The organism is Brevibacterium sanguinis, from assembly GCF_003315415.1.
GTDB classification, from domain to species: domain Bacteria; phylum Actinomycetota; class Actinomycetes; order Actinomycetales; family Brevibacteriaceae; genus Brevibacterium; species Brevibacterium celere_A.
Genome location: NZ_QNSB01000006.1, coordinates 1 through 115,343, shown reverse-complemented (window position 1 = coordinate 115,343; position 115,343 = coordinate 1). Strand labels below are relative to the sequence as shown.

General features: G+C 67.6%; 92 protein-coding genes and 1 pseudogene (1 of these 93 running past the window's edge). 61 read left to right on the top strand and 32 right to left on the bottom strand.

What is annotated here, in order from left to right; genetic code table 11:
- The 4 genes in view from DFO65_RS10320 to DFO65_RS10305 are tightly spaced (at most 11 nt apart) and all read left to right on the top strand, a layout consistent with a single transcriptional unit that may run on beyond the window.
- Nucleotides 1-523, top strand: the 3' portion of a protein-coding gene (locus DFO65_RS10320) for a Bug family tripartite tricarboxylate transporter substrate binding protein (RefSeq protein ID WP_113904344.1). 479 nt of this gene lie to the left of the window's left edge; only the last 523 of its 1,002 coding nucleotides appear in the window; its start codon lies beyond the left edge, outside the window; it ends in the stop codon at nucleotides 521-523.
- A gap of 2 nt (nucleotides 524-525) precedes the next feature.
- A complete protein-coding gene (locus DFO65_RS10315) occupies nucleotides 526-1,164 on the top strand; it encodes a tripartite tricarboxylate transporter TctB family protein (protein WP_245940610.1) in 639 nt (212 codons plus the stop codon).
- Nucleotides 1,165-1,175: 11 nt separating this feature from the next.
- Entirely contained in the window at nucleotides 1,176-2,699 is a 1,524-nt protein-coding gene (locus DFO65_RS10310; protein WP_113904343.1) for a tripartite tricarboxylate transporter permease, read from the top strand.
- On the top strand, nucleotides 2,696-3,088 hold the full coding sequence (locus DFO65_RS10305; protein ID WP_113904342.1) for a universal stress protein: 393 nt from the start codon (nucleotides 2,696-2,698) through the stop codon (nucleotides 3,086-3,088). The genes DFO65_RS10310 and DFO65_RS10305 overlap by 4 nt, the downstream gene beginning before the upstream one ends.
- Before the next feature lie 97 nt (nucleotides 3,089-3,185).
- Here the strand turns inward: DFO65_RS10305 and DFO65_RS10300 are convergent, their stop codons facing one another.
- Nucleotides 3,186-3,626, bottom strand: a complete 441-nt coding sequence (locus DFO65_RS10300; protein WP_181778698.1) for an SAM-dependent methyltransferase — start codon at nucleotides 3,624-3,626, stop codon at nucleotides 3,186-3,188.
- A gap of 232 nt (nucleotides 3,627-3,858) precedes the next feature.
- On the opposite strand from DFO65_RS10300, the gene DFO65_RS10295 reads away from it, so the two are divergent.
- Both DFO65_RS10295 and DFO65_RS10290 read left to right on the top strand, forming a co-directional pair.
- Entirely contained in the window at nucleotides 3,859-4,842 is a 984-nt protein-coding gene (locus DFO65_RS10295) for a helix-turn-helix domain-containing protein (protein WP_113904472.1), read from the top strand.
- Nucleotides 4,839-5,477, top strand: a complete 639-nt coding sequence (locus DFO65_RS10290) for a dihydrofolate reductase family protein (protein WP_113904341.1) — start codon at nucleotides 4,839-4,841, stop codon at nucleotides 5,475-5,477. The genes DFO65_RS10295 and DFO65_RS10290 overlap by 4 nt, the downstream gene beginning before the upstream one ends.
- A 14-nt stretch (nucleotides 5,478-5,491) precedes the next feature.
- Here DFO65_RS10290 and DFO65_RS10285 read toward each other — a convergent pair whose 3' ends face one another.
- Together DFO65_RS10285 and DFO65_RS10280 are read right to left on the bottom strand one after the other, a co-directional pair.
- On the bottom strand, nucleotides 5,492-6,850 hold the full coding sequence (locus DFO65_RS10285) for a glucarate dehydratase family protein (protein WP_113904471.1): 1,359 nt from the start codon (nucleotides 6,848-6,850) through the stop codon (nucleotides 5,492-5,494).
- A 14-nt stretch (nucleotides 6,851-6,864) separates the two neighbouring features.
- Complete coding sequence (locus DFO65_RS10280) at nucleotides 6,865-7,989, bottom strand: L-talarate/galactarate dehydratase (protein WP_113904340.1); 1,125 nt, start codon at nucleotides 7,987-7,989, stop codon at nucleotides 6,865-6,867.
- Nucleotides 7,990-8,193: 204 nt separating this feature from the next.
- On the opposite strand from DFO65_RS10280, the gene kdgD reads away from it, so the two are divergent.
- The 3 genes from kdgD to DFO65_RS10265 are packed head-to-tail and all read left to right on the top strand — an operon-like array spanning nucleotide 8,194 to nucleotide 12,148.
- Complete coding sequence (kdgD, locus tag DFO65_RS10275; protein ID WP_113904339.1) at nucleotides 8,194-9,159, top strand: 5-dehydro-4-deoxyglucarate dehydratase; 966 nt, start codon at nucleotides 8,194-8,196, stop codon at nucleotides 9,157-9,159.
- Nucleotides 9,160-9,206: 47 nt separating this feature from the next.
- The gene (locus DFO65_RS10270) at nucleotides 9,207-10,811 is read left to right on the top strand and encodes an aldehyde dehydrogenase (NADP(+)) (protein ID WP_113904338.1); all 1,605 of its coding nucleotides are present in this window, start codon (nucleotides 9,207-9,209) and stop codon (nucleotides 10,809-10,811) included.
- On the top strand, nucleotides 10,808-12,148 hold the full coding sequence (locus tag DFO65_RS10265; RefSeq protein WP_113904337.1) for an enolase C-terminal domain-like protein: 1,341 nt from the start codon (nucleotides 10,808-10,810) through the stop codon (nucleotides 12,146-12,148). The genes DFO65_RS10270 and DFO65_RS10265 overlap by 4 nt, the downstream gene beginning before the upstream one ends.
- 254 nt (nucleotides 12,149-12,402) lie before the next feature.
- Here the strand turns inward: DFO65_RS10265 and DFO65_RS10260 are convergent, their stop codons facing one another.
- The gene (locus DFO65_RS10260) at nucleotides 12,403-13,416 is read right to left on the bottom strand and encodes a LacI family DNA-binding transcriptional regulator (protein WP_181778697.1); all 1,014 of its coding nucleotides are present in this window, start codon (nucleotides 13,414-13,416) and stop codon (nucleotides 12,403-12,405) included.
- A 154-nt stretch (nucleotides 13,417-13,570) separates the two neighbouring features.
- Between DFO65_RS10260 and DFO65_RS10255 the strand changes: the two genes are divergently transcribed.
- From DFO65_RS10255 to DFO65_RS10225, 7 genes are all read left to right on the top strand, one after another.
- Complete coding sequence (locus tag DFO65_RS10255; protein ID WP_113904335.1) at nucleotides 13,571-14,992, top strand: APC family permease; 1,422 nt, start codon at nucleotides 13,571-13,573, stop codon at nucleotides 14,990-14,992.
- 188 nt (nucleotides 14,993-15,180) lie between these two features.
- Nucleotides 15,181-16,800 carry an amidohydrolase gene (locus DFO65_RS10250; protein WP_113904334.1) on the top strand — a complete coding sequence of 540 codons (1,620 nt, stop codon included), beginning with the start codon at nucleotides 15,181-15,183 and terminating at the stop codon, nucleotides 16,798-16,800.
- A 78-nt stretch (nucleotides 16,801-16,878) separates the two neighbouring features.
- Entirely contained in the window at nucleotides 16,879-17,637 is a 759-nt protein-coding gene (locus DFO65_RS10245; protein ID WP_113904333.1) for an HpcH/HpaI aldolase family protein, read from the top strand.
- A gap of 197 nt (nucleotides 17,638-17,834) precedes the next feature.
- The gene (locus tag DFO65_RS10240) at nucleotides 17,835-20,336 is read left to right on the top strand and encodes an outer membrane protein assembly factor BamB family protein (RefSeq protein ID WP_147233332.1); all 2,502 of its coding nucleotides are present in this window, start codon (nucleotides 17,835-17,837) and stop codon (nucleotides 20,334-20,336) included.
- Nucleotides 20,333-21,055, top strand: coding sequence for an IclR family transcriptional regulator (locus tag DFO65_RS10235; protein ID WP_147233330.1), 723 nt, complete (start codon nucleotides 20,333-20,335; stop codon nucleotides 21,053-21,055). The genes DFO65_RS10240 and DFO65_RS10235 overlap by 4 nt, the downstream gene beginning before the upstream one ends.
- A gap of 135 nt (nucleotides 21,056-21,190) precedes the next feature.
- Nucleotides 21,191-22,417 (top strand): cytochrome P450, encoded by a 1,227-nt coding sequence (locus DFO65_RS10230; RefSeq protein ID WP_245940608.1) that lies wholly within the window; start codon nucleotides 21,191-21,193, stop codon nucleotides 22,415-22,417.
- A 24-nt stretch (nucleotides 22,418-22,441) separates the two neighbouring features.
- Nucleotides 22,442-24,139: an HAL/PAL/TAL family ammonia-lyase gene (locus tag DFO65_RS10225; protein ID WP_245940607.1), complete on the top strand. Its 1,698-nt coding sequence runs from the start codon at nucleotides 22,442-22,444 to the stop codon at nucleotides 24,137-24,139.
- Between the two features lie 45 nt (nucleotides 24,140-24,184).
- On the opposite strand, the gene DFO65_RS10220 is transcribed toward DFO65_RS10225, so the two are convergent.
- Nucleotides 24,185-25,279 carry a PLP-dependent cysteine synthase family protein gene (locus tag DFO65_RS10220; protein WP_113904330.1) on the bottom strand — a complete coding sequence of 365 codons (1,095 nt, stop codon included), beginning with the start codon at nucleotides 25,277-25,279 and terminating at the stop codon, nucleotides 24,185-24,187.
- 117 nt (nucleotides 25,280-25,396) lie between these two features.
- On the opposite strand from DFO65_RS10220, the gene DFO65_RS10215 reads away from it, so the two are divergent.
- Entirely contained in the window at nucleotides 25,397-26,248 is an 852-nt protein-coding gene (locus DFO65_RS10215) for an aldo/keto reductase (protein ID WP_113904329.1), read from the top strand.
- A gap of 64 nt (nucleotides 26,249-26,312) precedes the next feature.
- On the opposite strand, the gene DFO65_RS10210 is transcribed toward DFO65_RS10215, so the two are convergent.
- Both DFO65_RS10210 and DFO65_RS10205 read right to left on the bottom strand, forming a co-directional pair.
- Nucleotides 26,313-27,557 carry an SLC13 family permease gene (locus DFO65_RS10210; RefSeq protein ID WP_113904328.1) on the bottom strand — a complete coding sequence of 415 codons (1,245 nt, stop codon included), beginning with the start codon at nucleotides 27,555-27,557 and terminating at the stop codon, nucleotides 26,313-26,315.
- On the bottom strand, nucleotides 27,554-28,285 hold the full coding sequence (locus tag DFO65_RS10205; RefSeq protein WP_113904327.1) for a GntR family transcriptional regulator: 732 nt from the start codon (nucleotides 28,283-28,285) through the stop codon (nucleotides 27,554-27,556). Before DFO65_RS10205 ends, DFO65_RS10210 begins: the two co-directional genes overlap by 4 nt.
- Nucleotides 28,286-28,356: 71 nt before the next feature.
- Here DFO65_RS10205 and DFO65_RS10200 point away from each other — a divergent pair, with 71 nt between their 5' ends.
- Nucleotides 28,357-29,142: an amidohydrolase family protein gene (locus DFO65_RS10200; RefSeq protein WP_113904326.1), complete on the top strand. Its 786-nt coding sequence runs from the start codon at nucleotides 28,357-28,359 to the stop codon at nucleotides 29,140-29,142.
- 1 nt (nucleotide 29,143) lies between these two features.
- On the opposite strand, the gene DFO65_RS10195 is transcribed toward DFO65_RS10200, so the two are convergent.
- A complete protein-coding gene (locus tag DFO65_RS10195; protein ID WP_113904325.1) occupies nucleotides 29,144-29,548 on the bottom strand; it encodes a DUF6157 family protein in 405 nt (134 codons plus the stop codon).
- 69 nt (nucleotides 29,549-29,617) lie between these two features.
- Nucleotides 29,618-30,811, bottom strand: a complete 1,194-nt coding sequence (locus tag DFO65_RS17195; RefSeq protein WP_220151321.1) for a PDR/VanB family oxidoreductase — start codon at nucleotides 30,809-30,811, stop codon at nucleotides 29,618-29,620.
- Nucleotides 30,812-31,053: 242 nt separating this feature from the next.
- Here DFO65_RS17195 and DFO65_RS10185 point away from each other — a divergent pair, with 242 nt between their 5' ends.
- The 5 genes from DFO65_RS10185 to DFO65_RS10160 all read left to right on the top strand — a co-directional run bounded on the left by DFO65_RS10185 (nucleotide 31,054) and on the right by DFO65_RS10160 (nucleotide 36,658).
- A complete protein-coding gene (locus tag DFO65_RS10185; protein WP_113904324.1) occupies nucleotides 31,054-31,461 on the top strand; it encodes a hypothetical protein in 408 nt (135 codons plus the stop codon).
- 145 nt (nucleotides 31,462-31,606) lie between these two features.
- Nucleotides 31,607-33,097: a sodium:solute symporter family protein gene (locus tag DFO65_RS10180; protein WP_113904323.1), complete on the top strand. Its 1,491-nt coding sequence runs from the start codon at nucleotides 31,607-31,609 to the stop codon at nucleotides 33,095-33,097.
- A 273-nt stretch (nucleotides 33,098-33,370) separates the two neighbouring features.
- Complete coding sequence (locus tag DFO65_RS10175; protein ID WP_113904322.1) at nucleotides 33,371-34,906, top strand: APC family permease; 1,536 nt, start codon at nucleotides 33,371-33,373, stop codon at nucleotides 34,904-34,906.
- Nucleotides 34,903-35,523, top strand: coding sequence for a TetR/AcrR family transcriptional regulator (locus tag DFO65_RS17100; protein ID WP_181778696.1), 621 nt, complete (start codon nucleotides 34,903-34,905; stop codon nucleotides 35,521-35,523). Before DFO65_RS10175 ends, DFO65_RS17100 begins: the two co-directional genes overlap by 4 nt.
- Entirely contained in the window at nucleotides 35,516-36,658 is a 1,143-nt protein-coding gene (locus DFO65_RS10160; RefSeq protein ID WP_113904320.1) for a DmpA family aminopeptidase, read from the top strand. Before DFO65_RS17100 ends, DFO65_RS10160 begins: the two co-directional genes overlap by 8 nt.
- A gap of 43 nt (nucleotides 36,659-36,701) precedes the next feature.
- On the opposite strand, the gene DFO65_RS10155 is transcribed toward DFO65_RS10160, so the two are convergent.
- Nucleotides 36,702-37,952 carry an ATP-binding protein gene (locus tag DFO65_RS10155; protein WP_113904319.1) on the bottom strand — a complete coding sequence of 417 codons (1,251 nt, stop codon included), beginning with the start codon at nucleotides 37,950-37,952 and terminating at the stop codon, nucleotides 36,702-36,704.
- Nucleotides 37,953-38,229: 277 nt separating this feature from the next.
- Between DFO65_RS10155 and DFO65_RS10150 the strand changes: the two genes are divergently transcribed.
- From DFO65_RS10150 to DFO65_RS10125, 6 genes are all read left to right on the top strand, one after another.
- Nucleotides 38,230-39,378: a tripartite tricarboxylate transporter substrate-binding protein gene (locus DFO65_RS10150; RefSeq protein WP_113904318.1), complete on the top strand. Its 1,149-nt coding sequence runs from the start codon at nucleotides 38,230-38,232 to the stop codon at nucleotides 39,376-39,378.
- Nucleotides 39,378-39,872 carry a tripartite tricarboxylate transporter TctB family protein gene (locus tag DFO65_RS10145; RefSeq protein ID WP_113904317.1) on the top strand — a complete coding sequence of 165 codons (495 nt, stop codon included), beginning with the start codon at nucleotides 39,378-39,380 and terminating at the stop codon, nucleotides 39,870-39,872. Before DFO65_RS10150 ends, DFO65_RS10145 begins: the two co-directional genes overlap by 1 nt.
- Nucleotides 39,873-39,893: 21 nt before the next feature.
- Nucleotides 39,894-41,414 (top strand): tripartite tricarboxylate transporter permease, encoded by a 1,521-nt coding sequence (locus tag DFO65_RS10140; RefSeq protein WP_113904316.1) that lies wholly within the window; start codon nucleotides 39,894-39,896, stop codon nucleotides 41,412-41,414.
- Between the two features lie 102 nt (nucleotides 41,415-41,516).
- Entirely contained in the window at nucleotides 41,517-42,257 is a 741-nt protein-coding gene (locus DFO65_RS10135) for an HpcH/HpaI aldolase family protein (RefSeq protein ID WP_113904315.1), read from the top strand.
- Nucleotides 42,254-43,972 (top strand): dihydroxy-acid dehydratase, encoded by a 1,719-nt coding sequence (locus DFO65_RS10130; RefSeq protein ID WP_113904314.1) that lies wholly within the window; start codon nucleotides 42,254-42,256, stop codon nucleotides 43,970-43,972. The genes DFO65_RS10135 and DFO65_RS10130 overlap by 4 nt, the downstream gene beginning before the upstream one ends.
- A 70-nt stretch (nucleotides 43,973-44,042) precedes the next feature.
- Complete coding sequence (locus DFO65_RS10125; protein ID WP_181778695.1) at nucleotides 44,043-44,960, top strand: LysR family transcriptional regulator; 918 nt, start codon at nucleotides 44,043-44,045, stop codon at nucleotides 44,958-44,960.
- A gap of 15 nt (nucleotides 44,961-44,975) precedes the next feature.
- On the opposite strand, the gene DFO65_RS10120 is transcribed toward DFO65_RS10125, so the two are convergent.
- Entirely contained in the window at nucleotides 44,976-46,004 is a 1,029-nt protein-coding gene (locus tag DFO65_RS10120) for a hypothetical protein (protein ID WP_147233325.1), read from the bottom strand.
- Between the two features lie 67 nt (nucleotides 46,005-46,071).
- Here DFO65_RS10120 and DFO65_RS10115 point away from each other — a divergent pair, with 67 nt between their 5' ends.
- The 7 genes from DFO65_RS10115 to DFO65_RS10085 all read left to right on the top strand — a co-directional run bounded on the left by DFO65_RS10115 (nucleotide 46,072) and on the right by DFO65_RS10085 (nucleotide 64,077).
- Nucleotides 46,072-48,420 (top strand): MMPL family transporter, encoded by a 2,349-nt coding sequence (locus DFO65_RS10115; RefSeq protein ID WP_113904311.1) that lies wholly within the window; start codon nucleotides 46,072-46,074, stop codon nucleotides 48,418-48,420.
- Nucleotides 48,421-48,554: 134 nt separating this feature from the next.
- Nucleotides 48,555-49,517, top strand: a complete 963-nt coding sequence (gene puuE, locus DFO65_RS10110) for an allantoinase PuuE (protein ID WP_113904310.1) — start codon at nucleotides 48,555-48,557, stop codon at nucleotides 49,515-49,517.
- A 101-nt stretch (nucleotides 49,518-49,618) separates the two neighbouring features.
- Nucleotides 49,619-50,746: a methyltransferase gene (locus DFO65_RS10105; protein ID WP_181778694.1), complete on the top strand. Its 1,128-nt coding sequence runs from the start codon at nucleotides 49,619-49,621 to the stop codon at nucleotides 50,744-50,746.
- Nucleotides 50,743-59,349: a type I polyketide synthase gene (locus tag DFO65_RS10100; RefSeq protein WP_113904308.1), complete on the top strand. Its 8,607-nt coding sequence runs from the start codon at nucleotides 50,743-50,745 to the stop codon at nucleotides 59,347-59,349. Before DFO65_RS10105 ends, DFO65_RS10100 begins: the two co-directional genes overlap by 4 nt.
- Nucleotides 59,346-60,866 carry an ABC transporter substrate-binding protein gene (locus DFO65_RS10095; RefSeq protein WP_113904307.1) on the top strand — a complete coding sequence of 507 codons (1,521 nt, stop codon included), beginning with the start codon at nucleotides 59,346-59,348 and terminating at the stop codon, nucleotides 60,864-60,866. The genes DFO65_RS10100 and DFO65_RS10095 overlap by 4 nt, the downstream gene beginning before the upstream one ends.
- Nucleotides 60,863-61,792 (top strand): ABC transporter permease subunit, encoded by a 930-nt coding sequence (locus DFO65_RS10090; RefSeq protein ID WP_113904306.1) that lies wholly within the window; start codon nucleotides 60,863-60,865, stop codon nucleotides 61,790-61,792. The genes DFO65_RS10095 and DFO65_RS10090 overlap by 4 nt, the downstream gene beginning before the upstream one ends.
- Nucleotides 61,789-64,077 carry an ATP-binding cassette domain-containing protein gene (locus DFO65_RS10085; protein WP_113904305.1) on the top strand — a complete coding sequence of 763 codons (2,289 nt, stop codon included), beginning with the start codon at nucleotides 61,789-61,791 and terminating at the stop codon, nucleotides 64,075-64,077. The genes DFO65_RS10090 and DFO65_RS10085 overlap by 4 nt, the downstream gene beginning before the upstream one ends.
- Here the strand turns inward: DFO65_RS10085 and DFO65_RS10080 are convergent.
- Genes DFO65_RS10080 through DFO65_RS10070 form a run of 3 tightly spaced genes read right to left on the bottom strand, consistent with a single transcriptional unit; the run spans nucleotide 64,064 to nucleotide 68,393 of the window.
- The gene (locus DFO65_RS10080; protein WP_113904304.1) at nucleotides 64,064-65,005 is read right to left on the bottom strand and encodes an NAD(P)/FAD-dependent oxidoreductase; all 942 of its coding nucleotides are present in this window, start codon (nucleotides 65,003-65,005) and stop codon (nucleotides 64,064-64,066) included. The two genes, DFO65_RS10085 and DFO65_RS10080, sit on opposite strands and share 14 nt — an antisense overlap.
- Nucleotides 65,002-66,702, bottom strand: a complete 1,701-nt coding sequence (locus tag DFO65_RS10075) for an ABC transporter ATP-binding protein (protein ID WP_113904303.1) — start codon at nucleotides 66,700-66,702, stop codon at nucleotides 65,002-65,004. The genes DFO65_RS10080 and DFO65_RS10075 overlap by 4 nt, the downstream gene beginning before the upstream one ends.
- Nucleotides 66,699-68,393 (bottom strand): ATP-binding cassette domain-containing protein, encoded by a 1,695-nt coding sequence (locus DFO65_RS10070; protein ID WP_113904302.1) that lies wholly within the window; start codon nucleotides 68,391-68,393, stop codon nucleotides 66,699-66,701. The genes DFO65_RS10075 and DFO65_RS10070 overlap by 4 nt, the downstream gene beginning before the upstream one ends.
- A 113-nt stretch (nucleotides 68,394-68,506) precedes the next feature.
- Between DFO65_RS10070 and DFO65_RS10065 the strand changes: the two genes are divergently transcribed.
- Together DFO65_RS10065 and DFO65_RS10060 are read left to right on the top strand one after the other, a co-directional pair.
- Nucleotides 68,507-74,017 carry a non-ribosomal peptide synthetase gene (locus DFO65_RS10065; protein WP_181778693.1) on the top strand — a complete coding sequence of 1,837 codons (5,511 nt, stop codon included), beginning with the start codon at nucleotides 68,507-68,509 and terminating at the stop codon, nucleotides 74,015-74,017.
- Nucleotides 74,014-74,808 (top strand): 4'-phosphopantetheinyl transferase family protein, encoded by a 795-nt coding sequence (locus tag DFO65_RS10060; RefSeq protein ID WP_220151268.1) that lies wholly within the window; start codon nucleotides 74,014-74,016, stop codon nucleotides 74,806-74,808. Before DFO65_RS10065 ends, DFO65_RS10060 begins: the two co-directional genes overlap by 4 nt.
- Here the strand turns inward: DFO65_RS10060 and DFO65_RS10055 are convergent.
- Nucleotides 74,753-75,313 carry a helix-turn-helix domain-containing protein gene (locus DFO65_RS10055; protein WP_113904300.1) on the bottom strand — a complete coding sequence of 187 codons (561 nt, stop codon included), beginning with the start codon at nucleotides 75,311-75,313 and terminating at the stop codon, nucleotides 74,753-74,755. The two genes, DFO65_RS10060 and DFO65_RS10055, sit on opposite strands and share 56 nt — an antisense overlap.
- Nucleotides 75,314-75,424: 111 nt before the next feature.
- On the opposite strand from DFO65_RS10055, the gene DFO65_RS10050 reads away from it, so the two are divergent.
- Nucleotides 75,425-77,086 carry a bifunctional NAD(P)/FAD-dependent oxidoreductase/class I SAM-dependent methyltransferase gene (locus DFO65_RS10050; protein WP_113904299.1) on the top strand — a complete coding sequence of 554 codons (1,662 nt, stop codon included), beginning with the start codon at nucleotides 75,425-75,427 and terminating at the stop codon, nucleotides 77,084-77,086.
- 7 nt (nucleotides 77,087-77,093) lie between these two features.
- Here the strand turns inward: DFO65_RS10050 and DFO65_RS10045 are convergent, their stop codons facing one another.
- From DFO65_RS10045 to DFO65_RS10035, 3 genes are all read right to left on the bottom strand, one after another.
- Nucleotides 77,094-77,609 carry a methylated-DNA--[protein]-cysteine S-methyltransferase gene (locus DFO65_RS10045; protein ID WP_428844224.1) on the bottom strand — a complete coding sequence of 172 codons (516 nt, stop codon included), beginning with the start codon at nucleotides 77,607-77,609 and terminating at the stop codon, nucleotides 77,094-77,096.
- Between the two features lie 74 nt (nucleotides 77,610-77,683).
- Entirely contained in the window at nucleotides 77,684-78,355 is a 672-nt protein-coding gene (locus tag DFO65_RS10040) for a response regulator transcription factor (RefSeq protein ID WP_113904297.1), read from the bottom strand.
- Complete coding sequence (locus DFO65_RS10035) at nucleotides 78,352-80,184, bottom strand: sensor histidine kinase (RefSeq protein WP_245940604.1); 1,833 nt, start codon at nucleotides 80,182-80,184, stop codon at nucleotides 78,352-78,354. Before DFO65_RS10035 ends, DFO65_RS10040 begins: the two co-directional genes overlap by 4 nt.
- A gap of 141 nt (nucleotides 80,185-80,325) precedes the next feature.
- Here DFO65_RS10035 and DFO65_RS10030 point away from each other — a divergent pair, with 141 nt between their 5' ends.
- Together DFO65_RS10030 and DFO65_RS10025 are read left to right on the top strand one after the other, a co-directional pair.
- Nucleotides 80,326-81,813, top strand: a complete 1,488-nt coding sequence (locus DFO65_RS10030; RefSeq protein ID WP_113904296.1) for a CitMHS family transporter — start codon at nucleotides 80,326-80,328, stop codon at nucleotides 81,811-81,813.
- A gap of 64 nt (nucleotides 81,814-81,877) precedes the next feature.
- Nucleotides 81,878-82,339 carry a universal stress protein gene (locus DFO65_RS10025; protein WP_113904295.1) on the top strand — a complete coding sequence of 154 codons (462 nt, stop codon included), beginning with the start codon at nucleotides 81,878-81,880 and terminating at the stop codon, nucleotides 82,337-82,339.
- A 246-nt stretch (nucleotides 82,340-82,585) separates the two neighbouring features.
- Here the strand turns inward: DFO65_RS10025 and DFO65_RS10020 are convergent, their stop codons facing one another.
- On the bottom strand, nucleotides 82,586-83,038 hold the full coding sequence (locus tag DFO65_RS10020) for an Lrp/AsnC family transcriptional regulator (RefSeq protein ID WP_113904294.1): 453 nt from the start codon (nucleotides 83,036-83,038) through the stop codon (nucleotides 82,586-82,588).
- Nucleotides 83,039-83,252: 214 nt separating this feature from the next.
- Here DFO65_RS10020 and DFO65_RS10015 point away from each other — a divergent pair, with 214 nt between their 5' ends.
- The 7 genes from DFO65_RS10015 to DFO65_RS09990 all read left to right on the top strand — a co-directional run bounded on the left by DFO65_RS10015 (nucleotide 83,253) and on the right by DFO65_RS09990 (nucleotide 90,415).
- The gene (locus DFO65_RS10015) at nucleotides 83,253-84,812 is read left to right on the top strand and encodes an APC family permease (RefSeq protein WP_113904293.1); all 1,560 of its coding nucleotides are present in this window, start codon (nucleotides 83,253-83,255) and stop codon (nucleotides 84,810-84,812) included.
- Entirely contained in the window at nucleotides 84,812-85,996 is a 1,185-nt protein-coding gene (locus DFO65_RS10010; RefSeq protein WP_220151267.1) for a C45 family autoproteolytic acyltransferase/hydrolase, read from the top strand. The genes DFO65_RS10015 and DFO65_RS10010 overlap by 1 nt, the downstream gene beginning before the upstream one ends.
- A 93-nt stretch (nucleotides 85,997-86,089) precedes the next feature.
- Nucleotides 86,090-86,500 carry a VOC family protein gene (locus DFO65_RS17190; RefSeq protein WP_220151266.1) on the top strand — a complete coding sequence of 137 codons (411 nt, stop codon included), beginning with the start codon at nucleotides 86,090-86,092 and terminating at the stop codon, nucleotides 86,498-86,500.
- Nucleotides 86,386-87,309: an SDR family NAD(P)-dependent oxidoreductase gene (locus tag DFO65_RS10005; RefSeq protein WP_342766923.1), complete on the top strand. Its 924-nt coding sequence runs from the start codon at nucleotides 86,386-86,388 to the stop codon at nucleotides 87,307-87,309. Before DFO65_RS17190 ends, DFO65_RS10005 begins: the two co-directional genes overlap by 115 nt.
- An 84-nt stretch (nucleotides 87,310-87,393) precedes the next feature.
- Nucleotides 87,394-88,452, top strand: a complete 1,059-nt coding sequence (locus DFO65_RS10000) for an aromatic ring-hydroxylating dioxygenase subunit alpha (protein ID WP_220151264.1) — start codon at nucleotides 87,394-87,396, stop codon at nucleotides 88,450-88,452.
- Nucleotides 88,442-89,527 carry a PDR/VanB family oxidoreductase gene (locus tag DFO65_RS09995; RefSeq protein WP_113904291.1) on the top strand — a complete coding sequence of 362 codons (1,086 nt, stop codon included), beginning with the start codon at nucleotides 88,442-88,444 and terminating at the stop codon, nucleotides 89,525-89,527. Before DFO65_RS10000 ends, DFO65_RS09995 begins: the two co-directional genes overlap by 11 nt.
- Before the next feature lie 78 nt (nucleotides 89,528-89,605).
- The gene (locus DFO65_RS09990; protein WP_113904290.1) at nucleotides 89,606-90,415 is read left to right on the top strand and encodes a polysaccharide deacetylase family protein; all 810 of its coding nucleotides are present in this window, start codon (nucleotides 89,606-89,608) and stop codon (nucleotides 90,413-90,415) included.
- A 70-nt stretch (nucleotides 90,416-90,485) separates the two neighbouring features.
- Here the strand turns inward: DFO65_RS09990 and DFO65_RS09985 are convergent, their stop codons facing one another.
- On the bottom strand, nucleotides 90,486-91,160 hold the full coding sequence (locus DFO65_RS09985; RefSeq protein ID WP_113904289.1) for a hypothetical protein: 675 nt from the start codon (nucleotides 91,158-91,160) through the stop codon (nucleotides 90,486-90,488).
- Nucleotides 91,161-91,365: 205 nt separating this feature from the next.
- Here DFO65_RS09985 and DFO65_RS09980 point away from each other — a divergent pair, with 205 nt between their 5' ends.
- The 10 genes from DFO65_RS09980 to DFO65_RS09935 all read left to right on the top strand — a co-directional run bounded on the left by DFO65_RS09980 (nucleotide 91,366) and on the right by DFO65_RS09935 (nucleotide 100,291).
- Nucleotides 91,366-92,697 carry an Nramp family divalent metal transporter gene (locus DFO65_RS09980; protein WP_113904464.1) on the top strand — a complete coding sequence of 444 codons (1,332 nt, stop codon included), beginning with the start codon at nucleotides 91,366-91,368 and terminating at the stop codon, nucleotides 92,695-92,697.
- 67 nt (nucleotides 92,698-92,764) lie between these two features.
- Nucleotides 92,765-93,214, top strand: a complete 450-nt coding sequence (locus DFO65_RS09975; RefSeq protein ID WP_147233322.1) for a hypothetical protein — start codon at nucleotides 92,765-92,767, stop codon at nucleotides 93,212-93,214.
- A gap of 144 nt (nucleotides 93,215-93,358) precedes the next feature.
- Entirely contained in the window at nucleotides 93,359-94,909 is a 1,551-nt protein-coding gene (locus DFO65_RS09970; RefSeq protein WP_220151263.1) for an amidase, read from the top strand.
- A gap of 26 nt (nucleotides 94,910-94,935) precedes the next feature.
- Entirely contained in the window at nucleotides 94,936-95,208 is a 273-nt protein-coding gene (locus DFO65_RS09965; RefSeq protein ID WP_113904287.1) for a hypothetical protein, read from the top strand.
- Nucleotides 95,205-96,680: a sodium:solute symporter family protein gene (locus tag DFO65_RS09960; protein ID WP_113904286.1), complete on the top strand. Its 1,476-nt coding sequence runs from the start codon at nucleotides 95,205-95,207 to the stop codon at nucleotides 96,678-96,680. Before DFO65_RS09965 ends, DFO65_RS09960 begins: the two co-directional genes overlap by 4 nt.
- Nucleotides 96,681-96,684: 4 nt before the next feature.
- The gene (locus DFO65_RS09955) at nucleotides 96,685-97,632 is read left to right on the top strand and encodes an Lrp/AsnC family transcriptional regulator (RefSeq protein WP_181778692.1); all 948 of its coding nucleotides are present in this window, start codon (nucleotides 96,685-96,687) and stop codon (nucleotides 97,630-97,632) included.
- A gap of 121 nt (nucleotides 97,633-97,753) precedes the next feature.
- Nucleotides 97,754-98,395, top strand: a complete 642-nt coding sequence (locus DFO65_RS09950) for an isochorismatase family protein (RefSeq protein WP_113904284.1) — start codon at nucleotides 97,754-97,756, stop codon at nucleotides 98,393-98,395.
- 27 nt (nucleotides 98,396-98,422) lie between these two features.
- Nucleotides 98,423-98,839, top strand: coding sequence for a MarR family winged helix-turn-helix transcriptional regulator (locus DFO65_RS09945; RefSeq protein ID WP_181778691.1), 417 nt, complete (start codon nucleotides 98,423-98,425; stop codon nucleotides 98,837-98,839).
- 7 nt (nucleotides 98,840-98,846) lie between these two features.
- Nucleotides 98,847-99,920: a pirin family protein gene (locus tag DFO65_RS09940; protein ID WP_113904282.1), complete on the top strand. Its 1,074-nt coding sequence runs from the start codon at nucleotides 98,847-98,849 to the stop codon at nucleotides 99,918-99,920.
- Entirely contained in the window at nucleotides 99,917-100,291 is a 375-nt protein-coding gene (locus DFO65_RS09935) for a GNAT family N-acetyltransferase (RefSeq protein WP_113904281.1), read from the top strand. The genes DFO65_RS09940 and DFO65_RS09935 overlap by 4 nt, the downstream gene beginning before the upstream one ends.
- Nucleotides 100,292-100,332: 41 nt before the next feature.
- Here DFO65_RS09935 and DFO65_RS09930 read toward each other — a convergent pair whose 3' ends face one another.
- The 12 genes from DFO65_RS09930 to DFO65_RS09875 form a co-directional block, all read right to left on the bottom strand.
- The gene (locus tag DFO65_RS09930; protein ID WP_113904280.1) at nucleotides 100,333-101,466 is read right to left on the bottom strand and encodes an AbiH family protein; all 1,134 of its coding nucleotides are present in this window, start codon (nucleotides 101,464-101,466) and stop codon (nucleotides 100,333-100,335) included.
- 60 nt (nucleotides 101,467-101,526) lie between these two features.
- On the bottom strand, nucleotides 101,527-102,480 hold the full coding sequence (locus DFO65_RS09925; protein ID WP_245940603.1) for an HNH endonuclease: 954 nt from the start codon (nucleotides 102,478-102,480) through the stop codon (nucleotides 101,527-101,529).
- Complete coding sequence (locus DFO65_RS09920; RefSeq protein ID WP_113904279.1) at nucleotides 102,477-102,905, bottom strand: (deoxy)nucleoside triphosphate pyrophosphohydrolase; 429 nt, start codon at nucleotides 102,903-102,905, stop codon at nucleotides 102,477-102,479. The genes DFO65_RS09925 and DFO65_RS09920 overlap by 4 nt, the downstream gene beginning before the upstream one ends.
- Nucleotides 102,906-103,089: 184 nt before the next feature.
- A complete protein-coding gene (locus DFO65_RS09915) occupies nucleotides 103,090-103,671 on the bottom strand; it encodes an APC family permease (RefSeq protein ID WP_147233320.1) in 582 nt (193 codons plus the stop codon).
- A 218-nt stretch (nucleotides 103,672-103,889) separates the two neighbouring features.
- On the bottom strand, nucleotides 103,890-104,108 hold the full coding sequence (locus DFO65_RS09910) for a hypothetical protein (protein ID WP_113904277.1): 219 nt from the start codon (nucleotides 104,106-104,108) through the stop codon (nucleotides 103,890-103,892).
- Between the two features lie 184 nt (nucleotides 104,109-104,292).
- On the bottom strand, nucleotides 104,293-105,699 hold the full coding sequence (locus DFO65_RS09905) for a purine-cytosine permease family protein (RefSeq protein ID WP_113904276.1): 1,407 nt from the start codon (nucleotides 105,697-105,699) through the stop codon (nucleotides 104,293-104,295).
- A gap of 65 nt (nucleotides 105,700-105,764) precedes the next feature.
- Nucleotides 105,765-107,195, bottom strand: a complete 1,431-nt coding sequence (locus DFO65_RS09900) for an aspartate aminotransferase family protein (protein ID WP_113904462.1) — start codon at nucleotides 107,193-107,195, stop codon at nucleotides 105,765-105,767.
- Nucleotides 107,196-107,221: 26 nt separating this feature from the next.
- A complete protein-coding gene (locus tag DFO65_RS09895) occupies nucleotides 107,222-108,724 on the bottom strand; it encodes an aldehyde dehydrogenase family protein (protein WP_113904275.1) in 1,503 nt (500 codons plus the stop codon).
- 71 nt (nucleotides 108,725-108,795) lie between these two features.
- Entirely contained in the window at nucleotides 108,796-110,172 is a 1,377-nt protein-coding gene (locus DFO65_RS09890) for an MFS transporter (RefSeq protein ID WP_113904274.1), read from the bottom strand.
- Nucleotides 110,173-110,255: 83 nt separating this feature from the next.
- Complete coding sequence (locus DFO65_RS09885) at nucleotides 110,256-111,404, bottom strand: M20 family metallopeptidase (RefSeq protein ID WP_113904273.1); 1,149 nt, start codon at nucleotides 111,402-111,404, stop codon at nucleotides 110,256-110,258.
- Complete coding sequence (locus DFO65_RS09880) at nucleotides 111,401-112,084, bottom strand: DUF1028 domain-containing protein (protein ID WP_113904272.1); 684 nt, start codon at nucleotides 112,082-112,084, stop codon at nucleotides 111,401-111,403. Before DFO65_RS09880 ends, DFO65_RS09885 begins: the two co-directional genes overlap by 4 nt.
- The gene (locus tag DFO65_RS09875; RefSeq protein ID WP_113904271.1) at nucleotides 112,081-112,542 is read right to left on the bottom strand and encodes a RidA family protein; all 462 of its coding nucleotides are present in this window, start codon (nucleotides 112,540-112,542) and stop codon (nucleotides 112,081-112,083) included. The genes DFO65_RS09880 and DFO65_RS09875 overlap by 4 nt, the downstream gene beginning before the upstream one ends.
- 149 nt (nucleotides 112,543-112,691) lie before the next feature.
- On the opposite strand from DFO65_RS09875, the gene DFO65_RS09870 reads away from it, so the two are divergent.
- The 3 genes and pseudogenes from DFO65_RS09870 to aspA all read left to right on the top strand — a co-directional run.
- Nucleotides 112,692-113,612, top strand: a complete 921-nt coding sequence (locus DFO65_RS09870; RefSeq protein ID WP_113904270.1) for a LysR substrate-binding domain-containing protein — start codon at nucleotides 112,692-112,694, stop codon at nucleotides 113,610-113,612.
- A 226-nt stretch (nucleotides 113,613-113,838) separates the two neighbouring features.
- Complete coding sequence (locus DFO65_RS09865; RefSeq protein WP_113904269.1) at nucleotides 113,839-115,122, top strand: flavin-containing monooxygenase; 1,284 nt, start codon at nucleotides 113,839-113,841, stop codon at nucleotides 115,120-115,122.
- Between the two features lie 45 nt (nucleotides 115,123-115,167).
- A pseudogene (aspA, locus tag DFO65_RS17290) lies at nucleotides 115,168-115,343 on the top strand (aspartate ammonia-lyase); the annotation flags it as partial.

Sequence of the window (115,343 nt, the reverse complement as noted above, 5' to 3'; positions counted from 1 at the left end):
TTCCACTCTCTCGTTCGGCACGACGGGTGTGGGCACCGGATCGCAGTTGGCGCAGAGCCTGCTGCTGGCTGAGCTGGGAATCGAGTTCACAGAAGTCCCCTTCGATTCCGGTGCGCCGGCTGTGACTGCGACATTGGGGAATCAGGTGAATCTCTCCACCGTGCAGCTCGGAGAGGCGAAGCCGCACATCGACGCAGGCAAGCTGGTGCCGATCATCGTCTTCTCCAAGGAACGCAACAAGTTCCTCGACGATGTGCCGACCGCGGCCGAGGAGGGATTCGACATTCCCGTGTCCCAGTACCGGGCGATGGTCGCTCCCAAAGGCACTCCCGACGAGGTGATCAAGAAGCTCGATGACGCCTTCAAGGCGACGTTCGCCACCGAGGAGTACAAGGAATTCAATGAGCAGAACCTCCTCACTCCGCACGAAGTCTCCGGTGACGAGATCGCCGAGGAGTGGTCCGCGCTCGCTGATCAGTACAAGAAGCTCGTCGACGAGCACAAGATCGATCTCTCCGATTGAGGATGACGATGATCTCGAACAGGCCAGCCGACATGCCGCTCGATCCCGGGCCGGCGGATGGCGCGACCCCGACAATCGAGAGTTCTCCAGCCACCGCTGGAGCATCGGATGAGATCCGCGATCCTGTTGGTGAGAACCTCAGGCTCGAGGAAGCGGAGACGCCGGAGGAACTGGTGTCCATCTGGGAATCCGAAGGCCCTGCCCCGAGCGGAGGCCTGGCCAACCTCGTCTCCTGCCTTGTGACCGGAGGTCTGGGGCTGGCGGGGATGGCGCTTTCGTGGAATTTGGGTCTGGGGTCCTTGGTCGACCCCGGGCCGGGGTTCTTCCCATTCGCAGTGGCCCTGATCGCCGCGGTTCTCTCGGCCGCCCAGATCTTCCTTGGGCGGAGAGGAGGGGATGGTGAGAAGTTCACGTCGTACTCCATGGCAGTGGTCTGGGGCGTGGTCAGTCTCGCGATCTTCGTGGCTGTGCTGCCGCTCATCGGATTCGAGATTCCCGCGCTCCTGCTGTCTTTCGTGTGGATGAAGCACCTCGGCGGTGAGTCCTGGAGGTCGGCCACGATCTACTCGGTCCTTGTGGTCGCCGCGTTCTATGCCATCTTCGTCGCGGCCCTGCGCACGCAGATCCCCCACCTGTTCTGAGGAATGCACTCATGGAATTCTTCACTCCTGTCATCGAGGGGTTCGGGACCGTTCTCGAGCCTGGAAACCTCCTCTACTGCTTCATCGGTGTGCTGGTGGGGATGCTTGTCGGCGTGCTGCCCGGCCTGGGGCCGTCGGCCACCCTCGCGATCCTTCTGCCACTGACGTTCGGGCTCGAGCCGGTGACAGCGATCATCATGCTCGCGGGAATCTTCTACGGCGCTCAGTACGGTGGGACGATCACCTCGGTGCTCCTCCGTCTTCCCGGAGAGGCGAGTTCCGTGGTCACGGTCTTCGACGGCTACCAGATGGCCAAGCAGGGCCGAGCGGGAACTGCGCTCGGTGTGGCCGCGATCGGATCATTCATCGGCGGCACCGCGGCTATCATCGGACTGACGTTCTTGGCTCCGCTCATTGCCTCGTTCGCTCTGGACTTCGGTCCACCTGAGTATGCGGCTCTCGCTCTGCTCGGCGTCACACTCGTCGCGACGATCAGCTCGGGCAACAAGGTCAAAGCACTCATCGCGGCTGCCCTCGGCGTGTTCCTGGCGATGGTGGGACGGGATGTCTTCACCGGGACCGAACGTTTCACCTTCGGCAACCTCAGCCTCGGCGATGGAATCGACTTCGTCATCGTCGCCATGGGCCTGTTCGGTGTCGGTGAGATCCTGTACAACCTGGAGGAGCGCCACCGTGCCTCGGCGCCTCCGAAGAAGGTCGCGCATGTCTGGCCGACGAAGAATGATCTCAAGCGCTCATCGGGTGCCATCGGACGCGGTTCGGTGCTGGGCTTCCTGCTCGGTATCCTGCCCGGAGGCGGGGCGACGATCTCGTCGATGGCCGCCTACGGTGTGGAGAAGAAGATCGCCAAGGACCCGTCGAGGTTCGGCAAAGGCGCGATCGAAGGCGTCGCTGGACCGGAATCGGCGAACAACGCGGCCGCGACCTCTTCGTTCATCCCGCTGCTGAGTCTGGGGATCCCGGCCAATGCCACGATGGCCATGATGTTCGGGGCGCTCCTGATCCAAGGGATCACACCCGGGCCCCTCCTGGTCTCTGACGAGCCCGAACTGTTCTGGGGTGTCGTCAACTCGATGTACATCGGCAACATCCTGCTGCTGATCATGGCGATCCCGCTGATCGGAGTGTTCGTCAAAGTACTCCGAGTGCGCCCGGCGATCCTCGCCCCGATCACCGTGCTCATCACGTTGATCGGCGCCTACACCGTGAAGAACTCCGTTTTCGATCTGGTGCTCCTGGTCGTCTTCGGCGTCATCGGCTACCTCATGAAGAAAACCGGCTTCGAACCAGGACCGCTGGTTCTCGCGTTCGTGCTCGCCGAGATGCTGGAGTCGAATGTCCGTCGGTCGCTTCTCCTCTTCGAAGGAGAACTCTCCTCGGTGTTCACCCGACCGATCACGGTGAGCCTGCTGGCGCTCCTCGTCGTCGTCATCGTGCTGCCCATGATCCGGACTCTGCTCGATCGAGCGAAGTCCCGGCCGGCAGACAAGGAAGAGAAAGGGGTCCACGTATGAGCATCCTCGTCGGATATGTTCCCACGGAGACGGGAGAGGCTGCGGTCGATGCGGCCATCAGGGAAGCGGCGTGGAGGGGAGTCAAGCTTCGCATCGCGAACTCGAGAAAGCGCGGCCCGCTGGTCTCCGATTCAGTGGCCGAGGACGAGGCCCTTGATGCCATCAGGCAGCGGGCAGCGGACGCCGGTGTCGACGCCGAGGTCTACACACTGGCCCATGAGGACGACGCCGCCGATTCCCTGCTCGAGGCGGCCGACGCCTGGCAGGTCGATCTCATCGTCATCGGCCTGCGCAAGCGTTCCCAGGTGGGCAAGTTCATCATGGGATCACTGGCACAGCGCATCCTGCTGCAAGCCGAAGTGCCGGTGCTCGCGGTCAAAGCCGGCTGAACCGAGTCGCTCTGCGAAGCGGACAGCAGAAGACCAAAGGAGCGGGCAGCAGAGGTCGGCGGACATCCGGTCAGCGTCACCCTGCCGAGGCAGTGGCTCAAGCTGTTTCCCGGGGAGGCAGCCCCACCTCCCGAAGCGGATCCCCGCCGTCGATGAAGAGCCGTCCACCCGGCGTGAGCGCAGCCGCGATTCGCGTGAGAGCGAGCCTGCCCGTCTCCGGGTGTCGTCCGTCGAGGGCGCCGACGCGGATGCCGAACGCGAGGTCGAAGGGTCCCTCGTCCGGCAACAGGACGAAGTCCTCGACGGCGATGTGTCGCACGCTCATGCGGCCAGCGGAGATCTCGACCTCTGCGTTCCTCTCGGCCAGGGCGATGCTCCGCTGCGAGCGATCGATCATGAGGATGTGGCCGGTCCCGATGCGAGCCGCCACCGCCTTCGCCGCGGCACCCGGCCCGCCACCGATCTCGAGCACCCGCAGACCAGGCCGCAGAGGCAGCGCGGCGACGATCGCGGCGAGGCGTGGGGAGAGGGCGTTCATGGTCGTCGCGATCCGTCGGGCTCGACTGCTGCACGAGCAGCGCACATGACGACGCCGAAGAGGCCGGAACAGGTTGTTGTCGTGCCGGTGGACGGGCCGAGCGGACGTTCTTCTGTGTGCATGCGGCAAGACTAGGGTGCGGGACCGGCCAGGGGAAGGGCCGTGAGCGCCTCCGTCCGAGGAGAGCAATTTCGGTCATGCGATCGTGCCGGTGGCGGTCCAGACTGTTCTCATGACGACGAACGGACGGGACCGGCTGCGGGAGCTCCTCGACGCCGTGCTCGACGAACGCCACGGCAGCCTCGACGAGATGGCCGCCGGCGCCTTCTCGACGCGCTTCCACTTCGGTCGCACGGTGTCCCGGCAGACAGGGGAGTCGCCGGTGGCGATGCGCCGACGGGTGATGCTCGAGCGCGCCGCCTGGCAGCTGCGACAGGGGACGAGCGTCGCCGACGCCGCCTGGACGGCCGGGTACTCCTCGGTGGAGGGATTCAGCCGGGCGTTCTCCAAAGCATTCGGCCGTCCGCCCAGCTCGGAGCCGGAGTCGGGCCACTGGCTGCCCAGCCCGAACGGAATCCACTTCCACCCGCCCACCTCGCTGTGGGTGAACTCGCAGGAGACCCTGATGAATCCGTTGAGCGAACAGCTCGTCCGCCACGATCTCGACGACATCTCCCACCTCATCCGCGTGGCGCTCCGCATGGACGACGAGGAGCTTCACCGGGAGGTCCTCGCGGACGTCACCGTGCTCGAGTGGGACGGCGGCGAATCGTCGATCCGCGCTGTCCTCGAGAACCTCGTCTTCACGAAGGAGGTGTGGCTCGCCGCGGTCGACGGCCAGGATCTGCCCGAACGCCGACCGGACTCCGGACTCCAGGCACTCCAGCGCCGCCACGAGGAGGCCGGTGGACGCTGGCTCGCCTTCGTCCGCGACATCGATCGCCGAGGCGCCTGGGACGACCGCCTCATCGACGCACTCTGCGATCCTCCCGAGAGCTTCGTCATCAGCGCCGTCGTCGCCCATGTCCTCACGTACTCCGCTCACCGCCGCCACCTCGTGCGGCACATGGTGAGACGACTGGGCCACGCCGTCGACGAGGGCGACCCGATCATGTGGCTGCGCAGGCTGCGCGGTGAGGAACCGGACATCGACGTGCCAACGAGTACCGATGCGCCCTGTGACGACGAAGAGACCACGGAAGGAGCCGACTCATGAGTCGAACGATCTACTACACGGCCACCACCCTCGACGGCTTCATCGCCGATCCGAACGACTCCCTCGACTGGCTGCTGAGGCAGCCCCAGGCGGGAGACGCGATGCCGGCCGAGGGCGACAGCTCGCCCGCCGCGGGCGAGAACTCACCCGGACCGGGGGAGGACTCACCCGGACCGGGGGACTACGACGAGTTCATCGCAGGTGTCGGCGCCCTGGTGATGGGATCGACGACTTACGAATGGGTGCTGCGGCACGAGGCCGGCGCCTGGCCGTACCGACTGCCCACCTGGGTGATGACTCATCGTCAGCTGCCACGGCCGGAGAACAGCGGACCCGACGACGATCTGGGCATCCGCTTCGCGAAGGGGAGTGCTGCCGAGGTGCATGCGGCGATGAGGGACGCCGCCGGTGACAAGGACCTCTGGGTCGTCGGCGGAGGGGACCTCGCCGGTCAGTTCGCCGAGGCGGGACTCCTCGACGAGGTCATCACCTCGATCGCGCCGGTGACTCTGGGGGCGGGACGTCCGCTGCTGCCGCGTCGCCTCGACCTCGAACTCCTCGAGATCGGACGCAACGGCGCCTTCGTCGTCGCCCGACATCGCGTCGTCGGTCCCCTGACCGAGGACCGGAGCTGAGACTGTCCCCTTGCTCACCAGCGAGGGGCGAGGGCCGAGTACTCCGGGTCGAATCTCTGCATGTAGCCGGTGTCGTCGCGATTCCTGATCCCGCAGTCGAGGTAGGCCTCGTGCAGACGGGCGAGCTTGTCCCGATCGAGTTCGACGCCGAGGCCCGGGGAGGTGGGAACAGCGACACGGCCGTCGACGAAGCGGAACGGCGAACCCATGATGACGTCGTCCTCCGGGTTCTTCCACGGCCAATGGGTATCGCAGGCGTAATCGATGTTCGGGGTCGCAGCTGCCAAGTGGAGCATCGCCGCGAGGCTGATGCCCAGGTGGGAGTTCGAATGCATCGACAGGGACATCCCGAACGTCTCGGCGGTCCCGGCTAGCAGGCCCGAACGCCTGAGTCCGCCCCAGAAATGGTGATCCGAGAGGATGATGTCGACGCTTCCCGCAGCGATCGCCGACGGCAGCTGGTCGAAGGCGACGACGCACATGTTCGTCGCCACCGGCATCGCCACGGCCTTTCGGACCTCAGCCATCCCGGCGATTCCGGGAGTCGGGTCCTCGAGGTACTCGAGGACCGATTCGAGCCGGTCGGCCACCTGGATCGAGGTCTCGACGGTCCACGCGGCATTCGGATCGATACGCAGAGGGACACCGGGGAAGTGCTCGGCCAGGGCCTCGATGGCCGCGGCCTCCTCTTCCGGCGGGAAGACGCCGCCCTTGAGCTTGAGCGCGGTGAACCCGTAATCGGAGACCATCTTCTGCGCCTGAGCGACGATTCCGGCTGGGTCGAGTGCCTCACCCCAGGAATCCTCGACGTGACCGGGGTGAGCAGCCCATTTGTAGAACAGATAGCCGCTGAACTCCACGGAATCCCTCACCCGGCCGCCGAGCAGTTCCGACACCGGCAGACCGAGCAGCTTGCCCTGGACATCCAGGCAGGCGACCTCGAAGGGGGAGAACACGCGGTCGAGCGTCGAGGAGTCGGTGATCATCCCGCTCATTCCATGGCCGCCGACGCCGGAGTCCTGCGTCAGCGCCTCGGCGACGGCAGATCGGGACGCGGTGAGGAGGAAGGGGTCGGTGCCGATGAGCGCGCTCGACGCCAGTTCCAGGCGCCGGATATGCGCCTCGTCGCCGTAGGATTCGCCGAGGCCGTACACACCGGAATCGGTGATGATCTCGATGACCGTCCGCAGGGCGTAGGGCTCGTGCACGCCGACGGCGTTGAGGAGCGGGGGATCGGCGAAGGCCACTGGAGTGATCCGGACCTCGGCGATCCTCGCCCGCGCCGAGGTGACCGGGAGTCCGGACGTTCCCTCGAGTGCCGTTGCGGCCGGTGTCCGGGTGCCCGCCGAGGCGGCCGACAGCTGCTCATTCATGTCTCCGCTCCCCTTCACCCGATCGTCACGGTCTCGGTGGTCCAGGTCCGCGCCTGGTCGCTGAGGGAGATGCCCAGTCCCGGGCGGTCGGGAACGATCATCCGGCCGTCCCTCGTCTCCAGGCGTTCGTTGAAGAGAGGGTCGAGCCAGTCGAAGTGCTCGACCCAGGTCTCGCGCGGATAGCAGGCGGCGAGGTGGAGGTGGATCTCCATGGCGAAGTGCGGGGCGATGTCGAGGGCGGCTTCGTCGGCCAGGGCGAGCAGACGCATGAACTGGGTGATTCCGCCGACGCGGGGCGCGTCAGGCTGGAGGATGTCGCAGGCGCGGGCGTCGATGAGGCTGCGGTGCTCGGCGACGGAGCTGAGCATCTCACCGGTGGCGATGGGAGTGTCGAGCGTCCGCGTCAGCCGGGCATGGCCCTCGACGTCGTAGGCGTCGAGCGGTTCCTCGATCCACACGAGGTCGAGGTCGTCGAAGGCGCGCCCCATTCGCAGCGCCGTCGCGCGGTCCCACTGCTGGTTGGCATCCACCATGAGCGGGGCGACTCCGATGTGCTCGCGAACCGCCGTCACCCGTCGGATGTCCTCGGCGGTGTCGGGCAGACCGACCTTGATCTTGATCCCGCCGATGCCCTCCTCCAGCGACTGCGAGGCTCGGTCCTTCACCTCGGCGAGGGAGGCGTTGAGGAAGCCGCCCGAGGTGTTGTATGTGCGGACGGAGTCGCGGTGACTGCCGAGGAGCTTGGCCAAGGGCAGGTCGGCGCGCTTGGCCTTGAGGTCGTAGAGGGCGATGTCGATCGCGGCCAGGGCCTGGGTCGCCAGCCCCGAACGTCCGACGGATGCGCCGGCCCACAGCAGCTTGGTGTAGAGCTTTCCGATGTCATTGGGGTCCTCACCGAGGGCCGCCTCGGCGACCTCCTTGGCGTGCGCGTACTGAGCGGGTCCGCCGGCTCGCTTCGAGTAGCTGAACCCGATTCCGGAACGACCCTGTGCTGTCTCGATCTCGGCGAAGAGCATCGCCACCTCGGTCATCGGCTTCTGCCTGCCGGTGAAGACCTTGGCGTCGGAGATCGGCACCGACAGGGGAAGGGGGATCTGGGACAGGGTGATCGAACGGATCGCATCCGGGCGGTAGGTCATGGGGACTCCTGGTCGGGAACGAGGTCTGGGGCGTGACTGCTCCGGGGGTGTCGGAGGGAGGCAACGCTGTCCATGACACAGCGATTCGTCGGACTACTCCAATGCCCTTTGGGTATCACCCAATATCGTCTCGGGCTTAGACAGGCATTGAAGGCCCTCATAAAGTCACGTTCGTATCGACTCGCTCATCAGAAGGATTCCCTCATGGCCCAGTTCTCCCCACAGGAGCTCGCCGCCCATCTCAAGGACGGTCTGCTCTCGTTTCCCGCCACCGCGTTCGATGCCGAACTCAACGTTGACGAGGAGCGGTACCGCGAGCACATCGCCTGGCAGTCGAGCTACGACGTCGCCGGACTCTTCGCCGCCGGCGGTACGGGGGAAGGGTTCAGCCTGAGCCCCGACGAGGCCGCTCGAGTCGTGGCGCTGGCCGTGGCAGAATCCCGGCCGGAGGTTCCCGTGCTCGCCTCTGCGGGCGGTGCGACCGTGCACGCGGTGCGCAATGTCCAGGACGCCGAGGCGGCCGGTGCCGAGGGCGTGCTCGTCCTGCCCCCGTATCTCACCGAATGCGACCAGGACGGTCTCTACCGCCATGTCGCCGCGATCTGCGAGGCCACGAGCATCGGCATCATCGTCTACAACCGGGCCAACGCCGTCTACTCGGCCGAGACCGTCGCCCGGCTGGCCGACAACCACCCGAACTTCATCGGGTTCAAGGACGCCATCGGCGACATCGAGCACCTGACGAAGGTCTACGCGAAGAACGGGGATCGGCTGTTCTACCTCGGCGGTCTGCCGACCGCCGAGACGTTCGCGCTGCCGCTCCTGCAGCTGGGGATGAGCACGTACTCCTCGGCGATGTTCAACTTCGTGCCCGAGTTCGCCCTCGACTTCTACGCCGACGTGCGCGCACAGGACCGGACCGCGGTGACCGAGAAGCTCAATCGCTTCGTCCTTCCCTACCTCGAGATCCGCGATCGGGTCAAAGGCTACGGAGTCTCGATCGTCAAGGGGGGCCTCAAGGCGATCGGACGCGACAGCGGACCCGTCCGGCCCCCGCTCCAGGACCTCAGCGAGGACGACGTCTCGGACCTCGCACTGCTCATCGCCTCGGCGGGCATCGCCCCCGATGGTGCCGCGGAGGCTCCCACCCTCAAGTCGGCGACCGCCTGATACCGACCCGACCGCCTGACTCCGTCCAGACGACGAGGAGAACCGAGATGACGAAGACCGAACTCCGAGGGCACTCGCTGATCGCAGGATCCGAGGTCACCGGCAGAGCCGGAACGGCACAGGCCGTCGACCCCCGGACGAACGCCCCGCTCGACCCCGTCTACACGGCACTCGACGCCGAGCAGACCGAAGAGGCGACCCGCGCCGCGGCCGCCGCCTTCGCCGGATACCGTTCGACATCGCCGAAGGACCGAAGCACATTCCTCGACAGGATCGCCGACAACATCGACGCGGTGCGAGCGCCGCTCGTCGAGCGGGCGATGGCCGAGACGGGCCTGCCCGAGGCCCGGCTGAACGGCGAGGTCTCCCGCACCGTCGGCCAGCTGCGCCTGTTCGCCGACGTGGTCCGGGTCGGCAACTTCCACGGGGCGAGGATCGACCCCGCCCTGCCCGAACGCTCACCCCTGCCGAGACTCGACATCCGGCAGCGCAGAGTCCCCATCGGACCCGTCGCCGTCTTCGGCGCGAGCAACTTCCCGCTGGCCTTCTCGGTCGCGGGAGGGGACACGGCCTCGGCGCTCGCCGCAGGGTGTCCTGTCGTCGTCAAGGCTCACAACGCCCACCCCGGCACGAGTGAGATCGTCGGCCGGGCGGTCACCGCCGCGGCAGCCGAGTGCGGAATCGATCCCGGGGTCTTCTCCCTCGTCTACGGCGCGGGATCGACGATCGGCCAGCAGCTGGCCGCGGACCCGCGGATCGCCGCGATCGGATTCACCGGCTCGCGGTCGGCTGGGCTCTCGCTGAGCGCGACGGCCGCGAACCGTCCCGTGCCGATTCCCGTCTACGCCGAGATGAGCTCGATCAACCCGGTCATCGTCCTGCCCGGGAGCCTGAGCTCGGACGGAGTCGGCCCCGAGGCCCTCGCCTCCCAATTCATCACCTCGCTGACGGGGTCCAGCGGTCAGCTGTGCACCGCCCCCGGTCTCGTCCTCGTCCCCGAGGGCGCGCCAGGGGACGGCTTCGTCGATCATGTCGCTGCGCTCCTGCCCGAGCAGACCGGGCAGACCATGCTCACCCCAGGAATCGCCGAGGCGTTCGGCACGGGAGTGGCGGCACTCCGGTCACAGCCGGGCGTCGACGAAATCGCCTCCGGGGTTCCCGGGGTCGGAGAGAACGCGCCCGCCCCCATCGTCTTCACGACCCGCGCATCCGAGTTCGCCGCCAACGAGGCGCTGGCCCAGGAGATCTTCGGGGCCGCCTCCCTCGTGGTCCGCTACCGGGACGCCGAGGAGCTCAGAGCCGTTCTCGAAGGCCTCGAGGGGCAGCTGACGGCCACGGTGCAGGCGACCGAATCCGACTTCGGCACCGTCCGTGCGCTCCTGCCCGTCCTCGAGGGGCTGTGCGGGCGCATCCTCTGGGGCGGTTGGCCGACCGGAGTCGAAGTCGGACATGCCATGGTCCATGGCGGACCCTTCCCGGCCACCTCGGCACCCGCGACCACATCGGTGGGGAGCCTTGCTATCGAGCGCTTCCTCCGCCCGGTCAGCTACCAGTCGATGCCGCCGCAGCTGCTTCCCGAGCCCGTGCGCGATGACAACCCGTGGTCCGTCGTCCAGCTGCACGACGGTCGGGTGAAAGGATCGAACCCATGAATGCCTCTCAACGCTCCGGCGGTCCCGTGATCGCCTCGGTGGAGGTCGTTCCCGTCGCCGGGCACGACTCCATGCTCATGAACCTGTCCGGTGCTCACGGCCCCTACTTCACCCGGAACATCGTGATCATCACCGACAGCGACGGGCGCACCGGCCTCGGCGAAGTCCCCGGTGGCGAGCCGATCCGCTCGACCATCGAGGACGCCGCCCGGCTGCTCATCGGCCGGCCGGTGGCGCGCCTGCGCAGTCTGCTGCGCGAGGTGGAATCGGCCTTCCGCGACCGTGACTCCGGCGGACGAGGCGATCAGACCTTCGACCAACGCGTCGCCATCCATGCCGTGACCGCGATCGAATCCTGTCTGCTCGACCTCCATGGTCAGTTCCTCGGGGTTCCCGTCGCCGAGCTTCTCGGCGCCGGCCAGCAGCGGGAGAGCGTGCCGATGCTCGGATACCTGTTCTATGTCGGCGATCCCGATGCCACCGGCCTCGGCTATCTTCGTGAACCCGAGGCCTCGGGCTGGGACCGGCTGCGACGTGAGAAGGCCATGGACCCCGCTTCGGTCGTCGCCCTCGCCGAGGCGGCGCATGAGAAGTACGGGTTCCGCGACTTCAAGCTCAAGGGCGGGGTGCTCGACGGGGACACCGAGGTCGACACCGTGATCGCGCTCAAGGAGCGCTTCCCCGCTGCCCGGATCACCTTGGATCCCAACGGCGGCTGGCTGCTCGACGAGGCCATTCGCCTGGGCCGGAGGATGGAGGGCGTCGTCGCCTACGCCGAGGATCCGTGCGGTGCCGAAGGCCGATTCTCGGGTCGCGAGGTGATGGCGGAGTTCAAGCGCGCCACCGGCCTGCGGACGGCGACGAACATGATCGCCACGGATTGGCGGGAGATGCAGCACGCGGTCCGGGAAGCGGCTGTGGACATCCCGTTGGCCGATCCGCACTTCTGGACCATGGCCGGTTCGGTCCGTGTGGCGCAGATGTGCCACGACTTCGGTCTGACATGGGGATCGCATTCGAACAACCACTTCGACATCTCCCTGGCGATGTTCACGCATGTCGGAGCGGCTGCGCCCGGCCAGATCACCGCCCTGGACACGCACTGGATCTGGCAGGACGGGCAGGCGCTGACCCGTGAGCCGCTGCGGATCGTCGACAGTGCGATCACAGTTCCCCGGTCCCCGGGACTGGGCATCGAGCTCGATCGTGACCGCCTGGAGGCCGCGAACCGCCTCTACCTCGAGCACGGCCTCGGCAGCCGTGACGATGCGATCGCCATGCAGCATCTCATCAAGGATTGGGCCTTCGATCCCAAGCGCCCGGCGATGGTGCGGTAGGCCGGCCGGTGCGCCTGCGCGCTGGGCGCGGAGGGAGCGGGGCCGCACCTGCGTGGTGCATCGGGCCAGGGAGGGAGCGTGGCCGCGGAATGTGGGCGATGCGCGCCTCGTGCCGGGATTCTCCGGGAGGTCAGGGTCGAGATCGGCAGCAGATTTCGACCCGAAGGGACAGATTCGACGTGGCGCCACGTCGAATCTGTCCCTTCGGGTCGATAGAGGGCGGAGACTCGCCGAGGTCCGGGGGCCGCCCGCCCTCACCTGCCGGCGGTTCCGGGGCCGGCGGTCGAGGCGCGGTAGACGACTCGCGTCTCGACCACCTCGGCGAGGGGACCTGAGGCGCTCTCCTCACCGTCGAGGACACGGCGCAGCACCGCCATGCACCGGCGGCCGAACTCCCGCGGATGGAGATCGACCGCGGTCACGGCGGGATCGGTGTGGCCGAGCGCGGGGGAGTCGACGGCCGCGGCGACGAGGAGATCCTCGCCCACGGTGCGGCCGTACTCCGCCGCCGAGGTGATGACGCTGAGGACGGAGCCGTCGGTGAGGGCGAGGATCGCATCGACCCCACCGGTCTCGAGGAGGCTCCGGGTCGCCGCGCGGGTCGACTCCTCGATGTCGGCGAGGTTCGCGCTCTCGACGCGGGGCTCGACATCGTGGGCGCGGCACCACTCCTGGTACGCCTCCTCGATCGCCATCGACCAGGACATCCGCTCACCGGTGGTGATGATCGCCGGGCGGCGTGAGCCGGCGGCGGCGAAGTGATCGAGGATCTCGACCGCCGATGTCCCATGGTCAGAAGCCACCCGGCCGGCCACCTCGGCGCGCGGACCCGGCATCTCCTCCCCGGTGACGACCGGCAGCCCGAGGTCGAGGAGCTGTCCGACCATCGGATCGTCGAGCGTCGGGTCGAGAACGATGATCCCGTCGGCCTGGAGCCTGCCGAGCGAGCTGCGCCGGTGGGGGATGAGGGTGACGGTGTGGCCCGAGAGCTCGGCCTCGTCGATGACGCCGAAGGTCGCCTCCATGTAGTAGCTGAGGGTCGAGACGTAGCGGGGGAGGTAGACGGCGATCATCCCGGTCCGGGAGGAGCGCAGGTTCTGCGCCGTCTGATTGGGGGTGTAGCCGAGTTCGGCGGCGATCCGCAGCACCTTCGACCGGGTCGCGTCGGAGACTCCCGGACGCCCGGACAGGGCGAACGACGCCGCCGCCCTCGACACGTCGGCGTGCTCGGCGACCTGCTTGAGAGTGACGGCGCGGTTCCTCGGCATCCTTCGACGGTAGCAGAGTCGGGAGCCCGTGTTGCACGTATCACTTAATCGATTTAGCATTGATCCACGACGGTGCCGGTCGCCTCAGTGTCGGCGGAGCCGCCAGCCACTGAAATCCAGTTCTGTCGACCACGAACGGCTCGAAGGAGAGAACGTGTCCCAGCAATCCGCCCCGCACCTCAAGCGTGCGCTCGGCCTGGTCGGGCTGACCCTGTTCGGCCTGTCCTACATGGCCGTGGCAACGGTCTTCACCACCTACGGCATCGTCAACCAGGTCACCGAGGGGCGACTGCCGCTGGCCTATGTCGTCGCCCTCATCACGATGATCTTCACGGCCATGAGCTACGCGGCGATGGTCCGCCGCTACCCGGTCGCGGGGTCGGCCTACACCTACGTCCAGCAGTCCTACGGCGGCACGGCCGGATTCCTCACCGGCTGGGTGCTCCTGCTCGACTACCTCTTCATCCCCATGATCAACTTTATGATCCTGGGCCTCTACGTCGGCACCCAGTTCCCGAGCATCCCGACCCAGGTCTTCTCCCTGGCCGCAGTGATCATCATCTACGTCTTCAACGTCCTCGGGATCAAGCTCGCCAACCGCTTCAACATCACGACGGTCGCGATCTCCGTGGCGACCGTCGTCGTCTTCGGCATCCTCGCGCTCAAGGCCGCGATCGGCGACCCCGAGGCACCCGGACTCATCGAGCCGTTCATCCCGGGATCCGACGGCTTCAGCCCGATCCTCACCGGTGCCGGGATCCTCGCCCTGTCCTTCCTCGGGTTCGACGCGGTCTCGACCCTGTCGGAGGAGGCCCGCAACCCGCAGCGCGACATCCCGCGGGCGATCATCCTCACCACCCTCCTCGGCGGTGGGATCTTCATCCTCATCTCCTGGGTGGGAGCGCTCTCCTACCACCCGGATGACTGGAGCGTCGTCCCGCAGGAGCTCCTCGACGCCGCCGGTGTCGTCCTCGCCGAGCATGTGGGCGGGCAGATCCTCGCCACCCTCATGGTCATCTCCTCCATCGCCGGCTGCCTGGGATCGGGACTGGCCGGACAGGTCTCCGTGTCGCGCATCCTCTACTCGATGGGTCGCGACGGCACCCTGCCCAAGGTGCTGGGCACGCTGTCGAAGCGGTTCAAGACCCCCGCGGTCGCGACGACGGTCGTGTCCGTCATCGCCCTGTCCTGCCTCTTCCTCACCCTCGACCAGGCTGCGTTCATGATCAGCTTCGGGGCGCTCGCCGCCTTCAGCATGGTCAACCTCTCGGTCATCCGCGCCTACCTGTTCCCCGCGACCGGCGATGCCGTGCGCACCCCGGGAGCGATCGTCCGCTACGGACTCGTCCCGCTCATCGGCTTCGGGCTGTGCATCTGGCTGTGGACCTCGCTCGAGCCCTTCACCTGGGTCATCGGCATCGCGTGGGCTCTCATCGGTCTGGGGATCCTGCTCGTCAAGACCCGCTTCTTCCGACGTCCGGTCCCGACCCTGCGCTTCGACGAGGTCGTCGTCGACGAGCCCGCGGACGAGTCGCCGACCTCCGGTGCCCAGTCGGCCCCGACCCCGGGAAGCTGACGAATGCGGCCGTGAGCGCCGGTGGGCCTCGGCGTCCTCCCTCGGGCGCCGAGGCGCTCGCCGGTGTGAATCGGCCCGTCCCCGAGAGTGCCCCGGCGCCTCCGATCGCGCCGGCCTCCGACAGCAGAAGCAGTACAGTAAGCCCAACCGACCACCGAGAACGACCCCGAGAACAAGGATGTGACACAGTGACAGCGAACCAGACGGCGGACCTTGCCGTGAAGGCGCACGCCCTCCACAGCATGAGCGAGGACGCCGGGAACCGGCCCGCGGCCTCCGCACCGGCGCTCGCGGTCGCCGATGGCCGCATCGTCGCCCTGGGAGACGCCGTCGAGTCGTGGATCGGGGAGGAGACGACGGTCCTCGACCTCGACGGGGCCATCATCCCCGCGCTCACCGACGCCCATGCGCACCCGATCATGAGCCTGTCGATGGCCCGCGGAGCCGACCTCTCCGCCTGCCGCTCCCTTGACGACGTCGCCGAGGCGCTGCGACGGGAGGCCGAGGGCCGCGACCCCGAGGACTGGGTCCTCGGCTGGGGGCTCGACCCGAACCTCTTCGTCGAGACCGGGATCACCAACGCCGTGCTCCACACCGCGCTCGGTGCCGGGCGCAAGTCCTACGTCACCCTCTTCGACGCGCACTCGGCGATCACCTCGGCGGCGGCCCTCGAGCTCGCGGGCGTCACGACGGGACGAACCTGGCCCAGCGGCGCCGAGATCGTCGCCGACGACTCCGGTCAGCCGACCGGCCATCTCCTCGAGTTCGAGGCGATGGACGTGGTCCAGGACGTCATGCCCGTCCAGCCACTCGAGGAGAAGGTCGCCGGGCTGCACGCCCTGCTGGCGGCGATGGCGGCGAGGGGCATCGGCGAGATCCACGTCATGGACATGAATGAGCCGAACATCGTCGACCTCCTCACCGCCGCCGAGGCGCACGCCCCGCTGCCGGTCAAGCTGCGGATCTCGCCGTGGTGCACCCCGGCGATGAGCGACGCCGAGTGCGCCGAGCTCGTCGAGAAGCAGAAGCTGCACGGTCAGCGCTGGCGCGTCGGGGGAGTGAAGTTCTTCATCGACGGCACCGTCGAGGGCGGCACCGCGTGGCTCGAGACCCCCGACTCGAAGGGCGAGTCGACCACCTCGGTGTGGGGTGGGATCGAGGCCTATGCCGCGCGGGTGAGGGCGCTCAACGAGGCGGGAGTGCCGACCGCGACGCACGCGATCGGCGAACGCGGGATCCGGGAGGTCGCCGAGACCCTGGCCGCGCTGCCCGACACCGGGACCCAGCACCGCATCGAGCACATCGAATCCGTCGGTCGCGACGTCATCGAGCTGATGGGCCGTGCGGGGATCGCAGCGAGCATGCAGCCGACCCACTGCACCCACTACACGCGGGCCGACGGCAGCGACGACTGGTCGCAGCGCCTCGGCGAGGACCGGGCGAAGCGGGCGTGGTGCACGCGCGACGTCCTCGACGCGGGAGCGATCCTCGCGCTCGGCTCCGACTATCCCGTGGCCCCCTACGATGCGCTCGCGATCATGGCCGACGCGCAGCTGCGCCGTCCGGTCGAGGACGCCGGTGCCGATCCGATCCTGCCCGAGCAGGGGCTCACCGCCGCCGAGGCGCTCGCCGGGTACACGACGGGCCCGCACCGGGCGATCGGGGAGGACGGCGGGTACCTCGCCGTCGGCGCGCCCGCGTCGTTCGCGGTCCTCGACGTCGACCCGCTGGCCGTCGAGGCCGAGGCACTGGGCTCGGCACGGGTGCTGCTCACCGTCTCCGACGGTCACATCACGCACCGCGCCTGAGGGCCGGCCGGAGACCTCCGCGGCCCCCAGTTCGGGCATCGCCCATGCGGGGCGGGGCGGGTGTGATTCGATGCTGTCATGACTGAAGCGATCGAGACCCACCGCGCCCGCCTCGCCGCCGGAGAGATCTACAACGGACTGTGGATGATGACCTCGAGTCAGGAGCTCGCGAAGATCGGGGCCGCCGCCGGCTTCGACTACGTGTGCCTCGACATGCAGCACGGCTTCGTCCGCGCCGAGGACATCCTCCGCCTCACCGATGCCGTGCGCGCCGGCGGTGATGCCCTCGTCGCCGCCCGGGTCGCGGCGAACCGATTCACCGAGATCGGGATGCTCGCCGACGCCGGCGTCGAAGCCGTCATCGTCCCGCTCGTCTCGACCGCCGCCGAGGCGCGCTCGGCCGCCGCGGCCCTCGACTACCCGAGCCGCGGCGGAGAGCGCTCCTGGGGTCCGACCGCCGAGCTCATGACCGGCGCCGCCCGCGACACCCGCGCCGAGCGCCCGCTCCTCTTCGTCATGATCGAGACCGCGGAGGGCCTGGCCAACCTCGACGAGATCTGCGCCGAGCCAGGCGTCGACGGCGTCTACGTCGGCCCCGCCGACCTCGCCTTCGCCGTCGGCACCGTTCCCGGAGAGCCCGATGAGGCCCACGCCGAGGCTGTCCGCCGCATCCGTGAGACCGCCGAGGCGCACGGCAAAGTCCCCGGCATCCACTGCGGCAACGGCGCGGAAGCCAAGCTGCGCCGCGAGCAGGGGTACCGATTCATCACCTCGGCGGGGGACATCGGGGCGGCAGTCCGCGCCTTCCGCGAGGACCTGAGCGCCGCGCGGTCGTGAGCGGCGGCTGACCCAGCGTCCAGCGGCGGCTGAACCGTGTGTCAGTCGACGTCGACCCCCAGGTGTGCCGATTTCGGAACACCCGCGCCCGGGCGGCCCGGGGCTGGGTATGTTGAGTGCTTATGAGGACTCAATGGCGGACCACCGCCCCGGCGCAACGGCGGTCGGCTGCGGTGCGGACAGCAACGGTGCTGGGCGTGATGCTCGTTCTGCTCGCCGGCCTGACCGCGTGCACGGACGACTCCGGCGACCCCTTGGAGTACGCGGATCCGCCCGTGTGGAAGGGCAAGGACTTCGGGGCACTGGACCTGTCCGGCACGAGGATCATCGGCGACACCGCGCTCATCTCCACCACCGTCCACTCCGGAGGCGGGCTGGCGGCGATCGACCTCCGGAGCGGAGAGGTGCTGTGGAGCGCCGACGACGGCGACCCCGTGCTCGACGGAGATGGTGCGGTCGTCGACCTGCGCAGCCCGCACGAACCCGCGCCACCGCTGGTCAGGGACCTCGGCGACGGCGGATTCGAGGTGCTCGTCCCGTACCGGACCGCCGTCGACTCCTTCGCCGTCGAGTCGGGGTCGACCCACGACGTCGGGGTGATGGCCCTCAACGGCGAGACGGGGAAGCCGTCGTGGGTGAGCGAACCGCTGAGCCAGGCGAAGGACAACGGCGTGGGGAACCTGTCCGAGCTGCGGGCACGGCCGATGTTCGCCGATGCCGACACCGTGGTCGCCGTCGCGACCAGCGGGGACCATCCGCAGTCCCTCGTCACCTCGGCGCTCGACGCGGACAGCGGTGACACCAGGTGGTCCGTGCCCGAACTGTGGCCGACCTCCCTGGGAGGCGGGACCGTCACCCTCACCGAGGTCGACGAGCTCTTCCTCTTCCACGACGACTCCGGACCCGAGCCGAGGGAGACTGCCTCCGTCTCCGCCGTGCGCGCCGCCGACGGAAAGCCGGCGTGGGACCTCGACAAGGATTTCGACGCTTCACGCCTCGTGGCCGCATCCGGCGGATATGCCGTGATCAGCGGTGAGACCGAGGACGAGGCCGACTACCCGGTGCAGGAGCGGCGCCTGGTCCGCCTGGACTCGGGCGCGACGGTGGAGGAGCTCGCGGGATTCGCCTCCTGCGTCTCGAGCTCGGTTCTCATCGCCTGCACCGAGGAGGACGAGCTGACCACCTATCGCACCGACGGCGAGGGCGAGCTCGTGACGAGGGAATCGCGGCCCTTCGGGTCGAAGTCCTCGAGCCACGACTGGGAGATCTCCGAGGTGTTCGGGGAGAACCTCGTCGCCGTCGACGGTTCCGAGGGCACGGAGGTCCGGTCGGTCCTCGACGCCGAGGGACGGACGCGAGCCGATGAGCTGCCCGGGTTCCCCAAGGAACTGACCGAGGAGTACGGGGTCTTCTGCGCCGAGGAGACGGAGGGATGCACCATCAGCGCCGCCGCCCCGGAGAAGGTCACCCCGGGATCCGCCTCGTCGAGCGTGGAGCCGTGGGACCTCGGCGAGCCGCTGTGGACGTGGGGCGGCCCGGGTGCCCCGGGGTCGAAGCTGCCCCTGGACAGCTCCAGCGGAGCAGCAGTCGTCGACGACGCCGTCGTCTCCTTCGGCGAGGGCGATTCCCCTTCGACCTACGTCGTCGCCGAGGCGCAGACGGGCAAGGTCCGGTGGACTCTCGAGTCCCGGACACCGGGACGGACCCCCGGCGGCGCCCCCATCGAATGGTCGATGTACGGGAGCGGGGAACCTCACATCGTCGACACCGCGGAGGGCTGGTCCCTGCTCACCACCGGGATCTCCGAGTCGAGGATGGGGATCGTCTCACTGAGCGGAGACAGCGGGGAAGTCGAATGGTTCCAGCCGCTCACCGCCGCCGAGGACGTGGTGCGGATCCGCACCGTCGCCGGCGCGCGCGTCGGGGCGACGATCGAGGAGTACTCCGACGACGACGCCAACAGCCAAGGCTCGACGCGCACCGTTCTCCTCGACACGTCGGCAGGGAAGGACGAGCGGACGGTGTGGACCCTCGACGATGCGACGGTCGTCTCCATCGCCGAGGAGACGGTCCTCGTGCGGGCCACCGAGAATTCGGGGGGCTATGCGCAGGAGGGTGGGCACCGCCTCGTCGGCATCGACGACGGGAAGGACGTCCGCTTCGAAACCGGTGGCGGCGCTTCAGGCGACGGCGACGGCGACGGCGACGGCGTCGAGTCCGAGGTCGGGGACGAGCTCCTCCACCCGGCCGCGATCGCCGGTGATCTGCTCATCGTCAATACGGACGATGGAGCCGAGATCAGGGATGTGACCTCTGGTTCGCTGCTCGAGAGGGTCGGCAAGCGACTCACGGACTGCGCCGCCTCGGCGGGGACGGTGATGTGCAGCTCCGCGCCGCAGCCGCCGCTCAACCGCTTGGCGACCCCGATCGTGCTCTCGAGGGACGGCGACTCCATCGCCGTCGACCAGCTGCGCGACCACGGCATCGCGGGAATCTCGGGAGCGCATGACGGACGCTTCTTCGTCCACTCCCAGGACGTCAACCAGTCGATCGCGATCGACGAGAAGGGACACCTGGTCGACCCGAACGTGCCCGGCGGATTCGCCGGCGTCAGCTCCCAGGGGTACGTGCTGCTCATGACCTGCCAGCCGGGAGCGTGCACGTGGGAAGCGAGCTGGGACGTGCGGAGGTCGGGGTGAGCGATCGTGACACCGCGCTCGTCCGCGGGCTCAAGGTCCTCACCCGGATCGCCGAGTCGGGGGAGACCACGGCGAAGCAGCTCGCCGACGACGTCGGGCTGCCGCTGTCGACGACGTATCGGTACCTCAAGACCCTGCGCGACTTCGAGCTCGTCGAGGAGTTCGACGGGCGCTACCTCCCGAGCTCGAGGCTGAGCTCCTGGTCGGGGCACGGAAACTCGCGCTCGCACCTGCTCGAGGTGGGGCACCCGTTCCTGCGCCGCCTCAGCGCCAGGACCGGACGCACCTCGGTGCTGGCCGTGCGGGAGGGACGCAACGCGGTGTGCCTGCGGCAGTTCGCCCCCGATGAGGACGCCGACATCGCGTTCCGCACCTACGAGGTCCTGCCCCTCGACCGCGGTGCCGGTCAGCGGGTGCTGCTCGCCCATGCGCCGCCCCAGATCATCGCCGAGGTGGCCGCCGAGTCCACCGAGCCCAGGGAGCGACTCCTCGACGTACTCCGCCTGATCCGTCAGGAGGGGTTCGCCCAGTCGCGCAGCCAGCTGCGAGACGGTGCCACCGCGCTCGCCATGCCCGTCATCGTCCGCGGCGAGGTCCTGTGTTCGCTCACACTGGCCGGGCACACCGAGCGCTTCGGAGCGAAGACGGTTCGGACCCTGACCCCGGTCCTCGCCGAGGCCGTCGAACAGCTGCGCGCAGAGCTCGAGGAGTCCTGCTGAGGCGAGCCCTCGGCCCGGCACGTTCCCACGGGATGAGAACGGAAGTCGCCGCCGGTCGCCCGCGACCATACTCTTCTCAGAGTCCCCGGCGAGCGGCTGCCGGGGACCTGAGAGAGCCGAGCACAGGAGGTCCCGATGGCGATGAATGCCCCTGTCGCGGCGAACCCCGACCTCGAGGTTCCCGTGCTCGATGACGACTCCTACTCCGCGGAGATCCTCGCCGACCCGTACCCCTTCTTCGACCGACTCCGCGCGGCAGGTCCCGCGGTGTGGCTGAGCGCGCACGGAGTTCACGCTTTCGGACGTGACGCCGAGGTGCGGGCGATCCTCGAGGACCACCGCACGTTCATCTCCGGTGCGGGAGTCGGCATCGTCAACACCCACCACCATCCGCCCCTGCGGAAGCCCGGCATCCTCGAGGTCGACCCGCCCATCCACACCCGCATGCGCGCGGCGATGGACGGCGTCATCGCGCCGCAGCGGCTGCGACGCCGGCGCAAGGACTTCGCCGCCTACGCGAAGGAGATCCTCGACGAGGTGCTCTCGACGAACGGCGGTGAGTTCGACGCCGCCCGGCTGGCCGAGAAGTACGTCCTCCGCGTCTTCGGCGACGCCGTCGGGATCCCGCGAGAGGGCCGGGAGGAGAACCTCCTCGCCCAGGGCGCCGCGAATTTCTCGACCTTCGGGCCCCAGAACGAGATCGCACGGAGATGGATCACCTCAGCTGAGGGGACCTACGACTGGGTGCTGGAGAACTGCGCCCGCGACGTGCTCGACCCGGCCGGGATGGGGGCTCAGATCTGGGAGTTCGCCGACTCCGGTGACATCGACGCCGACGAGGCGACCCTCCTCGTCCGGGCCCTGCTCTCGGCGGGCCTCGACACCACGATCTTCGCCATCACCAACACGCTGCAGGTCCTCTCCTGCCACCCGGAGCAGTACCAGAGGATCCACGCCGAGCCGCGCAGCGTGAGATTCGCGATCGACGAGGCCTTCCGGTTCGAGAGCCCCTTCCAGTCCTTCTACCGCACGACGAGCAGGGACACCGTCATCGGGGGAGTCGAACTGCCCGCCGACACGAAGGTCCTCGTGTTCCCCGGCAGCGCCAACCGGGACGAATCCAAGTGGGGCGACGACGCGCACCTCTACGACGTCGCCCGCGACGCCAGCGGCCACCTCACCTTCGGGATGGGCATCCACCAATGCGTGGGGCAGCCGATCTCACGGATGGAGATGGACGCCCTGCTGTCGGCATTCGTCACGCGCATCGCGATGATCGAACCCACCGCGGAAGCCCAGCCGCTCATCCACACCACGCTGCGCAGCTGCTCCTCCGTGCCGCTGCGCGCGATCGCCGCCTGACCTCCCCCACGAAAGGACGCCCACGTGATCGACACCGCCACCGCCTGCACCCGCGAGGAATTCGCCGGTGAGGAGCTTGTGCTCGGACGAGAGCCCGCCACCCTGGAACAGCTCGTCGAGGTCGCGCGGTTCCGCCGGCGGATCCGGCTGGCGCCCGAGGTCGAGGAGCACTGCGCGAAATCGCGGGCCTGGCTCGACGACGTCATCGAGCGGATGAAGGCGGGCGAGAGCGTCGAGGCGATCTACTCGGTCAACACGGGCTTCGGGTCCCTGGCCGGACGGCGGGCCTTCCCGAGCGCCGACGACGCCGCCGAACTCTCCCGCCGACTCATCCTCGCCGACGCCTCGGGAATCGGGCGGATCGTCGACGAGGAGGTCGTGCGGGCGACGATGCTCATCCGCGTCGTCTCGCTCATCCAGGGCCACTCGGCGATCTCGTGGGCACTCGTCGAAGGGCTCGTCGCGATGCTCAATGCCGATGTCTGGCCGGCCGTGCCCGAATACGGATCGCTCGGCGCCTCGGGGGATCTCATCCCGCTCGCCCACATCGCGCTCGTGCTCACCACCGCACCGGACGGCTCCGACGAGGTCGACAACTCCGGCGAGGCGATCCTCGACGGGCGGATCGTCTCCGGGCACGAGGCGATGGCCGCGGCCGGGCTCAGGCGGATTCCCGTCGGCGCGAAGGACGGGCTCGCCCTGCTCAACGGCACCTCATTCTCCCTCGCCCAGACCGCGCTCGCGGCCTGGGACGTCCAGGGCGCGCTGCACACCGCCGAGGTGACCGCCTGCCTGTCGATCGAGGCCCTCCTCGGATTCGGAGATGCGTTCATCGCCGAACTCCACGAGGCTCGCGGACAGAAGGGCCAGATCGCGGTGGCGGCGCGGATGCGCGAGCTCATGCATGACTCGCAGCTCATCACCGGCGACCGCGACCACGATCCCGTGCGGCAGCCCCCGCAGGACGCCTACTCGCTGCGGTGCGTGCCGCAGGTGTTCGGGCCGATCGCCGACACCCTCGACTTCGCGTTCGGGCTCATCGAGCGCGAGATCAACGCCGCCACCGACAACCCGCTCGTCTTCCCTGATCTCGACCGGGGGCTCAAGGCCGTCTCCGGCGGAAACTTCCACGCCGAGTACGTCGCCTTCGCCGCCGACTTCCTCTCGATCGCGGCCACCGAGATCGGCAACATCACCGAAAGACGGATCTTCCGCCTCGACGACGGGACTCTCAACCGGGGGCTGCCGGACATGCTCGTCGACTCCGAGCAGGTCGGGCTCGACTGCGGGTTCATGCTCCCCCAGTACCTCGCCGCGGCCCTCGTCTCCGACTGCAAGACGCTGGCCCATCCGGATTCCGTGGACTCGATCCCCACCTCGGCGAACCAGGAGGACCACCTGTCGATGGCGAACAACGCCGGCCGGCACCTGCGGCAGATCGTCGCCAACGTCGAGGTGGTCGTGGGCGTCGAACTGCTCATGGCCGTCCAGGCCCTGGAACTCCGGGTCAAGGTGGGGCGTCCCGACGGGACCGCTGTCTCCGAATCGGAGCTCTCGACCGCGGCACGCCGGGTCTCGGCGATGCTGCGCGCGACCCCGGACACCCAGGGCAAGCCGATCGCCCACCTCACCCGCGACGTCGTCCTCTACCCGCAGGTGCGCACGGCAGCTGCCCTGGTCAGGCAGCGAGCGGTCATCGCCGCGGCCGACGGGAAGGGCTGAGGGCCTGCGCGGTCGGGGTGCGCGGCCCGTCGGCACCTGGGCGCATCACCCCGTCCACTCGCCGGAGTCCCACGCTCGCTCCAGCACGTCGAGGTACGGACGCAGGTCCCAGCCCTGCGCGGCGATCCACTCGGAATCGAAGTAGGTCGGCAGATAGCGGACACCGGTGTCGCACATCAGCGAGACGATCGACCCCGGCGCGTCCATCTCACACGCCAGCTTGGTCGCGAGGTAGAGCGCGGTGCCGGTCGACGGCCCGGCCAGCGCCCCGGTGCGATCGCGGAGGAAATGCGCGGCCGCCACCGAGGCGGCATCCGGCACCGCGGCCATGCGATCGACGACGTGAGGGAGGAACGAGGGCTCACAGCGGGGACGTCCGATGCCCTCGATGCGGGAACCGTCGCCGTTCCAGGCAGCCGGTTCGCCGTCGCGATAGGACCGGAAGAAGACGGAGTTCTCGGGGTCGACGACCGCGATCCGGGTGTCGAGGCACTGGTAGCGGACGTATCTGCCCAGGGTCGCGCTCGTGCCGCCTGTCCCTGCGCCGACGGTGATCCACCGGGGCACGGGATGCCGCTCCAGGGTCATCTGCTCGAAGATCGACTCGGCGATGTTGTTGTTCCCGCGCCAGTCGGTCGCGCGCTCGGCGAAGGTGAACTGGTCCATGTAGTGACCGCCGGTGTCGGCGGCGAGCCGGCGGGATTCCTCATAGACCAGAGCGGGGTCGTCGACGAAATGGCAGCGCCCGCCGTAGAACTCGATGAGGTCGACCTTGGACCGGCTCGTCGACCGGGCGACCACAGCGGTGAACGGCAGCCCGAGCATACGCGCGAAGTAGGCCTCGCTCACGGCGGTCGAGCCACTCGAAGCCTCGACGATGTGCGTGCCTTCGCCGATGAGCCCGCTGCACAGCCCATAGAGGAACAGCGACCTCGCCAATCGGTGCTTGAGCGAGCCGGTGGGATGGGTCGATTCGTCCTTGAGATAGAGGTCGACGTCCGGCAGGCCCGGGATCGGGACAGCCACCAGGTGGGTGTCTGCGGATCGGTTCTGATCGGCCCGCAGCTTGCCGATCGCGGCGGATGACCAGTCACGGTCGTCGCGGGTGGATGAATGCTCGATCATCGGCTCGGCTCTCATGCGCTCCATCCTATTGCCCGCCCGCCGATGCCGGACGTCGTCGGATCTGACTGAGCTGACGCACGAACCGTCGGCTCCGACCTCGACGCGGGAGGGTGGGAGTCGTACCGTGGAGGAATGAGCGAACCGCAGCCCGAGATCCAGGTCCCCGAGTTCATCCTCAACGACGGAGCGCCGATCCCCGCGATCGGCCTCGGCACCTACAACCTCCGGGGCGAGGACGGTGTCGAGGCGATCCGTGCCGGGCTCGCCAACGGCTACCGGCTCCTCGACACCGCCGTGAACTACGAGAACGAGACCGAGGTGGGCCGGGTGATCGCGACCTGCGGCATCGACCGCGACGAGCTCTTCGTCACGAGCAAGATCCCCGGCCGCCATCACGGGTTCGACGAGGCGATCGCGAGCACCGAGGAATCATTGTCCAGGTTGGATCTCGCCTACCTCGACCTTCACCTCATCCACTGGCCCAACCCCAGCGTCGACAGGTACGTCGAGACCTGGCGCGGCCTCATCGAACTGCGCGAACGCGGACTCGTCCGCTCGATCGGGGTCTCGAACTTCACCGAGCCGATGCTCGAACGACTCGTCGAGGAGACCGGGGTGACGCCGGCGGTCAACCAGGTCGAGCTCCATCCCTACTTCCCCCAGCTGGAGCTGCTCACCTTCCACCGCGCCATGGACATCCGGACCGAATCCTGGTCACCCCTGCGCCGCGCCGGCTCCCTGCTCAGTGAGCCGGTCATCATCGAGATCGCCCGGGATCATGGGGTGGTTCCCGCCGAGGTGGTGCTGCGCTGGCATCACGAGCTCGGTGCCATCCCAATCCCCAAGTCCGCCGACCCTGCCCGGCAGCTGCTCAATCTCGACATCTTCGACTTCTCACTCACCTTCGCCGAGGTGGAGGCGATCTCCGGACTCGCGCGCGGCAGGATGAAGGACCGGGACCCGAACACCCACGAGGAGATGTAGCTGACCGGTCAGAGACGATCTGGACTCCCGATGAAGAACTCGGGCCCGTCTCGGTGAGCAGTGGTCACCAGGCCAAGAAGATCAGCCAGACGGCCACCGGAATGATCGCCACCATCGACATGCCCCAGGCCATCAGTCCCTTGAATGCCTTCTCCTGCTTGTCCTCCTCGGAGTTCGCCACCACCAGGGCACCTCCAGTGGAGAACGGTGAGGAATCGACGGCGGAGGCGGCGACACACAGCGCCAGCGTGAAGCCGAGGGCTGGGAGCTGTCCTGCCACGAGCAACGGTGCCGCGAGTGGAACGAGCACGCCGAACATGGCGTTCGTCGATGCGAACGCCGAGACGATACCTGCGATGTACATCATGAGCAGACCTGCGACGAGGGCGCTGCCGATGCCGACCACCGAGTTCGAGAGGTTGTCGACGACTCCGGCTCCCTGGAGCACGGAGACGTAGGTGATGATGCCGCCGATGAGGAGGACGACGCCCCAGCCGATTCCCGACATGCCCTCCTTGAGGTCGGCGGGCCACAGGGCGCCGAGCACGACGGCGGCGGTGAGGGCGAGGAATCCTACGTCGAGGCCGAAGAAGAGTCCGCCAACGAGTATGAGGGTGAAGAGGAGCAGTGTCAGCGTGTTCTTCGCCGACCATGGGCCGGTGCCAGCCTGGAGTTCCTCGCCGGTATCGGTTCCGCCGCTGTGGTGGAAGAGCCGGCGACCTCCGAAGACGAAGAAGGACACGATGTTGAGCGCGAGATTGAAGGCGAAGGTGACGAGGAAGATGGTGAGAGGGTCGACGGAGATGCCTTCGCCCTCGAGGACGCCGTTGACGATCGAGAAGTAGACGGCCAAGGGCGAGAACCCGCCGGCGTTGGTGCCGTTGATGATCGAGAGGCCGATGAGCACGGGATTGATCCGGTAGCGGGTCGCGAAAGCGAGTCCCACCGGAATGAGGATCGCGTTCGTCGCCGCCGAGATCGCACCCGAGCCGGTGATGACGGCGGCGAGGAGGAAGAAGACCCAGGGGATGAGGGCGGCTCGTCCCTTGACGAGGTCCACGGCTCCGTTGACGACATGATCCACCGTGCCGTTCGTGCGCGCCAGTCCGAAGAAGAACGTGACGCCAACCAGGGTGACGAGCAGGTTGCCGGGGAAGCCCGCTGAGATGTCGGCGGCTTCGAGAGAGAAATAGAAGGTGCCGAGGAGGAAAGCGGCGACGAGGGCGACGGCGCCCATATTGACCTTGCGCCACATCGCGATCGCGAAGATGGCAACAAGACCGACAACTCCGACGATCTCGGGAGTCATTTGATGTCCAATCGGTAGGTGAAGCCCAGCGCTTGTCCGCGGCTGGTGCGGTATTCGACGGGTGTTCCCAGGAGGTTGCGGGCTGTTCGCTCGATGCGCACAATCGGTGCGGCCAGGGTCATTCGCAGGTGTCCGGCGTCGGATTCGTCGGCGGGTTCGACGTGGAGAACTTCGGACGCCGAGGTGATGGTTTCTCCACACAGAGACTCGTACATGGGGTAGAGGAGAGGTTCGAATTTCTCCGAAGGCAACTCGACGAGCGCCTCGAACGTCGGCAACGGCAGGTGTATGGTCTCGAGGAGGCGTGGCGCCCCCTCGACGAGGCGGTGACGCTCAATGACGAGAATCTCGGCATCACCGGCGATATCGAGAGCGACGGCGACCTCTGCGCCGGCTGTGCGCACCTCGGTGGAGACGATCCGGCTCTCAGGGATGTCGGTCGAACTCTCGCCGAGGCGGAAGAAGCGCGTGAAGGAACTGGTGAAATCGACGCGCCGGACGAAGGTTCCGCGGCCCTGCTCACGAATGAGAAATCCTTCGATCGCAAGTTCGTTGAGGACGCGGCGCATCGTTCCGATGGAGATCCCGTACTCATCGGCGAGGCGACGTTCCGGCGGCAGGGGGGTGTCCGGCCCCCATTCTCCTTCAGCCATCCGCCGCTTGAGGTCGTCGCTGACCAGCACGTGCAAAGGCAATCGTGCATCGCCGGACAGGCGTGATTCTGTCATGGGGGTCACACTAGCGCAGATTGCTGTATAGGTCTATAGCTTTATAGCAATTGGCTCGGTAGAGTCACGGTATGACTTCGATGAACAGGCTTTCGACGGGAGAGTTCCTCTTCGACCCACCGCGGCCAGGGGCCGGTGACTATCACGCTCATATCTTCCACGCAAGACTGAGCGCGACGGCGAATCCGAGGTATGTTCCTGATTACGACGCCAGTGTCGACGAGTATATAGACATGCTTGGTCGCCACGGTCTTGACTGGGGCACACTTGTCCAGCCGAGCTTCCTCGGCGTTGATAACTCGCTGCTGCTTGAGACTCTGTCCTTCGATCCGGGCAGATTGCGAGGAGTGGCGGTCGTCGACGACAGCGATCCGTTCATGACGTGTACCGACCTCGATGAGTGGCACCGGATCGGGATACGCGGAGTCCGCCTCAACCTCATCGGCGTGAATGCGCCTGATCTGAACACCGAGAGATGGGTGGAATTCCTGTCGCGCATGAGGAGCCTTGGTTGGCACCTCGAGATTCAAGCGAAGGCCGAGAGGCTTGCCGAACTCGAACACGTGATCGAAGGTCTTCCCTGTCGCGTGGTCATCGACCACCTCGGGCTGCCGGATGATCCGGACCTCGATGTCCATCCCCTGTCTCGATTGGTCGGACTAGATCATCTGTGGGTGAAAGCATCCGGGCGCTATCGTTCGCCGAAAGGTTTCGCCGACGCGTTTCTCCGGCAGCTGCTCGACCGTGGATTCACCCGGTTGGTGTTCGGAAGCGATTGGCCCCATACTCGATTCGAAAACGCTGCCGCCGGTGCCTGGGAGTGGGCGAAGAGGCCGGAACTCCAGCCGACGACGTGACTCACGCTCGTTTCGAGCGCATCGCGTGGACCTGGGTGAGCGCAGTGTCCTCACTGAGGTGACGGTACTCCTCACTGCCGATCGGGACCAGGGCGATCCGGCTGGAACCGTCATGGTGGATGCCCCACCCGTGGGTCTTCGGCAGGGGCGAGGCGCGCAGGCATGCCTGTGACCTGGAGAAGAACTCTTCGCGTGCAGTCTCGCGCTCCTCGTCGCCCAAGCCGTTCCGGATCGCGTGGACCTCGAACAGGAGGTCGTCGGACGTCATCGTGTAGGGGGCATCGATGAGCAGCTCGTACTGGAGCTGAGCGATCGACGGCTTCTCCCGGGGAGTGGGCACCTTGGGCGAAGCCAGCGCGGAGTCCTGCGCCACCTTGATGAATGTGTTCGTGTAGTTGGTCGTCATGAATGCATTATCGACGCCTCGGCAAGGGCGAGGATTGGAGAAACGCGACAGGTGCCGGAGAGCGACGAGTCAGAGGTCGAGCGTGATCCGTGGGCCGCAGGCGCGCGAGACGCAGATCATCATCGTCTCCTGGGCGGCATGCTCCTCGGGGGAGAGGACCGAGTCGCGATGGTCGGCCTCACCGTCGAGGATCACCGTCTCGCACGTGCCGCACGTGCCCTTCTGACACGAGCTCAGCGTACGGATGCCCGCCTGGCCGAGGGCCTCGATGATCGAACAGCCGGGTGGGACGTCGACCTCGGACCCGTCGCCGAGCTCGACGACGAAGGGCTGGTCCGTGCCGGCTGAGGCGGTCGTTCGCGGGGAATTCGCCGCGTCGGCGGTCCGGAAGGAAGCCGTCGAGGTGGTGCCGCTCGGCGAGCCGAGCACGGGAGAACGGGCGGCTGAGCCGGTGGTGACGACGCCGGGGGCTGTCGACCCCGGCGGGCTCACGTCGCTGTCGAAGTCCTCGCTGATGACCGTGATCGCGGGATCGTCGGCGAATCCGATGTCGAGAGCGCGCATGAGAGGAACCGGCCCGCACGTGCAGACGGTGACCGGTGCTCCCACCTCGGCGCTCCACTCGCGGACCGCGGCGACGACATCGGGACGGCCGGATTCGGCCGTGGTGTGGATGCTGACTCTGTCTGTCCCGTAGGTGCGGGCGAGGTCCTCGGCGAAGGCCATCGACTCCAGTCGGCGTCCCACGTAGAGCAGATGCCAGTCGATCCCCGCCTCGGCGGCTGCCGCGACCATGACCGTGATCGGTGTGATCCCGATCCCGCCGGCGACGAAGAAGGTCGGGGTGTCACCTCGGTAGCCGAAGGTGTCCCGGGGCCCGCGAACAAGCAGGGAGGTGCAGGTGGGAAGGTGCTCGTGCAGCCAGGCGGAGCCGCCCCTGCCGGCGGCCTCGCGCAGGATCGCGATTCGGAGCACGCCCGATCCTTCACCCGGGCCGGTGGGCTCGCCGGCACCCACCTGGGTGACCAGCGAATAAAGGCGGATCGCCGGGCCGTCGGGGAGGGGGACGGCCACCTCGAGGTGGGAGCCGGGCGGGAAGGAGGCGGTCGCCTCGGCGGGGGAGAGCTCGACGAGGAGGACATCAGGGGCCACCTGCTGGGTCCGCGTGATCGGGACGGGTCGGAAACCCTGACGGATGAGCATGTCGAGGCTCACGCCGTCGAAGGCGCCGATCGATACGCTGCCCAGCATAGTTGCCGTCATTGGTCCTCTTCCCTGCATCCCTGCCCTGGACAGGGTTCGAGACTCTCGGTCGTTTCGGCTCCGAGACGCCAGCCCGGGCCGCTCAGTGGTCCCAGTGTGGATCCGTCCGGACCGTGCGGGCCACAGCAGTTCTCAATCCGCGGGAATCGGAAGCGGATGGTGGGCCTGAAAGTCGGTGGCGCATCCGATGCGGGCGAGACTAGTCTTGAACCGGAAGCCATCACTGCACGAAGGAGAGGGACATGAAGCTCAACACCGCAGTACTGCGTGCAATCCCGGGCGCTTTCATCCTCAATTCCGGCATCGGCAAGCTCGGCATGGACGAGGAGACGGCCAAGGGTCTGCAGGACACGGCCGCCAACGGCGTCCCCATGGTCAAGAAGATGTCGCCTGCCCAGTTCGGGAAGTTCCTCTCCTATGGGGAGATCGCGGTCGGCGCGGCACTGCTGTGTCCCTTCGTTCCGACGCGGATCGCCGGTGCCGCCCTGACGACGTTCGCCTCCGGGCTCGTCGCCAACTACTTCGCCATCGATGGCATGACCGAGGACGACGGCATCCGCCCTTCGCAGGAGGGAATCCCGCTGGCCAAGGACACCTGGCTGGTGGCGATCGGCACTTCGCTGATGCTCTCGGGAGGGTCGAAGAGCTGATTCCCAACGCCTGAGAACGGCTGTTGAGGCCCCAGGCCCAGGTGTCGAAGAGTGAGGACAGCCGAGGTCCAGCAGAGCGGTCTCTCAACGCGGAGAGTTCCCGAGGATTTCGGTCGACAGAAGTCCTCGAGAGAAGGAAACAACGATGTCTCCGTACTGGCTCATCGGCGCCCTCGCCGCCTACTTCCTCATCCTGCTCGGGGTCGCGCTGTACAAGCGGCGCACCGACACCGAATCCGACTACTTCCTCGGCGGCAATGTCATGCCGGCGTGGATGCTGGCGATGGCGTTCGTCGCCACCTGGTACGGCGGGAACTCCGCGCTCATCTCCGTCGATGAGGCCAACACGCAGGGAATGGGTTCGTGGTGGGTGCTCGGTGGGCCCACCGTCATCGCCGTCATCGCCCTGTTCGCCCTCGGGCCGGTGATCCGTCGCGCCGGTGCGCTGTCGCAGGACGGCATCATGACGACCCGCTACAACAGGACTGCGGGCACCGTACTCTCGATCGTCACGGCCGTCTACCTCATGGTGTGGGGTGCGAGCCAGATGGTGGCGCTCGGCCTGTTCTTCATGGTCTTCTTCAACATCAGCTTCGCGTTCGGCGTGGCCATCGGCATCGTCTTCTCCCTCCTCTACGCGATGATCGGCGGGTTCCGGGCCGTGGTGCTCACCGAGACCGCGCAGTTCGCGTTCTTCATGGTCGGCCTCATTGTCACATTCGTCGGGGCGGTCATCGTCTCCGGCGGTCCTGACGCGATCCTCACGACGATCGAGGCCAAGCGCGACGCCGCGTTCCTCAACCTGTGGGAGGGCTTCGGCCCCAACCTCGGCTACATCATCGCCTTCGGCCTCGCGTTCACGATCGACCCCGCCGCCTGGCAGCGTCTGCAGGCGACGAAGTCCCCGCGTGAGGCCCGCAAGGTCAGCGCGCATGCGATGGTCTACTTCATCCCGCTGTACTTCCTCGTCGTGTTCACCGGCATCGCCTCGATCGCGGCCTTCGACGAACCGCCGGAGGAGGGCATCGTCGCGACCCTGGCGACCAGCCACTTCCTGCCGATCTTCGGCGTCATCGTGTTCATCGGCATCGCCGCAGCGATCATGTCGACGATCTGCACGACCCTCAATCTCTCCTCCCTCTACCTCACCGAGCTGACGACGAAGGCCATGCGCGGCGGGGCGAGTGAGAAGCAGAAGGTGTGGATCGCCCGGGTCGGCACCGTGGTCGCCGCAGTGATCGGGTTCATCGTCTCCGTCCAGTTGCCGAGCGCACTCAAGCTCCTGGCGCTCGCCTCCGAGATGCTCGCCGCAGGCGTGTTCTTCCCGCTGGTCCTCGGCTTCTTCTGGCGCCGTGCGAACTCCGCCGGGGCGATCGCCTCGATCATCGGAGGAGGCGGCTTCATCGTCTACGGATTCCTCATCGAACTCGGCGTCGGCCTCCCGCACTTCTGGGCCGAGGGCGCGGTGACCCGTGTGCTCATCGGACTCGGCATCAGTCTCGCCCTCTACGTCGGAGTGTCCCTGGCGACCACGCCCGAGTACGCGAAGGCCGATGCGTTCCTCTCCGGAGGTCGCCGAGGCGCTGACGAGGACCATGGTGAAGGCCCGCGCCGGGGTGAGACCGCCGCCGTCTAGCCGTTCCGGTTCACGTTCGGTGCCGGCGTCCGGGTGCGAGTCCGAACGCCGGCACCGAACGTGAACCGACATCGACTGCGAGGCGAGGCGCCGATTTCGGGAGCAGGTGGGGATCCGAGGGGAGTGCTGCCGGGCGAACGAAGGCAGACTTGAACGCGTGTTCATGGAACTCTTCGAGTGAACATGCCCAAAGCTCTTGAATAGTTGGTTAACTTCCGTACAGTTGTTCAAAGGTGATGTGCGGCACGACGGAGTGCCGCTGAAGGGACAGCCATGACAAGTCATCGAACAGTGGACACGGAATCGCTTGCGTCGGGCAGGCTGCGCACCGTCGACATCGTCTTCTTCGTCGTCTCCGCGGCGGCACCGTTGACCGTCGCGGTGAGTTCAGCGCCGTTGGCATTCCTCGTCGGTGGGATCGGTGCCCCGGGGGCGATGCTCGCCAGCGGGGTGGTGCTCATCCTCTTCGCGATCGGATTCACCGCCATGTCGCGTTTCGTCCGCAACACCGGTGCCTTCTACGCCTATGCCGCCGCCGGTCTCGGGAAACCGATCGGAATCGGCGTCGCCTTCGTCACCATCGTCGCCTACGGCTTCCTCTGCATCTGCTTCTTCGCCCTCCTCGGCTTCTACGCCGAGCTCACCTTCTCCAACCTGTTCGGCGTCGAGGTGCCTTGGGGAATCTGGAGCTGTCTCTCGATCCTCATCGTCGGGATACTCGGATACCGTCGCATCGACGTCGGCGCCAGAGTACTCGCCGTTCTCCTCACCCTCGAGATCGCCATTCTTCTCATCATCTCCATCGCCGTCATCGCACAGAACGGTTCGAACATCGCTGCGGCCACTGCAGCTTCATTCGACCCGAGCAACGTCTTCTTCGCCGCCGGGGCGAGTGCGCTCTTCGTCTTCGGATTCGGTGCGTTCCTCGGGTTCGAGGGCACCGTCATCTATTCCGAGGAGGCTCGCGATTCTCGGCGCAGCGTGCCCCGGGCCACGTACATTGCGATCGCCTTCCTCGCGGTCTTCTACGCCTTCACCTTCTGGTCCCTCACAGTGGCGTTCGGCGTGGAGGGAGTCATCGCCTTCGCCAGTTCCGAAGGGTTCGAGGAGATGATGTTCGTCGCCGGCACCGACTCTCTGGGGACATGGGCGACGGTCGTCATGGAGATCCTCATTGTCACGAGCTTCTTCGCCTGCACACTTGCCTTCCACAATGCCTGTGCCCGCTACCTGTTCTCCCTCGGTCGGGAACGACTGTTGCCGAAGGCCCTCTCCCGCACCCACCGGCGGACGCATTCCCCGCACGTGGCCAGCCTTTCCCTGACGGTGATCTCGTTCCTCCCGATCATCGTCGCCGCACTGCTGGGGGCCGACCCGTTCCTCGGCATCGGACTGTGGACCTACGCCATCGGCGTCGCCGGTCTGATCTTCGCCCAGGGGATCGCCGCGGTCTCCGTCATCGGCTTCTTCGCCAAGGACCGCAGAGGGTACCCCGTCTGGCGAGTGCTCGTGGCGCCGGTCCTCGGTGCCCTCGGACTGCTGACGGCCTTCGCAGTGATCGTGCTCAACTTCGATCTCGTCTCGGGAACGGAGGGACCAGTGAACGGCGTGATGATCGCCAGCATCCCGGTGATCTTCGGCTTCGGCATCGGAGTGGGGCTGGTGATGAGACGCCGAGCTCCCGAACGGTATGCTGCACTCGGACGATCGGCCGCTGCCGAAGCGGACTCTCGGCCCGAGAAGGACTCGACCGCAGCAGCCGACCCCGCCTCCGGGCCGGGATCGATCGAATCGGAAGCGAGACAGTGACGCCGACCAAACGTGAGCAGAAGCGCCAGGATCTGCTGCGAGCGACCAGTCAGGTCATCGGCGAGCACGGGTTCTCCGGAGTCAGCGTCCGGGCCGTCGCCGCGCGGGCACAGGTGAGCGTCGGCAGCGTCCTCTACCATTTCGACAGCTTCGATGCCTTGCTGGAGACCGCGATCCGCGGTGCGATCGATGAGTTCATCGACCGCCGCAGGCAGTTGGCCGAGCAGCATGCCGATCCGACTTCGCGCTTGCGCGCGACCATCGACGCTGGCATTCCGGAGACGATCAGCGACGATCTGCGCGTCGTGTACGAAGCATCGGCGATTCTCCGCGAACGTCCCCACCTGAGAACGCACATCACCGTGCTCCTCGAACGGCAGGTCGCTCTCTACTCGACGATCATCCAGGTGGGCACCGCACTCGGCGAGTTCCGTCCCCGGATGGACGTCGAGGCGATCGCGCAGAACCTCGTCGCACTCGAGGATGCCTACGACCTCTACCTCCTCGATCCCGACAACTGGCAACGCGAGCGATACTTCGCGAACACCCTCGCATTCGCAGAGGTCGCTCTCGACGTCTCCCTGACCCCCGACGCCAAGGACGCGGCCCATGACTGATATCTCGGACCTCCCCGCAGCCGACGGCCCCCGCGCCCGTGATCTCGGCATGGACCTCGATGGGCAGCCGGGGAAGTGGAATGCGATCACTGATGTGCCGGGTCTGCAGGTGGGGTACGCGACGATCATCGAGGACTCTCCGGTCGTCGCCCGGACCGGCGTCACCGTGATCCTGCCGAGAGGACGCGAAGCCGCCGCCCGGCCCTGTGCGGCCGGCGTGTCCGTGCTCAACGGCAACGGCGAGCTGACCGGGAGGGCCTGGATCGACGAAGCCGGACAGCTGCAGACTCCGATCGGGATCACCAATTCGCACGCGGTCGGTGCGGTCCACTGCGGTATCGACCGCTGGATGGCCCGCCACCACCCCGAGGCGGCCGCACAGTGGATGCTGCCGGTCGTCGGCGAGACCTGGGACGGTTATCTCAACTCGATCAATGCCGATACGGTCTCCCCGGAGCACGCCGAAGCCGCCCTCGACGCCGCAGCCGGCGGCCGAGTGGCCGAAGGCAATGTCGGCGGCGGCACCGGAATGAACTGCTACGGATTCAAGGGCGGCACCGGCACCGCCTCACGCGTGGTGACCTCTGGCGACCGGGAGTGGACCGTCGGGGTGCTCGTGCAGGCGAACTTCGGGGCCCGCAGGGAACTCCGCGTCAATGGCAGGCCTCTGGGCAGGATGTCGGCCGCACCCAGCCCGATGGAGTCGACGAACTGGTTCCAGGAGGAGACCGCCTCGGCGCGGAGAGCCGTGGCCGGAGCGGGCAGCGTCATCGTCATCGTCGCCACCGATGCTCCGCTGCTCCCCATCCAGTGCCAGGCACTGGCGCGACGGGTGCCTCTCGGGCTCGCCCGCACCGGGACCACCGGCAGTCATTTCTCCGGCGACATCTTCCTCGCGTTCTCCACCGCCAATGAGGGCCGACTGCACTCCCGGATGGGCACTCCGGCCGGCACCATCGACACTGTCGAGCATCTCGCCTGGGGCGGTATCGACCCGTTCTATGCGGCCGTGGTCGAGGCGACAGAGGAGTCCGTGCTCAACGCCCTGGTTGCCGCCCGCGATCTCGCCGGTCGCGATGGCCATGCCAGCTTCGCACTGCCTCACGAGGAGATCCGGAGGGCGTTCGCCAGCTGATTGTCCGCGATGTCGCTCGAGGAGTTGGGACGCCTGCTCAGTATCACGGTCCCAGCAGGGCCAGCGGCACCACGGCGATTCCATCCGCCCGGCGATACGCGGTGGTTCCGGTCGTGACGACGACGAGATCTGCGACTCTGTCGGGGACCTCGCCGCGGAGCCACTTGAGGTGGCGTACGTCGGAGTCGGTCACTTCGGGGGCCAGTTTGATTTCAATTCCGACGATACGGCCGTCGGGGCCTTGAACGACCAGATCGACTTCGTGGTCGCCGCCGCGCACCCGCAGGTGGCTCACGGTGGCTTCCGCTGCTTGTGCAATGACGCGCACGGTGAGGGTGACCAGTGACTCGAACAATGGTCCAGCCATATGTGCCCCTGCCGGTGTCAGCAAGGAGGACGCGCTCAGGTTGAGGAGCGTCATCGCCAGGGCAGGATCGGCCAGGTGATGTTTCGGCGCGAGCTGAAGGCGTCGAATTGGACTGTTCGTCGATGCCCAGCCGGGAACCGGGTCCAGCAACCAGAGTTGAGACAGGTGGTCCCGGTAGGCGATCGTCGTCGGCTTGGAGGGTTGAGCGCCGTCGCCGCCGGTCGTCGCATCGAGCAGGCGGGAGTACGCGGTAGTCGTCGAGGAAGCTGCCGCGTATGCGGCCAGCCACCGTCTGAGAGTCTCCGGTCGACGAACGGTGAGACCTTGCTCCGGAAGGTCCTGGTCGATGATTCGCTGTACATATGCAGCCAGCAGACCGCGGCGCAGCCGGGGAGGAGTCGTCATGATGCCGGGAAATCCGCTGGCGGCAATTGCTTCCGCGTAATCGGGGAGCCCTAAATCCGAGGATCCGTTGATCGGGGCAGCGCTGTCCGCCAGCAGATCGGTCAATGACACCGTGGGCGTGGAGAGATCGCGTTCGTGCAGGCCCATGGGACGCATTCGCAATGAGAGGATCCGCCCAGCTCCGCTGTGAGTGCCGGCCGAATCGACTGGTGTGGCCGAGCCTGTGAGGATGAAGCGCCCCGGTGGAGCTTTCGCGTCCACCTGCCGTCGGACGGAATCCCAGACCTGAGGAAGCTTCTGCCATTCGTCAAAGAGTACTGTGCCCTCCGGCAGTGAATTCAGAGCGAAATCCGCCTGGATGATGTCGCGCTGGGCCGGGTCGTCCAAGTTCCAGACAGCATGAGCTCGGCGTAGTGCCGTGTCGGTCTTTCCGACACCTTTCGGACCATCGATGGCGATCGCTGGTGCATGGGGAAGGAGTTCATCGAGTTCTGAATCGATTGTGCGCTGGAGGTAGACCACTCTGTTGCCCCTGGAGTTCTCAGATGGGAATCTGACGCCTTTCGATGGTGCTACTTTACCATTTGCGGGTGACTTACTTTACCTTCTGCGGGCGATCTACTTGACTTTTTGCGGGGCCTGCAGTTGACGACCTGATCGCCGTCTTGCGGTGACCTTGGAGACGAAGTCGTTCCCAGTTGAAGCCAGCGTTCAGATTTCAAGTCCGAACATTGGCATCAATGTATGAACAGAATCTCGGCAGCCGAAGTTCCGCCTTGAGCGTCCAGCGCATCGTCCCATGCCGAGCCCAAAAGGTATGGACCGATACTCGAAGGGTTCGTGCGGAGTATTGCCCGTCCTGCATGCCGATCCTAATGTGAGGTATGGCACACAGAAATGCGATCTGCGCCCTGCCGACGACCGACCACGAGGGAGTGGAATGAAGCGATTGACCCGACGGAATTTCCTCGGTACCTCGGCGCTCGCAGGCGGTGCTATGGCGCTGTCTGGATGCGGCCTCGTAAGCACGACCGGGATGCTCGGCGCCGGCGACAGGTTCCCGGCTCGCAACATCGAGATGAGCGTCGGATTCTCCGCAGGGGGCAGCACGGACGTGCTCGGACGGGCGCTGGCCGATTCCGCCGCCGAGGTGCTCGGTCGCGCGATCCCCGTGATCAACCGTCCCGGAGCGAACGGCAGCCTCGCCGCCGACCAGCTCACCCGGGCTCCCGCGGATGGGCACTTCATCGGCGTCGTCAACGCCTCCACGGTGATGATCACCCCTTTCGCGGTGCCGGAGAACGAAGCCGTCCAGCTCGAAGACTTGGATCTGCTCATGGGAACGACCCGCGACGACTACATCCTCGTCACCACGCCGGACTCGCCCTACAGCAACGTTGAGGACCTCGTGAGCTCGGGCAAGCGAATCACCTACGGCACGACGGGCTTCGGCAGTGGAGCGCAATTCGCAGCCTCCCTTCTGTTCGCCTCAGCAGGGATCGACGGTGCCGATATCCCTTTCGGCGGGGACTCGCCAGCCATCACTGCGATCCTCGGCAATCAGGTCGACGTCGCGAGCGTCCAGTTCTCCGCGGCTCACGAATACGTGACCTCGGGGAAGCTCAAAGCCGTCGCGGTCTTCTCTGAGCAGCGAAATCCGCAGTTGCCCGACGCTGCCACAGCCATGGAGCAGGGAGCGGAGGTCGTCGTCTCCCAGTACCGGCTCGTCTGCCTGCCCAAGGGTGCACCAGCGGACAACCGCAGGATCCTCACCGAGGCATTCACCGAGGCGGCGCGCAGCGACCGCTTCCTCACGCAGTGCGAGCAGATGGTCGTCCTCCCCGACTTCTATCCCGAGGAGGAAGTGCGAACGATGATCGCCGAGGCGCGCGACAACTACCGTCGGATGCTCACCGAGTACGGAATCGACATGAGGGGCCAGGGCTGATGGACGACACCACCGACGAGGAAACCGTCGATCCGACTGCCGCGTCGGAGGCATCACCGGGAGTCATTCGAGCCAATCGCACCATCGCCGTCGTCCTCATGCTCATCTCCGCAGTCGTCATCTGGCAGTCGCTGGCGATGGGCGTGGGAATACTCAACGATCCAGCGGCCGGCAGCTGGCCACTCATCCTCGGCGTTGTGCTGGGCATTTCGGCTGTCGCAATCGCCGTCCGCCCGAGCGCGGTCAACGACATCTCCGATATCGGCACCAAGTTCCGCAAACCCCTCCTCGGCATTGTCTCCGTCATCGCCTACGGCCTCCTGCTGCCCGTGCTCGGATTCGAGCTGTTGTCGTTGGCGCTGATGATCGTGTGGCTGCGCTTCCTCGGTGGGGAGTCATGGAGGTCCACGGTCATTGGCTCCGTGGTCATCGTCGTGGTCCTCTACCTCATCTTCATCGTGGCTCTCGCCGTCCCGATTCCCCGAATCCTCTGATCGCTGCGAAGGACTGACATCATGGACACCTTCAACGACGTCCTCCTCGGCTTCGCCACAGTGCTCGAGCCGATGAACCTCCTGTTCTGCCTCATCGGCGTGGTCGTGGGCATGATCATCGGCGTGCTGCCAGGGCTCGGCCCTTCGGCGACGATCGCGATCCTGCTGCCGGTCACCTATTCCCTCGAACCGACCGGCGCGATCATCATGCTTGCCGGGATCTTCTACGGAGCGATCTACGGCGGCACCATCACCGCAGTGCTGTTGCGGCTTCCCGGCGAGGCGGCAAGCGTCGTCACCTCCCTCGACGGATATCCCATGGCCAGGCAGGGGCGAGGCGGGGTTGCGATGACGGTCGCGGCGGTCGCGTCGTTCATCGGCGGCACCGCCTCCATCATCGTCCTCACCCTAATCGCTCCGCTCATCTCGTCCGTCGCGGTGAGTTTCGGTCCTCCCGAGTTCGCCGTCCTCACGCTCATCGGCGTTGCCCTCGTCGTCTCCGTCGGATCCGGCAGGGTGTCGAAATCCGTCGCAGCGGCCGCCTTCGGACTCATCCTGGCCACCGTCGGCCGCGACGAGCTCTCCGGCGAGTCCCGCTTCACCTTCGGATCGTTGGAGCTCATCGACGGTTTCGACTTCGTCATCATCGCCATGGGTGTCTTCGGCCTCGCCGAGATCCTCGACAACCTCAAGGCGAAGGGGGAGAAGCCACCTGCGCCGATCCCCATCACCCAGGTCCGGCCGACTCGTGCTGAGACGAAGCAGATGGTCGGCCCGATTGCCCGCGGTGGGATTCTCGGCTTCTTCCTCGGTCTGCTGCCGGGAGGCGGAGCCACCCTGTCAGCCCTCGTCTCGTATGCCACGGAGCGCAGCTGGGCGAAGGACAAGTCCCGCTTCGGCAGGGGCGCGATCGAAGGCGTCGCCGGACCAGAGACCGCCAACAACGCCGCCGCCACCTCGTCGTTCATTCCGCTTCTCACCCTCGGGATCCCAGCGAATCCGGCGATGGCAATGCTTTTCGGCGCGTTCCTCGTCGTCGGCGTCACCCCGGGCCCGAACCTCGTGAACACCGACCCCGAGCTGTTCTGGGGCGTCATCAACTCGATGTACATCGGGAACATCTTCCTCATCATCATGGCGATCCCGCTCGTTGGGGTTTTCATCAAAGTGCTGTCGATCAAACCCTCCTACCTGGCCGCCATCTGCGTCATGGTCACTGTGCTCGGCGTCTTCAGCCTCCGGCAGTCCCCGACCGACATCATCTGGCTGGCGGTGTTCGGTGCCCTTGGCTACGCGATGAAGAACTTCGGCTTCGCTCCCGGTCCGCTCGTCCTCGCCTTCATCCTCGGCGGCATCCTCGAACCGGCATTCCGCCAGTCGATGACCCTCTTCGACGGCAACCTGCTCGGATTCGCTACCCGGCCGATCTCCGGGTCCCTCCTCGCCGTCGCCGTACTCACGATCGCGGCCCTGACCGTCATCCGACTGCGCCGCCGCTCCCGAGGACCGGTTCTGTCGGAGACCGTCCTCGTCGACGACTGAGCTCTCGCGACGGCTGCGATCCCGAATCTGCGGCCGCCCCGGCGGTGACGACCGCCGCCCACACCCGCTCCGACCTCGCACAGCAAAGTAAGGACTCCTCTCATGACCATTCCTGAGCTCGCCTTCTTCAGCCAGACCGGTGACCCCGTGATTCTCGAGATCGCTGCCCGCCGAGGCGCCGATTTCGTCGTCGTCGACGTCCAGCACGGGCCGTACTCCCGGGTGAACCTGAGGTCGCAGATGCAGGCGATCGAAGCTGGTGGGTCGCGAGGTTTCGTTCGGCTGTCGGCCGTCAGCGGGGAGAACGTCGGTGCAGCTCTCGACTCGGGAGCCCATGGCCTCATCGCTCCGCTGATCAACTCTGCCGACGACGCCCGGGACCTCGTGCGGTTCGCGAAGTTCCCACCGGTCGGGGTGCGGTCGTTCGGCTTGTCCCGCCAGTCGGACCTCACTACCCTGTCGATCCGCGAGGTCAACGACAGGCTCGAACTCTTCGCTATGATCGAGACCGCCCAGGGGCTGGCGAACGTTGAGGAGATCGCGGCCGTCGACGGGATCAGCGGCCTCTACCTCGGTCCTACCGATCTCTCGATCGCCCTCGGCGGCACCCGCTACGGGGATCCATCCATCGTAGACGCCTTCGACGACGCGGCGGCCCGGATCCTGACCGCAGCCCGGGTGGGTGGGAAGAAGGCGGCGTTCCACGGCCGAACCTCGACGATGATCGGCCCTCGGCTGGAACAGGGGTTCACGACCGGCGTGCTCGCCTCCGACCTCACCCTGTTGGCGACTGCGATCGAGACGAATCTCGAGGAGATGCGCACGCTCGAGGTGGGCCGATGAGCGAGCCGGATCTCTCCCTCCGCAGCCACCGCTGGTTCCAAGTGCCGGGCCTGCGGACCTTCGGCCACCGCTCGAGGGCCAAGCAGATGGGTTACGACGACATCGACCTCGACGGCAGGCCCGTGATCGCTCTCATCAACACCTGGTCCGACATCAATCCCTGCCACGCGCACTTCAAGGACCGGGTCACCGATCTCAAGCGCGGCGTTCTCGAGGCCGGGGGGCTGCCCCTGGAGATCCCCGCGATCGCCCTGGCGGAGAACTTCCAGAAGCCGACGACTATGCTCTACCGCAATCTCCTCGCCCTCGAAACCGAGGAGCTGCTGCGGTCCTACCCCATCGACGGGGCGGTGCTCATGGGCGGGTGCGACAAGACCACCCCGGGTCTGCTCATGGGGGCGCTGAGCATCGATCTGCCGAGCATCTTCTTCCCCGCCGGGCCCATGCTCAAGGGCTGTTGGAGAGGCAACGTCCTCGGCAGCGGTTCCGATAGCTGGAAGTACTGGGACGAATTGCGCGCCGGTGGGATCGACGAGTGCGAATGGTCCCAGATCGAGGCAGGCATCGCCCGTTCCGTGGGGCACTGTATGACCATGGGCACCGCTTCGACGATGACCGCCGTCGCCGAGGCGATGGGAATGACCCTGCCGGGTGCCTCGTCGATCCCGGCCGCTCTTTCTCACCACAACCGGATGGCGGTGGCGACTGGTCGGAGAATCGTCTCTCTCGTCGAGGAAGGCCTTCGCATCCGTGAGATCGTCGGCGCCGAAGCGATTCACAACGCGACCGTGGCCGCGCTGTCCCTGGGCGGGTCGACGAATGCCGCCATTCATCTCGTCGCGCTCGCCCGTCGGGCCGGGGTCGAGTTCGGCCTCGACGACATCGGCCGATTGGCCGACACGGTGCCGGTGCTGTCGAACATCCGGCCTGCCGGAACCTACCTGATGGAGGACTACTTCGATGCCGGCGGCCTGCCGGCTCAGCTGCGCCTGCTTGGCAACCACTTGGAGTTGGAAGCCCGCACGGTCTCCGGGGGAAGCCTCGGCGAGGATATCGCCGCTGCCGAGGTGGTCGCCCCCGACATCATCCGCGACCCCGGGAATCCTGTCGACAAGGGTCCCGCGCTCGCGGTGCTGCGCGGCAACCTCTGCCCCGACGGGGCGCTGATCAAACCGACGACGGTGTCCCGGCGACTGCGACGGCATTCGGGACCGGCGCTCGTCTTTGACGGCTACGAGGATATGAAGGCCCGGATCGACGATCCAGGACTCGATGTCGACGAGGACACGGTGCTCGTCCTCCGTGGTGTCGGGCCCATCGGGGGACCGGGAATGCCGGAATGGGGAATGATCCCCATTCCACAGCGCCTGGTCGAGCAGGGAGTCCGTGACATGGTGCGAATCTCCGACGCCCGCATGAGCGGGACCAGCTACGGGGCCTGCGTGCTGCACGTGGCTCCGGAATCAGCCGTCGGTGGTCCCCTGTCGAAGCTCCGCACCGGGGATCTCGTCTCCCTCGACATCGACGCCCGAACTTTGGCAGCGGAGGTCGACGCTGAGGAGTGGGCGTTGCGGGAGAGCATAGAGGCGCCTCGTCGCCGGGGCGAGGAACGTGGTTACCTCCGGCTCTTCCTCGACCATGTCGAGCAGGCCGACAAGGGATGCGACTTCGACTTCCTGCAGGGGGTGAATGCGACGGAGCCGGCGATCTGCTGATCGTCGACGCGAGTTCCGCGCCACGGACGCCAAGACGGGTGCCGGCAGTGGGGAACTACGATCTTCTGTCATGAACGGCGTGAACTACACCTTCGACCAGTTGCGCAGTTTCCTGGTGCTCAGCGAGGAGCTCAACTTCGGACGAGCCGCGAAGGTTCTGTCCATCACTCAGCCGCCTCTGACTCGGCAGATCCGCAAACTCGAGCGCAGTCTGGGGTTCGACCTGTTCGTCCGACACCGCAATGGCGTCGAGCTCACTCGAGCCGGGCTCGAGTTCCGCGAGGGAGCATACCGGATCTTCACCGCCGCGCGTGCGGCCCAGGATTCCGCCGCGGCGCAGGCGAAAGCCACCGAGGTGACAGTGCGGGTCGGATTCACCGGTCTGGGCGCGGTCATGGTACTCCCGACCCTGCTGTCAAGACTCGCCCGAACCCACCCGCGGATTCGCATCACCGTCGTCGAGGCGGTCTCCCCGGAGCAGTACGATCTGCTCGACCGCGGGGAGCTCGATCTAGGAGTGGTGCGTCCGCTCGGCTCCACAGCGGGCATCGATCTGCACCGGATGAGCGCCGAGCCGCTGGTTGTCGCCCTCCCGGCAGGTCGGGGACCCGAGGGAACAGGTCCGATCTCGCCCGGCGATCTGCGGGGGCTGGCGATGATCGCCTTCGACCGGAAGCGCTCACCCCTGCTTGCGCGGTTCACCGATGACTGGGCCGACCGCTATCAACTCGAGGTCTCGGCCAAAGTGTCACAGGTGCTGCCGGGCGTGGCCCTGGCCGCCAGTGGCCTCGGATTCTCGGTGGCACCCGCCTCGGTGATGTCAATGGACTTCGCCGGTGTGGACTACCGGCGGATAGTGACCACTCCGGACACCGAGCCGCCGGTGCTGCCCCTCGCCGTCGCCGAGGCGAAGGAAGGTGGGAATCCTGCTGCCGCCGATGTGAGGCGAGTCCTCGTGGAGATCGGCCGGGAATTCGACGAACGGTAGACGGCGCCAAGACGTTCAGTCCCACCTGACCGTCGGTTCCCCAGCGGTGAAATCCACGCTGGGCTTCTTGAGTCCTGATCCCGTCATGTTCCTGTAGGGCACGTCGACGCCGTCCTTCTCGGCCGTGAAGTTCATCTCGACGTTGATGCCTCCTCGGGCTGTGACCAGGGTCGGCTGCTGGTCGTCGATCTCTGCGTCCAGGGCGTCCAGTGCCTTGTCGCCGTCGGGGGTGAGTTGGCGCTTGACGGAGTTCTCCACCGGAGTGTGACCGGCGGGCAGGCTCACGTTCGTCAGGTCCATTCCGCACGGGGTCGACAGCGTCGTCATGGCGATGCATTCCTCGAGAGAATTCCGGACCAGCTCGCGGAAGGACTCCAACCCCTCATCCGACAGCTTGGGCCGCAGCTGCGTGACGGCCACCGAATCCTTCGGGCCGGAGATGGTGACGATGTCCTCGGGGAGGGTGAACTCCTGTCTGCCGAGGTCGATGCGGTAGCTTCCCGGGAAGACGGTGACCATCCGCCCGACGGACGCGCCGTTGACGGTCGGTTCGAGTCCTTGCAGGTAGGGAAGCTCTACCGAGAACGTCCCATTGGTGATGAGCCTGCCTTCGTCGCTGAGGTCGTGGACCTCGAAGGTCGTCGACATCTCACGATCCCCGAGCCTGAACGTCGCGGGCACCTCGGTGGAGCCATCCGTCGACGAGTTCTCCTCCACGACGATGTCGCTGATGGGGGTGAGCTCCAGTGATTCCTGGAGGACCTCGTCGCTGAGCAGCGAATCGTCCGAGTTCAGGCCGAGACTGACCAGTGAGCGTGCGGTCGACGCGTCCCCTTCGGACAAGGCGGTGAGGTATTGGGTGACGAGATCCGACGCCTGAGGCTGCGATCGGTCGTCACCGGGTCGAACCAGAGGGACGATGAGGATGGCGGCGAGCACCAGGGCACCCCCGACGACGAGGACGGCGAGCAGAGGCTTCGACGGCCGCTTCGTCTTCGCCGGCTGGGGCACATGGGGAGCTGGTGGCTGCGTGCTGACGCTCATGGCCCAAGTCTAGATTCAGCCCACGAAGGTCTCGAGACCGGAAGTGACTTCAGCGTAACCTGAACTCATGCCCCGTCATCTCCTGACCAGTACCCCTCCATCCCCCGCCGATCCCCGCCAGGCCGCAGACACCGATCACTCCCCACGCCACGACTCCACCACTCCGGGCTATCGCAGTGCCCGCGGGCCAGTCCGCGGGCGCAGGGCCCTCCTCGGCCTCTTCGCTCTCCTCCTCGTCGCCTGGGTCGCGATCGCCGGGATCGGCGGACCGTACTTCGGCAAGATCTCCGAGGTATCGACGAACGACCGCTCCTCGTTCCTGCCCGAGTCCGCCGAGTCGACCCGGGCCCAGGCGCAGATCGAAGAGTTCACCGACCTCGACTACGTCCCGGCGATCGTCGTCCTCGAGCGGGAGGCGGGGGTCACGGACGCCGATGCGTCCGCGCTCGCCGATCTCGTCGAGCGGCTCGACGCCGAGGGCCTGCTCGCCGCGTCCGCCTCCCCGGCCATCCCCTCCGAGGACGGCGAGGCCCTTGAGCTCATCCTCCCGGTCTCGGCGGAGACGACCGCCGACGACGTCGAGCAGATCCGCGCCGTCATCGCCGAGGAGACAAGCGGCACGGGAACCGGTGCGGACGTCTCCGTCCACGTCACCGGCCCAGCCGGATTCGCCGCCGACCTCTCCGCGGCGTTCGCGGGGATCGACGGGATCCTCCTGCTCGTCGCCCTCGCCGCGGTCTTCGTCATCCTCGTCGTGGTCTACCGCTCACCGCTGCTGCCGGTCATCGTCCTCTTCACCTCGATCGCAGCGCTCTCGGCATCGATCTTCGTCATCTGGCACCTCGCCGACGCCGGCATCCTCCTCATCAACGGCCAGGTCCAGGGTATCCTCTTCATCCTCGTCGTCGGCGCGACCACGGACTACTCCCTGCTCGTCGTCGCCCGCTTCCGCGATACGCTGCTGACCGAGCGGGACCGGGTCCGGGCAGGGCTGAGCGCCGTGAAGGGGGTCGTCGAGCCGATCGCCGCGTCCGGAGGCACGGTCATCGCCAGCCTCCTCGTCCTCCTGCTCACCGACCTCGCCTCGACGCGCGCGCTCGGCCCGGTCGCGGCGATCGGGATCCTCACCGCGATGCTCGCGGCGCTGACGTTCCTGCCGGCAGCGCTGATCAGCATCGGCCGCGGTGTCTTCTGGCCGTTCCTTCCCCGCGCCGAGGCGCGTCCGGCCGGGCCCGGTTCCCGCGCTTCCGCCGGTTCCCATGACGTCCCCGCGGGGACGCGCGCAGGGGGCGCCGCCTCGGTGAGGAGGGGGCTGTGGGCCCGGGTCGCCGAGGTGGTCGCGCAGCGGCCGCGCGCGATCTGGATCGGTCTCGTCATCGTCCTCGCCCTTCCGCTGCTCGCGTTCCCCCAGTTCAGGGCGTCCGGAGTCGCCCAGAGCGAGTTCGTCCTCGGGGAATCCGAGGCCCGTGACGGACAGGAGGTCCTCGCCGAGCACTTCCCCGGCGGTTCGGGATCACCGACGCAGATCATCGTCGCGGAATCGGAGCTCGAGGAGGCAGCGCAGGCGGTCGGTCGCCTCGGCGGGGTCGAGTCGATGGCCGTCACCATGCGCGAGTCCCCGAGCGGGACCGCGGAGGTCGATGAGGACGGGACGATCCAGCTGCCGGACCTCGGGGGAGGACCGACGGGACCCACGGTGCCGCCGCAGCCCACCACGGTCGACGGCAACGTCCTCCTCGAGGTCACGCTCACCGACGCGGCCGACTCCCTCGCCGCGGAGGAGACCGTGAGAGCGATCCGCGACGCCGTCCACGAGGTCGACGCCGAGGCGCTCGTGGGCGGGGAGACCGCGGTCGACCTCGACACGAACACCACCGCCGAGGCGGACCGGGCCCTGGCGATCCCGCTCATCCTCCTCGTCATCACGATCATCCTCATCGCGCTGCTGCGCTCGCTCGTCGCCCCGCTGCTGCTCGTCGCGCTGACGGTGCTGTCCTTCGGCACCGCTTTGGGAGTCTCCGCGCTGGTCTTCAACGACCTCCTCGACTTCCCCGGGGCAGATCCCTCGGTGCCGCTCTACGCGTTCGTGTTCCTCGTCGCCCTGGGCATCGACTACAACATCTTCCTCATGTCGCGAGTGCGCGAGGAGTCGCTGCAGGTCGGCACCCGCAAGGGCGTGATCAGCGGGCTCGTCGCCACGGGAGGAGTGATCACCTCGGCCGGGATCGTCCTGGCCGCGACCTTCGCCGCGCTCGCGGTCATCCCGATCATGTTCCTCGTCCAGCTCGCGTTCATCGTCACCTTTGGGGTGCTCCTCGACGCGATCCTCGTTCGCTCGCTCGTCGTGCCGGCACTGGTCCACGACATCGGCCGGTCCGTGTGGTGGCCGTGGCAGAACAGGATCCCGCGGGACTGAGAGGCATACGGAACCGGCATCGCGGGGCATCACCCTGGTCCTGCCGGGAGCCGGACCTCGGTCATCAGCTCCACTCATCAGGGCACCGTTAGTATTAATGAGAATTGTTATTAATACTGATCGAGAGGAATGCGATGAGCCGGCAGCCCTTCTATGACTCCACCGCCGACTACCCCCGAGACCTCCTCGGCTACGGCGAGGCGGGATTCGATCCGATGTGGCCGGGCGGCGCTCGAATCGCGGTGCAGTTCGTCCTCAACTACGAGGAGGGCGGGGAGAGCAATGTCCTGCACGGCGACCCTGCTGCGGAGACGTTCCTGTCCGAGATGTTCAACCCCGCCCCCTATCCCGACCGGCACATGTCGATGGACGGGGTCTACGAGTACGGTTCCCGGCAGGGGGTGTGGCGGATCCTGCGCGAGTTCGACCGCTTCGGTCTGCCGCTGACCGTCTTCGGCGTCGCCACCGCACTGCAGCGCAATCCCGCTGTCGCCGAGGCGTTCGCCGCTCGCGGGTACGACATCGTCTGCCATGGGCTCAGGTGGATCCACTACCAGGACGTTCCCGAGGATGTGGAGCGTGAGCACATGTCCCGGTCGCTCGACATCATCGAGGGACTGACGGGAACGCGGCCCGTGGGGTGGTACACCGGACGGGACTCGCCGAACACGCGCCGACTCGTCGCCGACGATGGTCGCCTGCTCTATGACTCCGACTACTACGGTGACGATCTGCCGTTCTGGATGCTCGTGGAGACCTCGGCGGGCGAGAGGAGGCCGCATCTCGTGGTGCCCTACACCCTCGACTGCAACGACATGCGCTACGCGCTGCCTCAGGGATTCAGCGACGCGGAGCCGTTCTATCGCTATCTTCGCGATCAGTTCGACGTCCTCTACGACGAGGGGGATCCTGAGGGTCCGGCGAGGCCGGCGATGATGAGCATCGGCCTCCACTGCCGGATGGTCGGGCGCCCTGGGCGCATCGTCGCGCTGCGTCGCTTTCTCGATCACATCAGCGCCAAGGATGGAGTGTGGGTGGCGACTCGCGAAGCCATCGCCGAGCACTGGCTCACGGCGCATCCCTGGTCCGGTCGGTAGCGCGTCGGCCGCGTCGAGGGCGCGAATTCTCGCTTCCACGCAGCCTCATGCATAATAAGATTCATTATCAACAGTGGATATCGAGAGTGGCAGGTGGATGCGTGAGAGAGGCCAGACGCGCCGGAGCGGAAGCGGCCGACTGCGGCCCGAAGCTCGACCCCCTCGTCGACGCCGCGCGGGACCGCGCCGCCCTGGCGAGCATGGCATGGGCGGTGGACCGTCTCGGCGGTGACAGTCCGGCCGCAGCGACGATGGCCGCGGACCTCTCGGCAGACGCCCGAGCGATCGTCGGCCGATGGCTCGATGAACTCCGGAGATCCGGTCACCTCTCCGCCGACATCCGCTGGGTGTCCGCCCCTCCGAGCCGGGCGGAGGTGGATCGGGCCTGGGCCGAGGCGCTCGCGCTTGCCCCGGACCCGGGTGCCGGAGGCGCCCTGACCCGGTTCTTCGCCGCATGCTCGCGCAATCTCCCGGCCCTGCTCACGGGTGAGGTCCGGCTGCAGAGCCTGCTCTTCGACCAGGACGACATCGCCGCCGAGATCTACCGGACGAACGAGGCGAGCAGGTACACCAACGCGGCGGCCGCCGAGGTGGTCCGGGCACGGTGCCGAGGAGTCCTCCGCAGCGGCCGCACGCCCCAGGTGCTCGAGGTCGGCGGAGGCGTGGGCGGAACCACCGAGGCCGTCCTCGACACCGTGCGGGACCTCCCACTCCGCTACCACTTCACCGATGTGGGCGACTGGTTCGTCACCCGGGCCTGCACCCACTGGGCCGGTCGGGCCGGGCTGAGCGCGGGGATCCTCGACATCAACGACGCCTCCGAGCGCCAGCGCGAGGCGCTCGGCGATCTCGCCGGAGGGATCGACGTGGTGCTCGCCGCGAACGTCATGCACAACGCCGTGGATGTCTCCAGCTCCCTCCGCATTCTCGCCGACCTGTGCCGGCCAGAGGCCGCGCTCGCCCTCATCGAAACCGGGACGGAGCATCTTCCGCTCCTCATCTCGATGCGGTTCCTCATGACCCTGCCGCCACCGGGGTCGGGAATCGGTGGCGACCGAACGCGGACGGGGCGGACGCTGCTCGACACGACCGACTGGAGCGAGGTCGTCGCCGCATCGGGATGGGACCTCCTCGACGTCCTGCCCGGACCCGATGACGACCACCCGGCCGCCCGATACGACCAGCACGTGTGGCACGCCGTGCGCGCCCCGAAGGAGACCGACCGATGAACGACACCCCCGACGAACACATCGCCGTTGTCGGAATGAGCTGCCGGTTCCCAGGAGCCCCCTCGATCGCGGACTACTGGGACCTCATCTCCTCCGGCCGAACCGGACTGACCGAGCTGACGGAGGACGAACTGCGGGCTGCGGGCGTCCCGAGGGCGGTCATCGCCCATCCCGACCACGTCCCCGTCGCGGGACTGCTCGAGGATCCCACCACCTTCGACGCCGCCGGCATCGGGCTGTCGGAGACCGAGGCCGGGCTCATGGACCCGCAGCAGAGGCTCGCCCTCGAATGCAGCGTCGAGGCGCTCGAGGCGGCAGGCCTCGGCCGTCCCGGGCATCGCGGTGCGGTCGGGGTCTATGCCGGGCAGGCCTTCTCCGCGCACCTCGTCGACAACCTCGGCGATCGATTCCATCCGCGGGGAGGAGCGGATCCGATCGACAGCCTCCACCTGCACGGACTCAACATCGCCGACTACCTGCCCGCGCGCATCGCCTGGCAGCTGGGACTCGACGGACCCACCGTCGACGTCGGCGCCACCTGCGCGACCTCCCTGGTCGCGATCCATCTCGCCGTCGAGGCGCTGCTCGGCCACCAGTGCGACACCGCGCTGGCAGGAGGCGTCTCCCTCCGGCTGCCGCAGGAGCAGGGCTACCTCTCGGTCCCGGACGGCCCGTTCTCCCGCGACGGTCGCACCTGCTCCTATGGGGAAGGCGCGACCGGCACCGTCTTCACCCAGGGGGCGGGCATGGTCGCTCTGCGGCGCCTCGGCGACGCCCTCGCCGACGGCGATCCGATCCACGCTGTGGTGCTCGGTACCGCGATCGGCAACGACGGGCCCGATCGGGTCGGGTTCACCGCGCCCTCCGTCAGCGGTCAGGCGCGCGTCATCGCCGAGGCTCTCGCCGCCGCCGACGTCGATCCCCGGGACGTCGGGCTCATCGAGGGCCACGGCACGGGCACGATGCTCGGGGACCCGATCGAGGTCCGGGCTCTGGTGGAGGTCTTCGGGGCGGCGGAGGAGCCCTGGTGCGCTCTCGGCTCGGTGAAGTCGATGATCGGCCACGCCGATTCGGCCGCCGGGGTCGCCGGGTTCATCAAGGCGGTCCTCGCCGTCGAGCACGGACTCATCCCGCCGACCCTCGACGCCGACACCCCGAACCCGGCCCTCCCGCTTGCCGGCTCTCCCTTCACCCTGGCCACCACGGCCCGGACCTGGGAGGACCCCCGCCGGGTGGCGGGGGTGAGCGCGTTCGGGATCGGCGGCATCAATGCTCACGCGATCATCGCCTCCGCCCCCGACCGCAGCCGGGGAGGAGGGCACCCCGGTCGGGGCGAGGCGGAGGCCCCTCTCCCGTCCCCGCTGCTCATCTCCGCCGCCGACCCCGAGGCGCTCGAACACCGGACGGAGCAGGTGCGCGACCTGGCCGCGACCGCTGCGCCCCAGGACCTCGCGGGCACTCTCGCCCACGGCAGTCGCCATCTCGGACACCGCCGGGCCCTCCTCGACGAGGAGGCCACCCCGGTCATCGCAGCGGGGGACACGCCACCCCGGCTCGTCGCGGTGATGCCGGGCGGGGGAGCCCAGCATGCCGGGATGGCCGCGGGATTCCATGCCGCTCTGCCGACCTTCGCCCGCAGCCTCGACGCGTCGTCCGAGGCGATCGTGGAACTCGGAGGACGGGACCCCCGAGACTTCGTCCTCGATCCCGGTGCGGCCGGCGGCGAGGATACTCGGATCGGCCTGCCCGCACTCGCCGCCGTCGAACTCGCCTACCTGGACCTCCTCGCCGACTACGGCCTCAGACCGGATGTCGCGCTCGGACACAGCCTCGGAGAGTACTCCGCGGCAGTCGTGGCCGGGGCGATGGACCGTCGGGACGCGCTGCACCTCGTCGTCGAACGCGCGCGCCTGTTCGCCACCCTACCCTCCGGCGCGATGCTCTCCCTGCCTGTCTCGGCGCAGGAGGCGGAGGAGATCCTGTTCGAGCACCCCGAGGTCGATCTCGCCGCGGTCAACGGCCCCCTGCTCAGCGTGGTGGCGGGCAGCGAACACGCGATCACGGCCCTCGAGGACAGCCTCGACAGGAGGGAGATCGACCACCGCAGGCTCCGCGTCGCCGTGGCCAGCCACTCCCGCCTCGTCGAGCCCGTCCTGTCCGAGATCATGGCGCTGTCGGCAGGCTTCCCACGTCCGGCACCCAGCGGCGGACTCATCACCGGCATCGACGGGTCGGAGATCACCGCGCCCCTGAGCGCCGACCACTGGGCGCGCCACCTCCGTGCACCGGTGCGCTTCGACCTCGCCCTCGACACGGCCCTCAGGGGTGGCGACCGTGCCCTCGTCCTCCAGACCGGGCCGGGCGGCGACCTCGCCGCAGGCGCCGCATCCGCTGCGGTCCACGTCCACTCCTGCTGGACGACACCCGCCGAGGCGGGCTCCGCCTCCCGAGCCGCTGTGGCCTTCGCTCGGACACTCGCGATCGCCTGGAGCCACGGCCTCGACGTCGATCTCGACAGGCTCGCTCCGCGTGGACGCACCGTCCCGCTGCCGCCCTACCCCTGGCAGCGCCGTCAGCGGGGGATCCCGCACAGACTGGGCTACCGGGACACGCTGGCGAGCAGCTCCGCACCGCGCGGGGACGGGCCGGTTCCGAGCGAGGCCGAACCCCTCCAGCTGCCCAGGTGGAGGCAGGAGCCACGGCACCGGGTCGCCGACGCCGCGACCGCTGTGGTCGTGGCACTCTCCGGGAACGTCGCGGAAGAGCTGCGCGCGGCCCTGATCGCACGCGGAGTGGTCCTCAGTGAGGCGGCCGCCGCTGCTCCGGGCGCCTCGGCGGGACCCGAGGTCCTCGTCCACCTCAGCTCACCCGCGAACGAGGAGGAGCTGAGGGCCGAAGCGGAGACCTTCGGCCGCTTGGCGCGGAGCATCGGCGAAATCGGGGTGCGCGGACTCGTCCACCTCACCCTCGGCGCCGAGGATGTGCTCGGCACCGAGACCGTCAACCCCTTCGCCACCGCCACGAGTGGGCTCGTGCGCGTGCTCGGGCAGGAGGTCGAGGGGATCGCCTGGACCACCGTCGACCTCGACCTCGCAGCTCCGGCCTGGGACCGCGCGGTGGAGGAGATCCTGCGGTTCCACACGGAGCTGACCGAACGCGAGTCCGCGGAGACGACGATCTCGGCCCTGCAGCCGCACCGGGCAGTGCGCGGCAGCAGATCGTGGACCCGGCGCTGGGACTCCTGGCATCCCGCAAGCGGCATCGGGGCGATGGACCACGACCCCGGAGAGCCTGAGGTCTGGGTGGTCACGGGAGGACTCGGATCGGTCGGGCTGGCGCTCGCGGAACGGATCGAGGCGAACTCGAGAGCAGCGAGAATCGTCCTCGCCGGTCGGTCGCTGCCGGAGGCGGGCAGCGAGCGGGCCAGGAGACTGGCGGGACTCGAGCGCACACGGGCGGCCCGGGTCGACGTCGCCGCGCCGGGCGCACTCGCCGCTCTCCTCGATTCGGTCGTCGCCGAGCACGGCCGCCTCGATCACATCGTCCATGCGCCCGTCCACGTCGACCTCGCGCCGCTGGCCGAACTCGACACGACGAGCATCGAGGCCGCATTCGCGCCGAAGATCCGCGGAACGCTCGAGCTGTCGGCTGCGCTCGAATCGCTTCCGGCCGCTCCTTCGGTCCTCCTCCTGTCCTCGGTGGCCGGGACGATCGGCGGATTCGGGCTCGGAGCCTATGTGGCCGCAGGGAGGTTCCTCGACGGATTCGCCACGGCGAAGGGATGGACGACGCTCGACCTCGATCGGATCCGCACCGGGTCCTCGGAGGAGTCGAACAGCGCAGCCGAGATCTCGATGAGATACGCGATCGACCTCGACGACGCGGTGACGACCATCCTCCGTGTCATCGGCCTCGACGTGAAGGGGATGATCGCGGCGTCTCCGGCCGAACTCGACTCCCGCACCGCTCACCTCGACTCGACCCGGACCACCACGGCGAACACGAGCCCCGACGGGGGCTCGGAGCTCACCGGGTGGGAGGGCATCGTCGCCGAGGTCTGGTCCCGGGTCCTCTCCCGGCCCGTCACCTCGCCGGCCGATGACTTCTTCGCGCTCGGCGGGCATTCGCTGCTCGCCACCAGGGTGCTCGCGACATTCCGCTCCGAGCACGGGATCGACCTGCGCCTGCGCGAGCTGCTCTCGGCCCCCACTGTCGCCGACTGCGCCCGGCTGTTCGAGAGCCGCGGGCACACGGCGGCCGCGACGGGGCGGGCCGACGAGGCGGGACCGCACGACAAGGACGCCGCGGCCGGCGCGGTCACGGCAGCGACGGCAGAGCCGACGGAGGCGGGGGAACTCGCCGGCGCGGCCCGGCACGAGGACTCTCGATTCGGTCTCACCAGGGTCCAGCACGCCTATTGGATCGGCCGGACCCGCGGGCTCGATCCCGCGAGCCCCGAGGGCCACGGCGTGGGGTGCCACTTCTACCTCGAGTACGCCGTGACCGATCTCGACGTCGCCCGCTACCGGCAGGCCTGGCGGGACGTCGTCGCGCGCCATCCGATGCTGCGAGCGATCATCACCGCCGAGGGTGAGCACAGGATCCTCGAGCTTCCCCCGGACTGGGCACCGCAGCTCGTCGACCTGCGGGGCGAGGACCACGCCGATGAGGCCCTCGCCGATCTCCGCGAGCAGTGGTCGACGCGTGTCGCCGACCCGTCCCGCTGGCCGCTCGTCACTCCGGTCATCGTCGGTCTGCCCGACGGGACCTGGAGGGTGCTGCTCTCCGTCGATGTCCTCGTCTGCGACTCCGCGAGCTGGATGATCGTCGACCGGGAGGTCCGTGCCCGGTACCTCGATCCGAGCGCCGACCTGGGTGAGGAACCGCCGAGCTTCGCGCGCTGCCTGCGGGCGCTGGAGGGCAGGGACGAGGATTCCCGTCGGGAGGAGGCGTGGGCCCACTGGCGAGAGCGGCTCGACCGGCTTCCGGACGCACCGCGCATCGCCCGGGCCGGAAGCAGCGCCGGTGACGAGGCAGCCGGGGGCGACGGGAACGAGGCCCCACGCCGGCTCACCTCCCGTCCGCACTTCACCCGGCTGGCAGGACGGATCCCGGCGGAGACCTGGGCCCGGTGGACGCGTGACTGCGCGCTCCATCGTGTCACGCCCACAGCGTTCGTCCTCAGCCGTTACCGCAGCCTCCTGGCGCGCTGGAGCGGGGACGAGAGGTTCTCCATCACCCTCAGCGTCTTCGACCGTCCGGACCTCCCCGGAGTGGACAGGGTCGTCGGCGAGTTCTCCAGCATGATCATCCACGAAGCGGACGAATCCGGCGCCGCCGGACCACAGCTCTGGGAGAACGTGCGCGCCACCCACGACCGCCTCGTCGAGGACCTCGACCAGAGCGGAGTCAGCGGGATCGACGTTCTCGCCGAATGGAGCCGACGCCGGGGCCGGACGGGGAACATCCCCGTCGTATTCACCTCGATGCTCGGACTCGACAGTCTCGGCGGTGCTGCCCACGATCACGAGTGGCTCGGCACGCAGGTCCACGGGGTGAGCCAGACCCCCCAGGTGTGGCTCGACCATCAGGCCTTCGACCATCGCGGTGACCTGGTGCTGCAGTGGGACGTCTGCGACACCGTCGTCGACCTCGCCGAGGCGCGCGAATGGTTCTCCGCATATCTCGCCTCCTTCGAACCTGCCGAGGAGGACCCCTCCTCGGCCCCGCGGAGCGCGGACCTCGCGCCCACCTCGGCGCAGGACGATGGCACACTGCGAGAGGCGGTCACCATGGTCTGGGCCGAACTCCTCGGACTCGACCCGGAGGAGATCGGGGCCGAGACCTTCCTCACCCTCGGCGGGGACTCCCTGCTCGCTGTCCGTATGGCCTCGGCGCTGCGCCGGGCGACCGGAACCGGGCTGCCGCTCAACGAGATCCGTGCCGACATCACCGTCGCGGACCTGGTCGCGCTCCTCTCCGACCGGGATCCGGGGGTCACCCGGCTGCCGCTGCGCCGTCGCGCCGACCCGTGTGCGCCCTTCCCCCTCCTGCCCTTGCAGCAGGGGTACTTCGTCGGTCAGAGCGGCGGCTGGGACAACTCGTACCGGACCGCGCACGTCTCGACCGACGTCGCGCTCACCCTTCCCGCGGGGGAACCCGATCCAGAGGCTCTCGAAGCGCTTCTGCGGCGTGCCGTGGACGCCGTCGCCGCCCATCAGCCGATGGTCCGCGCCGAGGTCCTCCCCGACGGCACGCAGAGGCTGCGCGATCCCGAGGACGAGTCGGCCCGCACCCCGGCCACCGTCATCGACCTCCGCGACCATCCGGATCCCGAGACCGAACTCGCTCGACTGCGCGCAGTGTGGGCGACCGAGGGGCCGGATCCGGAGTCCGGACCGGCTGTCGCGGTCGACGTCGTCCTGCTCGGCCGCGGCCGGGGCCGCCTGCACGTGTCCTCGAGCCTGCTCGTCATGGACGGGTGGTCGGCGGCCCTCTACGACAGGGAGCTCTTCGCCCAGCTCGCCGAGCCCGGCACACTGGAGGCCCCGCTCGAGATCGACTTCGGGGACTACGTCGATTCCGTCACCTCCCCTTCTGTCGAGTCCGCACGGGAAGAGCACCGCCGATGGTGGTTCGAGCGCCTCGAGTCCCTGCCGGCCCCTCCTCGACTGCCGCACCGGGAACCGGACGGCGAGCACGTCGTCGAACGGATGACCATGCGGGAGTTCTGGCTCGAGCCGGACGACTGGCGGGTGCTGCGCGACGTCTGCCGGAGCCATGGAGTGACACCCGCGACCGCGGTGCTCTCGGTCTTCGCCCTCGCCCTGCAGCGGCTGACGGGCCGATCGGAGATCCTGCTCAACTCGATGCAGCACAACCGCGTGCCGATCCATGCCGACATCGACAGGCTCATCGGGGCCTTCTCCCGCACCGCACTGCTGCCCCTGAGACTGCCCGGCGGAACGGTGCTCGAGACCATGCGGTCGATCGCGGGGCAGGTCGACGAGCACGGCAGACGGGACCTCGTCACCGCCGTCGAGGTGGGACGCGAGCTCGGGCGCCGTCGTGGGCGGTCGACGACGATCGCTCCCGTCGTCTTCCAATCGACCCTGGGAATGGACTCCGCTCTCGGCGGGTCCCTCCCCGAGCGATTGGGCCCGCTGGGACGGATCCACCTCGGCGACTTCCACCAGGACATCCGGACTCCGCAGGTCGAGCTCGAACTCCGGGTGTTCGAACTCGAGGGCTCGTTCATCGCCTCTCTCGCCTCCGTCGACGAGGTGCTCGCCGAGGGGGTGCCCGACCGCGTCCTGGAGGAGGTCGCGACCGGGATCGAGGCGCTGCACGACCCGGAGACGTGGACGACGGCCCTCCCTCCTGTCGGCACTGGGGTGTGGGAGCTGGAGTGCCGGCCGGGTGCCGAGCGCACGGAGACCGCACGGGCTGCCGACAGGGTCGGTCCGGTGGGGAATGCCCTCGCGGTCGATGAGGGAGAGCTCGCCGCGGTCGCACGGCTGTGGGCCGAGATGCTCGAGCTGCCGCAGGCGCCGTCCCGTGACGAGGACTTCTTCTCCCTGGGCGGGGACTCCCTGCTGGCGGTGCGGATGCTCACCCGCCACCGGGAGGAGACCGGCAGACGCATCGAGATCCGGGACTTCCTCTCCGACCCGACCCCGTCCGGTCTCGTCCGGACCGGGCAGCCCGAGGAGACGCGACGACCCGTGCCGGAGGAGTCGCTGTTCGAGCTGCGGGCCGGCACCGGCCGCCCCATCTTCCTGCTCCATCCCTCGGGCGGCGATGTCCTCTGCTACGTCGAACTGGCCAGGCGGCTCGACACCGCTCGCCCGGTCGTCGCGATCGGCGATCCGGGGCTGGATGACCATCCGGTGCCCGGGACGGTCGAGGGGATGGTCGGGCTCTACCGCGACCTCATCCGCACCCGGCAGCCGATCGGGCCGTTGACCATCGGCGGCTGGTCGATGGGTGGGACACTGGCTCAGGAGCTCGCCCGTCGGCTGAGGTCGGACGGCTGCGAGGTCGACGCCCTGCTCATGATCGATTCGAACTCACCGGAGAGGATCGTGCGCCTCACCGGGATGACCGAGACGGACGCTGAGGACGTCCAGCGTCTGCGTCAGCTGCGATCGATCGAGGCCTTCCTCGGCCTCGACCTCGGCCGCCACGAGCATTGGCGCGGCCTCGCCGAACAGCTCGACGCCCACGGCGCCCTGCCCGCCGGAGAGCACCGGGAGAGGCGATTCGAGGTGTTCCGCAGGCACATGGACGCCCTGGCACGACACCGAGCCGGCGTCCTCGACGAGGCGGTACCTACGCTGCTCGTCCGGGCGGCGGAACGGTCGCCGCGCAACTCCGCCGAGGGCATGGGCGTCGACGACACCGCCGAGGCGGACCTCGGCTGGTCTCCCTGGATCACTGGACCCCTGAGGGTCGTCGACGTCGACGCCCATCACTATTCGGTGATCCGATCCCCGGCCGTCGAGGAAGTCGCCGACGAGATCTCGGCCTTCCTCGCGAAGCCCGCGGACATCCACGGCCCCACCGCGCCTGCCACAGCAACGATTGGAACGGAGAATCCATGACCACGATGTACCCACCCTCACGCCGCCGCTTCCTCGGACTCGGAGCCGCGCTCTCGCTCCCGCTGCTGCTCGCGGCGTGCGGGGACCCCGCGAAGGCCCCAGGAGGAGGTGGCACGCTGCGCCTCGGTGCCGTGTCCGGGGGAGGCGCCCCTGTCGCCGACCCCCACGGACAGCTCTTCAGCGAGGCCGACTGGGCCAGACTCACCGCGCTCTACGACACCCTCCTCGTGCGCGGGGCCGACGGGGCTGCCGCCGCAGCGCTCGCCACCTCGTGGTCGGCGAATGCCGACGCGACGGAGTGGACCCTGAGCCTTCGCGACGACGCGGTCTTCAGCTCCGGTGCGCCTGTGACCGCGTCCGACGTCCTCTACAGCCTCGGCCGGATGGTGGAGAAGAGTGCGGAGAACGGCGGCCGGGCCGGAACCGTGGACATCAAGGGCAGCGAGGTCGTCGACGACACGACGCTGCGCCTGGCCACGACCGCACCGGACGCAGAGCTCCCGCTCGCGCTCACCCTCGGCAGCTTCGTCGTACCCGAGGGCACGACCGACTTCGCGGAGCCGGTGGGTTCAGGGCCGTTCCGGCTCGACACCCTCGACGACCAGGCCGCTGTGCTCTCGGCCAACGGGGAGTGGTGGGGCGGAACCCCCGGCGTCGCCACCCTGGAGATCCGGGGCTTCTCGGATCCGCAGGCCCTCGCCCAGGCCGCGACGGGAGGCAGCATCGATGTCGCCGCCGGGGTGCAGCCCGCCGCGGCCAAAGCGGCAGGATCCGCCGTCGCGGTGTCCGAAAGGCCCGGTGCCGAGGCGGTCCCTCTGCTGCTGCGCGTCGACGCCCCGCCCTTCGACGAACCGGCCGTGCGCGAGGCCGTCAAGCTCGGTCTCGACCGTCAGGCGCTCGTCGACCAGGTCTACCTCGGCTACGGAAGCGTCGGCCGGGACATGATCCGCCTCGACGATCCCGAGGTCCCCGACGACGTGCCAGCCCTCGAACGCGATGTCGAACGGGCGAAGGAGCTCCTCGCCGAGGCCGGGCACCCCGACGGCTTCGACACCGTCCTCCACACCTCGACGGCCTATCCCGCGATGCTGCCGCTCGCGACACTTGCCAAGGAGCAGCTCGCCGAGGTGGGGATCAGGATCGAGATCGAGCACCACCCTCCGGAGAAGTACTGGACCGAGGCGTACACCGTCGAGCCCTTCACCGTCGGCTACTACTCCGTCGACTCGACGACCTTCGCCTCGCTCGTGCGCGCGACCGTCCTGTCCTCCTCCTCGTTCTCTGAGACGGGCTGGAAGGACGCGGAGTTCGACTCCCTCTTCGCGACGGCGATGTCGACGACCGATGACGCCGCGCGAGCGCAGCTGATCGGGGACCTCCACCGTCGGATGGCGGCCGAGGGCGGTTGGGTGGTGTGGGGCTTCGGCGACCGCCTGACCCTCCACTCCGAGGCGGTGTCCGGACTGCCCGAGGCCGGCAGCCGATTCGACCTCAGCCGAGTCACCCTCGACGCGTGAGACCCGTCCGACCGTTCGTCCTGCTCGCCCGCTGGGCGGCGGGCCTCCTCGTCGTGATGAGCGGGCTGTTCCTGCTCACGGAGGCACTGCCCGGCGATTTCGCCGACGGGGTCGCCGGCGCCGACCGGGGCCGGGCCGAACTGCTGCGCTCCCAGCGCGGCCTGGACGGCCCGGTCCTGATTCGCCTGGCTCACTGGTGGGCCTCTCTTCTCCGCGGTGACCTCGGCACGTCCCTGACGGATGGTCAGCCGGTGCTCCCGCGCGTGCTCGACAGGCTCCAGACGACTCTGATCGTCGCCGTGCCCGCCGCCGTGCTCGCCGTGCTCGCGGCGGTCCTGCTGGCCCTGGCGCTCGCCTGGTGGCGCGGTCGGCCTGCCGGCGCCCGGCTGGCCGTGGTGACAGCCGTCCTGGCGGGTCTGCCCGAAGTGGTCCTCGTCGTCGGCCTCGTCCTCTTGCTGTCCGTGGGCCTTCGCCTCGTTCCCGCGGTGTCACTGCCGACGCCGGGGATGCCGGCATGGTCGGATCCGGAGATCCTGCTCCTGCCCATCCTCGCCCTCGCCCTGCCCGCGACGGCCTGGGGAGCACGGCTGCTGCGCGGCAGCGCCGACGACCTCCTCGCCGGGGATGTCGTGGTCAGTGCCCGTCGCCGAGGCGTTCCGGCCCGGATCATCGTCGTGTCCCATGTGATTCCGCGCTGGCTGCCCCCGATCGCCCAGGCCGCCGCGTTCCTCACCGCGGGCGTCCTCGGCGGCAGCGTCGTCGTCGAATCACTGCTCGCCTACCCCGGTCTCGGGCAGGGCCTGGCGAGCGCGGTGGCCGCCCGGGACACCCCCATGGTGCAGGCGGTGAGCCTCGTGATCGTCGGTGTGTCGCTGGCCCTGCTCATGCTCGCCGACCTCGTCCGCACGGAAGCCGGTCGCCGATGAGCGCGAAGGTTCCAGCCGGGCTCCGGCGGATCGGACCGCCGGTCCTGCTCCTGCTGCTGACGGCGATGCTCGTCTCGCTCGGCCCGCTGGTCGCACCGCACTCCGTGAGCGCCGTCATCGGGGCCCCGTGGTCTCACTCCGGCAGGGCCGCCTGGGGAACCGATGCCCTCGGTCGGGATGTCCTCTCCCGCACCCTGGCCGGTGGAGCCGACCTCGTGTGGGCGAGCCTGCCGATCGGGGTGGCGACGACGGTGCTCGGATCGTTCCTCGGGCTGCTCGCCACCAGGATCGCTCGGCTCGGACGGATCCTCGACACCGTGACCGCGACCGCGATGGCGCTGCCGGGCAGCATCGTCGTGCTCTGCTCCGCGACTCTGCTGCCCGCGGTCGCCGCGGTCGCCGTCGGCATGCTCGCCCTCGGTGCTCCCCTGTCCGCCCGGATCGTCCGGGCGGCTGCGAATGACCTGGCCGATGCCGAGTTCGTCCGGATCGCGGTCAGACGGGGAGAAGGACCCACCGCGATCGTCCTGGGTGAGCTCGTCCCGGCACTCAGCGGGACCGTCATCTCCGATATGGCGATCCGGGTGCTCGCGAGCCTGCAGCTCCTCGCCGCCCTCCACGTCCTCGGGTTCGGGCCCGCACCTCCGACCCCCGATTGGGCGATGATGGTGCGGGAGAACCTGCCCGGAGTGATCATGGCGCCGTGGTCGGTCGCTGCTCCGGCCTGCGCGTTGGCAGGCGTGAGCCTCATCGTGCTCGTCGGCTTCGATTCCCTTGCCCGTGCCCTCGCCCCGAGTGCGGGAGCACGTCGGGGCGCCGAGCGTCTGCGGGTGGGCGCCGGAGACGGCTCCGCTCTGCTCGACGTCGAGCGACTGCGCCTGGGCCCGCCCTCGGCGCCGATGATCCGGGCCGACAGGATCGTCCTCACTCCTGGGCAGATCCTCGGCATCCGCGGCCCCAGCGGCGCCGGGAAGTCCACCCTTGTCGAGGCGCTGGCCGGGGCACCGCGGCCGGGCCTGCCGATGAGCGCCGATCGATTCGTCCTCGGCGGACGCCGTCTGCCGCGCCGAGAGGCGGCACGTTCGAGTCTGCGCCGGAGGTTGATCGGATGGTCGGAGCAGGATCCCGGCCGCACGATCGATCGGCGCCGCACGGTCGCCGCGGTCGTGGCCGACGGGCGGAACGGCGTGGACGTCGATCGGATTCTCACCGACCTCGGGCTTCCGGCCGGGACCGGTTCCCGCTCGGCCGCGGAACTCTCCGGCGGCCAGGCGGCCCGGGTGTCCCTCGCCAGGGCACTGGCCGGCCATCCGCGGATCCTCGTGCTCGATGAGCCCACGGCCGGCCTCGATCCCGGGACTGTGAGGTGCGTGACGGAGGCTCTGCGGGCCTTCACCGCGACAGGCGGTGCGGTCATCGTGGTCAGCCATGACCGCGACTGGCTCGATGCCACCGCCACCGAGGTCCGCGAACTCGCCGAGGGTCGCCTCGCGCCCCCGGGCACGTCAGCGGTCGCGCACACGATCGAGGATCGGCGCGGTGCCGACGAGCCGGGTACGTCAGGGCTCCCGGCATCCGTCGTCGCGGCGGCCGGCCCCGACCGTGCCCGAACCGTTCCGATCGACGCGGACCACGGGCGGCAGCGACGCTGCTGGAAGGACCTCTCGGTGCACCTCGAGGGCCGGGAGAGCCTCGGGCCGGTCGACCTCGAGGTGGGCGCGAGGGAGATCGTCGCGCTGCTGGCTCCCTCCGGGGCGGGCAAGAGCACGATCCTGCGCACTCTCGCCGGTGATCGGCCGCCGGCAGGGCTCGCGGTCCAGGGGACCGGCCTGCCTGCGGGGCGTGTCGATCCCCGCGAGGTGCAGCTCGTCGTCCAGGACAGCGCCGGCGGCCTCAATCCGGGCCGCAGCCTGTTCGCGCAGGTGGTCAAGCAGTCACGGATCGTGGACCGGGTGGATCGGGACCGGGCGCGGAGGCGGGCGGAATCCGTTCTCGCCGATCTCGGCCTGAGTCGGGAGGTGACGGCGCGCCGGCCCGGGGAATGCTCCGGCGGAGAACGTCAGCGCGCCGCTCTCGCCCGGGCGCTGGTCACCGGCGCTCCGCTCCTTCTCCTCGACGAACCCGGCTCCGCTCTCGATCCCCGCGCGCGGGCGCGGATGACCCAGCGGCTGCGCGCCGAGGCGGCGGCGGGCCGCGCGATCCTGCTGACGACCCATGACGAGGAGCTCGCCGCGGTCGCCGACCGCGCCCTCCGCCCGCCTGCGGCACCGATCACGACCGGGTGAAGAGCTGCTGTTCCATCCACACCGCCGCCCGCTGACCGTCGGCCACCGCGGAGGCGACGAACTGCATGGGAGCCGGGGCCGCGGCCATCCGGGCGGCGTCCCCGGCGGCGTAGACGCCCTCCACCGAGGTGGCCGAGTCCGGCCCCACCTCGATGAGGCCGTCCGCGGTCATCGTGCAGCCCAGCCCCGCCGCCAGGTCGTTCGACTGCACGGCGGCAGGCCGGTGGTAGATCGCCTCGAGCTCCTCGGCCCCGCCATCGGCGAACTCGACCCGGGGGGAGCCGGGAGCACCGCCGAGGCCCGAGACCTCACGCGCATCGACGGCGATTCCCTCGCCCCGAGCGGCCGACAGCGCTTCGGCGGTGAATTCGTCCTCGGCGTCGAGACCGGCGGTGTAGAGAGTGACGTGGGAGCCGAATCTGTCCCTCACGTAGCGGGCGAGGACGACGTCGACCGGGATCCGGGCGAGGACGCCGATCCTCCTCCCCAGCGTCTCGAATCCGTGGCAGTACGCGCAGTGGTGGACGTCTCGACCCCAGCGCTCGGCAAGCCCGGGAAGGGGTGTGAGCTCATCGCGGACCCCGCCCGCGAGCAGCACGGTGCGGGCGCGCACACTGCGATCGCCGAGCTCGGCGGTGAAGTCTCCTGCGGTTCCCTCCAGACGGGAGACCTCGACGTCGACGCACCGGACAGCGGGGTGGACGGCGATCTCCGCGTGAGCGTCACGGCGCAGCCGGGCCGGATCGGTCCCGTCGCGGCCGAGGTACATGTGCATCCGGGAGGCGTGTTCGTTGCGGGGGTGGCCGGAGTCGGCGAGCAGCACCCGCCGCTGCTGTCGACCGAGCACGAGTGCGGCGGTGAGCCCGGCCGGGCCGCCGCCGACGATCAGGGCGTCGACGTCGGTGGGAACAGGGTGGTGGTCGGTCATGGAGTGCTCTCCATCGTGGGTTTCGGTGCGGTGTGGTCGGTCATTGCCGCCGCGCACAGGCGCGAGTACGGCCCGTCGCGGGTGAGGAGATCCTCGTGGCGGCCGCGTTCGACGATGCGCCCGCCGTCGAGGACGAGGATCTGGTCGGCCGCCTGCGCGGATTCGACGCGATGGGTGACGAGGACGACGGTGCGGTGCCCGCGCAGTCCGGCGATGGTGGTCTCGAGGATGGTGCCATGGTGCGCATCGAGGCTCGAGGCGGGTTCGTCGAGGAGCAGGATCGGGGTGTCCGCGAGCAGTGCCCGGGCGAAGGAGAGCCGTTGCCGCTGTCCACCGGAGAGGCCGGCCCCGTGGTCGCCGACGGTGGTGCCGAGACCCTCCGGGAGCTCGCCGATCGTCTCGTCGAGCCCGGCCAGGGCGACGACGGAGTCGACCTCCTCGGAGTCGGCCTCGGGCCGCCCCAGACGGATGTTGTCGCGGAGGTCGCCCGCGAACAGCTCGACGTCCTGGAAGACCATGGACACGCGGTCATGAACCCCGGCGGAGCCGAGTTCCCGGCAGTCGACCCCGTCGATGAGCACCCGGCCCGAATCCGGATCGGCGAACCGGGCCAGCATCCTCAGCAGCGTCGATTTCCCGGATCCCGAGGCGCCGAGGACGACGGTGAGGCTGCCCGGCGGAACGTGGAAGCTGAGGTCGGCGAGGACAGGGTCCATGCCGGCAGACTCCACGGTGAGCCCCTCGACGAGGATGTCGCCTTGACCGTCCGTGTGTCGGGGTGATTCGGGTTCGGGCAGCGGCGGGAGGGCGAGGAAGGATCGGATGGCGCTCCACGATCCGAGCGCGGCCCTGATGGTGGCGGCCAGCCCCGCTCCGGACTGGAGGACAGCCGCCATCGTGCCGGCGCCGAGCACGATGACCACCGCCTGCCCGGGGTCGCTCCAGTCGCCTCGGAGCAGACCGGAGCCCGCCACGGTGACGAACATGAGTTGGACGGCGAGGCCGAAGACGCCGAGGACCCGGACCACGGATTCGACCTGTGCTTCGGTTCGCTCGGACACCTCGGCGACCGATTCGCGGAGGATCTCCGCGGCGTGACCCGTGTCGGGGAGGAGGCGGAGAGTGCGCTGGGCGTCGACGAACTCGATCACCCGGTCCGCCGATTCCCGGCGGGCGTGGGCGAGGGCGGCATCACCGGTCGCGGCCCGGCGGGCGCTCCAGAGCTGGAGCACGGTGAGCACGGGCAGCCAAGCCAGGGCGATGAGCCCGGTGGGCACGTCCTTGCCGAGGAGGAGCACGATGATCCCGCAGGTGACGAGCACGGACCGGGTCGCGGGCACGAGGAGATGGGCGGGAATGCTCATGACCGCCATGACGTCGGCGCCGAACAGCCGGCTGATCTCCCCGTGCCTGCGTCGGCCGAACCAGAGCAGGGGCAGGCGGAGGAGATGCGCGGCCAGGGCGTCGTGCAGGGCTGCGGACAGTCCGTAGCCGCAGCTGCGTCCCGACCAGACGGCGACTCCGGAGCACAGGACCCAGGTGAGCACCCACAGGAGGAGGGCGGTCACCGTCGGGGCGGTCGGGGAGCTGATGAGATCACCGACAGCACCGAGGGCGAGGACCTCGGCGCCGGCGGCCGAGACCGCTGCGACGAGGCACAGGAGGAGCCGCCGCCGCGGCGTCGACCCGGCTCTCACGGCAGCGCTCCGGTCTCGTCGAGGACCAGGGCGGGCGGTCCCGCGGCGACCAGACGACCGGAGTCGATGACGAGGACGAGGTCGGCCTCGAGGGCAGGGCCCGGTCGGTGGTCCGCGCGCACGATGGTGCAGCGTCCGCGCAGGTCCCGAAGGGCGTCATCGACGAGTCGCGCCGAGGCGGGATCGAGAGAGGCGACCGGCTCGTCGAGGAGGAGCAGCCCGGGACGGGCGACGAGGGCGCGCGCCAGGCACAGCCGCTGCCTCTCGCCGCCCGAGAGCGACTGGCCTTCGCCGAGTACCGTGCGATAGCCGGCGGGGAGGGCCCGCAGCCTGTCGTCGATGCCCACGGCGGCGGCCGCGGCCCGGCACTCCGCCTCGCTCGCCTCCGGGCAGGCGAGGCGGAGGTTGTCGAGGACGCTCGCGCGCAGGACGAAGGGCCGCTGCCACAGGGCTGCCACGGTGACCTCGGGGGCGAGTTCGATGTGGCCGTGGGCCGGAGGGTGGAGGCCGGCGATCGTCTCGAGCAGGGTCGACTTCCCGGCGCCGCTGCGACCGACGACCACGGCTGTCGCGCCGCAGGGAATGTCGACGTCGACCCCGGACAGCAGCTCCCGGTTCCCGACCACGACGCCGAGGTCGCGCAGGTGCACGGAGGCGGGCACCGGAGTCGGGGGCCCGGGGGCAGGGGTCGGCCGCGCGCGGGGCAGGGGGCAGGGGGCGTCGTCGGGGGGACCGCTGAGCACCTCGTCGATGCGGGCTGCCGCGGACTGCGCGCCGGCGAGCTCCTGGGCCGCGAAGGCGAGGGATTCGACGGGGCTGAGGAGGAGCGGGAGAACGATGGCGAGGACGACGAGTTCGGCGGGCGTCACGATCCGAGCCCAGGCGAGGATCCCGAGCACCGCCCAGACGGCGGGCGCGGAGAGGAGCACATACTGCAGGGCCATCGTCGGCGTCACCGTCCGCGCCCACTCGGAGACGAAGCGACCGTGGTCGTCGGCCGCAGCGCGGAACCGGGACAATCCGGCCGCGGCGCGGCCGAACATCTTCAGTTCCGCGGTGCCGGCGGCGAACTCGACGGCCGCCCGGTCGACGCATCCGGCGGCCTGCTGATAGCGGCTCATCTGCTCGGGCAGCCGGGCCCGCTGGCGTCCGGCCAGGACCAGAGCGGCAAGGAGAGGCAGCAGGGACAGCACGGTGGCGGCGGGGGCGAGCAGCAGGAGCGCGGTGAGACCGGCGACCGCCTGGACCAGTGCCGCGACGAGATGGCCGAAGGCGTGGCCGACGAGGTGGTGGAGGGCGTCGACGTCCTCGGTCACCATGCGTTTGACAGCCACCCCGCCCCGACCGTCGACCCATGCCAGCGGCCTGCGCTCGATCCGGGCGAGGGTGCGCTCGCGAAGACGCCTCTGGAGTGCGGCGTCGGCGCGGTGTGCCCAGAGGCCGCCGCGCCACTGGCCGAACCACGCCAGGACGGCGAGGAGCCCCGCGAGGATGGCGAGCCGGAGGGGGTCAGGAACCGGGTCGGGCGCGTCGCTTCCGGTCCAGGGAGCGATCGCCCCCACCGTCGCCGCAGCGAGAGTGAGGCCGAGTCCGAGACGGGACAGGGCTCCCAGGGTCTCGTGGATCCCCGCGCGGACGAGGAGGGGTGCGGCGGGTCGGATGACACGAAGCAGGGGGCGCATCGCCGACATGAATCACCGTGCCGATCGCTGGTCAGGGGCGGAACATCGAACGCCGCGATCCTAACATGAGAACGAGAATGAGTATCATTAGAGAAAAAGGCGGCACGAGAGAAGAGGTTCCGGTGAGCGACAGCGACGATCCGACAGTCGAGAACCAGAGGACGGGGATGGAGCCGGGACGGCTGTCCGGTTCACATCCGGACCCGGACGAGTGCCCCTCGGAGCTCGCCGAGGCGCTGTGTTCGACCCTGCGACGGTGGATCGGGACGGATTCGGAGCCGGTGGACCTCGACGTCGGCCTCGCCTCCCTGGGCCTCGATTCGCTGTCGACACTGCGCTGGAGGCAGGAGCTCTCCTCCCGATTCGGGATCGAGCTCCCGCTCGTCTCCCTGTCCGCGGCCACCACGGTGAGGGAGGTCCTCGCCGAGCTCCGCAGGGGAGAGGAGGTCGGGAGCCGGGAGGCCGCTGAACCCTGGGAGCCGGCTCCGTCCGAGCCCACCGGACTCAGCGTCGTCCAGGAGGCGTACTGGACGGGGCGGGGAGACGATTTCACGGGAGGCGGGGTCGCGACCTTCTGGTACCACGAATACGAGAGGGATGCCCGGCATCGCGCCGGACGCGGTCTCGAGGCCGACCTCGATCGCCTCGAGACCGCGTGGAAGAGGGTCGTCGCCCTGCACCCGATGCTGCGGACGACCGTCGACCGAGAGGCCAGGCCGCAGCTGACCGTCCACGACCTCCGCGACTGGACGATCCCGCGCCACGATCTGCGCGATCTGGACCCCTCACAGGCCCGCCGCCGTGCCGAACAGCTGCGTCATGAGCTTTCCCATCAGCGCAGGCCCACCGACGTCTGGCCGATCGTCGACGTCCAGGCGCTGCTCCTGCCCGGCGACGTCCTGCGGCTGTGCCTCGGCTTCGACGCCCTGCTCGTGGACTTCGCCTCCTGGGGGCTCATCATGCGGCAGTGGGGCCGGCTCGTGCGCCGACCACGGATGCAGATCGCTCCCTCTCCCCATGACTTCGCCGAGGCGCTCGCCGCCCGCGTCGACGATGAGGCGAGGAGGAGGCGGCGGGGCCGCGACAGGGCCTGGTGGCGCGGGCAGGAGATCGCCCCCGCTCCCTTGGCCGGGTCGACCTTCCCCGCGAGCGGGACCCGTTTCCGCCGCCACCGGGAGCTCATCGACTCCGCTGCCTGGGCGCGGATCAGCGAGGCGGCGACGTCCCGCGGACTGTCGCCGACGACGGTGGTGCTCACCGCCTTCGCCCTCGCCTGCGACAGGTGGGCGCCGTCGGCGGGAGACGGGTTCACGCTCAATCTCACGACCTTCGACCGCCCTCCGGGCTTCGACGAGGTCGTCGGCGACTTCTCGTCGACCGCTCTGCTGCCTCTGGGTGAGGGTTCGGGATTCCGTCCCGGCAGCTCCGATGCCTTCGCGACCCTGGCGGGAGCCGTCGACCGGCGATTGCGGGAAGTCCTCGACCACGGGACGTACGGAGGGGTCGAGGTCGCCCGGGACCGCCCGGGCGAGGGACCGTGGCCGGTCGTCTTCACCTCCGGCCTCGGACAGACGTCCGGCACGGACGACCGCTGGCTCGGCGGTCGGGTGTTCGGAGTCTCCCAGACGCCGCAGGTGCTCTGGGACCACCTGGTATGGGAGGAGGATGGTTCCCTTCTGCTCACCCACGACGTGGTCGAGGGCGCTCTGGACCCTGCTGTCATCGAGGGGATCGTCGGCATGCAGCGGACGCTGCTCGCCGGCCTCGTCGACGACTCCGGCTGGGACCGTCCGGCGCCTGCCTGGGATCCGCTCGCGCAGACGCCGGTCCCGGCGGCCAGGCAGCCCGGCTGCGGACCGCTGCTCCACGACCTGTGGCTCGGCTCGCTCTCGGAGCACGCCTCGCGGCCCGCGCTGCTGGGCACGGACGTGCACGTCAGCCATGAGGAGCTCGCCCGAGCCGCCGACGGCGTGGCGCGGAGTCTGCGTGGATGCGGCGTCGGACCCGGGGACCTCGTGCTCATCGCCCTGCCGAAAGGGGTCGAGCAGATCATCGCGGTGCTCGGCACCATGCTCACGGGTGCGGGGTACGTGCCCGCCGACCCGGCCTGGCCGACCGCGCGCCTCGAGGCGATCCGGGACCGGACGGGACTGGACGTGGCTCTCGCCGCCGCCTCGGTCGAGCTGCCTGTCGGTGTCCGCAGGATGCCTGGGATCCAGGCGGCGGATGAGCGCAGGACGCCGGCCGCGGACCGGCGCGCGACACCGGGTGACCCCGCTCCCGGGGACCTCGCCTATGTCATCTTCACCTCCGGCTCGACAGGGCAACCCAAAGGGGTGGCGATCGAACATGCGCAGGCCCGGACGACCATCGACGAGATCAGCCACCGCTTCGGCATCACCTCCGCGGACACGGTGTTCGCGATCTCCGCCCTCTCCTTCGACCTCTCGGTCTACGACGTCTTCGGCGTCCTCGGCGTCGGCGGCGGACTCGTCCTCCCCGATCCCGACCGGCTGCGCGACCCTCAGCACTGGCTCGAGACGATGGCCGAGCACTCCGTGACGGTGTGGAACTCGGCTCCACCTCTCATGGAGATGCTCATCGAATACGCCGAATCGGTTCCCGACCAGGCCCGCGCGGCTCTCGGCGGGCTGCGGCACTGCCTGCTGTCGGGGGATTGGATCCCGGTCACGCTCCCGGACCGCCTCCGCGCGCTGGCTCCCGAGGTCGCGGTGCACAGCCTCGGCGGGGCGACCGAGGCCTCGATCTGGTCGATCACCCATCCCATCGGGGAAGTCGATCCCGACTGGCCGAGCATCCCCTACGGCCGAGCGCTTCCCGGCCAGTCATCCTTCATCCTCGACGAGGACGGGCGCCCGGTGCCCGTCGGTCGGCCGGGCGAGCTTCACATCGGAGGCGCCGGAGTGGCCCGGGGCTACATCGGCGCACCCGAACTCACCGCCGAGAGGTTCCTCGACCGCTCGGACCTCGGCACCCGCCTGTATCGGACCGGTGATCTCGGGCGGTGGCGCCCGGACGGATCCATCGAGTTCCTCGGTCGTTCCGACCGGCAGGTGAAGATCGGCGGGCACCGGATCGAGCTCGGAGAGGTCGAGACGGCTCTGCTGCGCCTGCCTCGGGTCCGGCAGGCGCTGGCCAGCTCCGTTCCCGGCCCCGACGGCCGGCCGCGCCTCGTCGCCTACATCAGCGACAGAGCCCGGAGCCCCCGGGAACTGTCCGCCGCGGAGAGTGCGGAACTCGCCGAGGCGCTCGCCACCCGACTGCCGCAGTCGATGATCCCGTCACGCTTCGTCTTCCTCGAGGAGCTCCCGATGACCGAGAACGGGAAGGTCGACCACCGGTCGCTGCCGAATCCCTTCGCCCGACGGCTGCCGGCCGTGACCGACCACGATTCTTCCGACATCGCCGAGCCGGAGCGACGGGGACCCGAGGACGCGGAGAAACCGGACCAGGATCTCCGGGAGGCGGTGGCCGACCTTCTCGGCGCGGAGGTGTCCTTCGACCTCTCACCCCTGCGCAACGGCGTCACCAGCGTACAGGCGGTCCGGCTGGCCAACCTCGTCGAGGACCACGGCTTGCCGCGCCCGGCGATGCGCAGCCTGTTGTCGGACAGGAGCCTCGACTCCCTGCTTGGCGACTGGACAGAGGGGACGGCTCCGGCGACGGAGGCCGCTGGGGCCGAGCCTGATACCGTGCCGTCGGACGTGGCCGCACCGGTGCCTCCGCGCGCCCCCTCGCGGGTCGCCTCGGCGCCCCGCGACGGGACCATGAGTCTGAGCGGCCTGGCGGAGCGTCTGCGCCGCGCCGCGGCCCTGCTCGACCAGGTCACCGCCGAACTCACGGATCTCAGGCCTCACCTCCGCGGCGGGGAGGAACCCGCGGCCTTCGACCTCACGGAGATGCAGCTGGCCTATCTGCTCGGCCGGGCGCCCGATGAGCACGGCCGGGAACTCGCCCCGCACTTCTACACCGAGGCGCTCGTCGCGGACCTCGATCTCGACCGGCTCCGTGGGGCCTGGGACCGGGTGGTCGGCATGCATCCCATGCTGCGTGCCGTTCTCACCCCCGATACCCGGCAGCGGGTGACCGAGGATCACAGTGGCGTCGTCGAGGTCGAGGACCTGCGCGGGCTCTCCGCGGCGGACCAGCAGCGTCGGCGTGAGAATCTGCGGAGACGCCGCTGGGCCCGGCGGCTCCCGACGGATTCGGCACCCATGGTCGGGCTGCATGTGGCGATGCTCGATGACCGGTACTCCCGGCTGACCCTCGACCTCGATCTGCTCTTCTGCGACGCGGCCGGCGCGGTCACGGTGGTCGAGGATCTCGCCGCGCTGTACCACGGTCGTGAGCCCGAATCGCACCCCGCTCCTCCCGCTTTCGCCACCTGGGTGCGGGGACTTCCCACGAGCTCCCGGCGGGCTCGTGCCCATTGGGAGCGTGCCCTCGCCGATCTGCCGGACCCGCTTGTGCCGCCGATCCGGGCCGAGAGGACGACTGCCGGGTTCGTGCGGAGGAGGTTCGAGATCGGGGCAGGGGAGTGGTCGGCGCTGCGGCGGGCCGCTGCCGAACACGAGGTCACGGTCGGCTGTCTGCTGCTCGACTGCCTCGGTGCGGTGCTCGCACCCGAGCGGGCCGGAACCGTCATGCTCACCCTCAGCCGGCGACCGCCCGACCATCAGAGAGTCGTCGGTGACTACACCGCGACGGTTCCCGTCGCGCTCGGAGACGTCGAGGAGGGAGACTCGCTGCGCCGGAGACAGGAGCGGCTCGCCGACGCCCTCGAGCACGGGCTCGCCGAGGACGGCGTTCACGGCAACGAGGTGCTGCGGATGCTGCGGGCGGCGGGGAGGCCGTCGTCGGTGCCGATCGCCGTGTCATGCATGCTGGATCGGACGGACACCGACCCCTCCCAATTGCTCGATGTCCTCGGTCGCACCGAATACGCCATCAGCCAGACCCCGCAGGTCCTCGTCGATGTGCAGATGTTCGACGTCGGCGGTCGATTCGTCTGCAATGTCGACGCCGACGAATCCCTCGTGCCCCCGAGCTGGATCGATGCGCTCGCCGAGGGGTTCGCCCATGAGCTGCGCGCCCTCGGTGGGAGTGACGCCTCGGCAGCGGCTGCGAGGTCGTCGTCGGCGGTGTCACCGCAGCCCGGGCCGGAGCAGCAGTCCGGTTCGAAACAGCAGTCCGGTTCGAAACAGGGCGGTGCTGAGCAGCCGGGGGAGAGCGGTCTTGCCCGGGCGCGGAGGGACGTCGAGGAGGTGTTCACCGAACTGCTCGGACTCGACCGGCTCGAGCGGCACACTTCGTGGTTCGACCAGGGTGCCACCTCGGTCACTCTCGTCTCGGGGCAGCGCAGGCTGCAGGAGCGCGGGCACGCGGTCGACATCATCGACCTGTTCGCTCGGCCGACGCCTGCGGACACCATCGCCCATCTCGCGTCATCGGCGATGGAGAAGCGGCCGGATGTGGTCGATGCGTCGTCGGCTGGTGCACGGTCGCACGCGCTGCCCGCTGTGATGGAACCGGCGCCCGTCGCGATCGAGCCGCCGTCCTCGGCGCTGGAGGCCGCACGGCTTCGCGGACGTCGACGGCGCGCGGCGAGGTGAGCGGTTTCGTACCGCCGGGCATCGAATTCGTCTCGTCCGGGCAGATGCGCGCGCACCGACTGTTCGCGGTGGAGGAGCGGGTGGTGGCAGGAGCGGTTCCGCGCCGTCGGGCCGAGTTCGCCACGGTGCGGGCCTGCGCCCGGACGGCTCTGGCCCGGATCGGGCATCCGCCGGTGCCGATACTCCCCGGATCCCGACGAGAGCCGCTCTGGCCGGCGGGGATCGTGGGGAGCATGACCCACTGTGAGGGGCTGTGCGCCGCAGCAGTGGCGCGGCACACCCAGTTCGCCTCGGTCGGGATCGATGCCGAGCCGAACCTGTGCCTGCCCGCCGATGTGCTGCCGCAGGTGAGCCTCGGCGAGGAGCGGAGCATGCTCAGACGGCTGCGGCGATGGGAGGCGGAGCAACCAGTCCTCGGTGAGCGGTGGCGGGGACTCGATCAGGCCGACGCGGCGTCTGGTTCAGGAGGGGCGCTTCGGGTTCGCCCCCGCATCGCCTGGGACCGGCTGCTGTTCAGCGCGAAGGAGAGCATCTTCAAAGCGTGGTCGCCGCTGATGTCCACGTGGCTCGACTTCACCGACTGCGAGGTCCGCCTCGATCCCGAGCGATCGACGTTCGAGGGCGTCCTGCGGGTTCCCGGTCCCCTCCTCGGCGGTCAGCGGATCTCGCGGATAAGGGGGAGCTGGACGGTCACCGACTCCGACCATATCGTGACGATCGTGACCGTCCGGGCACTCACTCCTCCGGTTCCTCCGCCCCGTGGGTGTGCATGCGCACCCCGTCCTGATTGAAGATGCTGATGATCTGGGCGGGCCGGCCGATGGCGGAGATGCTGTGCGGCATGCGCGTGTCGAACTCGGCGGCCTCGCCGCGGGTGAGCACGAGCTCCTGCTCGCCGAGCACGAGGCGCAGCCGGCCGCTGAGGACGTAGAGCCACTCGTACCCGTCGTGGACCCGCGGCTCCGGGGCGCTGGCGCGAGGGGGATAGGAGATCTTGAAGGTGGAGATCGCCGAGCCCTCGGGCGCCAGCGGGGTGATGACCATTCCCTCGCGGCGGATGCTCGGCCGACGCACCCTCGGGTCGGGCGCCTCGGCGCTGAGCAGGTCGTCGATGCGGATCCCGAGTTCCCGGGTGAGCGGCACGAGGAGTTCGAGACTGGCCTGACGTTTGCCGCTCTCCAGCCGCGACAGCGTGCTCACCGACATCCCGGCCCGCCCCGCGAGGTCCTCGAGCGTCCACTCGCGCGACTTCCGGGCGGCGCGCAGCCGCGGGCCGACCTGCTTGAGCATGTCCATTCTGACTCCTGAGAGTGTGCCGATGATCCCGGGTGGGACAAGCACATCATTGATTTGCTGATTCCGCAAGAGCTATTGCGGATCGGGAGGGAGGTGGCGCAATGTTGAGTCATGGATACAGAACTCGCGAATGCGCAATGGGACGTCATCGTCGTCGGCGGCGGATCGGCAGGCCTGAGTGCCGCACTCACCCTCGGGCGGTCGCTGCGCCGGGTCCTCGTCGTCGACTCGGGACGACCGCGCAACAGGTTCGCCGCGCACATGCACTCGGTCCTCGGCAACGAGGGCACCGACCCCGCGGCCCTCATCGCCCAGGGGCGCCGGGAGGCGGAGGCGTACGGCGTGCGGTTCCTCGACGCCGAGGTGACCGCCGCCTCTGCGGACGAGGCCACCGTGGCCGTGACGACCGGGCAGGGCCAGCTCCACGCCCGCGCGCTGATCGTCGCCACCGGTCTCACCGACGAACTCCCCGACATCCCTGGTCTCACCGACCACTGGGGCACCAATGTCCTCCACTGCCCCTACTGCCACGGGTGGGAGGTGCGCGGACAGCGCATCGGCGTGCTCGGATCCTCGCCCATGTCACTCCACCAGGCGCAGCTCGTGCGGCAGTGGACCGACCGGCTCATCTTCTTCATCGCCGGTTGCCCGGAGCTCGGCCCCGAGCTCACCGCGCGACTTCACGCTCGCGGCGTCGACCTCATCGACACGCCCGTCGCCGAGGTGCTCGCCGACGGCGACCGCCTGACCGGAGTCCGCCTCGAGGATGATCGCACCGTGGAGATCGACGCGATCTTCACCGCGCCGAGGGCGAGACCGCAGGACGGTTTCCTCTCGCACCTCGGCCTCGACCGCGCGGAGAACCCCGCCGGCAGCTTCATCGCCGTCGACGCCATGGGCCGGACGAGCCATCCCCGCATCTGGGCGATCGGGAACGTCGTCAACCCCATGGCGAACGTGCCGATCGCCATGGGAGCCGGAGCCCTGACCGGTGGGGCGGTGAACATGGCCCTGGTCAACGAGGACTTCGACGAGGCGGTGGCGAGCGGATCCGAGGAGGGCAGGTCTGCCGCCGGTGACCGAGGCTCTGCCACCGGCCACGTTCACACTGCGGGCGAGGCCGGGTCGGCCGCCCAGCACTGGGAGGAGCGGTACTCCGAGAGCGACCGCATCTGGTCGGGTCGCGTCAATGCCGCCGTGGCGGACGTCGTCTCGAGTCTTCCCCTCGGAGCGGCTCTCGAACTCGGATGCGGCGAAGGCGGAGACGCCGTGTGGCTGGCCGAGCAGGGGTGGACGGTCGACGCCGTCGACATCTCGGCCACTGCCGTGCGCCGTGGTGCAGAGGGCGCAGCCGATCGGGGAGTGGCGGACCGGATCTCCTGGCACTGTGCGGATCTCGGCGACTGGGCGCCCGACAGGGCGTTCGACCTCGTCACCGCGTCCTTCCTCCACTCCGAAGCCGAACTGCCCCGCACGGAGATCCTCCGCCGGGCCGCCGGTTGGGTGAAGCCCGGTGGGCACCTGCTGATCGTGTCCCACGTCTTCGAGTCCGAGGAGGACATTCCACCGTGGGCCCGGAACGGCGACTTCGCCCACGACCACGCGCACGACCTGCGGAAGACCCCCGCCGAGGAGGTCGCCGAGCTGGGGCTCGACCGGTCCGAATGGACGGCTGAGGTCCAGGAGATCCGTCGACGCGAGGCCACCGGTCCTGGCGGTCAGCAGACGGCGGTCGTCAAGGACGGGGTGAGCCTGCTGCGGCGCTCGAGCTGACACTCCCTCAGAACAGCCCGCGCGGCAGACCACCCTCGAACTCGAGGAGCCAACGCTTCGTCTCGAGGCCCCTGCCGCGCTCCCCTCCCGAGTAGCCGCCGAGGCCGGTGCTCGCCACCACCCGGTGGCAGGGAATGAGGATCGGCAGGGGGTTGGAGCCCATGATCCCTCCGATCGCGCGGGCGGGAACTCCCTGTCCGTTGCGAACGGCGAGTTCGCCGTAGGTGACCGTCGTGCCGTACTCGATTGTTCTGTGAAGAGTGGTGAGCACGGAACGAGCCACCGGCGAGACGCCGTCAAGACTGACCGGAAGATCGAACTCATGCAGGGTGCCGTCGAAATAGGCCCGCAGCTGAGCGATCGCCTCGGCGAGAAGGCCGGTCGTCGCATCATCCGAACAGTCGGCGGCCGACGGACCAGAGGCGGACAGTGACCGCCACTCGACGCGGACGATCGCCTCGTCGGTGCTGGTCACCGAGATCGGACCGACGGGCGTGAATACGGTATGCGAGACCGAAGTCACCCGCGGATCGCCGACCGGGAGGTTCGGCCGAGACGGCACTCCTGGCTCGGGTGGCTGTTGCGAGTCCGCCGGAATCATCGTGCCGAACCCGAATCGGTTCCGTACAGATGCTCCGGACGACCCGTGCTTCCATACTGCAGGGTGACGGTGACGGCTCGTGATTCGGCGAGCTTCGCGAGGTGCCGCTGCGCTGTCGCCCGTGAGGTGCCGACCGCCTCGGCGACTTCCAGTGCGGTCATCGGACCCGACGCGGACTCCAGGGCGCCGAGGATTCGACTCGTCGTCGACGAACCGGGCCCGCTGGCCGAACCGGTTCCCGACGACGAGACATCGTGGAGGCCGCGGAGAAGGCGTTCGAGGCTTGATTGATCCACCTTCTCCCGATTCCAGTATCGGCGGTAGCGGGCATAGCGGCGGAGGAACCTCTGCAGGACATCGGCCTCGAAGGGTTTGACGATGTACGTCAGTGCTCCGGAGCGCAGGGCCGAGCGCACGATCCGCGGATCGGCCACCGCAGACAGCACAGCCGCGTCGACCTCTGTCTCACGGATGAGCTCGACTCCGTGTCCATCCGGAAGGACGTAGTCGGCGAGGAGCAGATCGACCTCCTCGGTGGCGAGAACGGCACGAGCCGCATTCAGGTCCCGGACGGGCTCCAGAGCGCGAAAGCCGGGCACCTCATTGACGTATCGGCAGTGCAGCTGACCGACGTAGAAGTCGTCGTCGAGCACCAGAACGGTCGTCATCGTCTCTCCTCGTCGTCGAACTCATCCTCGGTGTCGGACATCGGCTGGTGGTCGCCGTCGAGGATTGACTCGTCGGCATCGGTACTGGTGAGCACGCCGGGAAGTCGCACCCCGAAGCTCGCGCCGCCCAGGTTCGCGTCATGGCCGTCGACCAGCCACACCCGACCGCCATGGCGGCGGGCGACACGGCGGCACAACGCCAACCCGATTCCCAGGCCATGGCCGTCGCCGGCGACGCTTCCGCGTGCAGAACGCTCCGATGCCGAGGCTGACTTCCGCAGTGGCCCGCTGACCCCTTCGTCGAAGATCTGTTCGGCGTCCTCGGCGGCCACGCCGTCACCGGTGTCGGTGACGACGACATGCAGCTCGGTTCCGGAGCTGAGCAGTTGGACCTCGACGGTGGAGCTCCGGTCGTCGACGACAGACCCCTCGTGATCGCGATCCTGCGTCGTGGACTGCACGTCCGCCTGCACCACGGCCCGCACAGCGTTGTCGATGAGGTTGCCGAGGATCAGGGTGACGTCCTCGGGGTCGGTGACCCGGCCGAGCACGAGGGAGTCGGAAGTGACGATCAAGCGCACTCCCGCCTCGGCGGCGGTGGTTCCCTTGGCCTCGAGCAGGGCACTGAGGTACGGATCGGTGATGAGCTCGATGCCCTCGACCGGGGTCGCGATCGGGCCGGTCCGCAGGATCGTCGCGAGGTAGCTGCGCGCCTCCTCGGTTGCGCCCGTGTCGACGAGACCGAGCGCGGTATGGAGGCGGTTGGCGAATTCGTGGCGCTGCGCGCGCAGGGCCTGCGCCATCGTCGTCACCGACTCGAGCTGCTGGGCCATCGTGAGCATCTGCGTCTCGTCGCGCAGGGTCACGACGCCGCCGACGGAGACGTCACCGTGCTTGACCCGGACGGCGGTGGCGAGGAGGATGCGGTCACCGACGGTCAGTCTCCGGCGCAGTGCCCCGCGTTCGGGCGCCTCGGCCATGAGCCGGTGGATCGACTCCGGCACCTGCGGCAGCTCGGGAGCGGATCCGTCTGCCCCGCCGAGTGCCGGCTCGGTGTCGAGCAGGCGGTTGGCCACGGAATTGCTCAGGGTCACCTCGCCGGTCAGATCGAAGCCGAGCACCCCGTCGTCAAGGCCGTGGAGGACCGCACCTTGATCCCGGGCCATCTCCGCGAGTTCCTCCGGCCCCACGCCGAGAGTCTCGCGGCGCAGACGGCGCCCCAGGGCCACCGAGGCGAGCACGCCGAGGCCGAGCGCGAGGACGGCGACCGAACCGAGGGCGAGGAACTCGCGGCGGAGATCGGCGGCGAGCACCGAGGTGTGGATCCCCACCGACACCTCACCGACGACGGTGCCGTCCTCGGCAGTCGAGTAGATGGGCACCTTGGCACGCACGGTCGTGCCGAGCGTCCCCCGGGCGTGGGTGACGGACTCTCGCCCGGCGAGCGCCTCGGCGGGGGAGGTGGAGACCATCTTCCCGACCTTCTCCGGGTCGGGGTGGGTGAGACGGATGCCGCGGTCATCGGTGATGACGGCGAATTCGATGCCCGAGCGATCGCGCAGGTCATCGGCCATGTCCTGAAGGGGCTCGGTGATGGCCGGGTCCGGCTGCGCCGCCCTCTCCTGGGAGGCGCGGGTGGCGCCTTCACGCACGGTCGGGGCGATCGCCAGTGACCGCGCCGTCGATAGAGCCTCGGTCTCGGTCACATCGGTGACATTGCGGGCGCCCATCCACCCGAAGACAGCGGTGACCAGAACCAACATGACGATGACCACCGCGAGCTGGCTGAGCAGCACCCGGCGGGAGAACGATCCGGCGGAACGGGTCACATCGCCACTCTAGGACTGATGAGCAGAATGCGCAAAAGACACAGAACGGGCAGAACGCGTTCAGTGCATACAAGCGCGCGCCGCGACGGCCATCACACTAGCGTGTCCCGGTAACCACCTACGCCTTCGAAGGAGAAGCTCGTGCTCGTCATCCTCGGCTTCGCCATGATCATCGTCTTCATGACGCTCATCATGACCAAGCGTCTCTCGCCGATCCTGGCGCTGATCATCGTCCCGACCATCTTCGGTCTCTTCACCGGCGCCGGTCTGGGCATCGGTGACATGGTCATGGATGCCATCGCCGAGATGTCGTCGACGGCCGCGCTGCTGCTCTTCGCGATCATCTACTTCGGCATCATGATCGACGTCGGTCTCTTCGACAAGCTCGTCGAGTTCATCCTCAAGGTCGCCGGCAACGACCCCGTCAAGGTCGTCATGGGTACCGCGCTGCTCACCGGCGCCGTATCGCTCGACGGCGACGGTTCGACCACGTTCATCGTGGTCACCGCGGCCATGCTGCCCATCTATCAGCGGCTCGAGATGTCCCCGGTCGTGCTCACGTGTGTGGCCGGCCTCATCAACGGCACGCTCAACATCGTGCCCTGGGGCGGACCGACGGCTCGAGCCTCCTCGGCGCTGCGGATCGACGCCAACGAGATCTTCGCTCCCATGGTTCCCGCCCTCGTCGCGGGTCTGCTCCTCTGCGTCGTCTTCGCCTACTTCCTCGGCCTCTCCGAACGTCGCCGCCTTGCGAAGAACGGCGTGAGCTGGGTGAACGAGAAGGGGTCCGGTTCCGATCGCCGCGAACTCGTCGGAGCCGTCGCCCGCCAGTCCGCGGGCGCCTCGGTCGGAGCGGGTTCGGGCGCGGGAAAGTCCGGCTCTTCCGCAGCTACCGCCGGCACCGGCTTCGGATCCGACGCGGATTCGACCAACGGCACCACCGCCTCGGCGAGCGGCGGCAACGGCGCTTCTCTCATCGGAACCGCGCTCGACCCGAATCGGCCGACCCTGCGACCGAAGCTGTTCTGGTTCAACCTCGGCCTCACCGTCGCCGTCATGGTTCTGCTGGTCCTCGATCTGCTGCCCCTGCCGTATCTGTTCATGATCGCCATGGTCATCGCCCTCATGGTCAACTTCCCCAACATCAAAGCGCAGCAGGAGGAGCTGGCCTCCCACGCCTCGGCGATCATCGCCGTTGTCGCGATGGTCATGGCCGCCGGAGTGCTCACCGGGATCATGAGCGGCACCGGCATGGTCGACGCGATGGCCGCGTGGCTCGTCGACGTCATCCCCGCCTCGATGGGACCGTTCATGGCCCTCATCACCGGACTCCTCTCCATCCCGATGACGTTCTTCATGAGCAACGACGCGTTCTACTTCGGCATCCTGCCCGTGCTCGCCGAGACCGCGGCTCACTACGGGATCCCGGCCGCCGACATGGCCCGCGCCTCGATCACGGGACAGCCCGTGCACATGCAGTCCCCGCTGGTCCCCGCGATCCTCCTCCTCGTGTCGCTGGCCGGGGTCGACCTCGGCGACCATCACAAGAAGGTGCTGTGGCGGGCGCTGCTTGTGTCCCTGGTCATGCTCGTCGTCGGCGTGCTCATCGGCGTCATCGCTATCGGATGAGTCCCGCCAGCCGCGAATGCCGTTGCCATCGGCTGTCGTCACCATCGGTCAAGGAGTGTCCACGATGACTGATCTCTACTCGTCCTCCCCGCAGAGGTTCCCGACCCCATCGCTGCGCGTCGCGGCCTCGGCCGGCATCGACGAGGCGGCGCGCACCGTCGTCCTCGCCTACCGCACCGACTCCCCGCCCTCGGTCCTGGAGCGGGCGATCCGCTCGGCCCGTCAGGAGGAGGCTGCGCTGCGCACGGTGGTCTTCGAGACGGACGGTACCGCCGTGCCCTCGGCTCACGCACTGTCCGAGACCCAGGTCCTCGTCGGCGCGCTCGCCGAGTCCGGTCTCGAGTTCGAGGTCCAGCGGGCCGACACGGACGTCGCCTCACAGATCCTCGATCTCGCCGCAGACTGGAACGCTGAACTCATCGTCATGTCGATGCGCCGGCGCTCACCCGTGATGAAGCTGCTGCTGGGCTCGAGCGCGCAGAGGGTCATACTCGAAGCCGAGTGCCCTGTTGTCGTGGTGAAGTAGAAGGGGGGTTGGGGAGTCGGCCCGCCGCTGCCCCACTTTGCCAAACGTGCCCCGGGTCCGGACCACGTCGCTCCCGCCGCTGCCCCATGCTGTCTCGCTGGCGTCACCTGCAGCCGGGCCCAGCGAATCTAAGTGGGGCAACCGTCGAGGCGCATCGAAGACGATGACTGCCTCGCGGTTTTCGCGTACAGCGCACTGCTCTCGCGAGACTTGCCGAGTGCTCGGGCAAGCCCAGCGAGCGTTCTCTCAGTGAGATCCGTAGCGCAGTTTGTGGACTTTGAGGATGCTCGTGCATTCGGTGCGGACGATGCCGTCGATAGAGCCCAACGTCGTGACCAGGAATTCGCGGAGATGGTCGTTGTCACGAGTGGCGACCTCCACGCAGAGATCGGCGCGACCGGTGACTGTGGAGACGTAGGAGACCTCGGGCAGATCGACAAGGCGGGCCACAACCTCGTTGTGGGAACCCATGGCGATGTCGACGAAGATGAGGCTCATCTGCCTCTTCTCCAGGCCTGCGGGGTCGGCGAAGGCGACGATCTGCAGCGCGCCGATGCTCTGCAGGCGTTTCACTCGGGCTCGGACAGTCGCCTCAGAGGTGTCGACATTGCGGGCGATCTCTCGGAAGGCGCGGCGGCCGTCCTCTTCGAGTTCGGTGATGATCGCCCTGTCGAGGTCATCCATCGTCTCTGCTGCCATGACTCGATCCTACCGACCCAGCGAAGCGCGCGGACCGTCTGCGCAATGCGCGACCAAAACCCGGCAACAATTACCACATCGCGCTGATTCTGAGGCAGGGAGTTGTGAAAGTCGGAGCTGAGAAGTGTTGACAGCTCGCAATGCGTGACGTTAATCTCATTTCACAACGTATTGCGCAATGATGCCCTACGTCTCAGCCAGCAAAGGAACGCTCATGAGTGATTCTTTCCAACCCGACAACATCGAAGCCGCCGGCGTCCGCGCCGTGGACGCCGGAACGGTCGCCGCCGCGGTTGCCCCCGCATCGACCGCTGCAACTGCTCCAGCCCACGACTACGCCAAGACATTGCGCTGGTGGGACGGGTTCGCCATCAGCCTGTCCATCCCCGCCGCGTTGTTCATCAACCTCGGATACGCACTCGGTGCGATCGGTGCCCTTCCGGCGCTCGTCCTCGTCGCCATCGTCGCGGTGCTCGCATGTCTGCAGAACTTCGTCTACTCCGAACTGGCAGGAATCTTCCGCGACCGCATCGGCGGAATCGCGATGTATGCCAACCAGTCCTGGCGTCGCCGTTTCACCCCTGTCGGGCCGCTTGCGGCGTTCGGCTGCTGGTTCTCCTGGTCTTCGTCGCTGGCGATCTACGGGCTCCAGATCGGCTATCTCGTCCAGGCGGAATGGCTGCCGAGCCAGACCTGGTCGTTTTCGACGGGCACGGCGGACTTCGGCTTCCCGCACCTCGTCGCCATCGTCGTCCTTCTCGCCGGCTGGGTGCTCAACATCCTCGGCATGCGGCTGGCGATGTGGATCATCTACGTCACCGGTGTCTTCATCCTCATTCCCATCATCGGCTTCGCTCTTGCCCCGTTCCTCTCCGGGGAATGGTCGTGGTCAAACCTCGGCAGCACCCTCACCGCTTCCGGTGCTCCCGGCTGGCAGACTGCGATCGCCTGGATGTTCGTCCTCGCCTGGTCCGTCTACGGAATCGAGGCGGTCGCCTCGTTCGTGCCCGAGTTCAAGCAGACCGTCTCAGACACCCGTCGAGCACTGAGAGTCGCGGGATTCTTCGTCATCGGCGTCTATGCTCTCGTTCCCCTGGGCATCGGAGGCCTGGGACTTGAGGCCGAAGCGACGGAGAATCCGGTGAGCTTCTACCTCGGAGCCTTCGAGACGCTCATCCCCGGCAGTTCGGGCCTCATGACGGTCTGCCTCATCGCCGGCCTCATGCTGCTCATGGTCATGACCACCGCAGACGGGGGTCGAGTCCTTCACGGTTCCGCCGTCGACGGGCTGACCATCTCCCAGCTGGGCAAGCTCAACCGGTTCAAGGTACCCGGTGTGGCGATGACCCTCGACGTCGTCGTCAATGTCGTCCTCATCGTCTTCGTCGGCGAAGCCCTCGCCGTGGTCGTCGCCGGCATCATGGGCTACCTGGTGTGCCACATCTTCGCGCTCTCCGGCTTCCTCCTCATGCGCAGAGACGCTCCGAACGCCGACCGTCCGATACATCTCGGACCCCAGTGGGTTCCGATCGCCTGGGCTCTGCTCATCATCGACATCACGATTCTGATCGTCGGTGTCGCCAGCGCCGGGATCACCGGCTACGGCGGCCCGCGGGAAGTCATCATCGGGATCGTCGTGCTGTCCACCTCGGTGATCCTCTACTGGTACCGAACCGTGGTCCAGGACAAGCAGCCCTTCCGCCTGCGTGCTGTCGGCACGGCCGCCGAGGCGGCCGGTCCGAACGCAGGCCCCGTCGCTCCCGAGGTGCGCTGATGTCCGTGACGACGTTCCGATCGTCCCTGCTGGGACCGCAAGAACGAGGTGAGGAATTCGGTCGGGTGTTCGCCGATCGCATCGCCGAGACCGTCGACGGCTACCACGAGCTGTTCTCGCTCTCCCTCGGCGCCGAGGCCGACCTGGCGGATTGGGGAGCGCGGGCCGTCACCGCGATCGGGAGCTTCAGTCCTGCCGCGCTCGCGGAGATCGAGGGGATCGCTCGCGGCAGCCAGCAGCCGGTGACCCACCTTGCCGCGATAAACGCCCGCACGGAGATCCTTGCCGCGTGCAACCGCAGACGGGCCGCGCGAGCTGATGAGGGCGCGGACTCCACGATGGCACCGCGAGCGGGGGAGTGCTCGACACTCGTCCACGTCGACGACAGGTCGGACCCGATCGCCGTGCAGGTATGGGATTGGTACGACAATCTGGCCGACTCCTGGCTGGTATGGGAGATTCCCACTGCCAGCGGACTGGTCACGACGGTGACCGAATTCGGAATCCTCGGCAAGATCGGAGTCAACACCGATGGGATCGGGGTCCTGTTCAACATCCTCCACCACGCTGAGGACGGCCATGAGGTGGGTGTGCCCGTGCACGTGCTGGCACGCACGATTCTCGACACGTGCACAGATCTCAACCAAGCGCTGCTCCTGGCCGCCGGTGCTCGGGTGAGTGCTTCGACATCACTCACCGTCGTGGCCACGGCCGAACGAGAGCGAACCGATGCACTCGGTCAGGCGATGTCCACTGAAGGCAGGGTTCGCCCACCTCACCTCGACACAGAGGCGGTCTCCATCGAAGTCAACCCGGAGCGGATCGGCTACCACCTGCCGGATGCCCAAGGCGTACTCGTGCATACGAATCACTTCCTCGGCGCCGAGGCGGGGGAGGCCGACGAGGAGCTGCTCGCCGGTCCCGACACAGTCGTCCGTTATGCGGGGATCCATCGCCGGGCCCACCGCCGGCTGGAGGCCAAAGGCGCGCTGACCGTGCGAGACGCTATCGCGGCGATGGACTCCCACGTACTCGGTGGAGGCGGCTCCTGCTGTCATCCGGACGCCGGTCGACCGGACACCCCTCAATTCGCCAGCCTCGCCACCATCAGCCTCGATATCGCCGCCGGGACGCTCACCGCCCACGCCGGCGGGCCCTGTACCCACCCGCTGCTGGCCGGCTGACCCGCAGGTCCACTGCGGCGCAAACTGCGCCGAACACCCCCGTCAATCCGCACCTCATCGGACAGAGAAACCAACCCGAAAAAGGAGACAGCAATGGTCACCCTCAAACGAGTCGACAACATGGACATCCTCACCCACGACGTCGACCGGCTCGCGAAGTTCTATCATGAGACGCTCGGCTTCGACTTCCACTTCCCCTATGTGCCGGAGGAGGAATGGGCCGCGATCGACTTCGGCAACGTCACGCTCTACATCTTCAAATCCGAGGTCGGCCAACACGAACCGCGCCGCACCGCCGTCAATCCCGACAATTCGCCCGGCTACGACTCCATCGCCTTCGAGGTCGACGACCTGGAACAGGCCATCGCCGACCTCGACGAGAAGGTCGAATGGGTCGACGAGGTCATCGAGTGGGAGCACCCCTCCGGTGCCTCATACCGCTACCGTCCCTTCTACGACCCGGACGGCAACATGATGTACGTGACCCGACCGGTGCGGGCATGAGGTCTGCGACAGCAGTCGGCCGCGCTGCAGCGCCAGAGGAAGCGACCGTTGCCGACCCAGAGGACCTCACCGGCCGGGTCGCTCTCGTCACCGGGGCGGCTCGCGGGATGGGTCTGGCTCACGCGAAGGCGCTCGCCCGCCGCGGTGCTGACGTCCTCCTTGCCGACCTCGACGAAGCCGAAGCTCGCGCCGAGGCGCTCGCCCTGGGCCGTGACTACGGCGTGCGAACCCGGGGGGTCCGAGTCGATGTCACCACCGCCTCGGCGGCGGAGGAGATCACCGGGATCATCGGCGCACAGTTCGACGGGCGCCTCGACATCCTCGTCTCCAACGCCGGTCTGATGCACGACTGGCGCGGTATCGATGAGACCGAGCCGGAGGACCTGCGCCCATACTTCGACGTCAACGTGCTCGGTCCCTATGCGCTGGTCAAAGGTCTGCTCCCGCTGCTGCGCGCGTCGGAAGCAGCGCGCATCGTCTTCATCTCCAGCCAATGGGGGCAGGTCCCCGACGGCCATTCGTACGGGTACATGGTCTCCAAGGCCGCCCAACTGGGTCTGATGAAGGCGTTGTCGAAGGAGCTGCTCAACGAGAACATCCTCGTCAACGCGGTCGCCCCCGGCGCGGTCGCCACCCGAATGGTCCCCGCCGAGGCCTACGAGGAGGAGGTCGCAGCGATCCCGCTCGGTCGGCTGGCCTCGACAGAGGAGATCGCCGAGGTGGTGGGATTCCTCGCCACCGACGCTGCCGGCTTCATCGCCGGGCAGACGATCCCGGTCAACGGCGGAGCCCTCGTCGTCGGCATCTGAACCCATCACCCCGGACAGGTGCGTCACCAGCGTCCGCCCGCACCGGTGTCCCATCCCGAACCACAGAATCATCCTGGAGGAACAATGCCCACCAACAGAGAACGCGCCGAAGCCGCCATGCGCCGCTCCTGGTTCCCGGTCGCCCGCATCGCCGATCTCGACAAACCGCAGACGGCAGTGCTGCTCGGTGAGAACCTCGTCATCTACCGCGACCGTGCCGGCGATGTCGCCGTCATGGCCCGACGCTGCCCGCACCGCGGCGGCGATCTGTCGATCGGCGAGGTGCACGAGAACTCGATCGCGTGCTCCTACCACGGCTGGGAATTCGCGACCAACGGGGGTGCCTGCGTGCGCATCCCCTCGATTCCCGACCAGACGAAGATCCCGCCGAAGGCGAAGATCAAGACGTATCCGGCGGTCCTGCGCTACGGGCATGTGTGGACGGTCCTCGAGGACCCGATCACCGAGATGTACGACCTGCCCGAATGGCGTCAGACCGAGTTCGAATGGCTCGCCGGAGAGCCGATGGACTCGCACGCGGGGGTTGGAATCACGATCGAGAACTTCCGCGACGTCGCCCATTTCCCCTTCGTCCACAAAGTGTCGATGGGTCCCACCCCCGAGGTCGTCGAACCCCTCGATGTCCGACGAGACGGCATCGACGTGTGGATGGAACGCCCCCTCGACGCAGGTTCCGGCGAATGGGCCGGCGACGGCGACTGCATGATGTACTACCACTGCGTTGCGCCGGGCCTGGCCTCGATCACCTATGACTACGAGCGATACGGCAAGCGCATCGTCGCCGGCTTCCCCAGCCCTGTCGCCTACGATCGGGTGAAGATCTTCTGGGGTGTGGCCAACGAGGTCGGCTTCACCGGCACCTCCTTGGAGGAGAACCTGCGCCTGGAGACCATGGTCTACCACGAGGATCTGCCGATCGTGGAGAACATCGAGCCTCGCGAGATCCCCTGGGACCACGAATACCAGGAGTTCTCCGTCCCTGCCGACGTCTTCACCCTCAACTACCGCCGGTCCTTCATGGAGCTGATGACCCGAGTGCCCGCCGAGGCGTTCGCCGACGAGAGCGCGGGAGCTGAGGCGGCTGGTTCCGGAGCGGAGAGGAAGCTGGCTCATGTCGGTTGATTTCGACCTCCTCATTCCCGTCGAGGATCTGACCGCGCCAGAGCCCGTTTCCGCTCCCACGACCGTTTCAGCCCCCTCACGTGCTCAGGCTGCCGACCGCCTTACCCTCACCCTGCGAGTCGAGCAGGTGCGGCGAGAGGCAGAGGGAGTCAACTCGTTCGTCTTCGTCGACCCCGGAGGAGCCGAGCTGCCGGAATGGAAAGCCGGTGATCATCTCGACGTGCACCTTCCCTCGGGGACAATCCGGCAGTACTCCCTCTGCGGTGACATCGATGATCGATCCTCCTACCGAATAGCGGTGCTCGAACTTCCCCAGGGGAGAGGCGGCTCGCTCGAGGTCCATCGGGAGCTGCGCCCGGGACGGCTGATCGAGCTCGGAACGCCGCGCTCGAACTTCGCGCTCGAGGAAGCCGCAGAGTATGTGTTCATCGCCGGCGGCATCGGCATCACCCCGATCGTCTCGATGATCCAGTCGGTGGCCGCAGCCGGGAAACCGTGGAAACTCTACTTCGGCGCGAAATCGCGCGAGCATTTCGCGTTCCTGCCGGAGTTGGAGGCTCGTGGAGGCAAGATCTCCCTGTACCCGCAGAACGAATCCGGGTTCATGGACCTCGCCGATATCGTCGAACGCCATCCCGACGCCGAGCTGTACTGCTGCGGGCCCGGGCCGCTCATGGACTCGCTCACCGGACTCATGGCGGACGTTGGTCGCGCCGAAGCGCTGCACCTCGAACGCTTCTCCGTCGACCCTCTGGCCACGGTCGGTTCCAGCACGGGAGACGGTGACGCAACAGTAGGCGACAGTGACGGGACGTTCGAGGTCGAACTCGCCCGCACGGGTGGCAGTGTGAGCGTCGGCGCTGAGGAGACAGTGCTCGATGCTGTCCGCCGGGCCGGCGTCGACCATCCGTCCTCGTGCGAGATGGGCATCTGCGGCACCTGCGAGACCCGAGTCGTCTCCGGTGAGATCGACCATCGGGACAATCTGCTCACCGAGGCGGAGAAGGCCAAGGGCGACTGCATGATGATCTGCGTCTCGAGGGCCAACTGCCCCAAGATCGTCCTCGATCTCTGATCAGGCTTCCAAACCGAATCCTCCACCATTCACACACCTGCGCAGTCCACAAGCGCGGTCTTCTGCGAAGGAGCCATCATGTCCCTCTTCACGTGGCCCGAGAATCACGAATTCGGCGCGACGATCAGTTTCGACTTCGACGCCGAAGAGGTCTGGATCGGCGAGAACCCGGATAACGCCTCGAAACCCGGAGTCCTGTCCCAGGGCACTTATGGGCCCAAGCGCGCGGTGCCGCTCATCCTCGACATCCTTGACCGTCATGACGTGACTGCTTCGTTCTTCGTCCCTGGCAAGGATGCTGAAAGGCACTCCGAGGTGGTCCGGTCGATCATCGCCGCCGGGCATGAGATCGGCCACCACGGCTATACGCATACGTCGCCGACGGATCTCAGCCAGGAGCAGGAGGAGTTAGAGCTGCGGAAGGGGCGGGAGGTCTTGGAAAGGTTGGGGGCTGCAGTTGCAGGGTATCGGTCCCCGTCTTGGGAATTCAGTGCGCACACCCTCGACCTCCTCGAGGCAAACGGGTTCACCTATTCATCGAACCTTCTCGACGACATCGTCCCCTACAAGCACGAGAACCACGAAGTCGCTGAGGTGCCGGTGTCCTGGCTGCTCGACGACGCTCCGCACTTCTGGTTCGCCAACGATGAGAAGACGATCCGCTCGCCTCGCGAGGTCCTCGATTGCTGGCTGCCCGAGATCGACGGCATCGCCGAGCTCGGCGGCCACGTCATGGTCACCATGCATCCGATGATCATCGGCCGGCCCTCGAGGCTTAAAGTTCTTGAATCGACGATCGAACGGCTCAAGGAACGCGGAGCATGGTTCGGGACGGCTGGCGAGGTTGCGGGGTTGGTGCCTGCTCTGAAGACACGTCAGTCATCCTAAGGACAGCAGATCTGTGCTGACGTCCCGAACCAGATGTTCAGCCTCGCTCCTGGTGCGCTTCAGGGACGGATCACATTCGAGCCGTATTGCTTTGGTAGAGCCAGACACCGTGGTCGAAGTGACTGAGCGTGGCACCGAGGCCGCTGCGCTCATGAGCGGCAGCCATCAGCGATCGGGCAGTAGCGCTGTCGACGGTCTCCAGGCCTTGCACTGTGAGCGCGGTATTGACGAAGCGACAGATCATCGTGTCAGCTTTCACGCCAGGGCGTCCGAGCAGCATCGAGAAGTACTCAAAGGTGACCCACCCGAGACCGCGGACTCTTACATAAGCGCGTTTGAGCTCGTCAACTCCATGGTCGTGCGCGTATCGGCGGAAATCCTCTCCGGAGTTGATCCCCAGCTCCACCAGACTCTCAGCTGCCTCGATCACGGCGGAACTCTTCGTCCTCTGCGACGTCTGCGAGATACCCATCTCCGATTCGATTGCCGAACCTCCGAGTGCAATGAGCTTCCCGAGGTCATTGACTACCTGGCCATGAGCGTGTCGGAATGAATTCAGCCTGTTGAGCACGCCTCTGCCGGGAGTGTTGGACCTGTACTGCGCGCGAATCGAGTAGACCGCATCGACAAGCGATGTCGAGATCTCGTCGGGCCAGCCGCCGCCGAAAACGGCGAAGTTCTCCTCCGGCACCACCTGAACATGCTTGAGCATTGCGGCGATTCGGTCGTCCTCAAGTGTCGTCATGCCATAACTGTAGTGCCCTTCGGTCAGAAGAGTGCGCGCAGGTGGGAGCCGCCAGGTGCAATCAACGCAAAGCGATCGGAAATTCGTGATGTGAGATGCCATCTCAGCAGGCAGCGGTGTCGGTCATGCTTGAGCCTGAAAGACAGTGGTCTTGTCGCCACGTCGTCCGCTGAATCCGCTCGACTCGAAAGCCATGGTGACCCGCATGTCCGCCCAGCCCGCGCCGCAACTGCACAGCCCTGATCTGCCGCATGGCGGAACAGGGCAGCGAGCGCCTCGCACGTTCGGCGGCCGGCTGCGGCTCATCGGTCCGGGCATCGTGCTCGCGCTCGCCAGTGTCGGCGCTTCGGACATGATCACCACGATGAACTCAGGCGCCGAATTCGGGCTCGGCCTGATCTGGGTGTTCACACTCGGCATCCTCCTCAAGTTCGTTCTGTCGGAGGCGGTGGCGCGGTTGCAGATGAGCGGCGACAAGTCGCTGCAGTCGCATCTGTCCGGCTTCGGAGGACGACTGTTCCCGACCCTGTTCCTCATCGCCGAGCTCTCGGTGGGGCTGTTCTTCGGTGCCGGAGTGGTCGCGGTGACGACGAACATCGTCCAGGCCATCTTCCCGGTCCTGCCGTTCTGGCCGACGGCCGTCGTGGTCCTGCTCTCGGTCGTGATCCTCGTCGGCGTGGGCCGCTACGGCCTGCTCGAGAAGGCGATGATGGGGTTCGGGATCCTCATGTTCTTCGGCATCATCGCCCTGGCGATCTCGATGCTGCAGGAGCCAGGTGCACAGGTGACGGCGGCCGAGACAACGGCACCGACATTCCCGCAGGGCTCGATCGTCACGGTGCTCTCGCTCATCGGCGGCGTCGGGGGAGCGACCGGAATCCTCGCCTACTCCTACTGGATCCGGGAGAAGAAGTGGCGCGATGCCGAGTGGAAATCCGTCGTCCGGCTGGACCTGTGGATCAGCTACGGACTCGTGTTCGTCTTCGCGGTCGCCATGACGGCCGTCGGCGCTTTCATGCTCTACGGTCAGGGCTTCACGATCGCCGACAACGATTCGCTCTTCACCATCGCGGATGCGCTCGTCGACAGGATCGGTGAGGTGGGACGGATCCTGTTCCTGCTCAGCTTCCTCGCCGTCGTCTACACCAGTGTCCTTGGCGGATTCTCCGGAATCGCCTACGTTACCGGCGACTGCATTCGCGTCCTGCGCCGCTACCCCCATCAGGACGAACCGGAGCACGAGATGTCGGCGAAGGCCGTCGAGTTCCGTGGGGCACTGGTCTACCTGAGCATCGCGACGCTTGCCATCATGGGTCTGGGCAAGCCCGTGACACTTGTGCTCATCTATGCCGCGATCAGCGCGTTCATCCTGCCGGTCCTCGCCCTCGCGCTGCTCGTGATCCTCAACCGATCAGCGATCCACGAGACACTGCGCAATCGTTGGCTGTCGAACGTCCTTCTCATCGTCTGCCTGGTGCTGTTCGGCTTCCTCGCCGCGCTCCAGGTGCAGGAGACTGTGACCGGGCTGCTGGGGTGACTCTGATTGCTGCTGTGCTGATCGGGGATTCGGGGCCGTCGACTCTCGGCGCGGTAGGGTGTGTCAAGTGAGTGGCAGTGCAGAACCCAAGCGCGCACCCCTGGTGTTCCGGGCGTTCGCCAACCGCAAGTCCACGAGCCTGACCGCAACGCTTGTTCTCGATCTCATTCTCACGGCTCTGTGGTTCTGGCCCCTGGTGTCCGAGCACTCATGGGCGCCGGTGAGCTTGGTAGGCCTGGATGGCTCGGAGTTCGCGGTGTGGTCGGGATTCGGCGTCCTCAACGCGCTGCTCTATCCGTTCGCACGCGAGATCTACTTCCGGTTGACAGGGTTCATTCCGCGAATCACGACCTGGGGAGGCGATTCTTCCTGGCAGGTCCTCAGTGTGATGCTGGTGATCCTCAAGCTCGCGGCCCTCATCTACACCTGGCTGCTCGCCGTTCCACTCGGTGCCATCGGCGGCGTCTATCTCGTCATCCAAGAACATGCGGGGCGGGGTTACCGAAGAGCTTCCTGATCCGTCCATATGGTTCAAACACGCACTATTGACGACGCGGATGGTTCATATGAGAACCTGATTCGATTGACCACCTCTGTCTATAACCTCATACTCGAAAAGTCGGTTCAATGACGAATTTTTGAGAGAGGTACTGGATCAGACGTGAACAATGTGCATGAGCTCGGGGCCAGAGCAATGGTCGAACTCACTCGATCCGGTGAGATCTCCGCAAGCGATCTCCTCGAGGCGCACCTTGAGCGCATCGACGCGCACAACGCCGATGTCAACGCCATCGTCGCCCTCGATGTCGAATCGGCGCGGGAACAGGCGAAGGCGCTCGACGCCCTGCCCGTCGAGCGCCGCGGTCGCCTTCACGGACTGCCCGTCGCGATCAAGGACACCGCGAACGCCGTCGGATTCCCCGCGACCTCTGGCCACCGGCACTTCGCCGACTTCCGCCCCGAGGCCGACGACCTCCACGTGGCTCGCATGCGCGCCGAGGGAGTCGTCATCATCGGCAAGACCAACGTCCCTGAGATGGCCGCCGGATCCCATTCCTTCAACAAGGTCTACGGCACCACGTACAACCCGCACGACCCCGCCCGCTCGGCCGGCGGGTCGAGCGGCGGCGCGGCGGCCGCACTCGCGGCGGGCTTCGTGCCGATCGCCGACGGCAGCGACATGGGCGGCTCCCTGCGCAACCCGGCGGCATTCTGCGGAGTCGTCGGCATGCGGCCGAGTCCCGGCGTCATCGTCGGCGCCGAACACCCGAACATGGGCGACCGCCTCGTCACCGTCGGACCGATGGCCCGAACCGTCGCCGACACCGCGCTGCTCCTCGACGTCATGGCCGGACCGACCGAGGCCCAGCCGCAGCACGTGCCGCTGGACTCCGCGGCGCTGCAGAACCTCGAACCCGCACGGCTCGAGGGAATGCGCGTCGCCTATGCCCCCGACCTCGACGGACGGGTTCCCGTCGACCCGGAGATCACCTCGGCGCTCGACGCCCTCGTCGCCCGTCTCGAATCCGCCGGGGCCACGATCGTCCGCTCGTGTCCCAACCTCGACGGAGCCGACGAGGCGTTCCGCACCCTGCGCGCCGCGGAGTTCCAGTCGACGATGGGCGAACTGCTGACCGCCGAGGAGGAGAACTTCAACGACTTCCTCGCCGACAACATCCGCCAGGGGGAGTCGCTCACCGCCCTCGACGTCATGCGCGCCCTGCAGACGACGACCCGCCTCTCCCGGGAGGCCGCGGACTTCTTCGCCGACGTCGACCTCGTGCTCGCGCCGACGACGCAGATCCTGCCCTTCCCCGCTGAGCAGACGTGGCCACGCGAGGTCGCCGGACAGCCGATGGGCGACTACCTCGAGTGGATGCGCTCGGCCTGGCTCTTCACCCCGCTCGGCCTGCCCGGCATCTCGATCCCGGCCGGATTCGCCGAGGCGGGGCTGCCGATCGGCGTCCAGCTCCTCGCCGGTCCCGGCAGGGACGTCGAGCTGCTCCAGTCCGCCGCCGCGATCGAGGCGCTCATCGACCTCGGATACGTCGACCCCTTCGCTCGGGACGCGAACCGAGACCGGGCCGCGAACCGAGACCAGGACACGAACCGAGACCAGCCCACGAACCAGAACCCGGCCATCGCGGACCTCGCGGTGACCTCCGACCCGACCCCCGCCTCGGCGGCCTCATCGATGGAGATGAACTCATGAACGAACCTACCCGACCGAAACGGACGGTGACTGCCACGCAGGTGATTATCGCCTGCATCCCGGCTCTCCTCATCATCTTCACGCCCGTGTTCCCCTTCGCGAATGAACCGGGACTCATCCTCGGCGTTCCGACGGTGATCGTGTGGATGGCCGCGCTGGTCGTCGCGATCGTCGCCATCCTCCAGATCATCGACCGCCAGATCACCGCCCGCGAGGACGCCCTCGAGGCGGAACGACGCGACGCTGACCGCACCGCCGCAACGGCCGGTGCCCACCACTCCGAGGGAGACCGCGCATGACCGTCACCGCACTCATCATCGTCGTCGGCATCCTCCTCATCGGGCTCATCGGCCTCTCCGGCCGGTCCCGGGAGAAGGGCATGTCCTCCTGGCTCGTCGCCGGTCGCGGCCTGCCCCGCTGGACCTCGTGGTTCCTCCAGGCCGGCGAATCGCTGACGACCTTCAGCTTCCTCGGCCTCGCGGGCATCGCCTTCACCGGGGGCGTGAGTGCGACGTTCGCCGTCGGCTACCTCTCCGCCTCGGCGATCGGCCTGTTCTTCGTCGCACCGCGCCTGCGCGATCTCGCCGCCTCACGGAACTACCTGACGATGGCGGACTTCTTCCTTGACCGGTTCGGGTCGCGCACGCTGTCCGTCGTCATCGCGATCGTCGGCGCCGTCTTCCTCATCCCGTACCTGCAGCTGCAGATCACCGGCCTGGGACTCATCGTCGAACTCGTCACCGGCTCGGCCGGGGCGAGCGGGCTGAGCATGGTGCTCGCCAGCCTCATCGTCGTCGTGTTCGTCATCGTCGCCGGCATCCGCGGCCTGGCCCGGGTGTCGATCGTCAAGGACGCGGGTATGCTCGTCGGCCTCGTCATCGTCGCTGTCGGCGTCATCACCGCGTTCAACGGGATCCCGGAGATCTTCGCCGAGGTGGCCGCCGCCAATGCGTCGATGCTCACCGTCAATGCCGACGGCTACGGTGCGATCTGGTGGATCTCCGGAGTGGCGATCACGACGATCGGCGCCGCGTTCAACACGATGCCCCACCTGTGGCCGCCGGTGCTCGCCGCCGGCAGCGCCCGCATCCTCCGCAGCAACCTCAAGTGGCTCGCCGTCTACCAGCTCCTCCTCTTCATCCCGATCGTCGTCGGCATGGGCGGGCTCGTCCTCCTCGACCCCGCGACCGAGGGCAACCGGGTCCTCCTCACGGTCGCCGGGCAGACCATGCCGTCGTGGCTCGTCGCGATCGTCGCCGTCTTCGGCGCCGCGGCGGCCATGGTGCCGGCCGGGTCGATCGTCATGGGGATCTCCTCGCTGATCTCGCACAACGTCCTCTACAAAGTGCCGGAGAAGCTGCGCTTCCGCCTCAACCACGCCATCATCGTTCTCGCCGTCGGCATCGCCCTGGTGTTCGGGCTCAAGGGTGCCGACATCGGCGCCCTGCTCCTCCTCACCTACGGCGGGCTGTCGCAGCTGGCGCCGGCGATCGCCTGTGGACTCGGTGACAAGGTCAAGGTCAGCGCGGTGTCGCTGGGCTCCGGCATTGTCGTCGGCACCCTCGTCGTCGCGATCATCACCTTCGCCGAACTCCCGATCGGCACCTGGGACTCCGGCTTCCTCGCCCTCATCCCCAACCTCGTCGTCTTCGCGCTCGTCGAGGTCATCGTGCGGATAACGCGCCGAGGCAGGGCCGGTGGATCGCGAACCCATGGGTCACGGTCCGGCGACTCGCGACCTGACGGGGAGGCGGCTGCCACTCTCGCCTGAGCGCATGACCGATACTGATGGGATGCATCTCGACGAGACCGACCTCCGGATCATCGGCGCCCTCCAGGTCGATGGTCGGGCGTCGTGGCGGACGATCGCGAAGGTGCTCGGCATCCCGTTGACCACGGTCGTCCGCCGCGGCAACGCCCTCCTCGAGGCCGGGATCGTCACGGTCACGGTGATGGGACTGGCCGAGCGCACCGCCATCATCGAGGTGACCACCGAGTCGGCTCAGGTCGACTCGGTGGCCCACGAGCTCGCCTCCCGCCCGGAGACGGTGTTCGTCTATGCGCTGAGCTCACCGACCCGCCTCGTCCTCGAGCAGTACCTCTCCCAGCGCGAGCTCGCCTACAGCGTGCTCGAGGACATCCCGTCGATCCCCGGCGTCCTCGACGTCACCGCCACCCCTGTCCTCGACTATCACAAGACCCTCACCCAGTGGATGCCGGACCTCATCACGGCCGACGAGGCGGCCCGGCTCAATCCGCAGCACTCGAGCATCAACGCGCTGCGGGGGCACGCCGACGACGGCGACCGCGCGATGCTCGAGGCGCTGGCCGCCGACGGCCGGACCGGCACCGCGCAGCTGGCCGAGGTCACCGGCTACAGCACGACGACCGTGCGCAAACGCCTGGAGCGCCTGCTCACCCGCATCGCCGAGGTGCGCGCCGTCGTCAGTGCGGAGAACCTGGGTCTGAGCGCGGAGGCGTTCCTGTGGGTGTCGACGTCTCCGGGCAGGGCCGCCGAGGTGGCCGATGCGATCGCGTCGAACCCCTTCACGAAGTACGTGGTGACGGTGCTCGGGGAGCATCAGATCGTCGCCGACGTCGCGATGGCCGACTACGAGAAGTTCCGCGAGTTCCTCGCCGACGAGAAGTGGGCGGGTTCCGTGCGAGGGGTCCGGGCGTCGACGGTGCTGCGGACCTACAAGAGCGGCGGGGTGGTGGCTTGAGTCCTCCGGATGAGGCACGCGAACCGATGCGCAGGGTCTGGACAAGCGAGCACACGAGTGGGATTGTTGTGTGTGCAACAAAATACGCAATCGAATCACCACGATCTCGAGGAGTTGCACCATGCCGAAAGTGAATCCCGAACCGATTCGCACGCCCGAATCCGACCACCTGCTCACTCCGCAGAACTGCGCGCTCGCGCTCATCGACTTCCAGCCGGAGCAGTACGCGACGGTGACCTCGGCGAGCAAGGAGCGGATCAACCTCAACGTCAAGGTCCTCGCCCAAGCGGCGGCGAAGTACGAGGTGCCCGTCGTCCTCTCCACCGTCGGCGTCGACATGGGCGTCAACCAGGGAACCGAGGAGGAGATCAAGGCCGAACTGCCCGGAGTTCCCGAGATCGACCGGACGGGAGTCAACGCCTGGGAGGACCCGGACTTCCAGCAGGCCATCCGGGACACCGGTCGGCGGAAGATCGTCATCGCGGGTCTGTGGACGGAAGTCTGCCTCACCTACCCGACCCTCGACATGCTCGCCGAAGGCTTCGACGTCTATCCCGTGGCCGATGCGGTCGGCGGGATCAGTCCGGAGTCGCACCAGTGGGCGATGGAGCGGATGATCGCGGCCGGAGCCTCACCCGTCACGGCTCTTGCCTTCGCGGGCGAGCTCCTGCGCAACTGGGCCCGGCCCGACTCCGACAAGGTGCGCGAGATCATGAAGTGGTACTTCCCCGCCAAAGCGGAACTCGACAAGGCCGGCAAGTAGTCGATGCCCTCATCCTCGTGCGGACCGGTGGCGGTCTGGCGCCAGATGCTCGAGACGCACGCCGACCTCGTCGACAGTCTCGAAAGCCGATTCAAGGCGGAGCACGGCCTGACCGCCACCGAGTTCGATGTGCTCATCAACATCCCGCAGGATTCGCCCATCCGGCAGCGGGATCTCCTGCGGTGCATCGTGCTCAGCCGCAGTGCGCTCAGCCGCCTGCTGCGCCGATTGGAGGACCGCGGCCTGGTCGTCCAGACCGCGGATTCCGAGGATCAGCGCGGGGTGCGCGTCTCGCTCACGGACGCCGGCCGGCGGCTGCGGCGCGAATCCGCCCGCACCAACGCCGAGGTGGTGCGCACCGCGTTCGAGGGTCTGTCCGCGAACGACCTCACCGCACTGTCCGCTCTCATCGAGCAGATCCGCCCCACCGCAGGGAAGGCATGATGGTCTCATGAGCAATGTCGAAACCGATCCGGACCAGGTGCTCTGCCGCGCCGAGGATCAGCATGAAGGGCTGTCCCGCCGCAGCGACCGGGCACCGGTGGAGATCCTCACGGCGAGGAGCGTGCCCCTGGGCGGCCCGCGGGCGATGAACGTGCGCCGCACCCTGCCGCAGAGGCAGCGCTCCCTCATCGGACCGTGGTGCTTCGTCGACCACTACGGTCCCGACGACGTGTCCCGGTCGGGCGGAATGGACGTCGCCCCGCACCCGCATACCGGTCTGCAGACCGTCAGCTGGCTCTTCGACGGAGCTATCCAGCACATCGACTCTGGCGGAAATGCCGGGCTCGTCCTCCCGACCGAGGTCAACCTGATGACGGCAGGCCGGGGAATCTGCCACTCCGAGGTCTCCACGGCGGACACGAAGGTCCTGCATGGAGTGCAGCTGTGGCTGGCACTGCCCGATGCCGTCCGCCACGAGGAGGGACGGAAGTTCGAGCACCACGCCCCCGAACCTGTCGGATTCGACGGCGGAGAGCTCATCGTCTTCCTCGGTGAGCTCTGGGGAACCCGGTCACCCGTGAGCACGTATTCGCCGCTCGTCGGTGCCGAGATCCGGCTCAGACCCGGAGCGAGCGTCGACCTGCCCGTCGACGAGCGGTTCGAGCACGGCGTCCTCGTCGACGCCGGCGACGTCGCCGTCGAGGACGTGGATCTGCCCGTCAACGCCCTCGGCTACACCGGGGTCGGTCTCAGCGAGCTCCGGATCAGCAACCGCGCGGAGGCGGACGCCAGGGTGATCGTCCTCGGAGGATTTCCCTTCGACGAGGAGATCGTCATGTGGTGGAACTTCGTCGGCCGCAACCATGAGGAGATCAGTCGGTACCGCCAGGAATGGCAGGACGAGAGCGACCGATTCGGCGAGGTCATCGGGTACGTCGGCACGGGAGGGCCTGGCAGGAACGCCTCCGGGCTGAGCCGCTTGCCGGCCCCCGAGCTGCCCGAGGTCCGCATCCGCGCGCGGAGGAATCCACCACCCCATGCCCAGAACACCACACCCACAACCAAGGAGAACGACCGATGACCGACGCACTCACCGACTCCACCGGTGCCGAAGTGACCGTGGAACTCGACGAGGCGAACTCGTCCTACGCGATCAAGCTCGGTTCGGGCGAGGTCGCCGGCCGCGCCCACTTCGTCCCCGGACCCGATCCCGAGACCGAGCGGATCTTCTATCACACGGTCGTCGACAAGCAGTACGGCGGCCGTGGCCTGTCGAAGATCCTCGTCGCCGAAGCGATGGCCGATTCGCGAGAGCGCGGGTACACGGTCGTGCCCGTGTGTCCGCTGTTCAGCAAGTGGGTGCAGGAGCACGGCGACGACTACGTGGCCGAGGGCGGCAAGTTCCGGAACGCTACGGGCGCGGATCTGGAGGCGGTGGAGAAGCGGTCCTAGACAGGAGTGAGGTTCTTGACTCGAGCATCCGCACACAGGTTCTAAGTTCGAGACCTGGATGTATTAAGCCAGATGCGCTCTACGCTGTCATCGTATATCACGACGTGAATTCTGTTCATAAGGCCGTGAGATGTGGAGTGAGTATTTGTCTTGGCGACCTTCAAAAACTTCTCTCGAATCTCGTCTTCTGAGGGCTGTACCCCGTTTGCTCTGCTCCACCAGTAGATTATCATCTCACTGTTGTTATTGTTGGACATAGCTGTGAATATATTGCGCCACCACCAGCCGTCCGTTTCGCCTAGGGAACATCCAAACAGTATGAAAAGATCAGTATCATGAATAAGGTGCGCGTAACGAGTGTCACTTTGTGCCCAGAATGGTTTTTGGAGCTTCTTCTTAGGGTTAGCTCCATTGCTCCTACCTTCCGCGTCGATTCCGAAGAGGAGCGACCTTGGTATGCCTTGATAGCCGTGTGGATGGACAATATCTGTCAGCACATAACTGGACCATTTGGTCTCGGCGTTGCCCCAGCCCGATAGCTTGTTTGCAGGATTGGGATAGAACTGAAAGTTCCTGTCAGCATACTTGAAGGGATGCGGGTCGAATTGTTCCTGGTCCAAGTAGACGTATCCGTCTAGTAGAGGGGTGTAATTGAAGTTTATAAATAGAAAGTTGTAGAGATCATAGTGACCAGTTCTCGATGGGAACTTGAAGGATGAGTGCGTAGAGTTCCTGTCGACATCTTCTACAAATCTAGAAAGCGCGTTGACGCTCCAGCTGAACTCCATGGCGTCATTGCCGAGTTGGTCGAGCAAATTGCTAGAAGCAACCTGATTGAGGAAGCTTGAGAACTCGCGCTGAACGTCTCTCAGTGACGAATACACATCATCAGGGTGAAGGGAGCCTCTCCCGAGCAACTTTTCTATCGCGGCCTCTAGATCGCTCCAGTCATCTTTACCCTGGCGCCGAAGGTCCTCCATTTCTGCTAGGAGGTGATTTCCGACGTCGAACTGCCGGAATTTCAAATAGTGGTAGAAAGTCTCGTACCTAGTGTCCCATGGTTGCTTATACTCCCGCATTACTTGTATATCGAATCCGTTGCCGACGAGCGCCATGATGTTGTGTTGCTGGCGCAGATCCGCGAACTCTGATTTCGTGTAAACTCTGTAACCCAACTCATCCTCCCTGTCGAAGAGTGCTCGAAGTCGTCCCAGTCAAAGGTCATTCCGTTCCAGTCAATTCCGTACGCCGCGGTTCGAGGCCTCGTCAACTGAGATCGATTGAAAGTGTTCGTACTTCTCCTCGAGGAGGTCTTTTCGAGGTCGCTCCCGTTTGTTCCTGGGAATAGTCATCAAGCTACTGCCGTGAAGTTCTTGGAGCCCATGCCGTAACATCGGGCCATCGATCTCTTCGAGTAGGTCGTGCCTGATCTCTATGACGCAATCCGGTCGAATTCCGAGAAAGTAGCGGTCGAATGCCGCATGGTGTATTTTGCACATTGCTAGGCCGTTCACAACCGAGGCTATCCCGTTAGTTTCTCTGTCATCGACGATATGAGCTGCATCGAGTAGTTGTGGATGGGCGAGGTTGCAGACTGCGCACCGGTTTTTATAAGCCATCAGTACGGTCGATCGAAACACTGGTTGATGTACTCGTGTCTTAGCGAGTCGGTGAATATATTTGCGAGCTGCAACTTCTAGAGCCGAGTATTCGCTCAGGTCCGGCAGGTCTTCTTCGTCCACAGTGGCTAGCACGAATTGTTGCCGTTCGGATTCTTCCCCAACTATGTAAACAGGTGCAATGACCTGAAAGCGTGCAGGAGCCATGGCGACGCCCCAGAACCAGATGAGCGGTAGGCGACGGCGCATAGCCTCACGCAGGCCTCGGTTCTCGGGAAAGTTCGGGTCGGAGCCCCTCCACTTGTACCGGAAAAGTCCGTCCTCACCGATCTCATCTTCATAAGGGCGTTCCTGACCGGGGCTGCGAAATACAGTCTGAATGGAGAGCGCAGCTTCGAAGCCGCTGGGTTTGCGGATCCCCTGCTGCGTCGACTGCAACTTGAACTGCTCGCCGTTAAATCTGAAGTCCTTGATGTCTTCTCGAGTGAGAGGTTCTCTTCCGTCGTCAGTTCTCATCTTCAACCAGCCGATGGCGGCTTCTCGTAAACCCTGGGGCTCACCGTAGATCACTTGTGCTCCCTCCGATTCGGTGCGCTGATTGTCTGAGCATCTTGTAGAGCCGACACGGTAGGAAGGTCGGCTGCGGCCCAGTCGAGAGCGGATAGCTCGTCGATCGAGCACCAGCGCAACTTGTCGTGATCAGAGCTGACCGTAGGCGATTCGCTGGTCTCTACCCAATAGCAAGCCAGGTCAATCGTTCGTCCATGTGATTTCGACACCTCACGGGTTAGGAGATTGCCGACCGAAACTCGGCCGAGGCCGAGTTCCTCCGCAAGTTCACGGCGCAACGCAGATTCCGGAGTCTCGCCAAGTTCGATCTTGCCTCCGGGGAACTCCCATTTGCCGCCTTCGGCCTTGTCGGGGCGTCGTCGACAGGCGAGGATCTGACCATCGCGATGAAAGACTGCACCGACAACCTGGAGTGTTCGACTCATGACTACAGATTAAGCCACGATTGCACCCCGCATATTTTGAATCGGCCACTAATTGTGACCGAGCTTTCCAGTAGGTGAGCTTATCCAATTGTTGATCGGCGGTTCGCACTTCCTAGCTCGTTTCGGCAGACGAGGGGCATCGGGAAGTTCGCAATTTTCAACGATGCCCCGCTGTCAGCCTGATTCACCCCACACCCACCTCCGCGGATGCCGCACCATCCGCCGAGGTAGGGGTCCGCAGCTTCCGCCCGAACACATAGCCCAGTACCCCGATCGCGACGATCACCGCGAGGGTTATCAGGGTGAAGACTGAGAAGGTCAGCTGGCTGACGCCCCAGATGTCGACGAACGGGTACTCCGTGCCGAAGACGGCCTCGAGCGTGCCGGGGAAGACCGCGACGAACGTGCCCAAGGCGATCCAGAGGAAGCAAACCGTGCCCATCGGCTTCCCAACGGTATTGTTTACAGGCACCCGGAAGGGACGGTGGACGTTCGGGTACTTCGAACGTAGACGGACGGCGGCGGGGATCGCGAAGAGGTAGCTCATGAGGAACGTCGAGATGCAAATGGTGGGCACTACCTGGAAGATGCCCTCGTTCTCCCCACCGACGAACATCATGGCCGCGAGCATGAACAGGGTGGACACGACTCTGGACATCAGGTTCACCCGCACAGGGGTGCCGAGTCCCGGGTGGATCCGACCGAAGAACCCTCCGAAGTAGGCGCCGGCGGCGGCCATGTACTGCATCCGGTCGCTAATGATCATCCATGCCCCGCCCTAGGGCATGAGGATGAAGACGAACGCGACGGCTGAGATCTGCAGCATCACCTCGGCGCCGGCACCGAAGACGGTGTACACCTCGGCGATCGCCTCGAACAGTCCGCTGATCCCCTGGATCTGATCGACAGGGACTACGAGGAGGATCGCGAGGACCGGCAGGAGGTAGGCGGCTGCAGCGATGCACGCGGACCGGGCGATGGAGATCAGGACATCACGGCCGGATTCTTCATCTCCCCGGCGGCGCTTTTGCCGGATTCGAAGCCTAGGAGCGAGAGTAGCAGCAGCGGGGTCAGCTCGAGGAAGCCGGTGGCCTTCGGGGCGAAGTAGCTGGCATTAAGTCCCTGGAACCCGTTCTGGACACCGTACATGCCAGTGGCGATGAGGAAGAAGGTGAGGAACGGGACCTTGAGGATCGCTCCCAAGGTTGGCAGCCACTTTCCGTGCTTGAGGCTTTCGATCGCGTTGGAGACTCCCTGGGGGAGTAAACAGCCCACACGGACCCGCCGACTGGGACGTCCGAAACGGACCCCCGCTACACGTCAACCCACGACAAACGGCCCTACCAGTAGTTGATGGGACCGTTCGCGTCGGTGCGTTTCGGTCAGCTCAGACCCCGCCCAACTCGACCACCCGCTCCGGTGCCTTCCTCCGAGCCCGTACGAGCACCAGATACACGACCGCCGTGACGACGAACCCGACGAGCCATGCGATGTCGATGAACTGCAGCGGCTTGGCCAGGGGCCCCGTGAAGAGCGGGGTGATCATGAACGGCACCTGAGCGAGCAGACCGATTCCATAGCTGGACAGGCCGACGACATTCCACTTCCCATACCGACCGCCATCGGGAGCGAAGAGGTCATCGAGGTCGTAGTGGCCCTTCTGGACGATGAAGTAGTCCGCCAGGTTGATGGCCGACCACGGGATGAGGACGTAGAGCAGCAGGGTGAGGAAGCTTTCGAACATCGTCATGAAGTCGCCCTGGCCGAGCACCGCGATCAGTGTGGCGACGCCGCCACTGATGATGGTCGTCCACACCCGCTTGGCCGGGGTGATCGTCGACCTGAAGTTCGACTGCATCACCGTCAGTGCATTCATCACCGCCGAGTAGAGCTCGACGCCGTTGATGAGGGCCGAACTGACGGCGAAGACGATGAGCACGATCATGCCGATCGGTCCCAGGTACTCTCCAAGGGCGGCCAGCGGATTGTCGGGGTTCGCCGCGCCCAGCAGCACGCCCAGGGACATGACGAACACGGAGCTGAGGACGAGGCCGAGGTAGGTGCTCCAGAACGCCGTCTTCGGGCCCGTCGACTTCGGCAGGTAGCGCGAGTAGTCGGAGACGTACGGAGCGTAGGCGAGCTGCCACACGATGCCGATCGCCAGCATCGCGAAGAATCCCTCGAACGTGAAGGCGGCCTCGGAGCGCTGGCTGGTCACCTCCGGCTCGAGGGCGAACAGGACCATCGACACGGTCACGGCCAGGCCGATGAAGATCGAGAGCCACGTCATCGTCTTCTGCAGCAGGTCATAGCCGAAGACGCAGAGCCCGATTCCGATCACCGCGAACAGCACGATCGCCATGGTGCCGTCGAAGTCGGGGAAGACCACGAGCAGTGAGTCCTTGGCGACGATGAGGATGCTCGAGAAGAACCCCATGAACATGATGAAGGCGATGATCGCGAACAGACTGGCGCCGAGGTACCCGAACTGGGCCCTGGCCTGGAGCATCTGAGGCACGCCGAGGTGAGGACCTTGGGAGGCGTGCAGAGCCGAGCCGAAGGCCCCGATGACGTTTCCGGCGAGGATCGCGACGATGCTCCAGAGGATCGGCAGCCCGTAGGCCCCGCTGGCGACGGCCCCCGTGATGACGGTCAGCGGCATCATGTTGAGGCTGACCCAGATGGCGAAGAGCGACCAGTTGGTCCCGGTGCGCTCGTTGTCCGGGATCGGCAGCACGTGCTGCTGTTCGAAGCGCACGAATGTCTTCGAATTGGTGTCGGTGATGTCGGACATGAGTTCTCTCCTTTGAGCTGCTCTCGTCCCGGGGCGCCGCGGTGGCGCCCCGGGTGGTGTCGCGATCAGATCCCGGCGCGCTCGATGGCGAGGGTGAACGCCCGGTCGAGAAGCTCGGTGAGCTCGTCGATGTCGGCAGCCGTCATCACCAGCGGCGGCGAGACCTGGACGAGGGGATTGCCCTCCGCGTCGATGGCGACACGGCAGATGAGACCCACCTCGGCGAGGGCCGGGTTGAGGTAGGAGCCGACGAACTCGGCGGCACCGACCGTCTCATGCGTCCACGACTTCGCCTCCTTGTCGGTGACGAGCTCGAAGGTGCGGTGGAAGCCGTCCCCGCGCAGGTCACCGACGATGCTCGTGTGCTTCTCGGCCAGGCCGGCAAGCTTCTCGCCGAGGTAGGGGCTGAGCTCGGCGACGTTCTCGACCACGCCCTCTCGCTCCATGATCTCGAGGTTCTTCACCGCCGCGGCACACGCGACGGGGTGGCCGCCGTAGGTCAGGGCGTGGTTGAACATCCCGACCGGCCCGTCGAGGACGGTCTCGATGATCCGGTCGCTGGCGATGACTCCGCCGAGCGGCATGTACGCCGAGGCGATGCCCTTGGCGAAGGTGATCATGTCCGGCTGGAAGCCGTAGTGGTCGGAGCCGAACCACGAGCCCAGGCGCCCGTAGCCGGTGATGACCTCGTCGGCGATCATGAGGATCCCGTACTTGTCGCACAGCTCCCGCACGCCCTGGAAGTAGCCCGCCGGCGGGGTCAGGCTGCCGCCGGCATTCTGCAGCGGCTCCATGATGATCGCCGCGATCGTGTCCGAGCCCTCCTGGACGATGAGGGACTCGAGCTCGCCGAGGAGGAACTGGGTGAACTCCATCTCCGTCTCGGCCTCGGGACGGCGGTAACGCTTCGTGTTGTGGGTGTGGCGCACGCCGTTCATCAGCGGCTCGAACATCTTGCGCACATCGGTCATCCCGTTGAGCGACATCGCCCCGAAGCTCGTGCCATGATAGGCGACGCGACGGGCGAGGAACTTGTAGCGCGAGCTCTCCCCGCGGGTGATGTGATACTGGCGGGCGAGCTTGATCGCCGCCTCGTTCGACTCGCCGCCACCGGAGGCGAAGAACACCCGGTTGAGGTCACCGGGGGCGAGCTCGGCGATCTTCTGCGCGAGCTTCGCCGCCGGGGGATGGGCGACCGACCACGTCGTCTGGTAGGGCAGGGCCGCCATCTGCTCGCGAACCGCGTCGCCCACCTCGGCGCCATGGGTGTACCCGAGCTGGACGCAGAAGAGTCCGGCCAGCCCGTCGAAGAACCGGGTGCCGTTCTCGTCGTAGACCGAGCAGTGCTCGCCGCGGACGAAGATGGGAAGCTCGGCGTCGCGGTACTTCGCGGCCGGGGTGAAGTTCATGACGAGGTGGCGCTTGGCGATCTCGGAGAGGTTCTCCTGCGAGCTCGCGCTCGTCTCCGCGGCAGCGGCGGTGTTGTCGATTGTCATCATCTGTCCTTTCGAGGGGAGGAGCCTCAGCCCCACTGCATCCAGGTGGTCTTGAGATCGGTGTAGTTCTCGAGCGCGTGCACCGACAGGTCGCGGCCGAAGCCCGACTGCTTGAACCCACCGAAGGGGGTGGTGAAGCCGAGGGCGTCGACGGTGTTGACGGACACGGTCCCGGCGACGAGGCGGGAGGAGACCCGGTGGGCGCGGGCAAGGCTGCCGGTCCACAGGGACGCGGCCAGACCGTAGGGGGTCTCGTTCGCCCGGGCGATCGCCTCCTCCTCGGTGTCGAAGGGGGTGACGAGGGCGACGGGCCCGAAGATCTCGTGCTCGTGGAGCCGGTGGTCGGCGGGCAGCCCGGTGACGATCGTCGGTTCGATGAACGCCCGCGAGCCGTTGATGTCGGGACGGTTGCCGCCCTTGACGATCGTGCCGTCGGCGCGGGCCTCCTCGACGCACTCCCACACCTGGTCGGCGTGCTTCTCCGACACGAGGGAGCCGATCGCGCTCATTGGATCGAGCGGGTCGCCGGGCTGGAAGCCGTCCGCCGCCTGCTGGAGCAGTCCGAGGAACTCCTCGTAGACGGAGCGCTCGACGAAGATCCGTGAGTTCGCCGAGCACACCTCGCCCTGGTTGTAGAACGCGCCGAAGGCCGCTTTGCTCGCGGCGGCGGCCAGGTCGTCGCAGTCGGCGAAGACGAGGTTCGAACTCTTGCCGCCCGCCTCGAGGGCGAGTCGCTTCATGTTCGACCGGCCCGCGTACTGCTGGAGCTGCTTGGCCACCTCGGTGGAGCCGGTGAAGGCGAGCATGTCGACGTCCATGTGCAGGGCCAGGGCCTTGCCGGCCACGGACCCGCGCCCGGGGACGACGTTGAGGATGCCGGCGGGGATGCCGGCCTCGACGGCGAGCTCGGCGAGCAGCAGCGCCGAATGCGAGGCCTCGACAGGAGGCTTGACGACGACCGCATTGCCGGCGGCCAGGGCCGGGGCGATCTTCCACGTCGCGATCTCCAGCGGGTAGTTCCACGCGACGATGACGCCGATGACCCCGAGAGGCTCGCGCGTGACGAGCGCCGTCGACCCGGCCGGGGTCACCGGGATCTCATCGCTGAGCTTCTCGATCGCCTCGCCGTAGAAGCGGTAGAGCGCGGCGGAGCCGGGAGCGTCGATGGTCGAGGACTCGCCGATCGGCTTGCCCATGTCGAGGGTGTCGAGGAGCGCGAACTCGTCCGAGCGAGCCTCGATGAGATCGGCGAGCCGCAGCAGCGCCACCCGTCGGTCGGCCGGGGAGATCCGCGACCACGCACCGGACTCGTACGCCCGGCGCGCGCTCGCGACCGCGGCATCGATGTCGGCATCCTCGCCGAGGTGGAGCTGGGAGATGGTCTCGCCGGTGGCCGGGTTCGTCTTCGGGTGGGTCGCGCCCGAGAGCGCGTCGACGCGTCGGCCGTCGATGACGGGACGCCCGTCGATGGTCAGTGCGGCGGCCTTCGCGCGCCAGTCCTCAAGAGTGGTGGGTCGTGTCTCGGTCATCGGTGGTTCTCCTTGGAAACGGGGAAGTCGGGCGGTTGGGGGTGGCCGGCTGTGGCGTGTCGGCGGGCCGCTCAGGCTCCGGCCGGGCTGTTCGGTGCTCCATCGTTCGGAGCTCCGGTTCCCCGGGCGGCCTCGCGGTCCTCGTCCTTGAGCAGGTCGATGCCGCGGGTCTCGGGGATCGAGGCCACTGTGGCGATGCCGACGACACCGACGACGGCGAGGAAGAACCCGGGGCTGAGGATGTTCCCGGTCGTGTCGATGAGCCAGGTCAGGGCGTAGGGAGCGGTGCCGGCGAAGAGCGCAGCGGTCACCGCGTAGGCGATCGACAGCCCGGTCTGGCGGGTCCTCGTCGGGAACAGCTCGACGACGGTCACGGCATGGGTGCCGAGGATGATCGCGAGGATGAACGCCAGGCCGAAGGTCGAGACGAACGAAGCCCACTCGGTGTCGACCTTCATGAGCATGAACAGCGGGACGGAGAGCACGGTCAGGGCGATCGCCGCCGTCATGAGGACGGGTTTGCGCCCGACCCTGTCCGAGAGGATCCCGGCGAGGGGGACGATGATGAGTCCCAGCGCCGAGGCGAGCGTCGACAGCAGCGCGGCCCGACCGGGATCGATGCCGAGGTTCGTCTCCTGATAGGTGAGGAGGTAGACGAGCACCACGTAGAACGTGACGTTCATGAAGATCTCCATGCCGCAGGTCTGGATGAATTCCTTGGGGTTGCGGCGGAAGACCTCGCGCACCGGTGACGGGGAGACCGTGTCCATCTCCTGCAGCGCCTCGAACTCGGGAGTGTCCTCGATCCTGCGGCGGATGTAGAGTCCGATGAGTCCCAGCGGCACGGTGATGAGGAACGGGATCCTCCACCCTCCGGCGAGGACCTGCTCCGGGGTCATCGCCTGATTGAGGAGGTAGACGGCGAAGGAAGCGAGGAGGAACCCGAGCAGGGACCCGAACTCGAGCCAGCTGCAGCCGAACCCGCGCCGCTTCGGCGGGGAGAACTCGCCGAGGAAGGCCGCCGCGCTGCCGAACTCGCCGCCGGCCGCCAGTCCCTGGACGATGCGGGTGACGATGAGGAGGATGGGCGCGAGGACGCCGATGGTGCTGTAGGTCGGCAGGATGCCGAGCACCAGGGTCGCGACGGCCATCGCGAGGATGACGAGGGACAGGGTGTGCTTGCGGCCGATCCGATCGCCGAGGCGGCCGAAGATGATCGCGCCCACAGGGCGGACGAGGAAGGACACCGCGAACACGGCGAAGGTCGCGAGCAGCCCGGCGGTGGCGTCGGACTCGGGGAAGAACACCGCGGCGATCGTCGTCGCCATGTACGCGTAGACGGCCCAGTCGAACCAGTGGACGAGAACGCCGATGGATCCGGCGACCACGCTCTTCTGCAGGCCCTTCTTGTAGGTCCGGTCATTCATGTCGGGGTGTTCACCGGTCATGTCGCGAATTCCTCCTTTGGAATCGTGGTGCGGGTCGGCCGGAACGTCGGCTCTGTGCGCCGAGGTGGTGGCCGCGGGTCGGCTCAGTCCGCGGTGGCGCGGTGTCGTCGGCAGCTGACGTCCGCGGCGGTCCAGGCCAGTGCGGTGGCGCCGTCGAGCAGGGTCTGCTCGGCCCGGGGGCCGACGCAGGATTCGGCGAAGGCGGCCTGGTGGTTGCTCGCCTCTCCGCCGACGCCGATGTAGGGGTGGATGGCGTCGACGATCTGGGACACGTTGCCCATGTCCGTCGAGGCGCGGTTCATCGTCGCGGCCGCCGGGTCGACGTCGAAGCTCCGCCCCAGAGCCAGGGCGTTGGCGCGGTAGAGGTCGAGGGCCTCGTCATCGGTGCGCATCTCCGCGTACCTCTTGCTCTCCGGCGTGATCGACAGGCTCGCGCCCGTGGCGAGGGCCCCGGCCTCGAAGCAGTTGATGACGCGCTGCTCGAGCTCGATGAGCTCCTCGGTGGTCTCGGCCCGCACGTACCAGCGTCCCTCGGTCTTCTCCGGGATCGCGTTGGGAGCCTCTCCGCCATTGGTCATCACACCGTGGACGCGGACGGTCTTCGGCAGCTGCTGGCGGAGGAGGCCGAGGGCGACCTGGGCGATGAGGAACGCGTCGTTGGCGTTGACTCCCCGCTCCGGATAGGCGGCGGCGTGGGCTGCCCGGCCGGTGTACTCGACGTGCCAGTGGGTGACGGCGAAGGGCTCGGCCTCGGCGACGTCGACAGGCGCGGGGTGGGCCATGAGTGCAAAGTCGAGCTCTGTGAACGCGCCGCGCTCGAGGAGCTCGATCTTCCCGCCGCCGCCCTCCTCGGCGGGGGTGCCGATGACCTCGACCGTGAGGCCGAGCTCTTCGGCGACGGTGGCCAGGCCGATGGCACCGCCGGCGCTCATCGCGGAGATGAGGTTGTGCCCGCAGGCGTGGCCGAGCCCGGGCAGGGCGTCGTATTCGGCAAGGAACCCGATGGTGAAGTCGCCGCTGCCGAAGGTGGCCCGGAAGGCGGTCGGCAGATCCAGGTAGGGCTGCTCGACCGCGAATCCGGCCTCGGCCAGGACGGCGGCCACGGCCGCGGAGGACCGATGCTCCTGCCACCCGAGCTCCGGATAGTCGTGAAGCGCATTCGACAGCTGCACGAGAGCGGGACCCGCCTCGGCGATCCTGGCGGAGATGCGGTCCTTGACGGGGTCGGTCATCGGTCGTCCCCGGGGACTCCGTAGGACGGTGAGGCGGCCGGATCGAGGCCGCGGGTGATGTAGTCGTCGCGCTGCGGCAGCCAGATGTCGAGGAGGCGGCCGAGCTCGCCGATGGGGTCCTCATCGGCCCAGTCGACGCGGAGGTCGGTGACGCGCCAGCCGGCGTCGCCGACGACGGCGAGTCCGGCGGAGTGCACGGGTCCGGCCTCGCCGCCGGCGGCCATCGCGGCGGTGAAGCCGGCGAAGAGGCGCTCCTCGATCCGGCCGGTGGCGCTGAGCGCCGATTCGACGAAGGCGTCGAGGACCTCGAGGTTGGCGAGCATGTTGCCCCCGGCCACGGCGTTCTTCTCACTCCGGGCGCCGAAGATCCCGAGCGCCTGCGCCCCCGAATGCACGGCCGTGTCGCCGTGGGCGTCGATGACGAGGAGCTGACGGTAGTCGATCGCCGTGGGATCGGCCTGGGCGACGACGGAGTCGAGGGCGTCCTGGGCGGACTTCCCGGCCGTCATCTCGGCGACGATCGCCGCGCCGAGGCGGGGGTCGGTGACGTTCTGCGAGTTCGCCCCTCCGACGCCGTCGGCGAGGTTGAGGCAGCGGGCGGCGACGGCGGGCGAGGAGGAGGAGATCGCCGCGCCGAACTCGCCGGTGTCGGGGTCGTGGAGGAGGAGGGAGAAGGTCATCGGGTCACCTCGGCGTCGGTGCCGGTCGCCGCGGCGGAGCGGTCGCTGATGACGGCGGTGGCGTCGATCTCGACCAGCCATTCGGGGCGCGCCAGCGCCTGGACGACGATGCCGGTGGATACGGGGTAGACGCCCTTGAGCCACTTGCCCATCGTCCGGTAGACGTCCTCGCGGTAGCGGGGGTCGATGATGTAGACGGTGACCTTGACGATGTCGGCGAGGCTGCTGCCGGCCTCCTCGAGGAGCATCTTGATGTTGGCCATGGCCTTCTCGGTCTGGGCTGTGACGTCGCCGATGCCCACCGATTCGCGGGTGTCGAGGTCCTGGCCGATCTGTCCGCGCAGGTAGACGACCCCGTTCGCGACGACTGCCTGGCACAGGTCGTTGTCGAGGTTCTGCTCGGGGTAGGTCTCCTTGGTGTTGAACATCCTCAGTCGTGTGTGCGTCGGCTCAGCCATGTGCGTCTCCTCGTCAAGTGATCTGGGACTCAGTCCGTCCCTCGCTTCCATTCTGGGAACCTTTGGTTCATCTGGGAAATAGTTATAAGTTAGGCAGATCATCTAAGAATCAGATTCCAGGGGTCGATTCTCGAGGCGAAGGAGCCGTCATGGTGCACCGATTCCCGATCACGCTCACCCAGCTGTCGTACTTCGTCGAGTGCGCGAAGACGCTCAACATGACGGCCGCGAGCCAGGAGCTCCATATCGCGCAGTCGGCGGTGTCGACGGCGATCAACCAGCTGGAGAAGTCACTGGGGGCGCCGCTGTTCATCCGTCAGCACTCGAAGGGGCTCGTTCTCACCCCGGCCGGGGAGGAGCTGCTCCAGGAGACCCGCCAGATCTTCGGCCTCATCACCGACGCGGTCGAATCGATCCAGGCCGGGCAGAAGGAGGTCCGGGGGACGATCGTCCTCGCCTGCTTCAAGACCCTCGCCCCGTTCCTCCTGCCGCAGCTGCTCGGGCGCCTGCAGGAGAGGTACCCGGAACTCACGGTCGACGTGTTCGAGGGCGATCACGAGGAGGCGATGGGCGCTCTGCGCAGCGGCCGGGCGGAGATCGCGCTCAACTACGACCTCACGGACGCCGAGGGCATCGACAGCGAGGTCGTCGGCGAGGTCCGGCCCCACATCATCGTCGACACCGACCACAGGCTGGCCAGGCGGAAGAAGGTGGCGCTGTCCGAGCTCGCCGAGGATCCCTTCGTCCTGCTCGACCTGCCCGACAGTCGCGAGTACTTCCTCACCATCCTCCGGCAGGCCGGGATCACGCCGCGGGTCAAATACCGCAGCGCCAGCTACGAGACCGTGCGGTCGATGGTCGCGACCGGGCTCGGGTTCTCGATCCTCAACCAGCGTCCCCGGATCAGCCAGACCTACACGGGGGCGCGGACCGCGATCCTTGAGATCTCCGATCCCGCCCCGAGCCTCCACGTCGCCGTGTCCGCGCTCAGTCGCAGCTCGCAGACCGGGAAGGCGCGGGCGGTGACGGAGGTGGTGCGGGAGGTCCTCGCCGAGGCGGCCGCGCGGTAGAGGCGTGAGTCGGAGTCGTCGTTCGGTTCGCTTCTGCTTCGCCGGACGCTAGATGCCCCCAAGCGATCGAACTGCGTCCTGTTCATCTACTCAGGTGATGTACTTGACCGTCAACAACTATTGGCCAGGCCGCTCCTCGCTGCGGTTTGCTTGAAGAGAGCGGGAACCGACCCGCTGCACAGGCAAAGAAGCAAGTGCCGCGCTCGCGGACAGAGGAAGGGTGCCCATGTCGCAGAAGGATGCAGAAGTCGTCATCATCGGTGGTGGCCAGGCCGGAATCGCCATGAGCGAGCACCTCGAGGACCGCGGAGTTCCGCACGTCGTCCTCGAGAAGGACCGCGTCGCCGAGGCGTGGCGGACGAAACGCTGGGACTCCCTCGTCGCGAACGGCCCCGCCTGGCACGACAAGTTCCCCACTCAGGACTTCGAGCACACGCATCCCGATGCCTTTGCGACGAAGGACGAGGTCGCCGAGTACTTCCAGACCCTGGTCGAGCGCAAGGGCCTGCCCGTGCGCACCGGGGTCACCGTCACCTCGGTGGCGGCGCGGAGCGGTGCCTGCGGGTTCCGCGTCACTACCGACGCCGGCATCATCGATGCCGACTACGTCGTCTCCGCGACCGGTCCATTCCAGACACCGAAGGTTCCCAATATCATCCCCGCCGAGGCGGGACTGACGCAGATCCACTCGAGCTCCTACAGGAATCCTGAGCAGCTCGACGACGGTGGAGTCCTCGTCGTCGGAGCAGGATCCTCGGGAGTGCAGATCGCCGCCGAGATCCAGAAGTCCGGGCGACCGGTTCACCTTGCCGTCGGACCGCACGATCGGCCTCCGCGGGCGTATCGCAACCGGGACTTCTGCTGGTGGCTCGGCGTCCTCGGACTCTGGGACCTCGCCACCCCACCGGCTGGAGCCGAACACGTCACGATTGCCGTCAGCGGTGCCGACGGTGGGCACACCGTGGACTTCCGCGACCTCGCTGCATCGGGAATCACCTTGCTCGGCCGCGCCAACGCCTACTCCGAGGGGAAGCTGCTCCTCGGATCGGACCTCAGGGACAATATCGCCCGTGGTGACGAGAACTATCTGTCCCTACTGCGCTCGGCAGACGAATACATCGAGCGCAACGGCCTCGACCTGCCGCCGGAGCCTGAAGCCCATCGACTCGGACCCGATCCCGAGTGCGTGAGCAATCCGATCCTCGAACTCGATCTCGCCGAGGCGGGCATCACCACCGTGATCTGGGCGACCGGCTTCGGTGTCGACTACTCCTGGTTGGAGGTCGACGGCGTCCTCGACGGACGCGGCTACCCGATCCAGCAGCGTGGCGTGACCCCGGTTCCGGGCATGTACTTCCTCGGCCTGCCCTGGCTGTCCCGCCGCGGCTCCAGCTTCATCTGGGGAGTCTGGCACGACGCCAAGTACCTGGCCGACCAGATCGAGATCCAGCGGATGTACCGCGACTACGCGCCGGAACAGGCCGATCTTCTCGGAGCAGCGGTCTCTTGACCGTCGGCCCCATGGGGCGGGAGAACGTGAGAGGCTGAAGACACCATGACTGAACAGAAGCGGCCCGCACCTGACCCCATCGCGATTCCGGCCTCCTCGGCGCCGCCGGGGGAACAGACGACACTCACGCGCACCGAGACCGATTCGATCGGAAGCCTGGAGATCCCGGCGTCCGCCTACTGGGGCGTTCACACCGCCCGGGCGAACGAGAACTTCCCGAT

Excerpts from the sequence above, each read along its gene's own strand:
- DFO65_RS10315 (WP_245940610.1), top strand. The coding sequence starts at position 526 with ATGACGATGATCTCGAACAGGCCAGCCGACATGCCGCTCGATCCCGGG.
- DFO65_RS10310 (WP_113904343.1), top strand. The coding sequence starts at position 1,176 with ATGGAATTCTTCACTCCTGTCATCGAGGGGTTCGGGACCGTTCTCGAG.
- DFO65_RS10305 (WP_113904342.1), top strand. The coding sequence starts at position 2,696 with ATGAGCATCCTCGTCGGATATGTTCCCACGGAGACGGGAGAGGCTGCG.
- DFO65_RS10300 (WP_181778698.1), bottom strand. The coding sequence starts at position 3,626 with ATGAACGCCCTCTCCCCACGCCTCGCCGCGATCGTCGCCGCGCTGCCT.
- DFO65_RS10295 (WP_113904472.1), top strand. The coding sequence starts at position 3,859 with ATGACGACGAACGGACGGGACCGGCTGCGGGAGCTCCTCGACGCCGTG.
- DFO65_RS10290 (WP_113904341.1), top strand. The coding sequence starts at position 4,839 with ATGAGTCGAACGATCTACTACACGGCCACCACCCTCGACGGCTTCATC.
- DFO65_RS10285 (WP_113904471.1), bottom strand. The coding sequence starts at position 6,850 with ATGAATGAGCAGCTGTCGGCCGCCTCGGCGGGCACCCGGACACCGGCC.
- DFO65_RS10280 (WP_113904340.1), bottom strand. The coding sequence starts at position 7,989 with ATGACCTACCGCCCGGATGCGATCCGTTCGATCACCCTGTCCCAGATC.
- kdgD (WP_113904339.1), top strand. The coding sequence starts at position 8,194 with ATGGCCCAGTTCTCCCCACAGGAGCTCGCCGCCCATCTCAAGGACGGT.
- DFO65_RS10270 (WP_113904338.1), top strand. The coding sequence starts at position 9,207 with ATGACGAAGACCGAACTCCGAGGGCACTCGCTGATCGCAGGATCCGAG.
- DFO65_RS10265 (WP_113904337.1), top strand. The coding sequence starts at position 10,808 with ATGAATGCCTCTCAACGCTCCGGCGGTCCCGTGATCGCCTCGGTGGAG.
- DFO65_RS10260 (WP_181778697.1), bottom strand. The coding sequence starts at position 13,416 with ATGCCGAGGAACCGCGCCGTCACTCTCAAGCAGGTCGCCGAGCACGCC.
- DFO65_RS10245 (WP_113904333.1), top strand. The coding sequence starts at position 16,879 with ATGACTGAAGCGATCGAGACCCACCGCGCCCGCCTCGCCGCCGGAGAG.
- DFO65_RS10230 (WP_245940608.1), top strand. The coding sequence starts at position 21,191 with ATGGCGATGAATGCCCCTGTCGCGGCGAACCCCGACCTCGAGGTTCCC.
- DFO65_RS10220 (WP_113904330.1), bottom strand. The coding sequence starts at position 25,279 with ATGAGAGCCGAGCCGATGATCGAGCATTCATCCACCCGCGACGACCGT.
- DFO65_RS10215 (WP_113904329.1), top strand. The coding sequence starts at position 25,397 with ATGAGCGAACCGCAGCCCGAGATCCAGGTCCCCGAGTTCATCCTCAAC.
- DFO65_RS10210 (WP_113904328.1), bottom strand. The coding sequence starts at position 27,557 with ATGACTCCCGAGATCGTCGGAGTTGTCGGTCTTGTTGCCATCTTCGCG.
- DFO65_RS10205 (WP_113904327.1), bottom strand. The coding sequence starts at position 28,285 with ATGACAGAATCACGCCTGTCCGGCGATGCACGATTGCCTTTGCACGTG.
- DFO65_RS10200 (WP_113904326.1), top strand. The coding sequence starts at position 28,357 with ATGACTTCGATGAACAGGCTTTCGACGGGAGAGTTCCTCTTCGACCCA.
- DFO65_RS10195 (WP_113904325.1), bottom strand. The coding sequence starts at position 29,548 with ATGACGACCAACTACACGAACACATTCATCAAGGTGGCGCAGGACTCC.
- DFO65_RS17195 (WP_220151321.1), bottom strand. The coding sequence starts at position 30,811 with ATGACGGCAACTATGCTGGGCAGCGTATCGATCGGCGCCTTCGACGGC.
- DFO65_RS10185 (WP_113904324.1), top strand. The coding sequence starts at position 31,054 with ATGAAGCTCAACACCGCAGTACTGCGTGCAATCCCGGGCGCTTTCATC.
- DFO65_RS10180 (WP_113904323.1), top strand. The coding sequence starts at position 31,607 with ATGTCTCCGTACTGGCTCATCGGCGCCCTCGCCGCCTACTTCCTCATC.
- DFO65_RS10175 (WP_113904322.1), top strand. The coding sequence starts at position 33,371 with ATGACAAGTCATCGAACAGTGGACACGGAATCGCTTGCGTCGGGCAGG.
- DFO65_RS10160 (WP_113904320.1), top strand. The coding sequence starts at position 35,516 with ATGACTGATATCTCGGACCTCCCCGCAGCCGACGGCCCCCGCGCCCGT.
- DFO65_RS10150 (WP_113904318.1), top strand. The coding sequence starts at position 38,230 with ATGCCGAGCCCAAAAGGTATGGACCGATACTCGAAGGGTTCGTGCGGA.
- DFO65_RS10145 (WP_113904317.1), top strand. The coding sequence starts at position 39,378 with ATGGACGACACCACCGACGAGGAAACCGTCGATCCGACTGCCGCGTCG.
- DFO65_RS10140 (WP_113904316.1), top strand. The coding sequence starts at position 39,894 with ATGGACACCTTCAACGACGTCCTCCTCGGCTTCGCCACAGTGCTCGAG.
- DFO65_RS10135 (WP_113904315.1), top strand. The coding sequence starts at position 41,517 with ATGACCATTCCTGAGCTCGCCTTCTTCAGCCAGACCGGTGACCCCGTG.
- DFO65_RS10130 (WP_113904314.1), top strand. The coding sequence starts at position 42,254 with ATGAGCGAGCCGGATCTCTCCCTCCGCAGCCACCGCTGGTTCCAAGTG.
- DFO65_RS10125 (WP_181778695.1), top strand. The coding sequence starts at position 44,043 with ATGAACGGCGTGAACTACACCTTCGACCAGTTGCGCAGTTTCCTGGTG.
- DFO65_RS10120 (WP_147233325.1), bottom strand. The coding sequence starts at position 46,004 with ATGAGCGTCAGCACGCAGCCACCAGCTCCCCATGTGCCCCAGCCGGCG.
- DFO65_RS10115 (WP_113904311.1), top strand. The coding sequence starts at position 46,072 with ATGCCCCGTCATCTCCTGACCAGTACCCCTCCATCCCCCGCCGATCCC.
- puuE (WP_113904310.1), top strand. The coding sequence starts at position 48,555 with ATGAGCCGGCAGCCCTTCTATGACTCCACCGCCGACTACCCCCGAGAC.
- DFO65_RS10100 (WP_113904308.1), top strand. The coding sequence starts at position 50,743 with ATGAACGACACCCCCGACGAACACATCGCCGTTGTCGGAATGAGCTGC.
- DFO65_RS10095 (WP_113904307.1), top strand. The coding sequence starts at position 59,346 with ATGACCACGATGTACCCACCCTCACGCCGCCGCTTCCTCGGACTCGGA.
- DFO65_RS10085 (WP_113904305.1), top strand. The coding sequence starts at position 61,789 with ATGAGCGCGAAGGTTCCAGCCGGGCTCCGGCGGATCGGACCGCCGGTC.
- DFO65_RS10080 (WP_113904304.1), bottom strand. The coding sequence starts at position 65,005 with ATGACCGACCACCACCCTGTTCCCACCGACGTCGACGCCCTGATCGTC.
- DFO65_RS10070 (WP_113904302.1), bottom strand. The coding sequence starts at position 68,393 with ATGTCGGCGATGCGCCCCCTGCTTCGTGTCATCCGACCCGCCGCACCC.
- DFO65_RS10055 (WP_113904300.1), bottom strand. The coding sequence starts at position 75,313 with ATGGACATGCTCAAGCAGGTCGGCCCGCGGCTGCGCGCCGCCCGGAAG.
- DFO65_RS10050 (WP_113904299.1), top strand. The coding sequence starts at position 75,425 with ATGGATACAGAACTCGCGAATGCGCAATGGGACGTCATCGTCGTCGGC.
- DFO65_RS10040 (WP_113904297.1), bottom strand. The coding sequence starts at position 78,355 with ATGACGACCGTTCTGGTGCTCGACGACGACTTCTACGTCGGTCAGCTG.
- DFO65_RS10025 (WP_113904295.1), top strand. The coding sequence starts at position 81,878 with ATGACTGATCTCTACTCGTCCTCCCCGCAGAGGTTCCCGACCCCATCG.
- DFO65_RS10020 (WP_113904294.1), bottom strand. The coding sequence starts at position 83,038 with ATGGCAGCAGAGACGATGGATGACCTCGACAGGGCGATCATCACCGAA.
- DFO65_RS10015 (WP_113904293.1), top strand. The coding sequence starts at position 83,253 with ATGAGTGATTCTTTCCAACCCGACAACATCGAAGCCGCCGGCGTCCGC.
- DFO65_RS10010 (WP_220151267.1), top strand. The coding sequence starts at position 84,812 with ATGTCCGTGACGACGTTCCGATCGTCCCTGCTGGGACCGCAAGAACGA.
- DFO65_RS17190 (WP_220151266.1), top strand. The coding sequence starts at position 86,090 with ATGGTCACCCTCAAACGAGTCGACAACATGGACATCCTCACCCACGAC.
- DFO65_RS10005 (WP_342766923.1), top strand. The coding sequence starts at position 86,386 with ATGGGTCGACGAGGTCATCGAGTGGGAGCACCCCTCCGGTGCCTCATA.
- DFO65_RS10000 (WP_220151264.1), top strand. The coding sequence starts at position 87,394 with ATGCCCACCAACAGAGAACGCGCCGAAGCCGCCATGCGCCGCTCCTGG.
- DFO65_RS09995 (WP_113904291.1), top strand. The coding sequence starts at position 88,442 with ATGTCGGTTGATTTCGACCTCCTCATTCCCGTCGAGGATCTGACCGCG.
- DFO65_RS09990 (WP_113904290.1), top strand. The coding sequence starts at position 89,606 with ATGTCCCTCTTCACGTGGCCCGAGAATCACGAATTCGGCGCGACGATC.
- DFO65_RS09985 (WP_113904289.1), bottom strand. The coding sequence starts at position 91,160 with ATGACGACACTTGAGGACGACCGAATCGCCGCAATGCTCAAGCATGTT.
- DFO65_RS09980 (WP_113904464.1), top strand. The coding sequence starts at position 91,366 with ATGTCCGCCCAGCCCGCGCCGCAACTGCACAGCCCTGATCTGCCGCAT.
- DFO65_RS09960 (WP_113904286.1), top strand. The coding sequence starts at position 95,205 with ATGACCGTCACCGCACTCATCATCGTCGTCGGCATCCTCCTCATCGGG.
- DFO65_RS09955 (WP_181778692.1), top strand. The coding sequence starts at position 96,685 with ATGACCGATACTGATGGGATGCATCTCGACGAGACCGACCTCCGGATC.
- DFO65_RS09950 (WP_113904284.1), top strand. The coding sequence starts at position 97,754 with ATGCCGAAAGTGAATCCCGAACCGATTCGCACGCCCGAATCCGACCAC.
- DFO65_RS09940 (WP_113904282.1), top strand. The coding sequence starts at position 98,847 with ATGAGCAATGTCGAAACCGATCCGGACCAGGTGCTCTGCCGCGCCGAG.
- DFO65_RS09935 (WP_113904281.1), top strand. The coding sequence starts at position 99,917 with ATGACCGACGCACTCACCGACTCCACCGGTGCCGAAGTGACCGTGGAA.
- DFO65_RS09920 (WP_113904279.1), bottom strand. The coding sequence starts at position 102,905 with ATGAGTCGAACACTCCAGGTTGTCGGTGCAGTCTTTCATCGCGATGGT.
- DFO65_RS09915 (WP_147233320.1), bottom strand. The coding sequence starts at position 103,671 with ATGATCATTAGCGACCGGATGCAGTACATGGCCGCCGCCGGCGCCTAC.
- DFO65_RS09905 (WP_113904276.1), bottom strand. The coding sequence starts at position 105,699 with ATGTCCGACATCACCGACACCAATTCGAAGACATTCGTGCGCTTCGAA.
- DFO65_RS09900 (WP_113904462.1), bottom strand. The coding sequence starts at position 107,195 with ATGACAATCGACAACACCGCCGCTGCCGCGGAGACGAGCGCGAGCTCG.
- DFO65_RS09895 (WP_113904275.1), bottom strand. The coding sequence starts at position 108,724 with ATGACCGAGACACGACCCACCACTCTTGAGGACTGGCGCGCGAAGGCC.
- DFO65_RS09890 (WP_113904274.1), bottom strand. The coding sequence starts at position 110,172 with ATGACCGGTGAACACCCCGACATGAATGACCGGACCTACAAGAAGGGC.
- DFO65_RS09885 (WP_113904273.1), bottom strand. The coding sequence starts at position 111,404 with ATGACCGACCCCGTCAAGGACCGCATCTCCGCCAGGATCGCCGAGGCG.
- DFO65_RS09880 (WP_113904272.1), bottom strand. The coding sequence starts at position 112,084 with ATGACCTTCTCCCTCCTCCTCCACGACCCCGACACCGGCGAGTTCGGC.
- DFO65_RS09875 (WP_113904271.1), bottom strand. The coding sequence starts at position 112,542 with ATGGCTGAGCCGACGCACACACGACTGAGGATGTTCAACACCAAGGAG.
- DFO65_RS09870 (WP_113904270.1), top strand. The coding sequence starts at position 112,692 with ATGGTGCACCGATTCCCGATCACGCTCACCCAGCTGTCGTACTTCGTC.
- DFO65_RS09865 (WP_113904269.1), top strand. The coding sequence starts at position 113,839 with ATGTCGCAGAAGGATGCAGAAGTCGTCATCATCGGTGGTGGCCAGGCC.